This window comes from Natrialba hulunbeirensis JCM 10989 (assembly GCF_000337575.1).
Lineage (GTDB): Archaea > Halobacteriota > Halobacteria > Halobacteriales > Natrialbaceae > Natrialba > Natrialba hulunbeirensis.
In genome coordinates, this window is the sequence record NZ_AOIM01000035.1 from 171,663 (window position 1) to 283,976 (window position 112,314).

At 61.9% G+C, this 112,314-nt stretch carries 108 protein-coding genes, 5 tRNA genes and 3 pseudogenes (1 of these 116 cut by a window edge); 60 read left to right on the forward strand and 56 right to left on the reverse strand.

Annotated features, from left to right (window positions below; all coding sequences use genetic code 11):
* The 4 genes and pseudogenes from C483_RS21255 to C483_RS20000 form a co-directional block, all read right to left on the reverse strand.
* Positions 1 to 488: the 5' portion of a poly-gamma-glutamate hydrolase family protein gene (locus tag C483_RS21255; protein WP_394295579.1), read on the reverse strand. 31 nt of this gene lie to the left of the window's left edge; the window shows 488 of its 519 coding nt (coding positions 1-488); it begins with the start codon at positions 486 to 488; its stop codon lies beyond the left edge, outside the window.
* Positions 437 to 586: pseudogene (locus tag C483_RS19995) on the reverse strand (IS630 family transposase); the annotation flags it as partial. The pseudogene C483_RS19995 and the gene C483_RS21255, both read right to left, overlap by 52 nt.
* A 190-nt stretch (positions 587 to 776) precedes the next feature.
* Entirely contained in the window at positions 777 to 3,296 is a 2,520-nt protein-coding gene (locus C483_RS12080) for a poly-gamma-glutamate hydrolase family protein (RefSeq protein WP_083860429.1), read from the reverse strand.
* Positions 3,297 to 3,299: 3 nt separating this feature from the next.
* Complete coding sequence (locus C483_RS20000; protein ID WP_152419877.1) at positions 3,300 to 5,123, reverse strand: hypothetical protein; 1,824 nt, start codon at positions 5,121 to 5,123, stop codon at positions 3,300 to 3,302.
* A gap of 543 nt (positions 5,124 to 5,666) precedes the next feature.
* On the opposite strand from C483_RS20000, the gene C483_RS20655 reads away from it, so the two are divergent.
* Positions 5,667 to 5,921 carry a hypothetical protein gene (locus C483_RS20655; protein WP_049912627.1) on the forward strand — a complete coding sequence of 85 codons (255 nt, stop codon included), beginning with the start codon at positions 5,667 to 5,669 and terminating at the stop codon, positions 5,919 to 5,921.
* A gap of 487 nt (positions 5,922 to 6,408) precedes the next feature.
* Here the strand turns inward: C483_RS20655 and C483_RS12100 are convergent, their stop codons facing one another.
* Positions 6,409 to 6,819: a CopG family ribbon-helix-helix protein gene (locus C483_RS12100; RefSeq protein WP_006653643.1), complete on the reverse strand. Its 411-nt coding sequence runs from the start codon at positions 6,817 to 6,819 to the stop codon at positions 6,409 to 6,411.
* Positions 6,820 to 6,929: 110 nt separating this feature from the next.
* On the opposite strand from C483_RS12100, the gene C483_RS12105 reads away from it, so the two are divergent.
* Together C483_RS12105 and C483_RS12110 are read left to right on the forward strand one after the other, a co-directional pair.
* The gene (locus tag C483_RS12105) at positions 6,930 to 8,132 is read left to right on the forward strand and encodes a GTP-binding protein (protein ID WP_049912672.1); all 1,203 of its coding nucleotides are present in this window, start codon (positions 6,930 to 6,932) and stop codon (positions 8,130 to 8,132) included.
* A gap of 5 nt (positions 8,133 to 8,137) precedes the next feature.
* Positions 8,138 to 9,394, forward strand: a complete 1,257-nt coding sequence (locus C483_RS12110) for a CobW family GTP-binding protein (RefSeq protein WP_006653645.1) — start codon at positions 8,138 to 8,140, stop codon at positions 9,392 to 9,394.
* A gap of 66 nt (positions 9,395 to 9,460) precedes the next feature.
* Here the strand turns inward: C483_RS12110 and C483_RS12115 are convergent, their stop codons facing one another.
* The gene (locus tag C483_RS12115; protein WP_049912628.1) at positions 9,461 to 11,014 is read right to left on the reverse strand and encodes a DUF6498-containing protein; all 1,554 of its coding nucleotides are present in this window, start codon (positions 11,012 to 11,014) and stop codon (positions 9,461 to 9,463) included.
* Positions 11,015 to 11,211: 197 nt separating this feature from the next.
* Between C483_RS12115 and C483_RS12120 the strand changes: the two genes are divergently transcribed.
* The 6 genes from C483_RS12120 (at position 11,212) to C483_RS12145 (ending at position 15,613) form a co-directional block, all read left to right on the forward strand.
* Positions 11,212 to 11,784 (forward strand): MogA/MoaB family molybdenum cofactor biosynthesis protein, encoded by a 573-nt coding sequence (locus tag C483_RS12120; RefSeq protein ID WP_006653647.1) that lies wholly within the window; start codon positions 11,212 to 11,214, stop codon positions 11,782 to 11,784.
* A gap of 116 nt (positions 11,785 to 11,900) precedes the next feature.
* On the forward strand, positions 11,901 to 12,548 hold the full coding sequence (locus C483_RS12125; protein ID WP_006653648.1) for a hypothetical protein: 648 nt from the start codon (positions 11,901 to 11,903) through the stop codon (positions 12,546 to 12,548).
* A gap of 116 nt (positions 12,549 to 12,664) precedes the next feature.
* Complete coding sequence (locus C483_RS12130; RefSeq protein ID WP_006653649.1) at positions 12,665 to 13,594, forward strand: hypothetical protein; 930 nt, start codon at positions 12,665 to 12,667, stop codon at positions 13,592 to 13,594.
* Positions 13,595 to 13,596: 2 nt separating this feature from the next.
* On the forward strand, positions 13,597 to 14,229 hold the full coding sequence (locus tag C483_RS12135; RefSeq protein ID WP_006653650.1) for an RPA family protein: 633 nt from the start codon (positions 13,597 to 13,599) through the stop codon (positions 14,227 to 14,229).
* Between the two features lie 285 nt (positions 14,230 to 14,514).
* Positions 14,515 to 15,033 (forward strand): VOC family protein, encoded by a 519-nt coding sequence (locus C483_RS12140; RefSeq protein WP_006653651.1) that lies wholly within the window; start codon positions 14,515 to 14,517, stop codon positions 15,031 to 15,033.
* Between the two features lie 118 nt (positions 15,034 to 15,151).
* Positions 15,152 to 15,613 carry a hypothetical protein gene (locus C483_RS12145; protein ID WP_006653652.1) on the forward strand — a complete coding sequence of 154 codons (462 nt, stop codon included), beginning with the start codon at positions 15,152 to 15,154 and terminating at the stop codon, positions 15,611 to 15,613.
* Between the two features lie 74 nt (positions 15,614 to 15,687).
* Here the strand turns inward: C483_RS12145 and C483_RS12150 are convergent, their stop codons facing one another.
* Both C483_RS12150 and C483_RS12155 read right to left on the reverse strand, forming a co-directional pair.
* Complete coding sequence (locus C483_RS12150; protein WP_006653653.1) at positions 15,688 to 16,653, reverse strand: TIGR03885 family FMN-dependent LLM class oxidoreductase; 966 nt, start codon at positions 16,651 to 16,653, stop codon at positions 15,688 to 15,690.
* Between the two features lie 274 nt (positions 16,654 to 16,927).
* Positions 16,928 to 17,383, reverse strand: coding sequence for a DUF5814 domain-containing protein (locus C483_RS12155; RefSeq protein ID WP_006653654.1), 456 nt, complete (start codon positions 17,381 to 17,383; stop codon positions 16,928 to 16,930).
* A 172-nt stretch (positions 17,384 to 17,555) separates the two neighbouring features.
* On the opposite strand from C483_RS12155, the gene C483_RS12160 reads away from it, so the two are divergent.
* From C483_RS12160 to C483_RS12175, 4 genes are all read left to right on the forward strand, one after another.
* Positions 17,556 to 17,627 (forward strand) — tRNA-His (locus C483_RS12160).
* Between the two features lie 220 nt (positions 17,628 to 17,847).
* A complete protein-coding gene (locus C483_RS12165) occupies positions 17,848 to 18,429 on the forward strand; it encodes a carboxymuconolactone decarboxylase family protein (protein ID WP_006653655.1) in 582 nt (193 codons plus the stop codon).
* A 127-nt stretch (positions 18,430 to 18,556) separates the two neighbouring features.
* The gene (locus C483_RS12170) at positions 18,557 to 19,816 is read left to right on the forward strand and encodes an ABC transporter substrate-binding protein (protein ID WP_049912631.1); all 1,260 of its coding nucleotides are present in this window, start codon (positions 18,557 to 18,559) and stop codon (positions 19,814 to 19,816) included.
* A 1-nt stretch (position 19,817) separates the two neighbouring features.
* Positions 19,818 to 20,288, forward strand: coding sequence for a hypothetical protein (locus C483_RS12175; RefSeq protein WP_006653657.1), 471 nt, complete (start codon positions 19,818 to 19,820; stop codon positions 20,286 to 20,288).
* A 75-nt stretch (positions 20,289 to 20,363) separates the two neighbouring features.
* Here the strand turns inward: C483_RS12175 and C483_RS12180 are convergent, their stop codons facing one another.
* The 5 genes from C483_RS12180 to C483_RS12200 form a co-directional block, all read right to left on the reverse strand.
* The gene (locus C483_RS12180; RefSeq protein ID WP_006653658.1) at positions 20,364 to 21,344 is read right to left on the reverse strand and encodes a carbohydrate ABC transporter permease; all 981 of its coding nucleotides are present in this window, start codon (positions 21,342 to 21,344) and stop codon (positions 20,364 to 20,366) included.
* Positions 21,345 to 21,349: 5 nt separating this feature from the next.
* Complete coding sequence (locus tag C483_RS12185) at positions 21,350 to 22,309, reverse strand: carbohydrate ABC transporter permease (protein ID WP_006653659.1); 960 nt, start codon at positions 22,307 to 22,309, stop codon at positions 21,350 to 21,352.
* A 21-nt stretch (positions 22,310 to 22,330) separates the two neighbouring features.
* Positions 22,331 to 23,461 carry an ABC transporter ATP-binding protein gene (locus tag C483_RS12190; protein ID WP_006653660.1) on the reverse strand — a complete coding sequence of 377 codons (1,131 nt, stop codon included), beginning with the start codon at positions 23,459 to 23,461 and terminating at the stop codon, positions 22,331 to 22,333.
* 206 nt (positions 23,462 to 23,667) lie between these two features.
* Positions 23,668 to 24,093 carry a twin-arginine translocation signal domain-containing protein gene (locus tag C483_RS12195; protein WP_006653661.1) on the reverse strand — a complete coding sequence of 142 codons (426 nt, stop codon included), beginning with the start codon at positions 24,091 to 24,093 and terminating at the stop codon, positions 23,668 to 23,670.
* Positions 24,094 to 24,591: 498 nt separating this feature from the next.
* A tRNA-Phe gene (locus C483_RS12200) sits at positions 24,592 to 24,665 on the reverse strand.
* Positions 24,666 to 24,890: 225 nt separating this feature from the next.
* On the opposite strand from C483_RS12200, the gene C483_RS12205 reads away from it, so the two are divergent.
* The gene (locus C483_RS12205; protein WP_004267228.1) at positions 24,891 to 25,337 is read left to right on the forward strand and encodes a DUF7344 domain-containing protein; all 447 of its coding nucleotides are present in this window, start codon (positions 24,891 to 24,893) and stop codon (positions 25,335 to 25,337) included.
* A gap of 528 nt (positions 25,338 to 25,865) precedes the next feature.
* Here C483_RS12205 and C483_RS12210 read toward each other — a convergent pair.
* Positions 25,866 to 25,939, reverse strand: a tRNA-Val gene (locus C483_RS12210).
* Positions 25,940 to 25,999: 60 nt separating this feature from the next.
* Here C483_RS12210 and C483_RS12215 point away from each other — a divergent pair.
* Positions 26,000 to 26,491 (forward strand): DUF192 domain-containing protein, encoded by a 492-nt coding sequence (locus C483_RS12215; RefSeq protein ID WP_006653662.1) that lies wholly within the window; start codon positions 26,000 to 26,002, stop codon positions 26,489 to 26,491.
* A 76-nt stretch (positions 26,492 to 26,567) separates the two neighbouring features.
* Positions 26,568 to 28,592, forward strand: a complete 2,025-nt coding sequence (locus tag C483_RS12220; RefSeq protein ID WP_006653663.1) for an ABC transporter ATP-binding protein — start codon at positions 26,568 to 26,570, stop codon at positions 28,590 to 28,592.
* A 37-nt stretch (positions 28,593 to 28,629) separates the two neighbouring features.
* Here C483_RS12220 and C483_RS12225 read toward each other — a convergent pair whose 3' ends face one another.
* Positions 28,630 to 28,974, reverse strand: a complete 345-nt coding sequence (locus C483_RS12225; RefSeq protein WP_006653664.1) for a DUF5789 family protein — start codon at positions 28,972 to 28,974, stop codon at positions 28,630 to 28,632.
* 186 nt (positions 28,975 to 29,160) lie between these two features.
* On the opposite strand from C483_RS12225, the gene C483_RS12230 reads away from it, so the two are divergent.
* Positions 29,161 to 29,895 (forward strand): creatininase family protein, encoded by a 735-nt coding sequence (locus tag C483_RS12230; protein WP_006653665.1) that lies wholly within the window; start codon positions 29,161 to 29,163, stop codon positions 29,893 to 29,895.
* 126 nt (positions 29,896 to 30,021) lie between these two features.
* Here C483_RS12230 and C483_RS12235 read toward each other — a convergent pair whose 3' ends face one another.
* A complete protein-coding gene (locus C483_RS12235) occupies positions 30,022 to 30,510 on the reverse strand; it encodes a DUF5790 family protein (RefSeq protein ID WP_006653666.1) in 489 nt (162 codons plus the stop codon).
* Positions 30,511 to 30,681: 171 nt separating this feature from the next.
* On the reverse strand, positions 30,682 to 31,092 hold the full coding sequence (locus C483_RS12240) for a dihydroneopterin aldolase family protein (RefSeq protein ID WP_049912674.1): 411 nt from the start codon (positions 31,090 to 31,092) through the stop codon (positions 30,682 to 30,684).
* A 135-nt stretch (positions 31,093 to 31,227) separates the two neighbouring features.
* On the opposite strand from C483_RS12240, the gene azf reads away from it, so the two are divergent.
* Positions 31,228 to 31,971, forward strand: coding sequence for an NAD-dependent glucose-6-phosphate dehydrogenase Azf (gene azf, locus C483_RS12245; RefSeq protein WP_006653668.1), 744 nt, complete (start codon positions 31,228 to 31,230; stop codon positions 31,969 to 31,971).
* A gap of 81 nt (positions 31,972 to 32,052) precedes the next feature.
* Here the strand turns inward: azf and C483_RS12250 are convergent, their stop codons facing one another.
* The 3 genes from C483_RS12250 to C483_RS12260 all read right to left on the reverse strand — a co-directional run bounded on the left by C483_RS12250 (position 32,053) and on the right by C483_RS12260 (position 35,161).
* On the reverse strand, positions 32,053 to 32,667 hold the full coding sequence (locus C483_RS12250) for a DUF309 domain-containing protein (RefSeq protein ID WP_006653669.1): 615 nt from the start codon (positions 32,665 to 32,667) through the stop codon (positions 32,053 to 32,055).
* Between the two features lie 520 nt (positions 32,668 to 33,187).
* Positions 33,188 to 34,282: an aminopeptidase gene (locus C483_RS12255; protein ID WP_006653671.1), complete on the reverse strand. Its 1,095-nt coding sequence runs from the start codon at positions 34,280 to 34,282 to the stop codon at positions 33,188 to 33,190.
* Between the two features lie 81 nt (positions 34,283 to 34,363).
* The gene (locus C483_RS12260; protein WP_006653672.1) at positions 34,364 to 35,161 is read right to left on the reverse strand and encodes a queuosine precursor transporter; all 798 of its coding nucleotides are present in this window, start codon (positions 35,159 to 35,161) and stop codon (positions 34,364 to 34,366) included.
* A 456-nt stretch (positions 35,162 to 35,617) separates the two neighbouring features.
* Between C483_RS12260 and C483_RS12265 the strand changes: the two genes are divergently transcribed.
* From C483_RS12265 to C483_RS12275, 3 genes are all read left to right on the forward strand, one after another.
* Complete coding sequence (locus C483_RS12265) at positions 35,618 to 35,893, forward strand: PadR family transcriptional regulator (protein WP_006653673.1); 276 nt, start codon at positions 35,618 to 35,620, stop codon at positions 35,891 to 35,893.
* Between the two features lie 629 nt (positions 35,894 to 36,522).
* On the forward strand, positions 36,523 to 37,236 hold the full coding sequence (locus C483_RS12270) for a potassium channel family protein (RefSeq protein ID WP_006653674.1): 714 nt from the start codon (positions 36,523 to 36,525) through the stop codon (positions 37,234 to 37,236).
* Entirely contained in the window at positions 37,236 to 37,466 is a 231-nt protein-coding gene (locus tag C483_RS12275; RefSeq protein WP_006653675.1) for an Lrp/AsnC family transcriptional regulator, read from the forward strand. The genes C483_RS12270 and C483_RS12275 overlap by 1 nt, the downstream gene beginning before the upstream one ends.
* A gap of 91 nt (positions 37,467 to 37,557) precedes the next feature.
* Here the strand turns inward: C483_RS12275 and C483_RS12280 are convergent, their stop codons facing one another.
* Positions 37,558 to 38,148, reverse strand: coding sequence for a DUF5813 family protein (locus C483_RS12280; RefSeq protein ID WP_006653676.1), 591 nt, complete (start codon positions 38,146 to 38,148; stop codon positions 37,558 to 37,560).
* Between the two features lie 296 nt (positions 38,149 to 38,444).
* On the opposite strand from C483_RS12280, the gene C483_RS12285 reads away from it, so the two are divergent.
* Positions 38,445 to 38,633 (forward strand): hypothetical protein, encoded by a 189-nt coding sequence (locus tag C483_RS12285; RefSeq protein ID WP_006653677.1) that lies wholly within the window; start codon positions 38,445 to 38,447, stop codon positions 38,631 to 38,633.
* A gap of 133 nt (positions 38,634 to 38,766) precedes the next feature.
* Here the strand turns inward: C483_RS12285 and C483_RS12290 are convergent, their stop codons facing one another.
* From C483_RS12290 to C483_RS12300, 3 genes are all read right to left on the reverse strand, one after another.
* Positions 38,767 to 39,159 carry a DUF7522 family protein gene (locus C483_RS12290; protein WP_006653678.1) on the reverse strand — a complete coding sequence of 131 codons (393 nt, stop codon included), beginning with the start codon at positions 39,157 to 39,159 and terminating at the stop codon, positions 38,767 to 38,769.
* A gap of 64 nt (positions 39,160 to 39,223) precedes the next feature.
* A complete protein-coding gene (locus tag C483_RS12295; protein WP_006653679.1) occupies positions 39,224 to 40,402 on the reverse strand; it encodes a hypothetical protein in 1,179 nt (392 codons plus the stop codon).
* Between the two features lie 93 nt (positions 40,403 to 40,495).
* Positions 40,496 to 41,782: an O-acetylhomoserine aminocarboxypropyltransferase/cysteine synthase family protein gene (locus tag C483_RS12300; RefSeq protein ID WP_006653680.1), complete on the reverse strand. Its 1,287-nt coding sequence runs from the start codon at positions 41,780 to 41,782 to the stop codon at positions 40,496 to 40,498.
* Between the two features lie 213 nt (positions 41,783 to 41,995).
* Here C483_RS12300 and C483_RS12305 point away from each other — a divergent pair, with 213 nt between their 5' ends.
* On the forward strand, positions 41,996 to 42,700 hold the full coding sequence (locus C483_RS12305) for an amphi-Trp domain-containing protein (protein WP_049912675.1): 705 nt from the start codon (positions 41,996 to 41,998) through the stop codon (positions 42,698 to 42,700).
* 36 nt (positions 42,701 to 42,736) lie between these two features.
* On the opposite strand, the gene gpmI is transcribed toward C483_RS12305, so the two are convergent.
* Positions 42,737 to 44,260: a 2,3-bisphosphoglycerate-independent phosphoglycerate mutase gene (gpmI, locus tag C483_RS12310; RefSeq protein ID WP_006653682.1), complete on the reverse strand. Its 1,524-nt coding sequence runs from the start codon at positions 44,258 to 44,260 to the stop codon at positions 42,737 to 42,739.
* 116 nt (positions 44,261 to 44,376) lie between these two features.
* Complete coding sequence (locus tag C483_RS12315) at positions 44,377 to 44,622, reverse strand: hypothetical protein (RefSeq protein ID WP_006653683.1); 246 nt, start codon at positions 44,620 to 44,622, stop codon at positions 44,377 to 44,379.
* Between the two features lie 190 nt (positions 44,623 to 44,812).
* Between C483_RS12315 and C483_RS12320 the strand changes: the two genes are divergently transcribed.
* Positions 44,813 to 46,087 (forward strand): DNA double-strand break repair nuclease NurA, encoded by a 1,275-nt coding sequence (locus tag C483_RS12320; RefSeq protein WP_049912637.1) that lies wholly within the window; start codon positions 44,813 to 44,815, stop codon positions 46,085 to 46,087.
* A gap of 54 nt (positions 46,088 to 46,141) precedes the next feature.
* Complete coding sequence (locus C483_RS12325) at positions 46,142 to 46,687, forward strand: hypothetical protein (RefSeq protein ID WP_241431513.1); 546 nt, start codon at positions 46,142 to 46,144, stop codon at positions 46,685 to 46,687.
* 101 nt (positions 46,688 to 46,788) lie between these two features.
* On the opposite strand, the gene C483_RS12330 is transcribed toward C483_RS12325, so the two are convergent.
* Both C483_RS12330 and C483_RS12335 read right to left on the reverse strand, forming a co-directional pair.
* Positions 46,789 to 47,436, reverse strand: a complete 648-nt coding sequence (locus C483_RS12330; protein ID WP_152419879.1) for a hypothetical protein — start codon at positions 47,434 to 47,436, stop codon at positions 46,789 to 46,791.
* Positions 47,433 to 48,284, reverse strand: a complete 852-nt coding sequence (locus C483_RS12335) for an NAD-dependent epimerase/dehydratase family protein (RefSeq protein ID WP_049912640.1) — start codon at positions 48,282 to 48,284, stop codon at positions 47,433 to 47,435. The genes C483_RS12330 and C483_RS12335 overlap by 4 nt, the downstream gene beginning before the upstream one ends.
* A 186-nt stretch (positions 48,285 to 48,470) precedes the next feature.
* On the opposite strand from C483_RS12335, the gene C483_RS12340 reads away from it, so the two are divergent.
* Together C483_RS12340 and C483_RS12345 are read left to right on the forward strand one after the other, a co-directional pair.
* Positions 48,471 to 50,744 carry a bifunctional metallophosphatase/5'-nucleotidase gene (locus C483_RS12340; RefSeq protein WP_049912642.1) on the forward strand — a complete coding sequence of 758 codons (2,274 nt, stop codon included), beginning with the start codon at positions 48,471 to 48,473 and terminating at the stop codon, positions 50,742 to 50,744.
* Positions 50,745 to 50,845: 101 nt separating this feature from the next.
* Positions 50,846 to 51,751: a cohesin domain-containing protein gene (locus C483_RS12345; RefSeq protein WP_006653689.1), complete on the forward strand. Its 906-nt coding sequence runs from the start codon at positions 50,846 to 50,848 to the stop codon at positions 51,749 to 51,751.
* Positions 51,752 to 51,855: 104 nt separating this feature from the next.
* Here the strand turns inward: C483_RS12345 and C483_RS12350 are convergent, their stop codons facing one another.
* Positions 51,856 to 52,200, reverse strand: coding sequence for a DUF7113 family protein (locus C483_RS12350; RefSeq protein WP_049912643.1), 345 nt, complete (start codon positions 52,198 to 52,200; stop codon positions 51,856 to 51,858).
* A gap of 518 nt (positions 52,201 to 52,718) precedes the next feature.
* Between C483_RS12350 and C483_RS12355 the strand changes: the two genes are divergently transcribed.
* The 3 genes from C483_RS12355 to C483_RS12365 all read left to right on the forward strand — a co-directional run bounded on the left by C483_RS12355 (position 52,719) and on the right by C483_RS12365 (position 56,501).
* Positions 52,719 to 53,378, forward strand: a complete 660-nt coding sequence (locus C483_RS12355; RefSeq protein WP_006653691.1) for a DUF7344 domain-containing protein — start codon at positions 52,719 to 52,721, stop codon at positions 53,376 to 53,378.
* A 260-nt stretch (positions 53,379 to 53,638) separates the two neighbouring features.
* Positions 53,639 to 54,475, forward strand: coding sequence for a hypothetical protein (locus C483_RS12360; RefSeq protein WP_083860430.1), 837 nt, complete (start codon positions 53,639 to 53,641; stop codon positions 54,473 to 54,475).
* Positions 54,476 to 54,536: 61 nt separating this feature from the next.
* Entirely contained in the window at positions 54,537 to 56,501 is a 1,965-nt protein-coding gene (locus C483_RS12365; protein ID WP_006653693.1) for an ATP-binding protein, read from the forward strand.
* Between the two features lie 103 nt (positions 56,502 to 56,604).
* Here C483_RS12365 and C483_RS12370 read toward each other — a convergent pair whose 3' ends face one another.
* Entirely contained in the window at positions 56,605 to 57,276 is a 672-nt protein-coding gene (locus tag C483_RS12370; protein ID WP_006653694.1) for an alpha/beta hydrolase, read from the reverse strand.
* Positions 57,277 to 57,395: 119 nt separating this feature from the next.
* Here C483_RS12370 and C483_RS12375 point away from each other — a divergent pair, with 119 nt between their 5' ends.
* The gene (locus C483_RS12375; RefSeq protein ID WP_006653695.1) at positions 57,396 to 58,277 is read left to right on the forward strand and encodes a PspA/IM30 family protein; all 882 of its coding nucleotides are present in this window, start codon (positions 57,396 to 57,398) and stop codon (positions 58,275 to 58,277) included.
* Positions 58,278 to 58,304: 27 nt separating this feature from the next.
* Here the strand turns inward: C483_RS12375 and C483_RS12380 are convergent, their stop codons facing one another.
* Entirely contained in the window at positions 58,305 to 58,844 is a 540-nt protein-coding gene (locus tag C483_RS12380) for an FxLYD domain-containing protein (RefSeq protein ID WP_006653696.1), read from the reverse strand.
* A 378-nt stretch (positions 58,845 to 59,222) separates the two neighbouring features.
* On the opposite strand from C483_RS12380, the gene C483_RS12385 reads away from it, so the two are divergent.
* From C483_RS12385 to C483_RS12400, 4 genes are all read left to right on the forward strand, one after another.
* Positions 59,223 to 60,278 carry a hypothetical protein gene (locus C483_RS12385; RefSeq protein ID WP_006653697.1) on the forward strand — a complete coding sequence of 352 codons (1,056 nt, stop codon included), beginning with the start codon at positions 59,223 to 59,225 and terminating at the stop codon, positions 60,276 to 60,278.
* Positions 60,279 to 60,439: 161 nt separating this feature from the next.
* Complete coding sequence (locus C483_RS12390; RefSeq protein ID WP_006653698.1) at positions 60,440 to 61,006, forward strand: HPP family protein; 567 nt, start codon at positions 60,440 to 60,442, stop codon at positions 61,004 to 61,006.
* A gap of 101 nt (positions 61,007 to 61,107) precedes the next feature.
* Positions 61,108 to 62,163 (forward strand): hypothetical protein, encoded by a 1,056-nt coding sequence (locus C483_RS12395; RefSeq protein WP_049912646.1) that lies wholly within the window; start codon positions 61,108 to 61,110, stop codon positions 62,161 to 62,163.
* A 123-nt stretch (positions 62,164 to 62,286) separates the two neighbouring features.
* Complete coding sequence (locus C483_RS12400) at positions 62,287 to 63,066, forward strand: SDR family NAD(P)-dependent oxidoreductase (RefSeq protein WP_006653700.1); 780 nt, start codon at positions 62,287 to 62,289, stop codon at positions 63,064 to 63,066.
* A gap of 80 nt (positions 63,067 to 63,146) precedes the next feature.
* Here C483_RS12400 and C483_RS12405 read toward each other — a convergent pair whose 3' ends face one another.
* On the reverse strand, positions 63,147 to 63,491 hold the full coding sequence (locus tag C483_RS12405) for a cupin domain-containing protein (RefSeq protein WP_006653701.1): 345 nt from the start codon (positions 63,489 to 63,491) through the stop codon (positions 63,147 to 63,149).
* Between the two features lie 138 nt (positions 63,492 to 63,629).
* On the opposite strand from C483_RS12405, the gene C483_RS12410 reads away from it, so the two are divergent.
* Complete coding sequence (locus C483_RS12410) at positions 63,630 to 64,277, forward strand: AAA family ATPase (protein ID WP_006653702.1); 648 nt, start codon at positions 63,630 to 63,632, stop codon at positions 64,275 to 64,277.
* Positions 64,278 to 64,328: 51 nt separating this feature from the next.
* Here the strand turns inward: C483_RS12410 and C483_RS12415 are convergent, their stop codons facing one another.
* From C483_RS12415 to C483_RS12435, 5 genes are all read right to left on the reverse strand, one after another.
* The gene (locus C483_RS12415) at positions 64,329 to 65,468 is read right to left on the reverse strand and encodes a hypothetical protein (RefSeq protein WP_049912649.1); all 1,140 of its coding nucleotides are present in this window, start codon (positions 65,466 to 65,468) and stop codon (positions 64,329 to 64,331) included.
* Between the two features lie 125 nt (positions 65,469 to 65,593).
* The gene (locus C483_RS12420; protein ID WP_006653704.1) at positions 65,594 to 66,634 is read right to left on the reverse strand and encodes a dipeptide epimerase; all 1,041 of its coding nucleotides are present in this window, start codon (positions 66,632 to 66,634) and stop codon (positions 65,594 to 65,596) included.
* On the reverse strand, positions 66,631 to 67,656 hold the full coding sequence (locus tag C483_RS12425) for a DUF1611 domain-containing protein (protein WP_006653705.1): 1,026 nt from the start codon (positions 67,654 to 67,656) through the stop codon (positions 66,631 to 66,633). Before C483_RS12425 ends, C483_RS12420 begins: the two co-directional genes overlap by 4 nt.
* Positions 67,657 to 67,868: 212 nt before the next feature.
* Positions 67,869 to 68,921, reverse strand: coding sequence for a Vms1/Ankzf1 family peptidyl-tRNA hydrolase (locus C483_RS12430; RefSeq protein ID WP_006653706.1), 1,053 nt, complete (start codon positions 68,919 to 68,921; stop codon positions 67,869 to 67,871).
* Between the two features lie 35 nt (positions 68,922 to 68,956).
* Positions 68,957 to 69,373: a DUF5802 family protein gene (locus C483_RS12435; protein ID WP_006653707.1), complete on the reverse strand. Its 417-nt coding sequence runs from the start codon at positions 69,371 to 69,373 to the stop codon at positions 68,957 to 68,959.
* Positions 69,374 to 69,668: 295 nt separating this feature from the next.
* Here C483_RS12435 and C483_RS12440 point away from each other — a divergent pair, with 295 nt between their 5' ends.
* Complete coding sequence (locus C483_RS12440) at positions 69,669 to 70,748, forward strand: hypothetical protein (protein ID WP_049912679.1); 1,080 nt, start codon at positions 69,669 to 69,671, stop codon at positions 70,746 to 70,748.
* 256 nt (positions 70,749 to 71,004) lie between these two features.
* Positions 71,005 to 71,664, forward strand: coding sequence for an ArsR/SmtB family transcription factor (locus C483_RS12445; RefSeq protein ID WP_006653709.1), 660 nt, complete (start codon positions 71,005 to 71,007; stop codon positions 71,662 to 71,664).
* Positions 71,665 to 71,696: 32 nt separating this feature from the next.
* Here the strand turns inward: C483_RS12445 and C483_RS12450 are convergent, their stop codons facing one another.
* Together C483_RS12450 and C483_RS12455 are read right to left on the reverse strand one after the other, a co-directional pair.
* Positions 71,697 to 72,011: a nucleoside triphosphate pyrophosphohydrolase gene (locus tag C483_RS12450; protein WP_006653710.1), complete on the reverse strand. Its 315-nt coding sequence runs from the start codon at positions 72,009 to 72,011 to the stop codon at positions 71,697 to 71,699.
* A 45-nt stretch (positions 72,012 to 72,056) separates the two neighbouring features.
* Positions 72,057 to 72,716, reverse strand: a complete 660-nt coding sequence (locus tag C483_RS12455) for a hypothetical protein (protein ID WP_049912681.1) — start codon at positions 72,714 to 72,716, stop codon at positions 72,057 to 72,059.
* A 209-nt stretch (positions 72,717 to 72,925) separates the two neighbouring features.
* Here C483_RS12455 and C483_RS12460 point away from each other — a divergent pair, with 209 nt between their 5' ends.
* The 3 genes from C483_RS12460 (at position 72,926) to C483_RS12470 (ending at position 75,447) form a co-directional block, all read left to right on the forward strand.
* Positions 72,926 to 73,123, forward strand: a complete 198-nt coding sequence (locus tag C483_RS12460; RefSeq protein WP_006653712.1) for a hypothetical protein — start codon at positions 72,926 to 72,928, stop codon at positions 73,121 to 73,123.
* 72 nt (positions 73,124 to 73,195) lie between these two features.
* Positions 73,196 to 74,488, forward strand: a complete 1,293-nt coding sequence (gene gatD / locus C483_RS12465) for a Glu-tRNA(Gln) amidotransferase subunit GatD (protein ID WP_006653713.1) — start codon at positions 73,196 to 73,198, stop codon at positions 74,486 to 74,488.
* A 5-nt stretch (positions 74,489 to 74,493) separates the two neighbouring features.
* A complete protein-coding gene (locus tag C483_RS12470) occupies positions 74,494 to 75,447 on the forward strand; it encodes a GNAT family N-acetyltransferase (protein WP_049912682.1) in 954 nt (317 codons plus the stop codon).
* An 18-nt stretch (positions 75,448 to 75,465) separates the two neighbouring features.
* Here the strand turns inward: C483_RS12470 and C483_RS12475 are convergent, their stop codons facing one another.
* Entirely contained in the window at positions 75,466 to 75,750 is a 285-nt protein-coding gene (locus C483_RS12475) for a ubiquitin-like small modifier protein 1 (RefSeq protein ID WP_006653715.1), read from the reverse strand.
* 145 nt (positions 75,751 to 75,895) lie between these two features.
* Between C483_RS12475 and C483_RS12480 the strand changes: the two genes are divergently transcribed.
* From C483_RS12480 to C483_RS12490, 3 genes are all read left to right on the forward strand, one after another.
* Entirely contained in the window at positions 75,896 to 77,074 is a 1,179-nt protein-coding gene (locus C483_RS12480; RefSeq protein ID WP_006653716.1) for an NAD-binding protein, read from the forward strand.
* 102 nt (positions 77,075 to 77,176) lie between these two features.
* Positions 77,177 to 78,184 (forward strand): ABC transporter ATP-binding protein, encoded by a 1,008-nt coding sequence (locus C483_RS12485; RefSeq protein ID WP_049912684.1) that lies wholly within the window; start codon positions 77,177 to 77,179, stop codon positions 78,182 to 78,184.
* Positions 78,181 to 79,020 (forward strand): ABC transporter permease subunit, encoded by an 840-nt coding sequence (locus tag C483_RS12490; protein ID WP_006653718.1) that lies wholly within the window; start codon positions 78,181 to 78,183, stop codon positions 79,018 to 79,020. Before C483_RS12485 ends, C483_RS12490 begins: the two co-directional genes overlap by 4 nt.
* Before the next feature lie 49 nt (positions 79,021 to 79,069).
* Here C483_RS12490 and deoC read toward each other — a convergent pair whose 3' ends face one another.
* Positions 79,070 to 79,771, reverse strand: coding sequence for a deoxyribose-phosphate aldolase (gene deoC / locus C483_RS12495; protein ID WP_006653719.1), 702 nt, complete (start codon positions 79,769 to 79,771; stop codon positions 79,070 to 79,072).
* A gap of 71 nt (positions 79,772 to 79,842) precedes the next feature.
* Between deoC and C483_RS12500 the strand changes: the two genes are divergently transcribed.
* The 5 genes from C483_RS12500 (at position 79,843) to C483_RS12520 (ending at position 84,045) form a co-directional block, all read left to right on the forward strand.
* Positions 79,843 to 80,898, forward strand: coding sequence for a ribose 1,5-bisphosphate isomerase (locus C483_RS12500; protein WP_006653720.1), 1,056 nt, complete (start codon positions 79,843 to 79,845; stop codon positions 80,896 to 80,898).
* 67 nt (positions 80,899 to 80,965) lie between these two features.
* Positions 80,966 to 81,787, forward strand: a complete 822-nt coding sequence (locus C483_RS12505; protein ID WP_006653721.1) for a DUF63 family protein — start codon at positions 80,966 to 80,968, stop codon at positions 81,785 to 81,787.
* Between the two features lie 32 nt (positions 81,788 to 81,819).
* Positions 81,820 to 82,782, forward strand: a complete 963-nt coding sequence (locus C483_RS12510) for a carbohydrate kinase family protein (protein WP_006653722.1) — start codon at positions 81,820 to 81,822, stop codon at positions 82,780 to 82,782.
* Positions 82,783 to 82,922: 140 nt separating this feature from the next.
* Entirely contained in the window at positions 82,923 to 83,222 is a 300-nt protein-coding gene (locus C483_RS12515; protein ID WP_006653723.1) for a HalOD1 output domain-containing protein, read from the forward strand.
* A gap of 94 nt (positions 83,223 to 83,316) precedes the next feature.
* Positions 83,317 to 84,045, forward strand: a complete 729-nt coding sequence (locus C483_RS12520; protein WP_006653724.1) for a nucleoside phosphorylase — start codon at positions 83,317 to 83,319, stop codon at positions 84,043 to 84,045.
* 26 nt (positions 84,046 to 84,071) lie between these two features.
* On the opposite strand, the gene C483_RS12525 is transcribed toward C483_RS12520, so the two are convergent.
* A complete protein-coding gene (locus C483_RS12525; RefSeq protein WP_049912650.1) occupies positions 84,072 to 85,106 on the reverse strand; it encodes an HNH endonuclease in 1,035 nt (344 codons plus the stop codon).
* A 126-nt stretch (positions 85,107 to 85,232) separates the two neighbouring features.
* Between C483_RS12525 and C483_RS12530 the strand changes: the two genes are divergently transcribed.
* Positions 85,233 to 86,039 (forward strand): amphi-Trp domain-containing protein, encoded by an 807-nt coding sequence (locus tag C483_RS12530; protein ID WP_006653726.1) that lies wholly within the window; start codon positions 85,233 to 85,235, stop codon positions 86,037 to 86,039.
* Between the two features lie 96 nt (positions 86,040 to 86,135).
* On the opposite strand, the gene C483_RS12535 is transcribed toward C483_RS12530, so the two are convergent.
* Positions 86,136 to 87,062 (reverse strand): DUF5518 domain-containing protein, encoded by a 927-nt coding sequence (locus tag C483_RS12535; RefSeq protein ID WP_006653727.1) that lies wholly within the window; start codon positions 87,060 to 87,062, stop codon positions 86,136 to 86,138.
* A 144-nt stretch (positions 87,063 to 87,206) separates the two neighbouring features.
* On the opposite strand from C483_RS12535, the gene C483_RS12540 reads away from it, so the two are divergent.
* Positions 87,207 to 88,226, forward strand: a complete 1,020-nt coding sequence (locus tag C483_RS12540) for an AI-2E family transporter (protein ID WP_006653728.1) — start codon at positions 87,207 to 87,209, stop codon at positions 88,224 to 88,226.
* A gap of 85 nt (positions 88,227 to 88,311) precedes the next feature.
* Entirely contained in the window at positions 88,312 to 89,331 is a 1,020-nt protein-coding gene (locus C483_RS12545) for an AAA family ATPase (protein ID WP_006653729.1), read from the forward strand.
* Here C483_RS12545 and C483_RS12550 read toward each other — a convergent pair.
* Genes C483_RS12550 through C483_RS12570 form a run of 5 tightly spaced genes read right to left on the reverse strand, consistent with a single transcriptional unit; the run spans position 89,320 to position 96,002 of the window.
* Positions 89,320 to 90,723 (reverse strand): hypothetical protein, encoded by a 1,404-nt coding sequence (locus tag C483_RS12550; RefSeq protein WP_006653730.1) that lies wholly within the window; start codon positions 90,721 to 90,723, stop codon positions 89,320 to 89,322. The two genes, C483_RS12545 and C483_RS12550, sit on opposite strands and share 12 nt — an antisense overlap.
* Positions 90,720 to 92,375 (reverse strand): DUF58 domain-containing protein, encoded by a 1,656-nt coding sequence (locus C483_RS12555; protein ID WP_006653731.1) that lies wholly within the window; start codon positions 92,373 to 92,375, stop codon positions 90,720 to 90,722. The genes C483_RS12550 and C483_RS12555 overlap by 4 nt, the downstream gene beginning before the upstream one ends.
* Entirely contained in the window at positions 92,372 to 93,103 is a 732-nt protein-coding gene (locus C483_RS12560; protein ID WP_006653732.1) for a DUF7269 family protein, read from the reverse strand. The genes C483_RS12555 and C483_RS12560 overlap by 4 nt, the downstream gene beginning before the upstream one ends.
* The gene (locus C483_RS12565) at positions 93,100 to 94,872 is read right to left on the reverse strand and encodes a DUF4129 domain-containing protein (protein WP_006653733.1); all 1,773 of its coding nucleotides are present in this window, start codon (positions 94,870 to 94,872) and stop codon (positions 93,100 to 93,102) included. The genes C483_RS12560 and C483_RS12565 overlap by 4 nt, the downstream gene beginning before the upstream one ends.
* Positions 94,869 to 96,002 (reverse strand): M48 family metallopeptidase, encoded by a 1,134-nt coding sequence (locus C483_RS12570; RefSeq protein ID WP_006653734.1) that lies wholly within the window; start codon positions 96,000 to 96,002, stop codon positions 94,869 to 94,871. The genes C483_RS12565 and C483_RS12570 overlap by 4 nt, the downstream gene beginning before the upstream one ends.
* A 138-nt stretch (positions 96,003 to 96,140) precedes the next feature.
* Between C483_RS12570 and C483_RS12575 the strand changes: the two genes are divergently transcribed.
* From C483_RS12575 to C483_RS19555, 4 genes and pseudogenes are all read left to right on the forward strand, one after another.
* A complete protein-coding gene (locus C483_RS12575; RefSeq protein WP_006653735.1) occupies positions 96,141 to 97,394 on the forward strand; it encodes a tRNA (N(6)-L-threonylcarbamoyladenosine(37)-C(2))-methylthiotransferase in 1,254 nt (417 codons plus the stop codon).
* 428 nt (positions 97,395 to 97,822) lie between these two features.
* Positions 97,823 to 98,081, forward strand: a pseudogene (locus C483_RS20900) (hypothetical protein); the annotation flags it as partial.
* A gap of 64 nt (positions 98,082 to 98,145) precedes the next feature.
* Entirely contained in the window at positions 98,146 to 99,123 is a 978-nt protein-coding gene (locus C483_RS20010; protein ID WP_152419880.1) for a hypothetical protein, read from the forward strand.
* Positions 99,124 to 99,531: 408 nt separating this feature from the next.
* A pseudogene (locus C483_RS19555) lies at positions 99,532 to 99,825 on the forward strand (tRNA (N(6)-L-threonylcarbamoyladenosine(37)-C(2))-methylthiotransferase); the annotation flags it as partial.
* 336 nt (positions 99,826 to 100,161) lie between these two features.
* Here C483_RS19555 and C483_RS12590 read toward each other — a convergent pair.
* Positions 100,162 to 100,267, reverse strand: a tRNA-Ile gene (locus C483_RS12590).
* Positions 100,268 to 100,462: 195 nt separating this feature from the next.
* On the opposite strand from C483_RS12590, the gene C483_RS12595 reads away from it, so the two are divergent.
* On the forward strand, positions 100,463 to 100,774 hold the full coding sequence (locus C483_RS12595) for a DUF7091 family protein (protein WP_006653737.1): 312 nt from the start codon (positions 100,463 to 100,465) through the stop codon (positions 100,772 to 100,774).
* A gap of 35 nt (positions 100,775 to 100,809) precedes the next feature.
* On the opposite strand, the gene C483_RS12600 is transcribed toward C483_RS12595, so the two are convergent.
* Positions 100,810 to 101,886, reverse strand: coding sequence for a glutamate-cysteine ligase family protein (locus C483_RS12600; protein WP_006653738.1), 1,077 nt, complete (start codon positions 101,884 to 101,886; stop codon positions 100,810 to 100,812).
* A 201-nt stretch (positions 101,887 to 102,087) separates the two neighbouring features.
* Between C483_RS12600 and C483_RS12605 the strand changes: the two genes are divergently transcribed.
* A complete protein-coding gene (locus C483_RS12605) occupies positions 102,088 to 103,587 on the forward strand; it encodes an amidase family protein (protein ID WP_006653739.1) in 1,500 nt (499 codons plus the stop codon).
* 1,249 nt (positions 103,588 to 104,836) lie between these two features.
* Here the strand turns inward: C483_RS12605 and C483_RS12610 are convergent.
* Both C483_RS12610 and C483_RS12615 read right to left on the reverse strand, forming a co-directional pair.
* Positions 104,837 to 104,908, reverse strand: a tRNA-Thr gene (locus C483_RS12610).
* Positions 104,909 to 105,259: 351 nt separating this feature from the next.
* Complete coding sequence (locus C483_RS12615) at positions 105,260 to 106,189, reverse strand: DUF7114 family protein (RefSeq protein ID WP_006653740.1); 930 nt, start codon at positions 106,187 to 106,189, stop codon at positions 105,260 to 105,262.
* A gap of 60 nt (positions 106,190 to 106,249) precedes the next feature.
* Here C483_RS12615 and C483_RS12620 point away from each other — a divergent pair, with 60 nt between their 5' ends.
* Positions 106,250 to 107,056, forward strand: coding sequence for an enoyl-CoA hydratase/isomerase family protein (locus C483_RS12620; protein ID WP_006653741.1), 807 nt, complete (start codon positions 106,250 to 106,252; stop codon positions 107,054 to 107,056).
* A gap of 254 nt (positions 107,057 to 107,310) precedes the next feature.
* Here the strand turns inward: C483_RS12620 and C483_RS12625 are convergent, their stop codons facing one another.
* The 3 genes from C483_RS12625 to C483_RS12635 all read right to left on the reverse strand — a co-directional run bounded on the left by C483_RS12625 (position 107,311) and on the right by C483_RS12635 (position 110,414).
* Positions 107,311 to 108,105 carry an NAD+ synthase gene (locus tag C483_RS12625; RefSeq protein WP_006653742.1) on the reverse strand — a complete coding sequence of 265 codons (795 nt, stop codon included), beginning with the start codon at positions 108,103 to 108,105 and terminating at the stop codon, positions 107,311 to 107,313.
* Between the two features lie 148 nt (positions 108,106 to 108,253).
* Positions 108,254 to 109,978 (reverse strand): hypothetical protein, encoded by a 1,725-nt coding sequence (locus tag C483_RS12630; RefSeq protein ID WP_006653743.1) that lies wholly within the window; start codon positions 109,976 to 109,978, stop codon positions 108,254 to 108,256.
* Between the two features lie 190 nt (positions 109,979 to 110,168).
* A complete protein-coding gene (locus C483_RS12635; RefSeq protein WP_006653744.1) occupies positions 110,169 to 110,414 on the reverse strand; it encodes an amphi-Trp domain-containing protein in 246 nt (81 codons plus the stop codon).
* A gap of 221 nt (positions 110,415 to 110,635) precedes the next feature.
* Between C483_RS12635 and C483_RS12640 the strand changes: the two genes are divergently transcribed.
* Positions 110,636 to 111,571, forward strand: coding sequence for an NAD(+)/NADH kinase (locus C483_RS12640; protein WP_006653745.1), 936 nt, complete (start codon positions 110,636 to 110,638; stop codon positions 111,569 to 111,571).
* Positions 111,572 to 111,646: 75 nt separating this feature from the next.
* On the opposite strand, the gene C483_RS12645 is transcribed toward C483_RS12640, so the two are convergent.
* Positions 111,647 to 112,300, reverse strand: coding sequence for a DsbA family oxidoreductase (locus tag C483_RS12645; protein WP_006653746.1), 654 nt, complete (start codon positions 112,298 to 112,300; stop codon positions 111,647 to 111,649).
* Positions 112,301 to 112,314 lie beyond the last annotated feature (14 nt).

Here is a 112,314-nt window from a genome sequence, read left to right on the forward strand (position 1 = left end):
GCATCCGCGACATCCGCCCACTGCTCCTGCCGAACGTCCATCGGCTGTTCGAGCTGAATCGTCTGTCCGATCGTTCCGACCTCGTTGAGCACGTTCTCGGGCGCTGCACCGGCGTAGCTCGTTGCGTCACTGCTCGCGAGCTCGACCGGCGTCTCGGGCAGGGCCTCCTCGAGTGCAGTGGCGACGAGTGCCCGGTCGGCTTCGCTTGCGGTCCCGCCAACGAGGATGGTGTCGCTCGTGTAGCCGTGGAAAGCGACGCTCCACTCGAACTCCCCGTGGCGGATGTCGTCGAGGGCTGGAAACGAGGCGTGGTGGATATCCGTCGAGTGGACGTGCCACCGGCCGAGCGCGCCGCCGCCGTCGTTGAAGCCCGCGCAGATCCAGGCGAGGCCGTCGGCCGTGTCGGCGACGCGCTCGGCCTGCCAGTCGGTTCCGTACTTTTGCTCGCCACGACGATTGGCAAGGTATTGCGTTTGAGTACTTTCCAGACCTGCTCAATTAAGTTGAGATCAGGTGTACCGACAGGAAGAAAGGCATGATCAATACCGGGTTGGTGTGCGTACTTGCGCGTGTATTCACAAATATTTTCTTTTGCCCCCCTTGTAAAAATACAGTCTCTTTGAAACATGTCTTCAGAGCTCAGATTCGATCTCTGGTTCTCCGGTAACTCACGCTCCAGCGTCAGTTTGCTGAGGATGCCTTGGGAGGAACTGGACCTGACAGTGCTGCCATCAAACTGCAGTATGGTTCGGGGTCAGACCACGCTCAGATAGATTTTACTCGATATTCATCTCCTGCCGGTAGAACGCGATCGTCGCTTCGGCTACATCTACCCATTTACATTGTTCAGTCCTAACCGACGACGGGAGTTCAAGCTGAATACCGCCGCGACCATTCCTCTCGCCGCCGTTCGTAAACTCATTAGTAATATTCCGAGGATTCGTTCCAGCGAACGACTCTGCCCAGCTAGGGTGGTCATCGCCGTAGACGTGTACGTCCTCGTCGGGTAGCGCCTCTACGAGATAGCCGCCGTACGTTTCACGGAGCTCCTGATCAAGTAGGCCGCCGACGAGTATGCCGTCCGCAGTGAATCCGTGGATTGAAAGTGAATAATCCCAGTCGAACCCTAGGGCCTCAATCGCGGGATACCCATTACGCATGTCCGACGAAGTCGTGTGCCACCGGTCAAAGCTCGAACCGATGGTCTCACGGTAACCTTCGTGGATCCAGTACGGAGTGTCGAGCTCTTGGGCGATGTAGTAACAAATTCGGCTTGTTCGCCACTCGGTGTCTCCCCCATGGGGAGCAAACGGAAGGAAGCGTTTGTCAGGGCTGTCTTTGTACCACTCGGCGGACTCCTCTTCCTCATAGACTGTTGGATGATAGACGTTGGCGTGTGGGAGTCCCTGTTCGGCAATCGCTTGTACCTCCTGTTCAACTGTCCCCGTAGAATTTCTAAGCGCTGGTTCGTCGATGTCTGGCTTTCTGAGGTCGGGATTTGGAACTTGATATTCAGTGTCAGTGTCGAGTTGAACGACGAACGATCTAGGCACTCCATGTCGGTCTTGGTCCCACTGCCCTTTGTCGAAAACCTCGTCATCGTACTCTGGATTGTTGAGATGACGACGTGCGAACCAAGTCATACGGATTCTTGGAACTTCTCTGTCATCAGAGTACGTTCCATAAGCCGTGTAGGCCTGGTAGCGGTCGTCGGGATAGTCGGCATGGTGGAGCCGTAGATTGTCCCAACCCTCGGTCACATTCGCTTCCTCTGGCTCAAAGCTGCGATCTATCGGCTCTCCGTCGAATTTCGTCAAAATGTTGAACTCGTCGACCAGTTCCTCGTGGAAGAAAACTCGTTCGTTCGTCATGGAGAAATCCCACTCCGAACGCGCTTGACTAACACCGACGTACTTCTGTCCTTCCTCTGGTTCAAACGGCTCGATTTCGACATCCAGACCGATAACGTCGTCCTCCGTGAGCTTATCCACTTCGTCAGGCTCACTAGGACTAGTAAAGCGCGGGCTATCGTTTTTGACGGAAGCGCCGTCGGCGTTGGTAAACCGATGTCTACCCCAGCGTGCCGTCCGCATCACAGCCCGCATTCTATCGGTTTCGTGATCGCTGTAGACGCGATGAACCTGGAAGACACGTTTTTGATTGAACGCTCGACTCCGAACCGTCACCATGTCGCCCTTCTCAACGCCGAGCTTGGCAGCGGTTTTTTCGTTGATTCCACAGAGGAGTGCATTTCCAACCTCCTCACCCCAATCACTCAAGGCTACACCCATTCGAGGCCAGATACCGGTGAACTTTTTGACCTCACATTGCGTACCGGTATCAACATGGCCTAAACGCTCGCGGGCGTTACTACCCATTCGGATGCTTGGCCAGAAACCATCTTGGTCGTGCTGGGCCCAATAGCCGAAGCAATTAGCCTGTTTGGTATCACTCCGTTCGATCCAGATATTGTCTTCCCGTGATTTAAGTTGGTCAATCTGGTACTCTGAATGTTCGAAAAATCCTTTCGAAAGCCTGACTGCAAACTCGTCACCGACGTTGTCCCACTTTGTTTTAGCATACTCAATAGTTGGTTTCGGGTACGTTCGTCCAGAGGTCTCCGATGACGGTTTATATTCCACCGGTGATGCGATGTCAGCATCCCCCAACCGTTCCCTCGCAGCGGAACTCATACGAAGTGTATTAAGCGTATAGTCTTCGTTGTGGGTCCCGGCAACGCTATATAATGATTGCCCATTACCACTGAGAGAACTCACCTGAACGAAGTCCCCTACAAGATCACTATCTTCGGGTGGAACTCTGACTGTATATGGAGAACCCAATTCATACCAGCCTGTTTTTGCATAGTCGATATATGAGGGGGCTTCTTCGTCGTCTACTTTTTCCCAACTTACTTCATCATTAACTTCTGTATTAGCTCGTTCTCGAGCATTCTTTCCCATGCGAATCGAGCTACTATAACCTTTACCGTGTGTACCATAGACTCCGAAATAGAACTCATCTGTGGTTCCTTCTACTGTAATCTTGATGATATCTCCTCCTCCGATCCCTTCAAAGCTATCTGGAACACGACAAGAATACATATCACTGATCTCTGGCCAGTCGCTCTGGGCCTTCTTGATGTATGTGCTTCCGGAGGTCTGACTAGATTCGGCCTCTCCTTCTGTTAGCGGAGTGCCTGCATCACTGCTTACTCCCGTTGCCGTCAATGCCCCGGACATGAGCATTGACCGGCGATACATTCCATCATCATTATCGTTGAAATCCTGACACATAATTCACAGATCATCCTCCAGTTGCCGCTCATCACTGTCATACTCAAAGTGCTCATCAGTGTGAGCTCCCTCCATGACTTCTTCCTGGTTTGCTGCAGTAGTGACGACTCTCTTTCCCTTTGTATCTACATAGTTGATTTTTGATGATTCGATCCAGACTGATCCCTTTTCACCAGGAACAGGGCCACCACCGTCAACGTCAGTTAGAGCTCTCACTCGGTGGTCCTCGTCTACGTACCGGAACTCGTCATTCTCAATCCAAAGCGAGCCTGGGTTGATCTCATCCCCTGGCTCACGAAAGTTCCCTTCGTATTTCCAGACGGTTCCATCACCCACGGTAAAGAAAAGGTCGTCTCCATCAACCCATATATCTCCTCGAATCCCACGTTTTTGACAATTGCTGGTATCGCCCCGAGACGGTACTTTAAGCGCAGTTGTTCGCGAGTCAGCAACAACATCTCCAGCTTTGTCAACAGGGATTTTCACACCATACATACCGCTGTCATGGTTCCCTACGAATACCTCCATTGTGTCTACCTGAGCGACGGCAGCTTTGTCCCTTGTTAGTGCCGTAACTATCGCCCAACCTTCACTATCGAAGGTATAAGTAAGTGACTGGGAGACTCCCTCAGAATTACACTTTCCGTTTGCATCAGTGACGTACCATTCAGCCCCATCACCGTCATTGGTAGTAAATATAATAGGTCTATCAGGTTGAACTCTTCTCGGTCTGCCACCACTTATAAATCCGAAACTTGGATTGAACGTCTCTCCATATGGTGTTTCTGGTGACACATCGTGCGAGATTTCAGAACTGTCGTCAAACTTTGATCCATTTGCAACGATTGATTGTTGAATAGCATCAACACAAGCCCCACTCACCGAATGAGGAAGTTCGTCGGCAGGTTCTGGTAGCGGTAAAATAGTCACTTCTTCATTCAATTCGGATAGTCGCGTGTGGAGGACATCAAACTCCGAGGTGACATCGACTATTCCTTCTTCCTCCGGTTCTGCATAGACGTGAAATGTTACGAAATGACCTTTAGCGGAGCCATCTTTGGCATTATCTGTTTCGTGGAGGAATCCTTCTTGCAGATTTTGCTTCTCTCCATCATCACTGTTTCCGAAAATCTTTGCAGCAGCCATGCCGATAGAACCTCCGACAGCGATCGCCGTAGAATGAGGTCCTGGAATAAGTCCGATTCCAGTGAACGTCAGGCCAAGGAGTGCCTCTGGAACATCAGACGAAGACGCTTCGTCAATTGCACCAGACATCTCAGCGAATTGTTCTTCGTAGTCGATATCAGTGACATCCGTATCTCCAGAGATAACGAGATCCAAGATGTCATCTTGAACGTTTTGTTCTCTAAGCTCATTCATAAACGCCCCGCCAGGGATGAACCCGATTGTCTCATCTGAATGGCGTTGTGCTGGGCTCAAGTTCCCACTTGGTGCCGTCGCTCCGAATCGATGATCCCCAATAGTATTAGATGTTTTTTGCCCACCATCTACCTGCTCTACTGCCCCGAACGCAGTTCCTGTTAGAGTGAATTCATGGCGCCACTGATTGTCATCTTCAACCCATGTTGCGGTATTGTATGACAAAGTATGAATAGCAAGTGATTGGCGTTCTATGTGATCCTTATCGTGTGTTACTTTGGAGATTTTCCAAATTGGATGTCTTATATCATCATCGGTGTTGGGTGAGTCGGAATGTGTAGGACCGAATTTCCACGATGAATGACCCGCACCCATTGCCGTCCCCCCTACGAAGGATCCACCTATGGCCTTCACGAGATTACGTCTCGAAAAATGTTTATATTCCATTTGTGTGTCTAAATAATTGTGGCGTTTAGTCTCTCACTTGATCTAGTAAGCACTCCATATTTATTCTCCATCACATCTATAAATTAGGTAGATATTTATATATCTTATTATATCACTCCTTGAATGATAACCAGTCACTACTGTGGAAAGACATTGCTAGTAACCTCACGCTATGAGTTTCATTCTCTCTACCGCTAAGCCGTTGGGCTGTTCAGTCTGCTGCGTTTTCCCTTGACTTCGTCGATTGGCTGAAAGCCGTTCTCCACCACCGAGATTACGAACTCCGGTACGGACGCCACGACAACTCAAATCATTTGCCTTCGTATGCCAACTCATCTGAACACTGTCCTCAGGTGGCGTGAGGTGGCTGAATTCGGGCATGGACACCCTGAACCTTCAAACCCGAATTTGAACAGCACCCCGCTGGCGAATCGAAGCGTTCTTTGAGGGCTCGAACCCAGATCTTGGCTCTATTGAATCACTAGCTGGCGCCAGGTTAAGTCGGTAAATCAAAGGAGTTGAAGCGGGTGAGTGGTAATCTGGATGCACCTCACTACTCGCTTCACCGAGGAAATGATGTCACTGGCAAAAATTTATTGCAACAATCTCGACGAAACTGCCGCCCCGGAAGGCGGCGGTTTCGCTGAGCACGCCATGATTTCCCTCCTCGGACTGCGGATTTTCCTCGATGAAACCTACGAGATGATAATCGGTCTCCTGAGGGTGATGCCGCCAATTCTGGAGACTATCGGCCATCAGCCCGATGACCTTCCACATCCATCGACGTTGTCTGATTGAATTGATAGAGGCATGATGCAGGTCTGACGAGTGCTATTGCGTCACTCGGCGCAGTTGCACGAACCCTCGCACACGTCGCTATTGACGCGACATACTACAAGTGGTCACCAGAAGTAAGCACTACTGCAACCGCACAATTTCCGCGTTCAAACGGTTGGAGCGACGAAACTCGTCGACACAGAGACACAAGCGGTCCTCAACGTACACTGAACAACGACACGGGAAGGAAGCGACGCAGAGGTGTGTGCGCAAGTCGTCCGCATACCGGGGTGCGACTTGCAGACCCTCGTCGCCGACAAGGGTTACGACAGTCAGCCATTGCGGGAGACACTCCAAAGGTAGGGATACGTTCCCTTGTGAAACAACAATGTATGTCTGTTATCTGTCACCCACATCGGATACTGGACAAGCAAGTGGCTACTATCTGTTCCTCATTTAACATTCTAATAGCTATATTGAAGCAGCACTATCTGTTTGTCACACTCGATCAAATTTCGGCCGTCTCTAGCGGTACCAGCGAATATTCCACCGCCTGAACGCCGTCGATCGCCCGAAGTTTCCCAACGACTGTCGCCAGTTCGTCGCAGTCGGTCTCGAGTACTAGCACGTCGAGACAGGAGTCACCAACGTGGCTGTGGGTGATCGAAGCGATGCTCCCCTCGTATTCGTGACGAAGCGCTGTTAGCTGTCGCTCGATAGGCTGGGTTTCGAAATCGGAGACGACGCTGACGGTTCCCGCGAGTTGCTGGTTCGCCAGACGGTCGTCTTCAAATTCGGTGAGCAGGACTCGCGATCCCTCGCGGACGACTTCGCTTCGCCCCGCGTACCCGTGGCGTTCGGCGACGGTGTCGAGTCGATCGATCAGTTCGTGGGGCATAGAGACGCTGATGACGGGCATCCGTGGTTGTTAATACCTCAACCACAAATATTGGTATTTGTTATTCAATAAGCCACCAGCACGTAATGGCTAACATTAACAACACGGACCTTCTCATTCACAATCGGCGCATGACCGACGACCCTATTCCCGTGACCGTCCTCAGTGGCAGCCTCGGAGCGGGAAAAACGACCATCTTGAATCACGTACTGACCGCAGATCACGGCCTCGACGTCGCCGTCGTCGTCAACGACATGGGGGAGGTGAACGTCGATGCCGAGCACGTCACCCAGCAGTCCGACCTGGGCGGCGAAGAGGAGATTATCGAACTGTCCAACGGCTGCATCTGCTGTCGCCTGCGAGGTGACATGCTGGATGAAGTCGGCCGGCTCGCCGACCGGCGCGAATTCGACTACCTGCTGGTTGAATCGTCCGGTATCTCCGAGCCGATTCCGGTCGCCCAGACGTTCGCGATGGGCTTCGAGGACGCCGAGTTCGATCCAACCGGCACCTACGAACTGGACACGATGGTGACGGTGGTCAACGCCCACAGTTTCTGGGAGTCGTTCGACTCCGGTGTTGCCCTCACAGAACAGGAACTCGAGGACCAGTCTGGTCGCGTCCCCGAGGAAGTCCTGCTCGACCAGATCGAATTCTGTGACGTGCTGTTGGTGAACAAGTGCGACCTCGTTCCCGACGATGCGCTTGCAGAGATCGAGACCGTTCTCGAGCGCCTTCAACCGCGCGCGGAGATCGTCCGCACGGAGTTCGGGAACATCGACCCAGACGAGATTCTGGGGACCGGTACATTCGACTTCCAGCGTGCCCAGAACTCGGCGGGCTGGAAACACGAACTCCAGCACGATCATCACCACGATCCACAGGAGGAACACGGCGTCACCTCCTTCGTCTACCAACGCCGACGGCCGTTCCACCCCGAGCGCATCGCCGCGTTGCTGTCGGACATGCCGGACGAAATCGTTCGCGCGAAGGGCTTCTTCTGGAGCGCAGGCCGCGAGGATGTCGCGATGGGCGTCGACAAAGCCGGCACTTCCGTCCGCGCCGGCCCCGCTGGCACGTGGCTCGCGACCCTCCCGAAAGCCGAACGCGAGCAGTACTTCGCCGCCCGCCCTGGTCTGAAAGACGACTGGCACGAGGAGTACGGCGACCGAATGACTCGGCTGGTCTTCATCGCACGCGAGTTCGACGAGGACGGGCTGATCGACCGGCTCGACGACTGCGTGCTCACCGACGCGGAGATGGACGACAACTGGTCGCGCTACTCCGATCCGTTCGAACCGGAAGACCGACGTGAGCTTGCGCTCTCCCGGTAACCAGTATGTCTGTTCCGGTCACCGTCCTCAGCGGCGAACTCGGCGCGGGGAAAACGACGTTGCTCTCCGGCCTCCTCGAGTCGGCCGACTGCGACGTTGCAGTGTTGGTCAACGACGTCGGCGCAGTCAACGTCGACGCCGATCTCGTGGAGGTTCGCACCGATCTCGCGACCGGCGAGGAAGTCGTCGCACTCGAGAACGGCTGTATCTGTTGTAGCCTCGGCGGCGAACTCTCGCGGGCGGTGATCCAGCTCTGGAAGGAACACGAGTTCGACCATCTCGTCGTCGAGGCCTCTGGCGTCGGCGAACCCGAGCCGATTGCCCGCCAGTTCGTTCGCGGCCCCGCTGGGGGGCCGTACGACCTCTCTGCTGTCGTCACCGTTGTCGACGCGCGGCGATTCCACGACCGGTTCGCCGACGCCGATTCCGGCGACGCTCCCGCCGTGCAGGGACCGGACGACTCCGGAACGCGTCCGCTCGCGGATCTCGTTCTGGCGCAGGTCGAGTTCTGCGACCTGCTGGTCGTCAACAAGTGTGACCTCGTTTCCGACGCCGAACGCGATCGCGTCGCCGCCGTTCTCGAGACACTTCAGCCACGCGCCGAGGTCGTGACGACCGAGCACGGGGTGGTCGATCCTGCCGAGATCCTGGGTGTCGAGCGATTCGACCTCGAGGCGGTGACCGACGCGGCGGGCTGGAAGCGGGCGATCGAGACAGATGAGCGCGGTGACGATCACGCCCACGGTGAGGCGGGTCACGATCACTGTGCGGACGACAACGAAGATCACGAACACGATCACGCCCACCCGCCCGAGCGCTACGGCATCGCCGTCGACACCTACCACCGCCGCCGGCCGCTCCACCCCGAACGGTTCGCCGCCTTCCTCGCTGACCTCCCTGACGGCCTCGTGCGCGCGAAGGGACTGTGTTGGATCGCAGGCCGCGACAAACAGGCCATCACGATGAGCTACGCTGGCAGCGAGACCACACTCGAGGTGACGGGCCGCTGGATCGCCAGCTTCCCCGCGGATCGCCAGGAGACGTACCGTCGTGGCCAGCCCGACCTCCCGTGGGACGAAGAGTGGGGCGACCGCGAGACACGACTCGCGCTGATCGGCCGCAACGTCGACCTGGACGCCCTCGAGGCGCGTCTCGACGAGTGTCTGCTCACCGACGCGGAGCTGGACGACGACTGGCTCGAGTACGAGAACGTCGCGCCGACAGGCATGGGCGAGACCACGGTGATTTCGATCGAGCCGTAGGATCGAGTGTCGGTGTCTGGTCCGAGCGCTCTGCGAACACGAGACCCTTAGCGGTCAACGTGAGTGCTACTCTGGACCCGGATCCGGATCCGGATCTGGGTATGCCTGCCGCCAGACTCCGTGCAGAACGAGCGCGATGAACGGGAGCCCGAAGACGACGTACGGAAGCGCGCCAAGCAGCGGCCACGGGCCAATGACAACCGCGACGGCACCGACGAGGAGGCCACCGAGCGGGGCAACCGCAATCGCTGCAATCCGTCTGTCGATCGGTTGCAACTCGAGTACCGTTCCACGAATCGGGAGGTCGAGCGCCTCGGCGAACGCGTCGGCGTCGACGACCGGACCGATCTCTCGCGTCGCCTCGTCGTCGCCCCAGCCCATCTGCGCCTCGAGCGTCCGGGTGTCGTACACGCGATCCGGATACCGGTCGGCGACGAGACTCACGTCGCGGATCTCGTGCAGCGGAATCTGCCACTGTGGCTCCTCGACCCAGGTGTCGTACGCGACCAGTCGGTCGTCGTATCGGCGGTACTCGAGTGGCGCGTGCGAGAGGATGTGCTCGAGCGTTTTGAGGGTCAGATAGCCGGCGAGCGCAGCGAGTGCGAGGAAACTGATGGCGACTGGGAGCGCGACCGCGAACCCGCCGCTGGCGGCATCGCCGAGAACAGCGAGAGTGATGAACCACGCGACGATCACGATGCCGGTGTAGAACGGTGCTGGCTTCACCAGTGTGTGGAGGATGCCGGTGAGAACCACTGTGGGCGTGTGTGTTGAAACGCGAGCGTCCGGTTTGCCAGCGGGTACGGAAAGGGGTTCGAGTCTCTCTCCGTTTTCACCGATTTCGTCGGTCTTGTCGGTCCCGTCGGTCTCGTCAGTTTCGTTGGACTCGTCCTCGCCGTCCGGACCGGACAGCCACCCCGTGAGTCGGCCACCACCGCCGTTGGTCGCGCGAAAGGCCGACCAGTCGACGAGCAGTTTAACGGCGACGAACGCGGCGAGGACGATGGCACCGCTGGCCTCCGCCACGATGAAGAGGACGAAAATCAGGAAAAAGGCCTGGCGCGCAGGGGTTTCGATGACGGCGTACGGCGAGGTTTCCTCGTAGCGCCCGCCGCGGAGATAGTCACGCCAGGTTTCGATGAGTTGCCCGCTGACCAGCGCCCCGACGCTGAGCCAGACCTCCGGCCGCACGAGAGCCTCGTCGATGGCCACCTCGGACAGCAGGGCCACGATGAAGAGCGTCGACCAGACGGTCGCGAACAGCATCGCGCCGATGAACGGCACGTTCCGCGGATACACCGGCGGCAGCCAGGACACCAGCCGCACGCTCCCTCGCTTTCGTGCCAGATCCGTGTTGCCGATAGTGACGACACTCGAGTCGCCGCTACTCTCGTCGTCGTCCGTCTCTAACTCTTCGACGTTCGGTGGTTTCCCCGCGAACAGCGCTTTCCCCGCGGCGAGCGGAAACGCGAGCAGCACCTCGAGCGCGTAGATGACGACCAGTGTCGCGGGATCCCAGCCGAACTCGAGGACGCCGACCAGCGGCACCAGATTGGCGAGTAGGATTGGGGCGAAGGCTGCAGCGGGTGGGAGCCTACCCGTGGCGTCTCGAGGGGCCATGTACGTGACAGGTTGCTCGAGTGGTAATAAAACGTTCCGAACGGGCGTACTGGCCTGTGTAGTCGCAGACAGCGACGAGTCTTGCGGTGCTCGATTCGGTTCGACGGCGTCGGCCACCTCTCACAGTGGGCATCACTTGCGACGACCGCTACTCGTGTCGACCACCGCTTATGACACTGCAGCGTAGAGATACACGTATGGCAACCGACCGAGACGATCGGCGCAGTACCGACGCCCACGGACACGACGTCATCGATCCCCTCTACGTTGGGATCGTAACGGTCTCGAGTTCGCGCGCGCAGGCCGACGATACCGGGTCCGAACCCGACGACCCCGGCGGTGACACCATCGAGGAGTGCTTCAAAGCCGAGGGCCACGAGGTACAAGAGCGGCTGCTCGTCCGAGACGACTATTCGTCGATCCGGACCGCCGTTCGCGGCCTCGTTGCTCGACCCGATATCGACGTCGTCGTCACGACCGGGGGGACGGGCGTCACCGCGGACGATGTGTCCCCCGAGGCGACATCCTCGCTGTTCGAACGGGACCTCCCGGGCTTCGGCGAGCGCTTTCGAGCGCTTTCGTGGGAGGAGATCGGCACGCGGGCGATTGCCTCGCGTGCGACTGCCGGAATCGCCGTCGACACACCGGTGTTTTGCATCCCGGGGAGCACCGGCGCGTGTCAGACCGCCTGCGAGCAGTTGATCGTCCCCGAGTCGCCCCACCTTGCGGGGCTGGCGACGCGCCACGGAGCCGACGGCGAAAATCAGTAGTGCTCCATCGCTGCTCGTGAGTGGACGCTGTAAGATCGACCTCGACCTCGACCTCGTGCTCGTGCTCGTGCGACCGACACCGTTGAGTACTCCCTCTTGCTAGTGCGAGACGACCGATGCCCGACTGTGACTACTGCGACGCATCGTTCGACGCCGAGGAGACCTACCTGGCCCACCTCGGGCGCGACCACGCCGACGAACTCGGGCGCATCGACCGCCGCCGCGTCGCCACAGCGGGGGAACTCGAGTCCCCCTCGCAGTCACAGTCGGGACCAGCGGGCGGCAAGGATCCGATCATCGTCTACGGGCTCGCGCTTTCGTTCGTCCTGCTCGTGATTGGCTCGGCCGGTTACATCGTCGCATCTGGGCTGAGCGAGAGCGGTGAGGTCCACGAACACGGTGAGATCACCGTCAGTGTCGACGGCGAGGCGATCGACTTCGAGCAGTCTCAGTATTACTACGAGGAACTCGGCGGCACGTTCCACTTCCACCCGAACGACGGCAACGTCTGGCATATGCACCCCGAACGGGTCACGTTCGGCGAAGCGATGTCCGACATCGAGATGCCGATCACCACCTCTACGATCAGCATCCACGGCACGACCTACGACGACAGTGACGACGGGACGAGTGTCGAGATGACGGTCAACCGCGCTCCCGCGGACCCTGATCAGGAACTCACAGAGGGTGACCACATCCGCATTGTCGTCGAAACCGACGAGGGCGACGGGTTGCCGGACGACGCGACCGAGTCGGAGTCGTAACGATGTCTTCGCCCAGTGCGCACGGTTCACTTTCACTCCGGTAACCGCACTTTAAATATGATCGGGCGCGAATGGACGTATGCCTCCCAGTGAAACCAAAGAGGAGGCGTGACACCATGAGCGACGTACGACAGCATGCGGACGATATCCACGACCAGTTTTCGGACCACCTCGACGTGAGCGTCGAGGACGTCGAAGAGCGCCTGGCCACGCTCGTCGACGAATACAAAGTACCAATGGACGAGGCGCGCCGAAGCGTCACCAACCACTACTTAGAGGAAGCCGGCCTCGACCGCGAGGACCTCTCGAGTGGCTCCAGCGAGGCGGTGAACGTCGAAGACGTCGACGAACCCGAGCAGTGGGTCGACCTCACGGCGAAAGTCATCGAACTCTGGGATCCACGCAGCGACTCCGTCGCCCAGGTCGGCCTGCTCGGCGACCCGACGGGGACGATCAAGTTCACCAAGTGGGCCAAATCAGAACTGCCCGCACTCGAGGAGGGCGGGGTCTACTCCCTCGAGAACGTCGTCACCGACGAGTACCAGGGACGGTACTCGGTCAAACTCAACAGCACGACCATCATCGAGGAACTCGACGAGGAACTCGAGGTCGGCGACGATACGAGCGAGATCGAAGGGGCGCTCATCGACATGCAAAGCGGGAGCGGCCTCATCAAGCGCTGCCCGAAGGAGGACTGCACCAGAGTGCTCCAGAACGGGCGCTGTAACGAACACGGCGAGGTCGAAGGCGAATTCGACCTTCGGATCAAGGCCGTCGTCGACGACGGACTCGACGCCCACGAGGTCATCTTCGATAAGGACGCGACGGAGAACCTGACCGGGCTCTCTCTCGAGGAGGCCAAGGATATGGCGATGGACGCGCTTGACACGACCGTCGTCGCCGACGAAATCGCAGACGATATCGTCGGCACCTACTACCGCATCGAGGGGCCAACGTTCGGCCGCTACGTGCTCGCAGACGACGTCTCCGAACTCGACGGGCCCGCCGATGCTGAACAGTTGCTGATCAAAGCGAGGTCGATGTAACCATGAGCCAGTCAGAACTCACCCGCGAAGTCGCCCGCCGCGTCTTCGCCTCGGAATTCAACGATTCGACGTACACGTTCAAAGAAAGCGACGACGAGCGCGCGCCGAACTTCGCCCTGCTCCCGACGGGCGACCGTGCAAACCGCGTGTTCATCGTCGGCACCCTCACCGAAACCGAGGACGTCGGCGAGGACAGCGAGTACTGGCGCGGCCGCGTCGTCGACCCGACGGGGACGTTCTTCGTCTACGCCGGCCAGTACCAGCCCGAAGCGGCCTCGATCTTGCGCGAGACTGAGCCGCCGGCATACGTCTCGGTCGTCGGCAAGCCCCGGACCTACGAGACCGAGGACGGCAGCGTCAACGTCTCCGTCCGACCCGAATCGATCGCCGTCGTCGATGCCGCAACTCGTGACCGCTGGGTCGTCGAGACCGCAGAACGCACGCTCGACCGCATCGAGGCCTTCGAGGAGTGGGAGGCCGAACAGGAGGCCCCCGAGAGCGCCTCGACTGCGCCGACGAACGAGTACGCCCAGATGGCCCGCGAGCAGTACGACTCGCCGGTCGTCAACTACCGCAACGACGTGATTCAGGCACTCGAGCAACTCGAGGAGCAAGAAGCCGACGCGACGGCGTAACCGCCAGCGTCGAGTCGATTTTTCGGCCGTGTGATGTGAGGTACGACACTGATAGCGTACCTACTCTGACACCCGCAGTCGCGCTGCCGCCCCGCTACACCGCTGCACCGCCACCCGGTACATCACCACCAGACTGCTGCACCGCCGCCCCGGCACACCACCACCAGACCGCTGCACCGCCGCCCCGGCACACCACCACACCGCCCCACTTCCAGACCCCTTCCTTCCATCCCACTGCCCGTCGCCGGCCCCACTGTTACCCGCTCGGGCGGCGTACACGAACCCATGCCCGAGTCGAACGAGTCCACGTCTGAGTCGAGCGACACCAGAACCGAGCCGAACACAGACCACACCGACGACCGCCCGCAACTCGTCGGCATCAACCACGTCGCCCTCGAGGTCGGCGACATCGAGGACGCACTCGAGTTCTACGCGTCGCTATTCGCGTTCGACCTCCGGGGACGGTCGGAGACGGCGGCGTTTCTCGACATGGGCGATCAGTTCATCGCGCTATCGGAGACCGCCAACGCGGCGGCGACCGCGGACGAGAAGCGCCATTTCGGCCTCGTCGTCGATGACCTCGACACCGCCGAGCGCCGGCTCGACGATCAGGGTGTCGACCCCCTCGACGTGTCGGGACTCGAGTTCCGTGATCCCTGGGGGAACCGCGTCCAACTGGTCGAGTACGGCGAGATCCAGTTTACGAAGGCCGAGCACGTGCGCGAGGGGATGGGACTCGAACTCGAGAAGTCGGCGGATGCGATCGCCGAACTGGCCGAGAAGGGGCTGGTACCGGAGTCGTAAGCGTCCGAGCGTCCGAGCGTGCGACACCGGGCGACGAGCTGGCCGTTCGAACCGAATTCAATCTTCTCGTCTGACGAACCGTTAAGTGGAATGCCCGGTGAGTAACTGACGAGTACGAATGGGCAACAAGAACAAGACGATCTCGTTTCGCGTCAACGAGGACGCGTTCGACGCGCTCCAGGACATCGCCGAGGAGCGCGACATCTCGCTGTCCGCGGTGTTTCGCGACTACGTCGACCAGCTCGTCGAGCACGACGGGCAGGTCGCGGTCGTCCCCGAGCGCGACCTCGAGATCAGATCGGCCGAGGGTGCTGGCAGCAGCGACGGCGACGACGCGGACCTCTCGTTCCCGCCGACCGTCGAGGTCCCGAAGAGTTTCATCCGCGAGCACGAACGACTCGAACTCGAGACTGACCACCTTCGTGAGCAACTCGACGAGTACAAGGCCTACGTCACGCAGCTCCAGGATCGACTCGAGGACGAGGAAGACGAGGTGCTGTTGCTCGACGATCTCGACGATTTTGACGGCCTCGATGATCTCGATAGCGCGGACGTAGACGACTCCTACCAGCTTCGGTAGGTGGGCGGCGGTTGCGAAGCTGTGGAGATACGAAAGTTCGAGTCTGCCCCCTCCCCGTCAGCCGCTTCCGGTAGTTAGTCGAACGCCGGCAGTACATCCTCACCGAACGCCTCGATGAACTCCTCCTGATTCGTGTTGACGTTGTGGAGGTAGACTCGATCGACATCGAGTTCCAGATCCTGTTCGATCCACTCGCGGTGCTCCTCCAGATCCGCGGAGACGCGAACGTTCGCCTCTACGTCCTCGTCACTGATCTGTGCCCCAAGTTCGTCGTAATCCTCCGGCGTCCGAAGTTCCTGCGTCACCGTCCCCGGAATACACTGATTTCGCCACTGTTCGACCGCGCCCTCGAGTGCAGCCTCCTCGTCGCTCGCGTAGGAGTGCTGGGCCTTGAGGTAGACCGGCTTCTCCGGGGCATGCTCGCGGAACGCCTCGACGCGAGCCGCGTCGTCCTCGTGATTCGGCGTCGCGATGGTGATCATGCCGTCGGCCCACTCGGCCAGCCACTCGGCGGTTTCCTCGGACAGCGCCGCCCCGATCAGCGGCGGTGGCGTCTCCGGGCGGGAGTACAGCGTCGCCTGCTCGACGTCGACGCGCCCGTGGTGGGTCACCTCCTCGCCATCCCAGAGGCGGCGCATGATCGTCGCACACTCCTCGAGACGCGCGTTTCGCTCCTCCTTGATCGGCCAGTCCACACCCGTAATGCCCTCGTTGAGCACCTGCCCGCTGCCGACCGCAAGCCAGAACTGCTCCGGATACATCTCGCGCAGCGTCGCCGCTCCCTGCGCGATGATCGCCGGATGGTAGCGGTAGCCGGGCGCGTTGACCGTTCCGAACGTCAGGTCTGTCGCCTCCAGCGCTGACCCGAGCCACGACCAGACGAGCCCCGACTCGCCCTGTTGCTCGCTCCAGGGATGGAAGTGATCCGAAGCGAGTGCGTGCTCGAAGCCCTCCTCGTCTGCGAGTTGGGCGTACTCGAGTACCTCGCTCGGCGCGAACTGTTCGTGGGAAGCGTGGTAGCCGAGGACGTCGGCTGTCATTGGTGGTCACCTGGTGTTTTGGTGGATCGTGTCTGAGTGGTCTGGGATCGTGTCCGGGTGGTCTGCAGCGTCGGATGGCCAGTGCCAGTGTGTTCGGGCCACCACCGACGTTGGAGCTGTTGGTGGAATCGTCCTCGGAATGAAGGGTGTGGCGACAACACGGTGGTGTCGTCTACGGATGACTACTTAGTTTCTCGACGCGCAAGTGCATGAAGAGCGATTCGCAGGTGTGTCAATAGCCGGCCGGTTTCAGACGAGTTGCTGTGCGAGCGAACTACCGCGCGAGATCCTGCTTTGCCTGCCGAATCTCGTCGCGCTTTTCGTCTGCGCCCTCGACCCGCGCGAGACTCTCGGCCGCCTCCAGCGTCCGCACGCCGCTGTCGAGGAAGGAGAGCACGTCGCCCGAATAGGCATAGACCATGTAGTCGTCGCTCATCACATCAACGATCGCATCGGGACCGAGTCCCTGCGCTCGTAACTCGAGTAGATACTCGATGAACTTGCGCTCGGGACAGCCACAGTAGGGGTTGTTGTCGCAGTCGCAGTCGAGGAAGTCCTCCGTGAAGTCGAGTACCCGATCCCGGGTCGCGTCGTCGAGCTTCTCGAGTCCTGCGCCCTGAAAGAGCATGTCGAGGGTGGCACCCTTGAACGCGCCTTTGGGGATGTTCGTCTCGAGCTGGGAGCTCAGTTGCCGGTGGTTCTTGACGTAGATCTTGTCGGTGATGGCCACGCGTTGGCGGACGTACGACAGCGTGGCCGAAAAACGTCTCGGTCGGCGATTCAGGTTCCGATTCAGAACGTGACCGTGAGCGCCGGACAACCGCGGTATCTGCTACCACGATCACGTACGCGAGTCGTAACGTATTTCAGGTTAACCGGACCTACATACGTCTGCAAGCGTGTCCGGGTTGGGGTAGTGGTTATCCTTCAGCCTTGTGGAGGCTGAGACGCGGGTTCGATTCTCGCACCCGGACTTTCTGACGACGACTTCACGGAGGAGTCGAAAGTCCGACCGAGATCGAACCAGACGAGTCGTGCGCAGCGCCAGCGAGCACGTCTCGGCGTGGTTCGATTCTCGCACCCGGTCGTTTTCCTTACGAACACCCGGTCGGTCCAGTTCCGTCTGATCACTTCCTCTAAACACGTCACAGCAGCATCACTGACCTATTTTTACTCACCAACAAACGTGCGCATATGCCACGGATTCCACCTGTCGACCCCGAGGAGTTCCCGGCCGACAAACGCGACCTGCTCGACACACTGTCCGACAAAGACGTCCCACCCGAAGAACGCGGCCACTCACTCGAGGGCGGCACGCTGAACGTCTACCGAACCATGGGTCAGGACCCCGCACTGCTCGAGCAGTTCCGCGCCTACGGGTCCGCAGTCTGGCGCGAGAGCGGCCTTTCGCCCCACGAACGCGAGTTCGTGATCCTCGCGACGGCCTACTACGCCGATTCGGCCTACGAGTGGCACCAGCACGTCCGCGTCGCACTCGACGAGGGGATGGATCCCGAACAGATTCTCGCCGTCTCCCGCGAGGAACAGGACCGACTCGAGTCCGACCACGCAGCGATCGTCGACTACGTCGCGGCGTTCGTCACGGGTGAGGTCGACGACGCGATCCACGACCGCCTGGCCGAGTGCTACGATGACGAGACGATTCTGGGAATCGGGATGCTCTCAGGGTGTTATCTCGGCCTCGCCCGACTGTTAGACGCGCTCGCAGTCGAGTGTGAAGCGCCGTTCGTTGGTTGGGATCTCGAGAACTGCTGAGGAGGGGTTCGGTTCGAATCTGGTTGCGACGCGACCGGATCAGTCTGCCTGCCAGACTGGTCGCCTTCTTGTACTTACTCCAACATGTGGAAAACCATTATGATACCGATCGGTCATAGGGCACCCCATGGGAGACAAAACCATGAACGTCGACCGTCGCGGTGTACTCCGTGGCGTCGGCGGCGGGGCGATCGTACTGGCGGGACTGGGCGGCGCTGGCAGCGTCAGCGCGCAAGATGCAGTCACAGTCACAGCGGTCTGGACTGACGACGAGGAAGAAGACTTCCTCGCTGTGGTCGACTACGTCGAGGGCGAGACCGGCGTCGACATCTCGTACGCGCCGCGAGACACCGAAACGCTCCTGACAGAGACGCTGATGGACTACGAGGCCGGCATTGCGACGGCGGATATTGTCGTGTTGCCGACTGAGGGGCGCGTTCGGCGGGACGGCCAGGCGGGCCACCTCGAACCGGTCGGCGACCTGTGGGACGAAGACGAATACTCGACCGAGCATGCGGTCGTCGAGGCGAACGGCGAGGTCTACGCCGCTCCGTTCGGGATGGACCTCAAGCCTGGCTTCTGGTACCGACAGTCGTTCTTCGAGGAGCACGGACTCGAGGAGCCCGAGGATTACGACGCCTTCCTCGACCTCCTCGACGAGATCGACGGCATCGAAGGCGTCGAGGCACCGCTCGCGTCCGGGAACGGCGACGGCTGGCCGCTCAGCGACGTCACGGAGGCGTTTATCCTCCGGCAAGAGGACGGCGCACAGCTCCAGCAGGATCTCATCGAGGGCGACGCCGAGTTCACCGACGACCGCGTCGTGACGGCCTTCGAGGAACTGCAGGAACTCTTGCAGGCGGGCTACTTCAGCGAAGTCCGCGACTTCGGCATCCAGTACGAGTTCTTCTGGGAGAACGAGACGCCCCTGTACTTTATGGGGTCGTGGACGCCGACGTTCGGCGCGATCGAGGATCCGGAAGACCTCGACTACTTCATGCTCCCCGGCACCGATGCGATGGTGACCAGCATCAACTGGTTCACTATTCCTGCGTATACGGACGCGACCGACGCGGCCAGAACCGCTGTCGAGGGTATCATCTCCCCCGACGGACAGGAGGTCTGGACCGAACGCGGTGGCTTCGTTCCGTCCTCGCTCGAGGTGCCGGCGGACGCCTTCGATATCGACATCATGCAGGACCTGTCCGAACACGCGGACGAGGTCGATCTCGTCCCCGACCTCGACGACGCGGTCGGTGATCCGTTCCAGGCCGAATTCTGGTCACAGCTTCTCGGCCTCTGGGCCGAACCGGACCAGGACGTTACCGGCATCACCGAGTCGCTCGACGGTGTCCTGCAAGAAACCGTCCAGGAGGACGGCCCGTAGCGTGTCGAAACTCGAGACCGACGGCGGTACCGACGCTGACACCGACACCGACACCAATACCACCGCCAACGCCAACACCAACACTAACACCGACACTGGCACACCCACCACAGGTACCACTACCGAAGGTCCCAACAGCAGCGGGAACGCCCTCGGTCTCGAGAGCGGACGTAACAACAAGGCCGGACGCGACGCTCACAACGGCGGGGTACTCGAGTCCATCCAGATCGTCGGCCAGGAAATCCGGCGCAGCAGTGCTAACGCCGTCGCGGTCGATCTGCTGTACGTGTTCACCATCGGCTTTTTTGCGAGTCTCTCAATTCGCGGGTTCTGGCCGGCGCTGATTGCGGCCTTCCCGATCGCGGTGTTGCTCGGGTTCGCCTGGCTCTCCTCGCGGCTGTTTTTCCTGACGAACGTGCTCGCAATCGTCGTTGCGATCGCAGCAACGAGGATGGGGTTGTTGCCGCTGTGAACTGCTGAAACGGGGAACGCTATCTGGGTTGCCGAAACTGGATGCCGTGGTCGTGTTGATGGCGACCTCCCACTGTCAGTCCGCGACCGCGGCCACCATCCCTCGCTTGTAGTACCGTTCTAACAGCAAGAATAGGATCACCGGCACGGCCATCGTCATGATCGAGCCGGCGGCGATCATCCCCCACTCGACCTGTACGCGTCCGGTCATCAGCGGGAGCACCTGCGGCGCGAGGTAGAGCTCCGGCGAGCGCATGAATACCAGCGGGAAAAAGAAGGCGTTCCAGACCCAGGTGAACTGAATCACCGCCACCGAGACGAGCGCGGGTGTCGACAGCGGCAGGATGATCGTCCGGAAGATCTGGTACCGCGAGGCCCCGTCGATCCGCGCGGCCTCCTCGAGTTCCTCCGGAATCCCGAGCAGATAGTTACGCAGGAAGAGGACGACCCAGCCCAGTCCCCAGCCGATGTGGATCAGGATCAGCCCCATGTAGGTGTCGAACAGCCCGAACTCGTGCAGTGCATTGTAGTTCCCCATCGCAACGAGCTCGGGCGGCGCGGCCATCACCAGTAGTATCAGGAAAAAGAGCGTCGTCTTCAAGGGGAACTCGAATCTGGCGAACGGGTAGGCCGCCATCACGCCGAGGAGCATCACGATGAGCACTGCCGGAATCGTGACGATGAACGTGTTTCGCAGCGCCCGGCCCATCGGTGCAGTGCTGTAGTCCCATGCCTGGTAGTAGTTCTCGAGTGTGAACGTCATTCCCTCGACGTGCCACCAGCCGCCGATAATCTCTGAGAGGGGCCGGAACGAGGCCATAAACAGGCCGATGAAGGGAACGATCCAGAGAACCGCGACGGCGATCGCAACGAGATACGTGAGCGCACGCTTACTCGTAGGGATCGTCTCGTTGAGCCGGGTCTGCCAGTCGAGATCGGCCTCGGGTGCCGTCTCGGGGATCTCTTCGGTTCGCAGGTATCGGGTACGGTCGTGGTCGTTGACTGTGTCTGCTCCCGCGTCGATGCCGGTCGGGTTGAGTGGATCGTCGTCTGTCATTGGGATCACCGCATGCGTGCGATGTAGAGCGCGAGTGGGGCGACGATGAACAGTTGCAGCAGCGCCACGACCATCGCCATGCCGTAGTCGATCTGCGGGCGGAACGCGGCCCGATACACTTCGATGCCGAGCACGGAGTAGGCGTGATTCGGACCGCCTGCAGCACCGCCGGCCGCGTAGACGATGTCGAACATCCGCATCACCCAGATGATGCCCATGATGACGACGACCGCGGTCACCGGCTTGACGAGCGGCCAGATGATGTCCCAGAACCGTCGCCACGCGTTAGCACCGTCGACCTTGGCTGATTCGATCAGTGATGGGTCGATAGCGGACAGCGCCGAACTGTACAGGAGCATACTGAAACCGGTGTGGACCCAGATGCCGCCTGCAATAAGCGCGTAGATCGCCACCTGCGGCGACTGGGTCCAGTTGCGGACCAGGTGTCCCTGACCGATCACCCGCAGGAACTCGTTGAAGATGCCTGCTTGTGGGTCGTAGACGAACATGAGCACCAGACCGATGACGATTGGCGGGACGGTAAACCCCGCAAAGACCATCGACCGCAGGATACGCCGTCCCTTCAGATCGGCGAACAACAGCGCGAGCGCCAGACCGAGGAACGTACTGGCCGGGACGTGGAGGACCACCCAGAGGAGGTTGTGCGTGAGCGCCCCCATCGGGTACTGGAACTCCCGCATGTTCGACCAGTTGACGATGAGCGGGTCAGTGAGCGACCGAATCCAGTTGTCGAAGCCGACGAAGTGCTCCATCGTGAACGTGTCCCACGAATAGAAGCTCCCGATCGCAGAGTAGACGATCGGGGCGACGGAGAAGATGGTAAAGAGCGTCAGCCCGGGAATCAAAAAGACAGCAATCGCGATCGCTTTGTCTCGGTCGACGGCCAGTCCGTCTGCTCGGTCGGTGTCTGCGGTGACCGCGTCGAAGTGGTCTCGGAGGCTCATAGCTCGGGTTTCTGTGTTCCGTTAGTTGACCAGTTCGCCGTTCTCGTCGTACAGGTAGGCGTCATCGTCGTCGAACGTGAGGTAGACGCGCTCATCGCGCGAGACGGTTCCGTCGGCTAGCTTTGCGTTCACGAGCTGGTCGTTGACCGTGACGTTGACGAGGACGTACTCGCCGAGCGGTTCGACGGTGTCGACCCGCCCTTCGATCACGTTTCCGGCTGTCGGCCGCGAGGTCGTGATGGTCAGGTCCTCCGGACGAACTCCCAGTGCGACCTCACCCTGGACGTCACTCGTCACCACGCTAGCAGTGTCGCCGTCCCCCGGAGCCGCCGTGCTGCCCTCGTCGTCGACTGTATCGCCGACTCGCAGTACGTCGTCTAGCTCGACGGCCCCTGCTTCGCCGAAGTCGATCGAGCCGTTTCGTCGCGTCCCCTCGAACAGGTTCATCGGCGGCGAACCGATAAACCGGGCCACCCACGCCGTCCGCGGACGCTCGTATAGCTCCTGTGGCGGCGCGACCTGCTGGATCGTCCCCCGGTTCATCACCACGACCCGATCGGCCATGCTCATCGCCTCCTCCTGGTTGTGGGTCACGTAGACGGTCGTGATGTCGAGCTCGTTCTGGAGCCGCTTCAGCTCGACGCGCATCTCCTGGCGGAGCTTCGCGTCGAGATTCGAGAGCGGTTCGTCGAGCAGAAACACCGACGGTTCTCTGATAATCGCCCGCGCGAGCGCCACCCGCTGGCGCTGTCCACCCGACAGCGCTGCCGGTTTCTTTCCGACCTGGTCTTCGATGTGCAACAGCGTGGTGACCTCCTCGACCTTCCGGTCGCGCTCGTCGGGCGGAACGCCCCGAACCCGCAGCGGGTAGCCAATGTTCTCCGCGACCGTCATATGCGGATACAACGCGTAGTTCTGGAACACCATCGCCACGTTCCGACTGCTCGGTGAGCGCCCGTCCACCCGCTCGTCATCGAAGTAGATCACTCCCTCGGAGGGCTGCTCGAGTCCCGCAATCAACCGCAGCGCGGTTGTCTTCCCACAGCCCGACGGACCGAGAAACACCAGAAACTCGCCGTCGACCACCTCGAGCGTTAGCCGGTAGTTCGCGATGGTTTGCCCACCGTCGAAGTACTTGCTAACGTCTTCCATGACAATCGATGTCATTAGGGAATACGTACGCGCGAGTCATCCATTAATCCCGAACCTACCAGCACGGGTGTTGATACGTCTAAATACCGGAGTGTTGCTGTGAAGATAGCATGTGTGAGTAGTCACTGAAACTCCGTTGTCTCCACGATTGCGGCGGGTCCCCGTCCCGCTCCAGAGACCAATCACCGGTCAAATCAATCCACTCGCTACTCGAGACACTCCGTTCCGTCATGCCGCGTCAAAATGGATGGCACCTCGTCAGGTTCGACCCACACCTGCACGGTGATACATCCGTTACCGTGTTTATCTGCAATATTGCTCTCGCGGGTCGTCTCGCCGATCGCAGTTCGGACGACGAACTCGCCAGGCTCCGTCGGTAGGTCCACGTCTACTTCCATGCCACCCGTCAGACTCCCCTCCGCCGCATCGATTTCGTGTGTCGCTGCATGGAGAATCTCGCCGTCGTACTCGAGTTCCAACTCGAGTGTCTGTGCCTCTTCGATCGTATTGTCTATCAGAACCTCTTCGACGACGACGGCTGGGTCTTCGTCGTCTGCGGCGGGTAGTGAGAGACAGCCAGTGAGGAGCACCGCCGTGCTGGCAGTCGCCTGCAGGAACTGTCGCCGATTCATTAGATCACTGTTACCGATGCTTGTGAAAATAGTTGCCATCCTTCCATGTGGCCATCCGTTCCGAACGCCGCCACGCGGCGAGAGGGAGAGCCACCGCCAGTACGACACTTCGCGGGCCTTACACTGGACAACCCGTTCGATTGTGGACGGCCGGTAAGATCGCGTCGCTCCCAACCGGGATAGTTGGGTTGGTGGTGGTGGGTGCTCGAGTAGGAATTGCGTCGACATCGGTTTCACCTCCCAGATCCGTTCGAACAGATACGGTCGCTCTCGTTCTACTCGAGTACTGCGGTTTTCACAGTTTAGAATCCGTCGCCGTCAGTTTCTACACCCGTTCGCTCCGCTCACGGTTTGAAATATGCCGCCTCCCGAATTATGAACAACGTCCAGAAATGCTCGCTTTGCTGCGCCTTTCTGGTCTCGTTTAAATCCGATCGGATATCATTTTTGGCGTTCACGAACGACTCGCTACGCTCGTCGTCTTGTTCACGCCAAAAGTGCCGCCTCCCGGATTTGAACCGGGGACAGCTCGATCTTCAGTCGAGTGCTCTCCCAGTCTGAGCTAAGGCGGCTCGCACTCGTAGTTCAGGCCATGGTATAAAAAAGGATTTCGAATTGCATCCGGCCGTTACGTGACTTTCCTGACACCCATCACCGGCTTGCAGACCTCACTGGTAGGCACTCTCACCAACTGTAATGGCGGGACTACGCCCCGAGAAATCTCGGTGTAACGGCCGTCTGTTGGATATACAGATATTCAAGACACGTTTTTCCGCACTCGACGGTAATATCGTGTTATGGGGGCACTTACCTCGAGCCAATCAGACTACGAACTCTCGGCGGATACTATCCTCGAGTTACTGGCCAACCGTCGGCGTCGGTACCTCCTGTACGCCCTTCGGGGACAGGACGGCCCGATAGAACTCTCGACACTCGCAGAGCAAGTCGCCGGCTGGGAACACGACGTCCCGCCTGAGGAGGTCGCAAAGAACGAATACAAGAGCGTCTACGTCTCGTCCGTCCAGTGTCACGTCCCGAAACTGGCGGACGCTGGCGTCGTCGACCACGACGAGGACAACCACACCGTCGTCCTCGCAGACAACTTCGAGCAACTCGAGCCGTACCTTCGTATTGTCGTCAAGGACGAACCGGAGAACTCAACGCTCCACACGGCGCTCGAACGGGAAGCTGGCGAGGGCTTCTTCAGCCAGATCAGGGAGAACGTCGCGCGACTCAAGCAGTGACTACTGCCGATTGAGCAGCGTCCTGGACCCTACCAGCCCCCGTTGACCTCCCGTGACGTACCGTTTTCTCGTCGTTCGTGGCGTGTGTACTCGAGTAACTACTGGCTGCAATTTCGTTTCTTTCTGTTACCCAGCGTGCTGTGAGCTATTGCTGGGTGAGTCTCAATGGAGTAGAGTTCGGGCGGGTTCGAACCTCGCCCAGACGGTCGGCCTCACTTCGTTCGGCCGCTGCGACTGGTCTGGCTCGAATCCGCCACTCGCATCACAGTGCCGTCGCTCACGAATTGTTCGCGACAGCAATAGTGGGCTCGGGCGGGTTCGAACAACGTGAAGACGGTCGATCACTGCGTTCGCTCTGTCTTCCCTCGTTCGAACCGCCACTCGCATACATTTCTCTGGCTCACCGTTGTTCGCCAGAGAAATGGGCTCGGGCGGGTTCGAACCACGGTCGCAGCAAAGCTGCTCCCTGATTAGAACCCGCCTCGCGCTACGATTCACTCCTCACGTTCGTTCGTCGCAGAAACGTAGTGGGCTCGGGCGGGTTCGAACCACCGACCTCGGCCTTGTAAAGGCCGCGTCATAACCAGCTAGACCACGAGCCCGCATCCGGAACAAGACACCCCGTCCGAATAACCTTTACTTTCTCGCGTCGCATCGCCGGTATGGTTCTCGAGCGGGTCTGGAAAAGCCTGCTTGCCGTCGCCGCACTCTTGCTCATCGGCGCGCTGACCCTCCAGATCGGGCTCATCGCTGCACCGTGGGCGGACGACACCCGAACCCTCCACGTGCTCGACGAGGACGGCGACCCCAAAGCGACCATCGAGGTCGAACTCGCGGATACGGCAATGGAGCGCTACACCGGCCTGAGCGACCACGACTCGCTGGCGGACGGTGAGGGAATGCTGTTCATCCATGCAAGCGAAGGCGAACGAACCTACGTCATGCGAGACATGGACTTCGACATCGACATCATCTTCATCGATGCTGACCGCGAAATCACGTCGATCGAACACGCCCGCGCACCCGAACCCGGCGAAGATGGCGAGGCACTCGAGTACACCGGCCAGGGTGAGTGGGTGCTCGAAGTGCCACGGGGCTATGCGAACCAGACTGGGATGGAACCGGGGGATGAGGTTGCACTCGGTGAGGAGTGATCCCCGAACCGATGTGATCTGATGTGTTTCGATTCGTAGCAAACCCTTATTGCCAGTCGGCTCACAGGTGGGTATAATGGCCGGCGTCGACTGGGATGAAGACGATCCGTTCGAGGAGCAACGCGAGCAGGCAGAGAGTCCGATGCGGCGGCTCATATTCGATTTCGGCCGTCCGTACTGGTTTTCGATGACCGTTGGACTCATTTCGAGCGTGTTCGCGCGTGCGCTGGATCTGTTACCAGCGCTGTTGCTCGCGGTTGCGATCGACTCGATCTTTGGCGAACAGGCGTTTCACGAGCAGGTCCCGTTATCCGTCCTGCCGGAGGCGTGGCTTCCGGCGAGCGAGACGGAACAGTTCGTGTTCGTCGTCGTCGTGGTCGCGGGGTCGTTCGTCCTCGGAGCGGTGTTTCACTGGCTGCGCAACTGGGGATTCAACTCCTTCTCACAGGATGTCCAACACGACGTGCGAACGGCGACGTACGACAAGATGCAGCGCCTCGACATGGAGTTCTTCTCGAACAAGCAGACCGGTGAGATGATGTCGGTGCTCTCGAACGACGTCAACCAGCTCGAGCGCTTCCTCAACGAGGGGATGAACTCGGCGACCCGGCTGATCGTGATGGTGTTCGGGATCACGTTCCTGCTGTTCTGGCTCAACCCACAGCTGGCGCTGGTCTCGCTCGCGCCCGTTCCGTTGATCGCTATCTTCACCTACATCTTCGTCCAGAAGATCCAGCCGAAGTACGCCGCCGTCCGCTCCTCGGTCGGGAAGGTCAACTCCCGACTCGAGAACAACCTCGGTGGGATTAACGTGATCAAGTCCTCGAACACCGAGGAGTACGAGTCCGACCGCGTCAACGACGTGTCGCGCAAGTACTACAACACCAACTGGGACGCCATTTGGCTGCGAATCAAGTTCTTCCCCGGGCTACAGGTCATCTCCGGCATCGGCTTCGTCCTGACGTTCCTGGTCGGTGGCTACTGGGTGCTCATGGGCACCGCACCGGGGCCGTTCACGGGAACCCTCGAGACCGGTGTCTTCGTCGCGTTCATCATGTACACCCAGCAACTCGTCTGGCCGATGGCCCAGTTTGGACAGGTCATCAACATGTACCAGCGCGCGGAGGCTTCGAGCGAGCGTATCTTCGGTCTGATGGACGAACAGGGCCGCATCGAGCGCGACGAGGATGCCAACGAGATTGAGGTCCGAGACGGCCGGGTCGAGTACGACCACGTCAGCTTCAGTTACGAGGACGAACTGCACGACTCTGGTGACGATGACGGTCACGGTCACGGTCACGGTGACGGTGACGGTGACGATGACAATGACGACCAAATCCCGGACGAGAACCTGATCATCGACGACATCAGTTTCGACGTCGACGGCGGCGAGACGGTCGCACTCGTCGGCCCAACGGGAGCCGGCAAGTCGACTGTCCTCAAGCTCCTCCTCCGACTCTACGACGTCAACGAGGGAGCGATCCGCATCGACGGACAGGACGTCCGCGACGTCTCCCTGGCCAGTCTTCGCCAGTCGATGGGATACGTCGGCCAGGACTCGTTCCTCTTCTACGGCACCGTCGAGGAAAACATCACCTACGGCACCTTCGGCGCGGACCGCGAGGAGATTGTCGAGGCAGCCAAGGCCGCCGAGGCCCACGAGTTCATCCAGAACTTGCCAGAGGGGTACGACACCATGGTCGGCGAGCGCGGCGTCAAACTCTCGGGTGGTCAGCGCCAGCGCGTCGCCATCGCCCGCGCCGTCCTCAAAGATCCGGACATCCTCATCCTGGACGAGGCGACCAGCGACGTCGACACGGAGACCGAGATGCTCATCCAGCGCTCGATCGACGACCTGACCGAGAACCGAACCACGTTCGCCATCGCGCACCGCCTCTCGACGATCAAGGACGCCGATCAGATCCTCGTCCTCGAGGACGGCCGAATCGTCGAACGCGGCACACACGCCGAACTCCTGCAGAACGAAGGTCTCTACTCGCACCTCTGGGGCGTTCAGGCCGGCGAAATCGACGAACTTCCACAGGAGTTCATCGAGCGCGCCCAGCGCCGCCACGCGCGCACAGAAATCAGCGACGACTAACTCCGCGACAACTACCTCTGCGACGCCTCATTTCGCCTCAGAACGACTCCTGCTCGCGCTGGCCTTCCTGGTCCGGCGCACCCTCATCCTGCCGGTCCTCCCCCGCCGCAGGCGGCGTTCGATCGCTGTAGTTCTTCCGCCCAATTGCCTCGTCACCAACCATGTTCATAATCGCCTGTTCGACTTCTCCGTAGTCCCGGTACTCATCCTCGTTCAGCGGCCCGATGATCTCCTCGAGTGTCGCCGTTTTCTCACCCATCTCGAGTTCCGTGTCGCCGTGCTCCTCGAGTAGTTCGTCCTGGCTGATCGGGTACGACACCGACTCGAGTTCGTCGCCGAGGTCGCCCAGTTCGACGCCGAGTTCGCGGCTATCGTCGGTCATAGTGGTCTTTCGCCGATGGGTCGGAAACCGGTTGACCTTGCGTTCGCCACGGTGGTGTATACGTGATCTTTCCGGTCGACGAGCGGCGCGTCACGCGTCACGCGCCACGCGTCGTACGTCACACTCGCTCGCCACGAGTCACGAGTCACCGACGGTTTCATGTCCGAACGCCGAGCCTATGCTGCTATGAACCTCGCCAGCGCTACCTGGACCGATGTGGGAGAACTCGAGGCCGACCTCGCTGTCGTCCCCGTTGGCAGCACGGAACAACACGGCCCACACGCACCGCTCGGAACCGACGTGCTCACTGCCGAGGCGGTCGCCGACGCCGGCCTCGAGCGCACGGACCGCGACGTGCTCCGAACGCCAGCGATCCCGATCGGCGTCGCCGAGGAACACCGCCAGTTCCCCGGCACGATGTGGGTCTCGCCGGACACCTTCCGCAGCTACGTCCGCGAAGCCGTCCAGAGTCTGTCCCACCACGGCGTCGAACGCGTCGTCCTCGTCAACGGCCACGGCGGCAACGTCGACGCGCTCCGGGAGGTCGGTGGGCGGCTCACGCGCGACGGCGACGCCTACACCGTCCCGTTCACCTGGTTCAACGCGGTTGGCGACCACTCCGCCGATATGGGCCACGGCGGGCCACTCGAGACGGCCCTCCTCCGACACATCGAACCCGACCTGGTCCGCGACGACCGCCTCGAAGAAGCGCGCGACGGCGCTGCCGATGGCTGGGGGGAGTGGACGAGTTACGTGAACTTGGCCTACGATTCCGCGCAGTTCAGTGAGAACGGTGTCGTCGGGGATCCAGCCGAGGGCGACGAGGCGCGAGGCGAGGCGCTACTCGAGTTGGCGGCCGAGTCGCTGGCGCGGTTGCTGGATGCGGTTGCGGAGCGGGATGTGTCGCGACCCGAGAGTTGATAGTCGATAGCCGATACTCGGTAGTCGGTAGCCGGTCGTCCGTAGCCGATACCTGCCAGTTCGCAGGCGGACTGCGGATATGAAACGACGGTGGACGGTGGACGGTTGGGGTGGCGTGCGGCGATATTACTCGTCGTCTTCGTCCTCGCCCTCGCCCTCGCCCTCGCCCTCGTCTTCGTCGCCGTCGTCAGCCGCCGCCTCCTCTTCTTCGGCGTCTGTCTCTGGACCGGCGTCCTCGAGTGCCCCGCGCAGCGCCGGAATCGTCGCGGTGAGGTCACCGACCTGGTCGCCGGCCTCGCTGATATCGGTGATGGTCTCCTCGAGGTTGGCAATTTCTTCTTCGAGGTCCTCGGCGTCGTCGAAGGCGTCGGCGCGCTGGCCCATGGTGAACCACTTCTTCGCGTCGCGGAGGTGCTCTTCGGCGTCGCCGGCGTCGAGCGCGGAGTTGAGTGCGTTGAGCACGCCGAGGACGTTATCTGCATCGGCCTCCCAGACGTCGTCCGAGTCGGGGAGGGCGCCCCAGGCGTCCGCGAGCGAGGATTCGACGTCCTCGCGCATTTCGTTGGCCGCTTCGCCGAAGAGTTCCTCGTCGTCGCCGAGTGTCGCTTGGCTCATGTCACCACGTTCACGGTCACCGAGGTTAAAAGGTCGCCCGAAAGTGAAAGTGAAAATAGCCAGGAGCGAATCGGTACCGTCCGAACGGCGCGCGGGTTTCGAAAGGAAGGTCGTGTGTTGTGGTGGTTATCGTCTGATCAATCCGTTCGGATCGCCCGTATCGTTGCCTCCTCAGTCGTCCGCGTCGCGACCGCTCACGGAAACCACCTTCATCAGCGGGTAGCCATCTTCCATCGCCATCTGCGTAACGACCTCGCGGCCTTCGTAGTTCACGACGATTTCGACCTCGAGAAACCGTCCCGTCAGTTCGGTGTAGTCGGCTGCCGACCCAGCGAGTTCGGACTCGAGTACGTCGGTGCGAACGTCGACAGTCACGTCGACGCAGTGGGGCTGGTTCTCGATGGATGCTTCCATCGCGCGGGCGAGACTCGGCGCGCTCTCAGGTGCGACGGGCGTGCCGGCGAACTGGTGGTAGAGCGTGCCGAACTTGATGCCGGCTTCGAAGCAGGCGGTTTCGGCGGTTGTCGGGGCTGTCGCCGTCGTCGAGTCGGCTGGTTCGGACTCGTCGTCGCTTTCGTTCATAGTCGCGGTTCGCGGGCGCGATGGAAGGTCGTTCCGCTCCGGCATTTTACCTTATCGGGCCGTGGTGTGACACTGACGTGCGCCCCGGTCCAGAACCGCATGGTTCTTATCGACGCTTTCCCTCACACCGAACGAATGGCACAGTCGGTCCTGCTTACCGGGGCTGCGGGGCGCGTCGGAACGGCGATCCTCGCCGACCTCGCGGACGAACACGAGTGGCGGCTGATGGATCGCGACCCGATGACGGAGGACCATCCGGGCGAATTCGTCGTCGCGGATATCACCGACGAGGAAGCCGTCCGTGACGCGATGGAGGGCATCGACGTGGTGATCCACCTCGCGGGCGATCCGCGTCCGGAAGCGCCCTGGGATAGCGTCCTGACGAACAACATCGACGGCACGCAGACGATTTTCGAGGCCGCAGTCGACGCCGACGTGGAGAAGGTCGTCTTCGCCTCCTCGAATCACGCCGTCGGCGCGTACGAAACCGATGAACGCACCCCCGAGATGTACCGCGCGCACGACGACTACCTGCTCGACGGGACGGAACTCCCGCGACCGGGGAACCTCTACGGCGTCTCCAAGGCAGCCGGCGAGTCGCTCGGGCGGTACTACCACGACGAACACGGCCTCTCCGTCGCCTGCGTTCGGATCGGGAACCTCACGAAGGGCCATCCGCCGATCGACTACGAGCGCGGGCAGGCGATGTGGCTCTCCTACCGCGACTGTGCACACCTGTTCGACCGCTGCATCCGCGCGGAGTACGAGTTCGAAATCGTCTACGGCATCTCCGACAACGACCGCAAGTACTACTCGATCGACCGCGCGAAAGCGTCGCTCGGGTACGAACCGCAGGACAACTCCGCACAGCACGACTGATCAGAGTCGCGTTCGTTGTGTCTCCGGAGTTCTCCATTTGCTCCGCTCTTCTCTCCACTCTTCTCCGACCTTCGCGCACCCTCAGAACAGTCCTTCCACATCCGACTCCTTCGCCTGCCGACGCTCGACGTGTCCCGCCAGCCGCTGGGCGACGATCCCGCGATGGGAATCTTCGCGGACGAAATCGAACAGCAACGAGATGAACGCGCTGTCATCCTCGCCCGCTGCCAGATCTCGCTCGGCGTACTCGAGTCCCTGCTCGATCACACCCACCTCGTAGTCGAGTTCGTCGGCGAGGACGAGCGCGGCGATCGTCGTCGCGTCGAAGCCGAGGTCCTCGCGTGTTGGCACTTCGCCCTCGTGTTCGATGCGGACAGGTGGACGCCGTTCGACGAGTTCGGGATCGGCGGCGAGCGCGGCGAGGAACGAGCGCAGGGGTGAGAGCTGAACGTTGCGATAGGTGGACGGGAGCCCGGCGAGGTACTCGAGTGCACTGTCGGCCAGCCCAACCGTGCCCTCCCAGTTTTGGGTGTGAGCGTGGTGGACGGCGGCGGTGGCCTGGATGAGGCCGTGAAGTAGTTGTTCGTCGTCGGTACCGGTTTCGAGGTCGAGCCAGTGGTTCTCCCAGGCGTCGTGGGCGGCGTGGTAGAAGCCGTCGTTGTAGATGGCGATGCCGGCCCGGAGGTGGTCGCGCATAGGTGGGTGTCTGTCGGTCAGTATTCGGGGGATAGTGGAGAGGGTGTCGGTGGCTGCTTCTCACGACGGTGGCACGACCCTCTCGGATCGAGCATTGCTGATGCTGTTGCTGGTATTTGGCCGGGCTGGTACTGAGCCGGGATGGTACTGGACCGGGCTGGTACTGAGCCGGGATGGTACTGGACCGGTACTGGGCCGGTGCTGGTATCGTGGTAGCGTCAGGAACTGAAAGTGCCGGATATCTACCGCCTCCGGCGGGGCGGGCAGACAACTGTCGAAACGGAGAGTGCGGCCAAACCATGACGGAAACTGGACGCCGGGATGCACTCTCTGACCGGTTACTCGCCGCCACCGGTGAGGCGGTACTCGATCCGAGCACGGAATCGCATATTATTATGAGCGGGGTTCCGACTGTTTAGGCACCCGTTGTGTCGGGCGAAATCGTTCTATGGCTGCCCTAAGAGTCGTCTCGACAGATTTGCTCGACAATCCTGTTCGACCGTGTCCCTCCCCACTCGCCCTACTCGTCGTCCCAGTTCCAGCGGAATCGGCCGTCGCGCTGGACGACCTCGCCGTCGATTTCGAGCCGCGACTCCTCGCTCACGTCGGTAATCATGTCGACGTGGACCGCTGAGTCGTTGCCCGTCTCTCCCTCCGGCAGGCAGGCGTCGTAGGCCCGGCCGAGCGCCAGGTGGACCGTATCTCCCATCTTCTCGTCGAAGAGAATGTTGTCCGTATAGCGGTCGATACCGCGGTTCATCCCGATTCCGAGTTCGCCCAGGCGGCGTGCGCCCTCGTCTGCATCGAGGATGTCGCCGATCACGTCCGCGCCCTGATCCGCGTCGTAGTCGACGACCTCTCCGTCTTCGAACTCGAGTTGGACGTTCCGGACGGCGTCCCCGCGGAGCGTCATCGGCACGTCGAAGGTGACCTCGCCTTCGGTGGCGGCGGGCGCGGTGAAGACCTCGCCGCTCGGGAGGTTGTGCGAGTCGTAGGCGACCGAGGCGGCGCTGTTGACTGCCGTTCGGCCCTCGATACTCATCGTGAGGTCGGTTCCCTCGGAGACGAGTCGGACCTCGGAGCCCTCGTCAAGGAGTTCTTTCATGTTCGCCATCTCGTCGGCCAGTGACTCCCAGTCGCGCAGGATGGCGTCGTAGGCGAACTCCTGGTACTCCTCGTAGGCCATGTTGGCCTGCTGGGCGAGCGAACGGTTCGGGTGGACGGTTGACACCCAGCGCGTGTCGTAGCGCGCCTCGCGGATCTCGTCGCGAGCCTGGCGGTGTGCGGTACGAGTCTTGCCGGGCACGTCGGCCGTCGCGCTCGTGTTCCGTCCGCCGCGAATCGAGAGGTAGACGTCCGTTTCCTCCATGAGTGCGCGCTCGTGGCTTGGATTCTCGTCGAACTCGTCATCGTGTGCCTGGAGGTACGCTCGTGTCACCTCGCCGGAGCTGTAGGTCGCGAGGAGGTTCGCGCCGCGCTCGCCGAGTTTCTCGGCGACGGCGACGGCAAGTTCGTGGGCATCAGGACCGACGGAGAGAACGACGTTATCGCCGGCCTCGACGCGCGCGCTCCAGTCCACCAGTACGTCCGCGTGCTTGCGGATGCGTTCGTCCATACCGGCACGTGTGAGTGCCCCTTTAAAATCGTCATCGTTTGGCTCTACACAGTACCGGCGAGTCGAGAGTACTGGTTACAGTCAGGTCGACGCTTCGACCGCTCCAGAGCCGTTCCGCGAGCGGACGAACGAGACAATCGCGTAGACCACAGGTGTGTCGAGAACCGCGATCGCGAGCTTCAACAGGTACTGGCCAATAATCAGGCCGACGACGCCCTCGAAGCCGGGGTAGAAGCCAACACCGAGGGTCAGCGGCGCAATGGCGAACGCGATCGAGACGAAGATCACCGTATCGATCGCCTGACTGCTCGCCGTTGAGGCGATGTTTCGCAGCCAGAGCTTCTCGCGGCCGGTCCGGTCTCTGATCCAGTGAAAGACGAGTACGTCCCAGTTCTGGCTGACGACGTACGCGAGCAGACTCCCGATGACGATGTTCGTCGACGCACCGAGTACGTTTGCGAACTCGCTCGCGACTGCCGGGTCCTGTGCCGGTGCGGCGATCGTCGACCAGACGAGTACAAGCACGACGAAGTTCAGCGCGAAGCCGACGTTGACGACGACCTGTGCCGCCCGCCGTCCGTATAGTTCGGCGTAGCAGTCACTCGCCAGGAAGGTCAACGCGTACGCGAGCGCTGCACCCGGCAACACGAGTTCCGCACCCGTCACCGGGAGTGCAAACGGCAAGGAGAACTCGAGTACCTTTGCGGCCGTCACCTGGGCGGTGACGAGTGCGGCGACGAAGAGGCCGATGAGCGAGACCTGCGGTATCGTGGGTGTTGGTGCCGGTGTCGATGCTGCTGATGGTGATGGTGATGGTGATCTCGGTCCATGGTCGTGTGTCGATGGTGTTGTCTCGTCACTCCCCTGCTGGTGTTCCATACCCGCGGGCTCTCTGGCGAGTACCCCTAAACGATGCTATTTCACGGCCCGCAGCTGGCGGCAGTGGTAGTGGTGGTAGCAGTAGTGTTGGTAGCGGTAGTGGTGGTAGCGGTAGTGGTAGTGATGATATCCGTGACGGATCATCGTGCGAACAGTCTTCCAGCGATAATGGCGGGTGTGAGCGCGCCATCCTCGAATTGGGGCGAACCTACGAACCCGCTAATGAAGACATTCGATATCGAAGTCGTTCGGTACTGCCGTCGAGACCGACTGTCTGTCGCCATCTCAGCATACTGTCCGAACATCATCGGTCTCTTGGCTTCCCAGATCGATTCTGTATTCCGACTCGAGTAGTGGCCGAAAACGCGCGTTAGATTGCTTGAAACTCCGATCTATTGCCTGATACGCCGTAGATAACAAATAGCCGCTGTCGTGGTGTGAGCGTATGGGTGAAACATGGACGATCTGACCGGGTTCCAGCGGGACCTCCTGTATGTCATTGCAGGAGCGGACCAGCCGTCCGGCCAGGACGTAAAGGATGAGATCGAGACCTATTACAGCGCCGAGATCAATCACGGACGGCTGTATCCAAACCTCGACACGCTCGTGAACAAGGAACTCGTCGAGAAGGGAGAGCTCGACCGACGAACGAACTACTACGCGATCAGCGACGAGGGTCGACAGGTAATCGATGATCGGCGGGAGTGGGAACGCCAGTACGTCGATACCTGACCGCCGAGTGCATTCAGATCACTCCGTTCTCCGCTACAGCCCGTCGCCGCTATCGATGGGCCGTAGCGATTGGTGAATTCCACCGGTACGAGCGATTTGCGCCCAAAATGTGGCAGTATGTTGCCGTCGTACAACGCCAGTGCGGCTGGGTCGATAGCGCCCTGTCCGGCGTTCCGTACTCATCAATGCAGTCGCTTTGGTCAGGTGTGGTCCGGGAGGAAGTCCGCTGCCCCCTGTCGAACGGGCCTCATTGAGGCGCTCGCAACCCTGGATATCCCGTTTCCGTTGTTGCTAGCGGTGTGACGGAGTCGGCCGATACTGGAACCACCGTGGTCGGTCGGAGTGTCTGTGAGTAGCAGGGACAAAATAGGGTAGTTGCCCGAACCGGTGGCTCTCGACCCGATAGTCGGCGACAGGAGCCGCATAACGTCCGGGTGGCCGGTAGGTGGTGGCGGTGGTAAATTGTTGCCGACCCGGACAGTTGTCTGTTCCGGGTGTGGGGTCATTAAACCAACTGTCTTGTGTTCGCTGTTTGTTCTTCACGATAGATGATGGGTATCGTTTCGATGATCTGTGTGGTGTGATACTGTGGGGCAACCTTATTGACGGGTGCGACCGTATCCACTGTCATGCGGTTCGTGATTATTGGCGCTGGCCGAGTCGGCCTTCGGACGGCGCGCGTCCTGCGCGAGGAAGACCACGACGTGACGATCATCGAGCGCGACGAGGCGATGATCCGGCGCGCTCGCACACAGTCGTTCACCGTTATCGACGGCGACGGCTCCCGCGAAGCGGTTCTCGAGGAAGCCGGCGTCGCGGACGCCGACGCACTCGGTGCGCTGACCGGTGATCTGAACGTCAACTTCACCGCCTGCATGATCGCCAAACACCACGGCTGTCGGACGGTCATGCGGATCGACGAAGCCTATCGCGAGGGTATCTACCGCAAGTACGCGGAAGAAGTCGACGAGGTGATCTATCCCGAACGACTCGGCGCGATCGGCGCGAAGAACGCCCTCCTGGGTGGCACAATCCGCGCAATCGCGGACATCGCCCAACATCTCCAGATCGTCGAACTGACGATCACTGACGAGGCTCCCGTCAACGGCTACAGCATCAGCGAACTGCAACTGCCCGGCGACGCAACCGTCCTCGCGTTCGGCAAGGAAGAACAGCCACTCGAGATCCCCTCCGAGGACGAGTCGCTCGCGGTCGGCGACCGACTCGTGGTGCTCGCCGACTTCGACGTGTTGAGCGAGGTCAGGCAACTACTGGTCGGTGAGAGTTCGAGCGAGGCCGCGACGGCAATCGACGCGGATACGACGACTGGAGGACTCAACTAATGGTCACAGCATTCGTCATGATCAAAGCGAACACCGGCGAGGCGGATCGACTGCGAACTGATATTACGGGAATCGACGGCGTCGAGTCGGCACATATCGTCGCCGGTGACGTCGACCTCATCGCCAAGGCGAGCGTCGAGACGCCCGCTGCGGTCAAGGAGATTGCAGCGACACAGATTCAGGGAATCGAGGGCGTCGAGGATACGCAGACGTATATCGCGATGGACTAATCGACACACTCGAATACGTCGGGAGTCGGGAAGCACCAGCCTACCGGTGTCTGCTCGCCATCTTCTCGCTGCACCGTCAGTCCTCCGCCGCTCACAGCGGAGCGTTGCCGTTCCCCTGGCCGTGGTCGTCTCGTCCCTGCGCTGGTCCGGACGTCCCATCGGCCGCCTGCTGGCCGCGACTCTGTGCACTCTCTAGCAGCGTCGCCGCCGGCCCCGCATACTCGTAGCCGGGAATAATCCCCTGGGCGTACGTCCCTTCGACGTACTCGATCAGCGCCTTCGCATCCGCGACCCCGTTGGCCGCATCCCACGCGGTGAACTCGAGTTCAACCGTCACCGTCTCGTCGTGGCGCTCAACCTGTGGCTCCTCGTGGGTATCCGTCTGTGCGACGGTGAAGGCGTCCGCGAGTCGCCGCTCGAGCGTTTCGAACCAGCCGTCTTCGACGACGGGGGCGACGGGTTCGTCTGCCACGGCGGCGTCGAGGGTTGGGACTGTGACCTCGACGGAGAGTTGTCCATCACGTGGCTCAGGGGCGTCGGTTGCACTTACGCGCGCGTCGAACACGGTAGTCGTCAGTTCGTACTGTTCGGGGTCCTCGTTGGCCTCAGTGGCCGAGTCGGCTGGGTCGAACGCATCGTGGGCCGCGAGTTCGCGGTCGATCGCGTCAGGAAGGGACGTCATGTTCGTACAGCAAGCAAGGGTCGTCGGCGAAAAGGGTGTTGCGTTCGTGGGACAACAGACTGCTGTCGGCCGGGGCTGGTGTCCCCGTCTGATCGCAGCGGATTCGTTCACTGGCTGTCGTACTCGAGTCCGACTGTCTGGAGAACGGAGTGGTTACTCACCCCGAGAGTCGCCCGTAGGGAACTGTTACAGGCCACAACCGCACGCAGGCGTGGCACCGTTTCATGATCGTAGTCGTCCCTTTCCCGTGGAAACGACGTGCATTACTACAACCGATCCCGACGTGTTTCGTTGGCATGGATCTCGATAGACACGCTGCTGAACGTCGTCGCTTTGCGCGTCTCCTCGGAACTGATGGCGATCTCGGCTCTGGCCTCCCGATCGGTGCCGTTTCGGACCAGCAACCGTCACCGGCCCGCGATGACGACGCGTCATCCAGGTCGCGCGCGCCAGATGACGCTGCCAGCGACTCGGATTCCAGCTAAGACGACCAGCCGCTTTTTGCGTTCGTTTTCCCCTCGAGATCGGACACTCGTGAGGCGTGGCTGTGCGACTGAATCGTGTTCGTCCGGTCTGCGGCCGCCTGTGATCTGACGCTCGTCTGCTCTTTCGCGCCTGTCACACCGAGTCGTCGACGTCGCTGAGAACCGTATCGAGTGCCGTCGCGACCTCCTCGAAATCCTTCAGCGTGAGGCCGTCGGTCGTAATAATGACGCCCTCGCTCTCGGTGGTAACCCGGAGGAGAAAGCCGTTGTCGAAGACGCGGATGGTGTAGTTATACTGGCCGAGTTCGGACCGCTCGTAGGCGGTCTGGACGGTTTTGAAGCCGCGCCACTCGTGGCCGATGAACGTCGAAAGGTCGGCGTCGCGCTCGAGATCCTCGCGGAGATAGAGCTGTTCGTAGTCGTCGCGGGTGAAGTACGTGACCGATCGGAGGCTGTCGCCGATCGCGGTTCGACAGGTCGTGATAATCCGTTCTGCAGCCGCGGACGTGAGGAGCCCCGTGGTCATACTACCCGATACCTCAACCCCGGATACCTTAACAGCGGTGGACACGGAAGACGTGAAAGCGGAGTCACCGGTAGGGCCAGGAGAACAGCGTGCCGTCCCAGGCGCTGTTCGTGACGAGGTTTCGAACGCCCAATTGATCGAGGTGTGACCAGATACGCTTTTGTAACTCGGTGGGGGCGTACAGGTCCCAGTGAGGCGACAACCAGAGTGCCGCGGTTGCGTCTCTCGTTCGATCGTCGCCGCGGTCATCTCGCGTATCAGCTTCGAGCCACGTAGCGATGATCTCGAGGACAGTTGCAGCCTGGTCAGGATCGATCCCGAGATCGAACGATCCAGTGATTGGCCCTTCCTGGGTGGCAATAGCCCGTTCGACCGCCTCGTCGGTTCTCTCTGATCCGTTAGCGGTAAGATACGGGTTCAAGACGTGACCGGCCAGCGCCTTGAGCGCGTGCCCACGCAACACAGTCGGTTCGGTCGAGTCTTCGATTGCCTCGAAGAGAAATGCCCGATCGGCCTGATCGAACGGCTCTTGAACGACGTTTCGGGCCAGCCCAGTCGAGGGGTTCTTGATGACGTTGTAAGTGTGCCGTTCCCAGCACTCTTGTGCCGCGCGCAGACGCACACCTTTGTCCCCTGTGCGGACGAGAAGAGCGACATCCGGCCGGCGAATGACTGTATCGATATTGGAGCGAGTCCCGCCCCTGAACCCGTGTTCCCGGTAGATGTCGGCGACGACATCCGTCGCGTGGTGTTCCGGTGAGCCGTAGTACTCCTCACGGAGCGACAGCGTCCAGCCGTCCCGTTCGTACAACCGTCCGACTGTCTCGTCTTCGGGGTCGAACTCGAGAGCGAGCAGTCGGTCGACACCATCTGGAGGCACATCGAGCACCGGCCTGGGATCGAACACCATCTGATCGGGCTCGGAAGCCACCTTCCGATCGACTTTCACGACGAGGTTTCCACACGCCGACGAGATGATTACCTGTCCGAGACGCGTCCGGAGTTCGTTTCGGAGCGTGAACGTATCCACATTCTCACTATCCGGTTCGTCTGATTTTGCGTCCTTGCCACTCACAGTACCCGGTGACCGCTGTCCATCCTCCGTGGCCAGATCTCCGAGCCAACCCGGCTTCGAACCTGGTCCGCTGGAAGCTGCCAGACCGTACGATATGGCATCTGCAGGCACCGAGTCAGTACCGTCTTCGCGCGGCAGTTCGACCGTTACCGTCGTCCACCGCTCCATCCTGTTTGTCGAACCCATTTTCTTCGCACTTCATTGTACATATTTCTCAACGAATATAACAGTGTCCGCCTCTGACGACCTTCAAGTCGGTAGCTAGACCGACTCGATCGCTTGATCCAGATCCGCGATGATATCGTCGACGTCCTCGATCCCGACCGAAATACGCACGAGGTCGTCGGTCGTCCCGCTCGCCAGTTTCTCCTCCTCGGTCAACTGCTGATGGGTCGTACTCGCCGGATGGATGATCAGCGACTTCGCGTCGCCGACGTTCGCCAGCAGGCTGAACAGTTCGACCTCGTTGCAAACCGTCTCCGCGGCGTCGTAGCCCCCTTCGAGGCCGAAGGTGATCATGCCGCCGTAGCCACCCTCGAGATACTCGCTCGCCTCTTCGTGAGTTTCGTGGCTCTCGAGTCCGGGATAGTTCACCCAGGAGACGTCGGCGTGGCCCTCGAGGTACTCCGCAACAGCCATCGCGTTCTCGGAGTGTTTCTCCATTCGCAGCGGAAGGGACTCGAGTTTCTGGAGCGTGACCCAGGCGTCGAACGGCGACTGCTGGTTACCCAGGTCGCGCAATCCGCGGGTGCGAGCGGCGATCGCGAAGGCCTGCGCACCGAACGTCTCGGCGAAGTTGATGCCGTGGTAGGCCGGATTTGGTTCGGCCAGTTCGGGGTAGTCGCCTTCCTCCCAGGGGAACGAGCCGCCGTCGACGAGGATGCCGCCGACCGTCGAGCCCGCGCCGTGGAGCCACTTCGTCGTCGAGTTCCAGACGAGGTCTGCGCCGTGCTCGAGTGGCCGGCACAGGTAGGGCGTCGCGAAGGTGTTGTCGACGAACAGCGGGACGTTGTGCTCGTGCGCGATATCGGCAATCCGCTCGATGTCCGGCGTGACGAGCGCGGGGTTACCGATCGTTTCGAGGTGGACGAACGCGGTGTCGTCGTCGATCGCTTCCGCGTAGGCGTCGTAGTCGAGCGTGTCGACGAACTTCGTCTCGATACCGCGCTTTGCGACGGTGTGGGTGAGGTAGGTGTACGTGCCGCCGTACAGCGACGAGGCGGAGACGATGTTGTCGCCGACCTCCGCGAGGATGAACGTCGCGAGGTCGAACGCAGCCATTCCAGAGGAGGTGGCGAGCGCGCCGACGCCGCCCTCGAGTTCGGCGATGCGCTCCTCTAGCATCGCGTTCGTCGGGTTCATGATCCGCGAGTAGATGTTGCCGAACTCCTCCAGCCCGAACAGCGCCGCGGCGTGGTCCGTGTCCTCGAACTCGTAGGAGGTCGTCTGATACAGCGGTGGCGCACGCGCGCCTGTCGTCGGGTCTGACTCCTGGCCGGCGTGGATACTGCTCGTCGCGAACTGCCGCTCGTTGGTGTCGTCTCCCATAGTAGCACCTCACAGCGAGCAGACGTAAAGCTGGGAGTAGCTGCAATATCGGTCGACATGGATGACACTCGACGTTCGACAGTCGGCACCCAACACTCGACAGTCGACACCTGATCGGAAACCCACACGCAGTACTCGAGTCCCCTTTCGTCACCGTCGAGACTACCAGCGCGGCGCACAGTTTCAAGTGCGCGGTCGCGAATGAACTGGCCGATGACCGACGATGGGCTGACTGACGGGGGCGGCCGAGCCGACGGCGACACTGACGATAGCGGTGACGGTAGCCGTGATCGTGACGACGAGAGTACCACCAACTCGTCGGCACCGCGATCTACTATCAGCGACGAACTCGAGGTACCCAACTGTCCGCCGAATCCCGACGAGACAGCTCACGTCCTTCCCGACGAGAAACTCGCCTATCCCGAGTTCGCGTTCGACAACGGCGAGATGGCTGCGGACGGGAGTTTCGATCTCGAGCAGTCACTCGACCGCGACGAACTGGGGGACTGGCTCGCGGACCTCGCTGCCGGCCTCGAAAGCCACGATGTCGCGGTCTCGACGACCGATGAAATCGCCATCTTCGGCGTCGGAAGCGGCGACGCTGCGATTTCGTTCGAACCCGACGACACCGACACTGGTGCCCACACGGGCACGCTCGAGGTAACGTTCTCGCTGAACGCGAAACTGATGACGTTCTCGGACGACCCCGACGAACGCCGCGCGGGCGCTCGCGCTGGTGAGGGGTTCATCCCGCTCGAGATGCTCACGTCCGATGCAGCGCCGTCGTCGTTTCGATGTTACAACTGGATCGACGACCCACTCGGTGACTCGACCGCGGCGTCGACTACCGACTCGAGTAGCGACTCAGTCAGTAATCCGACTGCCGACCCGACTACCGACTCGGGTAACGATACCTGATGCGCTCGAACCGGCCGCAAAAACTCACCTCAGCAGCTACTCGAGTAGCGACTCGCCGGTCATCTCCGGCGGCTGGTCGATCCCAATCAACCCGAGCATCGTCGGGGCAATATCGGCCAGGGTACCGCCCTCGCGGACGGTCCGACCGCCGTCCGTCCCGTCGCTCGCGAGGTAGACCAGTGGCACTTCGTTGTACGTGTGGGCCGTGTGTGGCTCGGCTTCGGTCCCCATATCGTCGGCGTTACCGTGGTCCGCCGTGATGAGTACGTCAGCACCGGCGGACTCGAGTGCGTCCGTGAGCCGACCCAGTTGCTCGTCGACGGCTTCGACGGCTTCGATGGCGGCCTCGTAGTCACCGGTGTGGCCGACCATGTCGGGGTTGGCGTAGTTGAGAACGAGTACGTCCGGATCGTCACTTTCCACGATCGAGATTGCGGTGTCCGTCACCTCGGGCGCGCTCATCTCCGGCTGTAAGTCATAGGTCGGCACGTCCGGGCTCTCGACAATTTCGCGGATCTCGCCGTCGAACTCGACCTCGCGGCCGCCGTTCAGGAAGTAGGTGACGTGGGCGTACTTTTCGGATTCCGCGATTCGGAGCTGCGTTTTGCCCGCGTCTGCGAGCACCTCGCCGAGCACGTTTTCGGGCTGGTTCGGCGGGTAGGCAATCGGGAGGTCGAACGTCTTGTCGTACTGGGTCAGCATGACGACCTCGGTGTCCGGCGGGCTGGTTTCGAGTTCGTCCGCCCAGTCTTCGGGGCGGATATCTGCGAGCATGCGGGTGAGCTGGCGCGCGCGGTCCGAGCGGAAGTTGAACCAGACAACCGAATCACCGTCTGCCAGTGCTGGCTGGTCAGCAACGAGGGTCGGCTCGACGAACTCATCCGTTTCACCGCGGTCGTAGGACTCCTCGACTGCCGCCACCGCGGAGTCGGCTTCATACTCTGCCCGCCGGTCGACGATTGCGTCGTACGCCCGCTTCGTTCGCTCCCAGTTCTGGTCGCGATCCATCGCGTAGTACCGTCCCGAGACCGTCGCGACGTGACCCGTGCCGTGTTCAGCGACGACGGACTCGAGTTCCTGCAGATACTCGCGGCCACCGGTCGGTGAGGTGTCTCGGCCGTCCGTAATCGCGTGCGTGATGGCCTCGACCTCGCGGTCCGCGGCGAGTTCGATGAGGGCGTGGAGATGTTCCTGGTCCGCGTGGACGCCGCCGTCGCTGACGAGGCCGAGAAAGTGGACGCGGCCACCATTCTTGCGTGCGTTCTCGAAGGCGGTGTTGATCGCGTCGTTCTCCCGGAAGGTGCCGTCCGCGATGGAGTCTGCGATTCGGGTGTACTCCTGGTAGACGACGCGACCGGCCCCGATGTTCAGGTGGCCGACTTCGCTGTTTCCCATCTGTCCGTCCGGCAGGCCGACGCGGCGGCCGGCGACCTCGAGTTCCCCGGTCGCGCCAGCCGCTGCGAGCCGATCGAAAGTCGGCGTCTCGGCGGCGGCGACGGCGTCTCGTCCGTCGTCGGTGCCGAGTCCCCAGCCGTCGAGTACGATCAACGCGGCGTCCATGTGTACGTATTGGCGATATTCGGCCTGGGGTAACTAGCTGTCGCTGTTGGCGATCGAGGCAATCTGAAATAGGCGGGAGCGTCAAAAAGTGACGATATTCAAATAGGATGTCGTCGCTACTTAGCGTCGTGGTCGAACGTCGCCCCACAGTCGCCGCAGATGGTGCTCTTTCCGGGTTTACACCGCTGGGCGAACACCGCGCCGCAGTCGTCGCAGATCATGTAGAGTCGGTGCGCCGGGTCGACGCCGGCTTCGAACTTGAGTCGGATCCAGGCATCCGGATTCTCGTCCTCGTAGAGTGTTACGCTGGCGTTCGACTGCCGCCAGTTGACCGCGTGTTCCTCGCGCTCGCCTGTCTCCATACCTCGGTGTGACATCGGGACAGTGACACCCATGCGACCACCTCATATAATTTTTCTGATGGTAATTTACCCGCGCTCGAGTTAACAGGATTCGTATATGTCAGTACAATCGATGGGCGAACAGCAACTCCGCTCGCGATCGGCGACCATGACCACTGGCTTTTTGCGCTCACGGCGGGAGCCAACGGGCATGACACTCGATCCGGTCCACTTCGACGGCATCGCGCAACTCGCCAGACGGATCGACCACGGCGCAGACGAACGCGACCGCCGCGAGTTCGCCGAAACCGTCTGGGAGTCGTTTCTCGACCCCCTCCGTCACGACGGACGGACGGTACTCGAGCCGGTCGACGAACAGGTCCGCCGGCTGGTCGACTGCGAGAACGTCGCCCTGCAGGACCGCCAGTTCCCGACCGTCCACGGCCTCGACGCGGGGACGATCAACCCGACGACGTTCAAGAACGGCCTCGTCATCGACATCGCGCAGGCGGCGATGAGCACGACGCCGAGTGACCTCGACCTCCATCGCTCGCGGACGACGGTGATGACGGTCCACTCGAACGACGAGACGATGACCGTCGACGAGGAGTGGGGCAAGTTCGACGAGGGCTACAGCCACAGTCGCGCCGTGAAGATCCCGCCGCTACCCCGCTTCGCTGAGGGCGTCGTCCACGCACTCGCACTCTACCTCGCCGAGAGCAAGCACGCGCTCGCCTACGCCGAGGATGTGTCGGACCTGCTCGTCCTCGACGGACCACTCTATCCGCGGGGCCTGCTCCGCTGGGCCGACCAGCACCCCGACCTCGCGGACTTCCTGCTCGAGGACCCGCGGCCGACGACGGTACTCGAGAACTACGTCCGACTCGTCGAGTCGTTCGTCGACCGCGGCGTCCCCCTGATTGGCTTCGTCAAGAACCCCGCGACGCGGGTTATCACGCGCACGCTGAAGCGCAATCGGGACGTGGACGTCAGCGTTCCCTGGGCCGACGACAGCGCGCTGTTCACCCGTCTCCTCGAGCGCGGCGAGTTCGTCGACGACGTCGAGGGCACCCGCTGGGTGCGGGACACAGATGCACTCACGTACACGAACTGGTTCCGCTCGCGCGGCGGGGTCGACCGGCCGCTGTCGATCGAAGGCGACGCACTCGGCGTCGAGCGCCACCTCGACCGCGAGCAGTACGAGGTCACCTTCTTCGTCGTCTACGACCCGCGCGAGGACCTCATGTTCCGCGTCGAGGCTCCCTACGCGTTCACTCGCGATCCGGAGACCCGCGAGCGCCTCACGCTGCAGGTTTTGCAGGACGTGGCGGTTTCCCACGGCCCGCCGACCATCGTCGAGAAGGCCGACGAACTCGCCCGGATCAGCGCCACGGAGAAGCGTTCGCTTCGAGAGACACTCGAGTCCCAGTTCGAGACGTCACAGCGCCGGACGTACGACGACCATCGGTGGGAGGGGGATTTTTAACACAGGGAATACTCAAACAACAAGACTTTATGGGTAATTCGGATAACATCTGGTATGCCCTCCCGTCGCGCTGTCCTCCGTTGTAGCCTTGGAACCGTCCTCGCAAGCACGGTTGCTGGTTGTTCGGCCGTGAACGAGACGAGTGAACCCGAGAGCAAGTCGTATATCGAACTGGCTGACTACCCGGTGTTAGTCGACTCATTGACGGACGAGCGTCGGCCGATTGATGCCTACGTATTTCTGAACGACGAACTGGTTGCTGACGAACGCGAACGTGACCACGAGGTGTTTCGCTGGGGCGACCTCACCGAGGTCGCCACAGCGCGACTGCAAGAGAGTATCGATAGCGGAGAGGATCTACTGGTAGTTCAAACGCGAGTATCGTTTGATCCGGACGCGACGACTGGGCTACCTATCGTTGTCGAGTTCGAGGACGATCACACTGCAGTCCGGCCCCGGTACGACGAAGCCGGTCGCTCGGAGTGGCAGGGGCCGGAGAGTTGGGAGACAGAGACTGGCTCTGTCATGATTCGTAGCTATGAGTCGATTCCCGAGGACGCGGCCGAGCGAGTACGGGTATCGTTCGATATTCGCCAGTAGTGTCGTTCTGTGTCGCCGTCTCTGCCATTGCTATCGTCTCTGACCCCAGTCGCAACGACTACTATAGTGTGATTTGATACACAGTGAGATCCGACCGTCCGTCACGCTTCGTCGAAGCTCTTCAGCAGGTCCGAGACGGTCTCTTTGTATTTCGGGACGATGTGTCGCCGGTAGACGATCAGAAGCGAGACGGTCGCGACCGTTCCCGCTCCCAGACCAAGGAGCGTCTGGTCGACGAGAACGCCACCACTCGCGATCAGGACGCCCGTGACGGTCGCGTAGACGATGACGAGAACGTCCGGAATATCGACACCCTTGTCGATACGAAAGTCCGTGATATCGTCGGTGCGTCTGCGACTGGCCGAGAGTTCGAAGTCGTGCTTCGCGATGAGTTCGGTCGTCAGGAAGAAATCGAGAAACGGAACCCGAAGCAGGTAGACGATGAAGAACCCGAGTATAGACATGACGACACCGAAGAACGCGGCGCCGAGTTTTGCTTCGAGCGGGATACTCGAGCCGAGCACCGTGAACACGGCAGTAATGATGAGCGCCCAGATTCGCGTGTACGCCCACATCTCCTCTTCGACGTGTCGAACGTGGTTCCAGTACTGGTCATAGACGATTTCGGCCGGTCGGCGCTGCTCGTAGGCGACGTTTCCTCGTTGGCCCGCACCGAACGTGGCCGTCGTCCCCTCGCGGTCGCTCTTCGACCGGGCGGGCTCCGACGGCGCTGATTCGTCCGATTTCATGTTGGTGGCCCCGTCCATTCGTCGGCGCTATCGAGCGGTTCGTAGCCGATTGCGTCTCGAGCGTGCTCGATATCGAACCATCGCCGTGAGTTGTCACTCACACCGTAGAACGTGTCGTACCCCGGCTCAGTCGAGCGCAGACAGCAGTCAACCAGTTGTGCGAGATCACGGCGCGAGTGCCACATCGCGTTCTGTCGAGCGACGCGGCGGCGGTAGGCCTCGCTGTCGCGTTCCCACTGCCCCTCGTCGACACCTCGTTCCGCGGGGCCGTAGGGGTGGTCGTACGCCGGCGGATGCACGCTACAGATCCGAAGCGCGTGAAGGTAGTCGATCGGCCCCTCGCGTTCGACGTAATACCGCCCCAACCCCTCGCCGAAAACCTTCGAACAGCCGTAATCCGAATCCGGCCGCACCGGATCGGTGTGATCGAGTCGGAAATCGACGTCGTCACCGTACAACTCCGGCTCGTACTCGCGTTCGTACATCCCCATCACGTGGTTCGTCGACGCGAAAATTACCCGCTCGACGCCCGCCTCGTGGGCCGCCCGATACACGTTGTGCGTGCCAATAATGTTGCTCTCGAGTACGTCCGCCCACGGATCGTCGACGCGAGGCGCCGCCGCGAGATGCACGACGGCGTCCTGTCCGTCGAACGCTGGTCGGATCGACTCGTAGTCCGCGACGTCGGCGACGACGACATCGCTCTCGGCATCGATTTCTGCGTCCATCTCGAGTGCAGGATCGGGTTTCGCGTCCAGATCGAGATAGGTGAACGTATGCTCGGAGCCGATGTGTTCGATGACGGCGGTTCCGACGCGTCCGAAGGCCCCCGTGAGTAACACCCGCATCGTCTCCGTGCTACACAGAGGGAACATATCAAGCTACTTGCCGATGTCTCGGACGGGTGCGTGTGGATGAGCACACTGTCTGTCCCGTTCGTTGGTGACTCCGTTCGCAACGACTACCGTACTATAGTTTGACACACATAGTGCAAATTGTAAACGTATTTGTGTCTGTTATCACCGTTTGTTGGCATGGCTCGGGATTCCGGGATGCGGGAGAACGACAGTACACAGGACGACCACGCTGGCAGCACAGCCAGTCGCCGACGGTTCCTCGGGACCACTGCCGGCATTTCCGCCGGTGCGTTGTTGCCGGCGGCCGCGACCGGCGCGGCCGAGACTGGTGCCGACGTCGGAACTGCGGCGGACGCCGACGACACCGTTACGCTCGTCCACGACACGCACTTCCACGGGCGCTTCTTCGACGCCGAGGAGGACGACCTGAACCTCGCACGGTACTACACCGTGGTCGAGGACGTGCTGGCGGACCACGAGAACTCGCTGTTCGTCGGCAACGGCGACGACCTCGCGCCGTCCATGCTCGGACTCGAGTACGAGGGCGAGCACATGATCGAGGCGATGAACGAGATGGACATCGACGTCGTCGGCGTCGGTAACCACGAGTACGACTTCGGGGCCGAGGTCGCAACCGAGCGCTTCGAGGAGAGTGAGTTCCCGTGGGTCGTCGCCAACTTGCTCGACGAGAACGGCGACGCCGTTCCCGGCACCGAGCGCTGGAAGACGTTCGAGGCGGGCGATCTGACGGTTGGTATCTTCGGCCTCGTCTCGCGGAACTTCCACTCGCTGACGGACTACCCACAGGAGTGGCAGGTGCTCGACTACGTCGAGGGCTCCCAGGAGGCGGTCGACGCGCTCCGCGAGGAGGGCGCAGACGTGGTCGTGCTCGCCTCACACGTCTCGACCGGGATCCACTACACGCTCGCCGAGGCCGTCGAGGGGCTGGACGCTATCGTCGGCTCGCACTCCGGCGTCGTCTTCGACGAACCCGAACTCGTCGGCGACACGGTGATCTCCGAGTTCGGCGACGAGTTCGACCACGTCGGCGCGATCACGCTCGACGCTGACGGTACTCTGGTGGACTGGGAGCGGACCGACCTCCTGTTGCCCGAGTGGGAGCCCGAACCGGCCGTCGAGGAGTACGACGAAATCTCCGTCCGCTACACCGACGAGGTCGAGGAAGACGAGACAATCGCCGACATCGCCGAGTCGTGGTCGGCCGAACTCGAGGCCGAACTCGGCCAGACGGCCTTCGAGAGCGAGGTCGAACTCGACGCGACGTTCGACAACTACGCTGTTGAGACCAACTGGGGGAACCTGATGACCGACACGATGCGCTCGGTCGGCGAGATCGGCGATATCGAGGTCGACATCGCCGCCCAGAACGCGGGCGGAATTCGTGGTGACTCGACCCACGGTCCCGGCGAGATTCCCGGCACCGCCGTGATGGATATCCTTCCGTTCCCGAACGAAATCGAGGTCGTCGAAGTCACCGGCGAGCAGGTCCGTGACTACCTCGAATCTGAAGTCCGTTCGCACCCGGCCGACCAGTTCGGTGCCCAGCCCGCGATTCAGGTTTCGGGCGTCTCCTACGAGTGGTCCGGTCACGCTGACGAGGTCTGGGTCGACAACGTCTTCGTCGGCGGCGAACCGATTGACGAGGACGCGACCTACTACCTCGCGCACAACGACTACTCGATCGGCAACTCGGACATCCTCTCTGCGGGCGAGATCGTACTCGAGTCCGGTCAGTTCCAGGGGCCGTATATTCTGGACCAACTCGAGGAGAAAGACACCGTCGCGCCGGAACGCGAGAACCGGATGCTTCGAGTGGACGAGGAAGTGGATGAGGCGACCGTCGCTCACGACGGTGGGACGGTGACGCTGACGATCGACGTGCCGCCGGGTGCTGCTGAGATCGCCGAGGAGTCGTTCCGTGCGGTCATCCGAACGGGTGATGACCTTCCGGCGACGGATGCGAGTTCCGATGGCGAGACGGTCGACGTGACGTTCGACGCGGACGAACTGACGGCTCTCGCAGAACAGGTCGACGACCCGGTGGTTCGCCTGTTCGGCGAGTACGAACCGGACCAGGACGCCTGGGACTACGAGTTCGAGGTGCCGACGTCCGACGGTTACGACCGGTTCAAGCTCAAGGCGGACGTGAGCGCGGACGCGGTGCTCGGCGAGGAGTCTGACGGTGACGGTGCAGCGGATGAGGGAGCGGATGCAGATGAGGATGAGGATGCGGACGCAGGCGAAGACGACGGCGATGCGGATGCGAACGCGGATGATGACGAAACCGACGGCGGAGACGACGGGCTCCCCGGCTTCGGTCCGCTCGCTGCACTCGGTGGCGGCGCCGCGGGGACGTACCTCTACGCACGCCACCACTCCGGCGACGACACGGGGTCGGGGCGAGTGGGTGACGACGGTCCGGACGCGTAATCGACCGGCGTGAGTCACCACTGCTGACCGTTCACGAACGGTTCAGCCGGTTCACTGCGCTTCTCGCAGTGGCCCAATCACCACTTACCCAGTATTTGCCTATGACACGCCCTGGATCCGATCCCACGAAGACCAACGGAACTACAGCCGCCCGCAGTACATCCCTCGCAGTCGCCATCGTCGGCGTACTCGCCGCGCTCCTCGTACTCGCCATGATCGGAACGTTCGCCGCGGGAACAGCCCTCGTCGGCCCCGCTGTGGCCGGCGATCAGTATGCGACCCTCACGCCGACACCGTACACCGTCGACGCCGAACCCGGCGAGAAGTTCACCGTTGAGGTCCTTCTCTACACCGAAGGCGGCCACGACGGCGAGGGCGTCAGCGAGGTCGAACTCGTCGCACAGTACCATCCGGACGTACTCGAGATCACTGACATCGAGCGCGGGCCGTGGCTCGAGCAGGGTGAGGAGGCAACGATCGAGTCCGAACAGGTGCTTGCACACGAGGCTGGAACCGCCATTTTCGACCAGTGGCGTGAGCCGGCTGGCGACGGGGCGACGGGTCACGGTGAGCTCGTCACGATGACTGTGGCGGTCCCAGCGGATGCACCCGACGTCGAGACGGCGATTTCGTTCGATGAGACGAGGATCGACCTGATCCGTGACTGGCCGCTCCCACTGGATGCAGATGCTGTCGAGGTGACGGTCGGCGATGGCGATGGTGCCGGCGATGCCGACGATACCGACAGCGAGAACGCAATTGCGCCGTTCGACCACCCAGATCCGGCGGAGATCGACACCGAGTCAGCTGACTCGTCGGTGGACGCCGACGCAACCGGTGAGAACGACGCTGACGAGCACACTGTTGATACCGAGACAGACGACCAGCCGAACGACGACGCGACTACAGCGACAGACTCAGTCCCTGGCTTTTCTGGCCTGCTGACCGGTCTGCTTCTGGTTGGCGGTGTACTCGTACGTGCACTCACCCGCCGTCACACCGTGTGACGCCAGCGGTTTCCAACACTCGTCACTGGCTGTGAGTACACTCCACACTCCTTACTCTCTGTCTTGCACCGCAAGCGCCAACCAGACTCCGGCAAATACAGATCCTACGGGTCCGTCTCCAACTCCGCCTTTTCGACCTCGAACTCGACGCTTGTCGGATCGACACCGATCCGTGCGAACTGCGTCCGAACGTGTTCCTTGGCGGCGTCGACCGCCTGCTCGCGCGTATCGAACCCACGCGGCATCGGCGACTCGAAGGCGAGGTTGACCTCACGGCCGTCGACCAACTGAATCGAGCCGCCGCTGTCGACCTCGTAGAACTCGTCACAGACCCAGACGTACGCGGCGGCCTCGTTCGGCGCACCTTTGAACGTCGGCGCCTGCTCGCCCCGTTCGTACAGCGTCCCCGTCAGCTCGGTCCCACCTGCACGACCGCGTACCATGAGCATACGTTCACTACGGGTCCCCGATGCAAAAGCTTCCTGCACGGTTTCGCGGGCAGAGACAACGTCTGTCACGGTGTCTCCCGATCGATTACCGGTTCATCTCATCCGCTCCTGTTCAGCCGCACTGGTTGATGCCTTGTTGTGCTCGCTGTCGCGGTCGAGCGCTCGCTACACTTGCTTCACTTTCCGCACCTGTCGTGCTTGCTCACTTGCTGCGCTTGCTGCACTCGCCGTACTCGAGTGCAGACCGTTTACCCCGGCTGAACTGTCGCATCGAACCTGGTAATCATCAACTACGATGAACGTAGCGTTGCCCCGCGAATCGGGTCACACTGCTCGCACTGGTCCGAAGGGTACACAATCAGTCAGCTATGACTGTAAATAGAGGTTATACGTCCGCTCTCTGGGTCGAATTCCGACGGCTGTTCCGGTAATGGACGGATTCGGTGAGTAATATCATATGTGGTGCCCAAATCGTTTTGGAAATGTGCTTATCCCCCTTGCAGCGGTTGTTTCGGGTGATGAGTTCCGACGTTCACTTCGGCGGTACTGGGGAGCCGGATCCGTTAGCCGACGTGCCGCCTGAGCGGTACGACGTGCTCCGACACCCGCGCAGCGTCCGCATTCTCTCGCTACTCACGGATGCGAGCGACTACACGTACACGTTGTCGGAACTAACGACCGCCCTCGTCGAACAGACCGGTGCGGACGCCTCGACCGGCCACCGCCGTCAGGAGATTCGCATCGACCTCGTTCACCACCACCTGCCGTGTCTCGACGCACACGGCCTCGTCGACTGGTCGCCAGCCGGTGCCGAGAGCGAGACGGACGCCAACGACGGCACCGTCACCCTCATCGAGGAGCCACCTCTCTCGCCGGCTATCCTCACACTGCTCTTCGAAACTGGGTCGGGCACCGAAGAACTCCTCCTCGACCGCCTCGTCCACCCTGTCCGCCTGGGCCTACTCGAGTACATCGAGAACGCAGACGAGTCGCTGTCGGTGGACGAACTGGCGACGGCGCTTGCGACGACGCTGTCGGTTGGTCCGACCGACGCGTACGAGGCGACGATTGAACTGCACCACAACCACCTGCCGGCGCTTGCCGAGATCGGTGCGATCGACTACGATCGTGAGGCAGGGCAGGTGTCGCCGGCGGCTGCGTCGACGGATGTGCTCTGAGTCGGGCGTTCACGACGGTATGTTCGGTTGCATTGGCTCCGAGTTCTGTCTCCGTTTGGCTGGAACCGTCAGACCAGTTCGGGTGTGTACGGTACGATTGTCCCGGGCTGTACTGGCGATTGCCCAGCCGTGAAACTGCAGCGACGTTAAACGCGCCCTGCTGTACGAACTGTCCACCCATTCCGACCAGTTGCCAGCCGTCCGTCGATCAACTCCGGCCGTCGGGATTCATATGTCGACGGAGCGCGAACACCCACCGCATGTCCGGGTCCAGTTTAGCGGTTCCTCACCGCCCGCGGCTGCTTTTGCACCGCTCTCGACTCACCAGTACCAGGCCGAGTCGATCCACGGCCTCTGTCTGGGTCGTCAGTTCACTCCTGCTCGTTGTATCACTTCTCGGCATCGTCACTGCCGTCGGCCCCGCTGCCGGCGCTGATCAGGTTGCCATTCTCTCAACTGACGAGGACGATCACTACCTCGAACCCGGTGAGTCTACCACGATCGACGTCGACCTCTTCGCGGAAGGCGGCCACGACGACGACGGCGTCGTCGCACTCGAGTTCGTCGCGGAGTACGACCCGGACGTACTCGAGATCACCGACATCGAGCGCGGCCCGTGGCTCGAACAGGGTACTGAGACGACCGTCCACGCCGAAGGGACACTGGCCCACGACGAGGGAACGGCACTCCTCGAGCAGTGGCGCGATCCGGTCGCCGGCGGCGCAACCGGTCTGGACACCGTTGCGACGGTGACCGTCACGGCCCACCCGGACGCCCCTGCCGGCGAGACTGCACTCGAGTTCGGTGAGACGGATATCGAACTGGAGAGCGAGTGGCCGGTCCCCGTGGTGGATGGGCCGACGACGGTTGTGATCGAGGACGACGAGGCAGTAAACGGGGAGAGCCAGTCCGCGGATGCGGCCGACACCGACACCACTGACGCGGGTGGCTCCGAACGCGGCCCCGTCTCGGATGTGATGGCGGCAGTGTCCGAGGGGTACGGTTCGCTTCTCGTGACTGTGTTCATCGGTCTCTCCCTCGCGGTTCTCTGTGCCCTCGTGGTCGTCGTTGCCCGGCGCACGGGTCGGATATCGTAGCTGGCTGAACACTCTGGCCAGGAGGGAAACGCGTTTTAGGAACCAGTCAGATGAGTTGTGTATGACTGATCTGGGTGACTTTGGTGATTTCGACGCCGATGCTGATGCTGATGCCGATGCCGATGCCGACGCCGGTGACGCCGACACCGACAGCAACGGCAACGCGGCGGACGCCACGACAGCGTCCGAGGCGGGCGACCACGGTCACGGTCACGGCCACGGCCCTGCCAACACGTCGCCAAGCACACACTCGAGTTCGACCGGGTCCGGGTCCAACTCTGACGCTGACTCCCCCTCGGACGCCGACACTGACGCGTTCGAAACGACAGCCGTCGAACCGAGCGGCGACGATGTCGGCATCGGCGCACTCTGTGTCTCCCAGGGGCTACGAATCGCCGAAGACAGCGACGACACCGAGTTGCGGGCCTACGTCACCCGCGGCAACCGCTCGTCGGTCCGCATCGGCAGCTATCTGCTCGCGCCGTACCCAGGTGGCGCTGGCGAAACCCTGTTCTGTCGCATCACCGGACTCGAGTACGCCCAGCAGTATCACGCAGACGACGCGACGGAGATTCACGCGCGCCGCGCGATGCGCTCGGACGGTATCGAGGAAGCCGATTACAAGTTCGTCGCGAATCTCGAGCCGGTCGCCATCCTCTACGACGATGATGGGGAACTCAAGCGTCGGATGACCGACCGCGTTCCAAAGCCCCAGACAGTGATCCGCGAGGCAGACGACACCGAGGCGATCAAGACCGGGCTGAAGATGCCTGACGACGGCGTCTTCCTCGGCCACCTCTCGGTCGGCGGCGAGAAAGTCCGAACAGCCGCCTCGCCGCCCACCATCGACTACCGGCTGAAAGACGACTACGACGCGGGCGATCCGCTCGTTTTCCGCCATACGCTCGTCGCGGGCGGCACGGGATCGGGGAAGACCCACGGTGCGAAGAACGTCCTCCGGCAGTATCTCGCCGATGAGCGCCGGTATCCGATGGAAGACGGCCGGGAGGTCGGCCCTGCCGTCGTCCAGTTCGACCCGCAGGACGAGTACGCCCAGATGCACGACGACAACCCCGACATGGACGACGAGTTCGCGCGTCGACTCGAGCGCGAGGGCGTCGCCCACGGCGGGATCGACGACACGACGGCGTTCGTTCCCAAGGTCGGATCCTCGTCCTACGCTGCGGGTCACCACCGTGCGGAGCAGGTCGAGTTCACGATTCCGTTCTCGATGGTTCACGAGAATCCGTGGTTGGTCGCGAGCAGCGGGCTGAACGACAACCAGTACGGCGCGCTCGTCAGCGTGCTCCTGCCGCGCTTCCGCGAGCAGTACGGCAACGACGCGACCTACGACGAGTTCACGCGCTTCCTCGACGATCCCGCCCTGCGCGAGGAGCTAGACGAGTCGGGTCGCGTCCACGAGGCCACCTTCGACGCCGTCCGCCGGCGTGTGCTCGGCTTCGGGCACGTCTTCGATCAGGACGCGCGACCGATCACTGATCTGGTCCACGAGTTCGTCCGCCCCGGCGGCCTGACCGTGGTGCCGACCTACCACATCAACGATACGCGGGCGACGGAGACGATCGTGCTCGCGCTCTCCTCGCTGCTGATCGACCAGAAGCTCTCGAACGACCCGACCTACGACCGGATCAAGGAGACGCCGCTCGTCCTCGGCATGGACGAGGCACACAACTTCCTCACCGACGCCGACAGCGTGCAGGCCGGGAAGGTCATCACGAAGTTCACCGAGGCCGCCAAACAGGGCCGCAAGGAGCGACTCGGCCTGTTCCTGATCACACAGGACCCGCAGGACATCCACGACGCGGTGTTCAAGCAGATCAACACCACCATCGTCCTGAATTTGGGCGACGAGGACGCCATCAAGAGCGTGAACATCCCGAGCAATCTCGAGTCGAAGGTTCCCTACATGGAGAAAGGCCAGATGGTCGTCTACTCGCCGGACAACTCCGAACCCGTCGAGTTGATCGGGCTCTCGAAGTGTCTCACACGACACGGTCGGGACTGACTCCTGGATTAGTTCCCAGACAGACCGATGACCAGCAGACCGGCAAACCGATGACCAGCAGACCGATGACCAGCAGATCAGCTGAGCCGACTGGCTGCCCCGCTTACTCCGTGCGGAGCGCCGACTCGAGAAACGGCCCCACAGTCTCGGCGACAGTGTCTGTCTGGCCGACGAAGAAGTGATCCGCAGGGAGGGTGACGACCTCGATTTCGTCTCCGTCTTCGCCTTCGTCTTCATCACCAGCCTCACACCCATCAGCTAGCTCCTGTGCCCGCTCGACCACCGGCTCCCACTCTGCCGTCGTATCTCGCTCACCGACGACAATTCTGACTGGACAAGAGACGGACTCGAGTGCCGCCGTAGCATCCAGGTCAGGTGCGAGTGTCGCGGTTGGTGCGAGCGCGACGATGGCCGCAACTTGTGGGTCGTCCGCGCCGTCCAGGCTGGCCGGTGCGAGCAGACTGAGACTCGCACCGAAACTAAAGCCGAAGACGCCGACGCGCTCGTAGCGGTCGCCAGCCCAGCGGATGGCGTTTCGCACGTCCTCGCGCTCGCCGTAGCCCTCGTCCCACGCGCCGTAGTCGAATCGGAGGCAGGCGATTCCGTGCTCCTGCAGGCGCTCTGCGACGGCGACGAGTCGACTGTCGCTTCGCGAGCCGCCGTGTTGGGGGTGGGGCGGACAGGCGACGACGATTGTGGCTGCCCCGTTGTCAGGCTCCGTGAGCGTCCCGCGTACGTCTCGGCCGCCGGGCACGAGCACGTCACTGTTAGTCATGGCCGGTCGTTCGTGCCCGCGACTAATCAAATCGGCGAGAGACGACGCACCGGCCGGAATTTCGTCTCAGTCTGTCGTTGATGTGATGTTTTTAAGGGTGACGAGCGTTACGTAGGAGTATGGGCATCCTCTCTCGGACCTCCTACGTCATCCGGTCGAAGATCAACTCCCTGCTCAACCGGGCTGAGGACCCGACGCAGACGCTTGATTACTCATACGAGCAGATGCGCGACCAGCTTCAGGAGGTCAAACGCGGCATTGCCGATCTCACCACCCAGAAGAAACGTCTCGAGATGCAAAAGCGGCGTCTCGAGGAGAACGTCGAGAAACACAACGAACAGGCACGAACCGCGGTACAGCAGGACCGCGAGGATCTGGCTCGGCGTGCACTCGAGAAGAAGAAGACGAAGATGAACCAGATCGAGGATCTGGAGCGCCAGATTTCGGAGCTTCAGAACCAGCAAGATCAGCTCATCGACCAGAAGGACGAGCTCCAGAACCGCATCGAGGAGTTCCGGACGAAAAAGGAGACGATGAAGGCCCGCTACGAGGCCGCCGAGGCCAGCTCGACCGTCTCCGAAGCGATGACCGCGACCGGCGAGGAGTTCGAAGACGTCGGCCGCGCCATCGAGCGCGCCGAAGAGCAGACCGAGGACATGGAGGCCCGCGCGGCCGCCCTCGACGAACTCCACGAGACCGGTGCGTTCGACGACGTCATGTCCGACAAGGACAAGATCGACCGCGAACTCGAGGACCTCTCGACGGGCAGCGGTGTCGAGGCCGAACTCGAGACGCTGAAATCCGATATGGGGCAGGAGGAAGTCGCCGCGGATACTGAGGCTGCCGGGACCAACGCCGAAACCGAAACTGAGGCAGAGGCAGAGGCAGCCGCCGAACCCACCGGTGACGTCGACCTCGACGAGTCAGACATCGAGACCGATGTTGACGACTCCGAAATCGAATCCGAACTCGCGGAACTGCAGGACGAAGAAAACTCGTAACGACTCCCTTCTGTTCGCAAGCGCCGTCTACGTCGGCGTCCCGATAACCGCAATATCGTAGGACGCGATATCGTCCGGAGACTCGAGTAGGATCACTTCGAACGCCCATTCGCCGCCCTGGTCGAGGTCGCCGGTGGTGTCGAGGTAGCGCCCGAGTTGGTCGCCCTCGTCGTTGTAGACGCGGACGCGGATTTCGACCATTTCGACACGCTCGCCGGTGTTTTCGACGGTTCCCTGTACGGTCGAGCCGCGGAAATCGTCCTCGAAGGCGTACTCGTGGTCGACGATAGCGAGCCGGTCGAGTGGCGTCACGCCTTCCTGGCTCTCGAGTTCGGCGACCGCTTCGGCGGTTGCCATCTCTTCGACGGAGCGTTCCTCGGCGTCGTCGGGAACGTCGACGGTTCCGTCCTCGTATGTCGGACCGGTTTCGACGCCGAGGCCGAGACCGGCGTCGGTACAGCCGGCGAGAGATGCGGGAACACCGACGCCGAGTGCGGCAAGCAGGCGTCGTCGCGTCGCCGTTCGATTCTCGCGAGTACGGCGACCGGGAGTGCTCGACGAGGTCATCTCGGCCACCGTCGATAGGCTACCAGCAGTTCTCTCTGGACGGATGTGGGCATCGCTGGTGAGAGCGACACTGCCGACGCATTTTAGTGTAGGCCCTGAACCGTCAGCCTGGCGGTGTTCGTGGTGGCTTTTGTGCTCTCGCGTTCTCGCCTTCTTGTTTTCTCATCCTTTTGCTTTCTCGCGTTCTCGCCTTCTTGTTTTCTCATCCTTTTGCTTTCTCGCGTTCTCGCTTTTTCGTTTTCTCACCTTCTCGTACGTTCGACCTCTCACCGTAGTCTCCGCCACGATCACATACGAACGCCGGCATGAGCGCTCACGATCCGTGAGAGTAGGATATGCAACGCAGGCGCTTATTGTCACGTCGGTGGAACGCCAGCTATGGCGGCTCCGGAGGCAGACGAGGCGCTCGAGTCGTATGGCACGGATATGGGTCAACGAACGAACTCACTGACCCGGGTTCGAGAGTGGCTGCTAGTCGACGGTGATCGGTTACTCGTCGCCGCACTCATCTCGCTCGTCATATTCGTTCTCTTCTTGCTCCTGAACGAACTCGGTCTGATCTCGTTCGTCAACGATGATTCGATCACCCGCCTGGCCGGCGGCATGATCGCCGGAACGTTCTCGCTCGTCACCCTCGTCGTCTCGATCAACCAGCTCATCCTCTCACAGGAGTTCGCGGCCGCTGGCGACGCTCGCAGTCAGCTTGAGGGCGTCCTCTCGTTTCGGATGGACGTCTCTGACACCGCTGGCGCACCAGCGCCACCGGCATCACCGGCGGCCTTCCTCGAGTTGCTCGCCGAGTCGATCCACTCGAGTGCGTCGACGCTCTCGGAATCGGTTGCGGGCCACGAAAATGAGGATCTGGAGACGTTGATCGGCCAGTACACACAGTCGGTGTTCGAGAGTAGTGACCGTCTCGACGACACACTCGAACACTCGGAACTCGACGCGTTTACTGCATTATCGGCGGCGATCGGCTACAATGCGCCGTGGCAGCTGTACGTTGCTCGCCAGCTTCGGAATCGGTACGATGACGAACTCTCGGATGAATCGGTCGGTGCACTCGACGATCTGATCAACGACCTGACGCTGTTTGCGACCGCACGCGAGCACTTCAAGACGACATACCTGCAACGAGAACTGACGCGCTTCTCACAGCTGACGATCTATACGGGCGTGCCGGCGATTCTGGCGGCGATGCTCATCGGCTTCATCTACGCTGACTTCACCGGCCCGAGTATGACCGTTGCATATCTGCCGTACGTCGTTAGCGCGCTCATCACGGTCGTTCTTGCGCCGCTTGCCTTGCTCGCGTCGTACATCCTCCGCACCGCATCGGTCACGCGCCGCACTGCGTCGGTCGGTCCGATGATGCCCCAGAAAGAGCCCGAAAGTGGTCCGTTTTCCACCTCTGGAAGCGAGGAACTCGAGTAGGGAGCGGTCTTGGCTTCGTCCTTAGTCCAGTCTCGGTCTCGGTCTCGGTTACTGATCTGCTGTCCACTGCGGTTCCCATATCGAACAGTCACTGCTCGCTGTTTGTTCGGTGCGCCTTCCGGGCTGACACTTATACCGCCGGTCGTGTTCACCAACAGTCGATGGGCTTTTGGAACAAGGTCCGTGCCAGCACGGAAGAGACGATCAACGTTCGAGATGACTTGAGCGCTGGCACGAACGTGACACTTCACTTCCTCTTTCTCGGCGGGCTCGCCTGGGCGTCCGGCCAGCCGTTTCTCTTTCCGAGTCTGGGCCCGTCCGCCTACCTCCTCGCGACCGGCGAGAAAGACCGTGCCGAGGGTCCCTACCACGTCATCGGTGGCCACGCCGTCGCGGCCATCTGCGGGCTCATCGCGTACGTCCTCTTCGCCGACGGCATCGTCGTCGTCGACGCCTTCGAACAGGGCGAACCCTTCTCGAGTGAGGTCGGCAGACTCGTCATCAGCGGCATCGTTGCGATGATGTTGACGACCGTCGGGATGCTCTGGACAAATACGAACCATCCCGCAGCCTGTGCGACGACGCTCATCGTCGCGCTGGGGCTCATGTCGACACTCCTCGAGGGGGTAATCATCGTTATCGCGGTTGCGTTGCTCGTCGTCTTCCACAACACTATCGTTGACTACGTTCAGGATCTCTACGGCGTTGAACCCGAGGATCCCCGATAGCGTTCGAGTGACTGCCGATATGGACACTTTCGGGCAGTGTGCTCCCGACGACTTCCTGCCAACGGTTTTTGTAACTCGACGTGGTCGGTCCGCTACAGTCGATGAGCAACGCGAATTCGGGCGCGACAGACGACGGGTCGGCGAGTGGACCAGAGGACACGGAAAGCACCGAACGACTCGGTGGCCTGAAGCTCTGGCTCTTGCTCCGCGTCAATCGCCTTACACTCACAGCGAGCGTTCTCATTGTCGTGTTTGCAATTCTGGTCGTCACAAGCCAGATCGGCTTAACGCCGTTGCGCGAAATCGTGGCCAATCAGGACGGTATTGAGTTCCTGTTCTCCTCGTTCATCGGTGCGATCATCACCGGTACCTCGATCGTCGTCACGATCAACCAGCTTGTTCTCTCCCAAGAACTGGGGGCCGTTGGAAGCCAGCGAAGTCGGATGCAAGAATCGGTCAAGTTCCGACAGGATACCGAGGACACGATTAGCGAGGATATCAGTCCTCCAGAGCCGGCCGGCTTCCTCTTCGAACTCGTCGACGGCGTTCAGGAACGAGCGGACGAACTCGAGTCCGCCATCGAAGACGAACGTGACGCGGAGCTTCGGGAGGCGATCAACGACTACACCGGCGACGTTCGGAAGAACGCGGATCACGTCAAAGACGACCTCGAAGACGCCCAGTTCGGCACGTTCGAGGTAATCTGGGGAGCGCTCAAGTACAACTACTCGCGAAAGATCTACGACGCGCGTAAGATCCGCGTCGACCACGAGGATTCGCTCACCGAGGAGGCAAACGAGAAACTCGACGAGATGATCGATACGCTCAAACTGTTCGGTCCGGCTCGTGAGCACTTCAAGACGCTGTACTTTCAGTGGGAACTGATCAACCTCTCTCGGGGACTGCTCTACATCGCGGTGCCCGCACTGACAGTGATGGGGATTATGATTATGTATATCGACGCGAGTGCGCTGCCGGGGACCACACTCGGTGTCGACAACCTCGTCTGGCTCACCAGTGCGGGCTTCGTGATCGGAATCTCCCCGTTCGTGCTGTTCATCGCATACATCCTCCGAATCGCAACGATCGCGAAACGGACGCTCGCAATGGGGCCGTTCATCCTCCGGGAATCCGGCCGGGACGAGGATCTGGGCTGAGTCGGCTCGCCCGACTCTGGTGCGATCCGTTGACGGACATCTACCAGAACAGCTATGTCGCCATCAGAGCCTGGTGGCTGGTCACAAGGCACATGTACACCTGCCGTCTTGTGAGCAGTAGTCATGGACATTCGCGCCGAAACAGCGTTCGTTACCGGCGGCAGCGTTGGCATCGGTCGTCAGATCAGCCTCGAACTCGCGAGCCACGGTATTACGGTCGTTGTCGCGGACCTCGAGGAGTCAGCACGCCAGGAGACAGTCGACGGGATCGAGGCCACAGGCGGGTCGGCGATCGAAACACACCTCGATCTTACCGATCCCGAGAGCGTCACTGCGGCGATCGAAACGGCCAGAGACCAGATTGGTCAGCTTGACGTTCTCGTCAACAACGCCGGAATCGCAGGACCGACGGCCCCGATCGAGAACGTCTCCCTCGAGGAGTGGGACGAGACACTGTCGGTCAACCTCCGCGGGCCGTTCCTCTGTACGAAAGCGGTACTCGAGGCGATGAAGGGCCGAGAGTACGGCCGCATCATCAACATCTCCTCGGCGTCGGGCAAGCGGGTGGTTCCCGAACGGAGTCCGTACACGAGTTCGAAAGCGGGAATTCTCGGTCTTACGCGAACGACTGCGGCGGAGGGCGGCCCACACGGTGTCACGGCAAACGCGATCTGTCCCGGGTCAGTTGAGGGGCCACGGATCGAGGCCGTTATCGACGAGGAAGCGGCCACCTCCGAGAAATCACGCGAGGAAATCGTCGCCGAAAAGGAAGGGAAGACGCTCACCCACTCGTTCGTCACGCCAGCGGATGTGGCACAGACTGTCTCTTACCTCTGTTCTGACGCTGCGGATCGGGTTACGGGCCAGGCGCTCAACGTCTCCGGCGGCAAAGTTACCTACTGAGTCAGCTCTCTCCTGGAACATCCAGCTGAAAAACGATACAATCGACTGCGATGGGGCGTCACACTGTCTCCACGGGATCGCTACAGCGGCGCACCGACCAGCACTAGCTTCGCACGCTCGTCACCGCGGTTGTGTAACTGGCGGGTCTCCTCTGGATCGAGTCGAATGGCCTCGTCCGACTCGAGTGTCACTGTCTCCTCGCGGTCGGTCAGGTCGACGTCGATTTCACCCTCGACGACGTAGTAGATCTCTTCCTGATCCGTCTGGGTCTCGTCGTGTTCTTTCCCCTTGCCGTCGGGCTCGAGTTCGAGAACCGAGAGGCCGAGTTCGTTTGTTCCCAGTTCGTCCTTGAGAAACCACATGCCGCCGAACTCTTCGGGAACGACCGACTCTGGATCAGTTTTTGCTGCAGTATCGTAGCCCATAGCTCCCTTTCCGTCTGCGATTCCTAAATTGGTGTGGATACCCGGTCCGGGTCGCCTGTTCCGGCCGCTTTTTCGCGGTGGTTTGTGATTGTTGTCGAGGATTCGAGACTCGAGAGTCGGTGTTCGTCGCTCAGGTTTATGCCCCGTTTTGTCGTCTCTGAGTTGGCAATCGCTGTCCTCCTGCTCGCCGTTCGCTACTCGCCACTCATCAGTCTTCGCCGCCGCTCGACACTCAGCACTCGCCACTCGTCGCTCGCTCCACCTCACACGACACCCGTACCAACACCGACGTATACCCCCACTCCCTACAGCCAGCAGACAGCCGTGATCGTCGTCATCTGCGGGCCGCCAGGTGCCGGAAAAACGAGTATCGCTACCCGGCTTCACCAAACGCTGGTACTCGAGTACCCCACCCACACAATCTCGCTCTTTCACTCGGATGACTACTCGCGACGCACGTACGAGCGGCTATACGAGGCGGTTCGCGAGACCGAAAGCGACGAGATTGCGATCGTGGACGGGACGTTCTACCGGCAGCGCTGGCAGACACGGTTTCGGTCGTTGCCGAACGTTCGGGTTCGATTCGTGTACGTGACGGCGAGCCTCGAGACGTGTCTGGCGCGAAATCGTGCCCGCGCTGAAGCGGACCGAATCGACGAGCAGGGAGTGCACGTGGTGTATCGGGAGTTCAGCGAGCCGGCTGCGGACGTGCGAGTCGAGACGGACGAGTGTTCGGTGGCGGAGGCGGTCGAACGCGTGGCTGCTGCGGTCCGATCGTGGGTGTGAGGGGCGTGTGCGTGTTTGCGTGGTCACTGGTGAAAACGGCACATCGGAGCTCTATGGCAGGAATCGGTCCAACAACGGGAGTTCGATTTCGTGTGGGAGTTGGGCAGGTCGTTCCTGTTCCGGGAGGACGTCCCAGCCGAGGTCGTCCGTGCTGGGGTCGGCGTCGGTTTCGAAGCCGGCTTCGGCGACGGGCGGCTGTTCGCGGTATTCGGCCGGTGGTGCGTCGTGTGCGTAGACGCCCTCGGGGTGGTCGATCGTCCAGACGTGCATCATGCAGGGTGTGCGACAGGGAAGGGTCTTCTCGCCGTCGGTGAACTGGGTTTCGTAGGCCTGCTGGTAGAACCACCACGCGAAGCGACCGGGGAGGCCAGCGTGGTAGTGCCAGGGTGAGCAGTGGGTGTCGGTTTCGTCTCCGTGGTCGTCGTGTCCGTGCTCGTCATGTTCGTGTCCATCGTGCCCGTGGTCGTCGTGTCCGTGCTCATCATCGCTGTGCTCGTGGTCGTCGTTCCCGTGCTCGTCGTCGCCATGCTCGTCGTGTCCATACCCATTCCCGTTTTCGTGCTCGTGTCCATCCCCGTGGCTGTGACTGTAACTGTCCCCCTCCCCGTTTCCGTCCCCGTGGTGTGCTCCATAGTCGTCGTCTCCATCGTCATCACGACCAGCACCGTCCTCGTCGTACACCACCGGCGGCTCGACCGCCTCTCCGTCGCGCGTCGCGATGAACATGACACCGATGGAGCGCCAAGAGCTGTTGTCGACGAGGACGGACTCCGGTCGCGTCGGATCCAGAACGTCGTCGTCGCCGATGAACTCCGGGTTGAGCCAGTGGGACCAGCCGTCCTCGTCGGCCACGTCGAGAGTATCGAAGTACGGTTTGAACCCCGCGTCGAGCAGCGCACCCGCGTCCGGATACTCGCTCTCGAGTGTCTGCTGGACCGCCTCCCGAAGTTCGATCGTCACGGGGTGGTCGTCAGCACAGCCCTCCATACTCGCTCCCTCACAGTGACCCATACTCGGCCTGACCGTCGCGTCGGGGCAGCGCTCGAACGCCGCGTGACCCTCGCCCGGTCCGTTCGCACCGTCTGCACTCGCCGCTCCCGTACCGAAAACAGAAAGTGCAGCGGCGCTCCCGGATGCTTGCAGTACTGTCCGCCGAGAGATGCGCACCCGCTCACTGTCGTCTTCGCTCATGCCAGCATCACCACAGCAACTGGCGTTGTAAACCATGTTGGCGGTCCGAGAGACCGTCTTTTCTATCGAAAACGCGTGTCAGCAGAAATGGCTACACCACGGTGCTCGTCGACGAGCGCAGTCGACTACTCGAGTTGGGCGCCAGTTCCCGGCACGTCGAGTGCGGCGAGATCGATCGTACCGTTCGGCATCGGAACGCCGTCGTAGGGGTCCTCCTCGAGCAGTAGCGAACCGTCGAGGTCGGCGTAGTCGAGCATCGGTGCGAGGTGGCAGGCCGCCGCGATGGAGGCGTTCGACTCGTTCATACAGCCACACATCACTTGCATGCCGTGAGCGCGGGCGGTGTGGATGATGCGCTTTGCTTCCTGCAGGCCGCCACACTTCATCAGCTTCAGGTTCGCGATGTCGTAACGGCCTGCAATCTGGGGCACGTCATCGACCGTAATACAGGACTCGTCGGCTGCAATCGGCAGTGCCGCGTTCTCGTAGACGAAGCGCTGGCCCTCGACGTTCTCCGCGGGGATCGGTTGCTCGACGAACTCCAGATCGAACTCGGCGAGGCGCTCGATCTTCGAGACGGCCTCGCGAGGCGTCCAGGCCTCGTTGGCGTCGACGTACAGGCGCGCGTCCGGCGCGACCTCTCGCAGCGTTCGAATGATTTCGATGTCCCGGTCGGTGCCGAGTTTGACCTTCAGGGTACCGTAGCCGCGTTCGACGGCGGTTTCGGTCTTTTCGCGCATCGTATCCGTGTCGTCGATCCCGATGGTGTAGGAGCTCTGGATCGTCTCCTCGGGGTCCAGTCCCCAGTACCGGTACAGCGGCTCGTCGTGGCGCTTCGCGACGAGGTCGTGCAGCGCGATGCTGACCGCACAGCGGGCCGACGGGTTGCGCTCGACGGTTTCGCGCATCCGGCGCTCGATGCGTGCGAGTTGCTGGGGATCGTTCTCGTCCTCGACGACCGCGAGCAGATCCGGCAGGAGCGCCTCGACCGTATCGAGCGTCTCGCCGTAGTGCTCGGACGGCCCCGCGCCGCCGATGCCGACGTTGCCCTCGTCGTCCTCGATGTGAACCGTGACCGTTTCCGTCTCGGTCTTCGTTCCGCGGGAAATGGTGAAGGGGTACTCGAGTGGCAGCGTGCGCCGCTGGAAGCTCGTGTGAAGACTCATAGCAGCACCTCCAGGACCTCGTCGGTGTCCTGACGGATGACGTCGACGGCGGGTGCGCCGAGCTCGTCGGCGTAGTCGTCGACGGCCTTGCGGGCCGCCTCGTCGTCGTCGAGTTCGGCCGTGTTGAGTGCGCCGGCGACGACCTCGGACCCTGTCTCGGAGACGGGTTCGGCGAGGTCCTCGTAGAGGTCGACGTAGGTCTGGATCGGCGGCAGGGAGACCGATTCGTAGCCGTGGATGGCCTCGCGGCCGACCTCGTCACAGAGGACGAGTTTGTCTGGCATTGCGCCGTGGAGAATACCACAGGTGACCGCCGAGTAGGCCGGGTGGACGATGCTGCCCTGGCCTTCGACGAAGAGGTAGTCGTGTTCGTCGCCTTTCTCGAGGATCATCTCCTCGACCGCGCCGGCGGTGAAATCCGAGACGACGCGGTCGATCGGGTTCCCCCAGCCCTCGATCATGATGCCGGTCTGGCCGGTCGGGATGACGGCGGCGTCGTAGCCGGCGTCGCGAGCGTCGCGGGCGAGTTCCATCGAGACGGTCATCTTGCCGACCGCACAGTCGGTGCCGACGGTGAGGATGACCTCCGCGTCGACCTCGTCCGCGATGCCCTGGCTCACGGTCAGGTCTTCGGGCGGTTTGCGCACGTCCTGCAACTCACAGCCGTGCTCGTCCGCCAGTCGACTGAATTCGTCGTCCTCCGAGAGGAAGTGGTGTAGTCCCGAGATGACGTCGTAGCCGGACTCGAGTGCGGCCCTGATGTCGTCGCGCCAGCTGTCTTCGAGGCCGCCGCCGATGGGGGCGATACCGATGATGAGGGCGTCGAGGTCGTCGTCCGCGAGAGCGTCCATGCTCTCGACGATGGGTGCGTCCTGGACGTCAGGAACGTAGTCGGTGACCTGGTCGCCTGCCGTGTCGCGGTCGAGGACCGCGGCCACGTCGTAGTCGGCGTACCGGAGGATGCCAAGCGCTGTCTTGGCCCGTCCGGGGAACTGTTCGTGTGCGAGGATTGCGACGCGCATACCGACGAATGCACTGGGGGGTACTTAACGATGGAGTTCGCAGCAGGCGATGACTGTTTCCTCCCGCCGTGTTCCCTGTAAAATGTTACTTCCCCAACTTTATTGGGCACCGATCACCACGCTCGACTGGTTACCGGCCACCGCGCTCGGCTGATCACCAGCCGCTACAGTGAACTGGTTACCAGCCAGTACACTCGCCCAGCCACTGACCGCTACAGCACTGACAGCTCGGTCGTCCAGAACGAGCCGTAGGCGTCCTCGAGTGCGTCCTTCGGATCGCCGGTCGCGTCGACGGCTGCGGTCGCGTCCGGTGCGAAGTTCGATTCGTCGGCCAGCGTCTCGATGACGCCGCGCTGGCCCGTAAGAAAGAGGCGTGCGTCGGGTTCGTCCGCGAGGACGTCGGCGAGGGCATCCTGACAGTCGTCGAGGTGGTCGTCGATCTGGCCGTCGCGAATCCGCTCGAAGCGGGCCTGCGAGAAACCGCCTTTAGAGTGACTGCCCTTCACGTCGCTCTCGAATCCGCGGTAGGCGACGCGGTCGTCGCCGTCGTAGATCCCGACCGCAAACAGGTCGGTTCTGACGAGCGCGAGCACCGAGCGCCCCGTCGGCAGGAACCACTCGCGCTCGAGTGCAAAGCGGTCTCGCCAGCCGGATTCGAAGTCGCTGGTGGTTGGGCTAGTGCTGGCGCTGGCGTTGCTATTGCTGTTTCTAGTGCCACTACGACCACCGTCGCCCGAACCTAACTCGGCCGGTAACACCGGCGGCTCGAGTACCACCGAAACGAGCCCAGCGTCGTCGACACAAAGCAGACACGGCGCGGCCTCGTCCACGAGCACGGTTCGCTCGCCGAGCACGGCCGCGAGATCGCTGTCGAACTGCGGCCCGTGGCGCTCGTTTCGCCCCGTCGAACGCAGGTCGTCCTCATCCGCGACCACCGCCGTCAACGCTCCCTCCGGCTCAGTTCGCACCGACTCGAGTCGATCCAGTACCTCTTCGAGTCGCCCGCCGCGAAGTGTTTCCTGACGGGTGTACTCGAGTCCCGTCGTCGCCGCGTCATCGTCGTCCAGGCGCTCGAGTTCGCCCTCGAGTTGTGCGATGCGGTCTTCGAGTCGGTTGACTTCCGCTTCGGCCTCCTGTCTGGCCGTCGCAGCATCGGCTCGGCGCTCGGATTCGGCCTCGTAGCGCGCCGCCAGATTGTCACGCTCCTCCTCGAGTTCGTCGATGCGCTCCTTTAACGACGCGCGGCCGAGCAACTCGTCGAGCATCTGACCGAACAGGTGATCCGAGAGTACTTCTAAATCTAGGTTCCGGCACCCGGGAAGTCGTCCCCGAGACGCGAGTCGGTACCGTCGCGTTGCTGGGTCAGCCCCGCGCACTCGAGTCCCGGAAAGAGCGACAGCAACTGCGTGGCACACTCACGTCGTGCGAGGAGTACCTCCCGCAGCGAGGGCGGGTTTTTGATCTCGGTGTCTGCGAGTACCGATTCTGGGAGGGCGAGCGTGTCCGTCGGGACGGCAGCGTCACCGTGGACGGGGAAATGCTGGGTTTCGAGTTTCATCACGAGTGGTGTGTCGAGCGGTTCGACGCCGTCACCGGTCGCGTACACCGCTTCGTTGATCCGCTCGTGCTGGTCGCTGTGCATGAGCGCGTGGTCCCCGTCGGTTGGGGTCACGTACAGTCGCCCGAGGTAGTAGTTCCGCGAGAAGGCCTCGAACATGACACTAGTACCCATGGTCCGCAGTGACATAACTATTGGCAGACAGGCTTATCCCGGTCCGCTATCAGAGCCTTTTCACGTCTATCACCCAGCATATAGGGTACTGTTTCACGTTTCACATCGGTTTCAGCCGCTGATTTCGCCCTGTTCCTGGCGAATATGCGGGTTTCAGAACTCGACGTGGACGGCCGGTGAACCGTTCAGAACACAGTGTATCGATCACCACTGGTGATTGAACGGTTCGAACGAAGGTTCGACTTTTTAGGACGTTCCGAGAGAGATGGTAGTGAACACGATGAGTACTACTCGGGTCGTCGGCTTCGTCCTTCTTGCCGTCATCGGACTGACGGTCGCTCCCGTTGCGGGTGCGGCTGTCGTCCCTGCGACGCCCGACGAGATGGGGGACACGGACGCACAGGCACACGCACACGCCGTCTCGGCGCTGTTTACGAACGAGACGAGTGATACCGACGGATCAGAGTCTGGATCGGATGCGAACTCGAACGCAACGAGTCCGAACACGACCGTTGCCGAGTTTATGCAGTCGACGTCAGCAGAGGCTGAACACGCAGTCGACGACGGGTTGTTCGACGCGAGGTACGAGACGGCCGACAACGACTCGAAATCACGGCTCGTCGATGAACGCGCGACGTCGTTCGACACTCGTCTCGCCGAACTCGAGGCCGAACGCGAGGAACTTCGCGAGCGACAGGACGAACTCTCCACGGCCGCCTATCAGGCTCGATTGACGCGGTTGACTGTCGAAATCGCCTCGCTAAACGACTCGATTGATCGAACGAAGCCGAAAGGCGTCGCGGTCGGTCACGATCCGACGCGGTTCGAAACGCTTCAGGAGAACGCGTCATCGCTCACTGGTCCGGAAGTGGCGACGACTGCACGGGGGCTTCCTGGCTTCGAGGACCACCCTGGCGTTGGTGGCGGTCCACCGGCACACGCGGGCCCAGATAGCGGTGCCGAACAGCAAGACACTGGCAGTTCGCCCGGAAACCAGGGAGCTGGCGCTGGTTCCGGACCCGATCCTGATCAGGACCAGCGGCCTGGTCAGGGTTCAGATCAGGGACAGGGACAGGATCAGAACCAGGGGAACGGTGCCAACGAAACGTCTGAATCTGCCCCCGACCAACCCGATCAACGTGCCGAACCGGAGAACGGACAGAACGCCAGTCACACGAACGAATCGAGTCAGAACGTCTCCCAGAACTCGGAAACCGCCCCTGACCAGTCGGCTGATCACTCGAGTTCATCGACTGGCCCCGGAAACGGGACGACCGATCGCGGCGGCGACTCGACGGACGAGGACGGCAACCCAGCGCAGAACAGGGACTCGTCCGCGGAGTCGACAGAACGCAGGTAGTCGTCAGCGCCGGAGGAAACCGAAGTCGGCTCGTCGAACTGAGTGACTGTTGCTGAACCGGATGTCGATACTGGTACCGGCGTCGGTACTGACACAGGCGCGGACACAGACACAACCGTGGACACGGACATCGCCGCGGACGCAGGCACAGACACCCCATCTCACTACCGTTGTTCGGGAGTCCCGTGTGTGAGCACGTCACGCCTCCTCCCCCGAGCAGACACGCTTTTCAGCGGTGATACCATACCCTCCACCGATGGACTCCGCCGCTTTGTTGGATCTACTGGGAAACGAGAACCGGAGGCGCATCCTCCGTCTTCTCGCTCGCAAACCCTGTTACGTGACTGAAATCTCCGAATACATTGGCGTTAGTCCCAAGGCAGTCATCGAACACCTCCGCAAACTCGAGGAGGCCGGCCTGATCGAGAGCCACGTCGACGACCAGCGCCGGAAGTACTTCCACATCGCCCGTAACGTCCGCCTCGAAGTCACCGTCTCTCCCTACGGCTTCGCCAGCAAGAGCGCCTACCCGACCAACAACAGCTTCGATATCTCTACCTGTCGTCACCTCACCCTCGACGTCGCCTGCGACGAACTCGACGAACTCGACGAACTCCTCGGTGCACTCGAGGAACTCGAGCAACTCGAGAACGAACTGTCGCTGGCCCAGCGCTGGGTGCAGAGTCAGCTGTACGACGTGCTCGATCAGATTTCAGAAACGGTTGGTGCTGGCCCGGAGAGTCGTATTTACGCCGACTTGCTGGCGACGGTTCGAACGGAACCGAAGTCGGTTGGTGAGCTGGGTCGAGAGCTCGATGCGCCGCGAGAAGTTATCGCGGAGTTGTTAGAATCGATGGCAGACGAGGGAATCGTTCAGCGGACGGAGCGCGGCTGGGAGCTGACGACGAACGGGTAGTTCGCGTCCGGTTATTCTGTCACGCGCTCGAATCAGTCTGTCACGCGCTCGAGAATATGCCGATCGTCGAATCGGCCCCGTTCGTCGGCCTTTCGTTCTCTCCGATCGCGAAGCTCCTGCTCGGAGACGCCTTCGAACTTCCGTATCGCGTGGAGCACCTCGAGTACGTCGGCTAACTCGTCTACATCTCGGTCGGTGACGTACTCCTCGACCTCTTCGCGCAGTTTCTTGCAGAGGTAGGCTTCGTACTCTGCGTCGCTGGCAGTTCGTGTGACTGGCGTCGCTCCGTCCTCCGAAATCAGCTCCGGAATGTCGTCTCGAACGAGTTTGTCGTACTCCTGTGGCATGGTATTGGGTTCTGAAACCTGATGCAACAATATACGAGTGGCGGCTTACGGCACGTCTCGGACCAGTCCGTCCCGAAGGTCGCGACCGAAGTAGTAGCCGGCGACGGAGGCGACGAACCCAATCGACGCACCGATTCCGAGTAGCGTCAGGCCGGAGCCGAGTGCGAAGTAAACCGGGTCCAGCGTCGTCAGCATGCCGGCCGTGATTCCAGCGCTCGTTAGCTCCAGATACCGGCGTTTCGACGTAATCACGCCGATCAGGAAGGCGGTGGCGAAGATACCGATGAGCTGTCCGGCGACGGGGATCACCGCGCCGCCAGCGAACAGGCCGACAGCGAAAGTTAGCACGAGGGCGAGAAACGCCTTCGGAGAGAAGTACTCCTTGAGGGAGCGTCCGCCCGTGAGTTTACCGAGGCGAGAGCCACCTGAGTCGGCCGCCGTCCGCTCGCGTGCTTCGAGTTCGGGTTCCGGTTCCGGTTCCGGACCGGTGCCAAACTCCGAGAGGTCGTCCATTGCTGGATCGGCGGCGGTGCTCGATGTGGTGTCTGCGGTGGCTGTCCCACCTGGATCACCGGGACCACCAGTACCAGTCCCACCGCCACCACCCGTCTCCGAGAGCAACTGCTCCGTTTCTGAGAGGAGGTCATCAGTTGAGCGGGGGTCGCCGTCTCGCTGCTCGGTCACCTCGTCCGAGCGGTCGTTCATATACGAACGCTGGATCGCCGGCACCATGGTCTTTTCCCTGTCCTGTCACCTTTCGTGACCGGGCTTCTCCTTGTTCGTGTTTGGGTACTCGAGTACCCCCGCCAGAGCACGGATGCAGTTTCAATTTCAATTTCAATTTCAGTTTCCTGCCGTGACCGTCCTCACCGACACGGACGACGTTTATCACCAACGGGCTGGTAGAGAGGAGTGTGAACGTCGATCTGGTCGCCTTCGGAATTATCGCCATCGCGATCGGGCTGGGGGCACTCTCTGCCGCCCGTCACTTCTACCCCCGACTCGAGTTGTCCGAGGACGCGTTGGCGACGGTTCGGCTGTTGACGGCGATGATTGCGGGCGTTCTCTTGCTCGCCGGACTCGGACTCGTCGTGATCGGCGTCGCTGGGTAGGAGCGGGTCGGGAGTCGGCTGCCGTTGGGCGGAAAGCGTGCCTTCAAGTCCGCCGACGCGCAACCCGTTCGTATGAATCCAGGCGATCGCGTTCGCGTCGACCGCGCGGATCGCACGTACGAAGGCGTGTTGCTTCCCTCCAGCACGGACGAGCAGCTCGTGGTGAAACTCGAGGGCGGGTACAACGTCGGTGTCGACCGAGACGGGGCCGACATTTCGGTTCTCGCAGAAGATGTGTACGAGATCGACGGCGACGCTGACGGCGATGACGCGGTTGACGCCGCAGAAGACGCTGACGCTGACGCTGACGACGATGCCAGCGACGAAGTCGAGTTCGACGACGACCTCCCGACCATCTCGCTGATCTCGACCGGCGGCACCATCGCCTCGACGGTCGACTACCGAACTGGCGCGGTGACCGCTCAGTTCGACGCCGAGGACGTGCTCCGCGCCGTTCCCGATCTGGCCGGTCGTGCGAACTACCGCGGGCGCGTCGTCGCGAACATCCTCTCGGAAAACATGGAGCCGCCGATCTGGCAGGACCTCGCCGAAGCGGTCCACGAGGAGATCGAGAACGGCGCGGACGGCGTCGTCGTCATGCATGGCACCGACACGATGCAGTACTCCGCCTCGGCGCTCTCCTTCATGCTCGAGACGCCGGTTCCGATCGTCTTCACCGGCAGCCAGCGCTCGGCCGACCGCCCGTCTTCGGACAACGTGATGAACGCCGTCTCGGCCGTCGAAGCCGCAAAGAGCGACTGCGCGGAGGTCCTCGTCTGTATGCACGGCACCGAGTCGGACGACGTCTGTGCGCTCCACCGCGGCACCCGCGTCCGAAAGAATCACACCTCCCGCCGCGACGCCTTCGAAACCGTCGGTGCAGAGCCACTCGGCACCGTCGACTATCACAGTGAAACTGTCAGCTTCCGGCGGGACTACCAGGAACGCGGCGAGGTCGACCTCACGCTTTCGGATGCACTCGAGTCCGACGTGGAACTGCTGAAGTTCACGCCGGGAATGGATCCGGCCTTCCTTGACGTGGTCGAGGGTGCCGAGGGACTGGTCATCGAGGGAACCGGGCTTGGACACGTCCACACGGATCTGATCCCGCGAATCGAGGAACTGATCGCAGACGGTACGACCGTCGTTATGACCAGCCAGTGTCTCGAGGGACGAGTCTGTGACAGAGTCTACGACACGGGTCGTGACCTCCTCGACGCCGGCGTCATCGAGGCCGGCGACACTCTCCCAGGGACGGCGAAGGTCAAACTGATGTGGGCGCTCGCAAACGAGGAATCGGTCACCGAGACGATGCAGACCTCGATCGCCGGCGAACTGCAGGAGCGGTCGGTTCCCTGGGAGTGATCGCGATGTCGGTAGGAATTCATATCCGGCGAGCGACGCACGACGATTACGAGGGCGTCAAGGCCTTCACCGAGAAAATCTGGGCGGACCGCGGCGGCGACTACATCCCGGCGGTCTACCACGACTGGCTCGAGGACGAGGACGACGATCACAAGAAGACGTTCCTCGCCGACGCCGGCGACGACGTCGCGGGAATCGTCCAGGCCGTGATGGTTTCGCCCGACGAGGCCTGGTTCCAGGGGATGCGAGTCAATCCTGACTACCAGCGCCAGGGGCTGAGTGGCCGACTCAACGACGCCTGTTTCGAGTGGGCGCGCGAACAGGGTGCAACCGTCGGCCGCGTGATGGTCTTCTCGTGGAACGCGGCGTCGCTCGGTGCGGCACGAAAGAGCGGTCTCGAACCAGCGACCGAGTTCCGGTTTGCCCACCCGAAACCGGACCCCGACGCCTCGGGTCCCGACACGGTGACGAACGACCCCAGCGCCGCCTGGCGGTACTGGACCCACAGCGACGCCCGCGAGCACCTGAACGGACTCGGCTACGCGCCAGAGGAGACGTGGGCAATGCGCGAACTCACGCGACAGGATTTCCTGGACTTTGCGTCCGATTCGGGTGACGGGAACGGTACGAACGACGTAATCAACGCAGACGACGATACCGAAGTCTTCGCCGTCGAACGCAACGGGAAATACGTCGGTGCCTCCTACCGACTCCGAACCTACGAGCGCGAGAACGACGACGGCGAGTCCGAAGCGTGGGCCGAGTACGGCGTCGGTGCCTGGGAGGACGTTGAGGCAACCCGATCGCTGTTTGCCGCCATTAGCCGCGACGCCGCCGCTCTCGGTGCTGATCGGACACGGGTACTGATCCCGGAGACGGCCGCCGTCGTCAGCGACGCCTCCTACGCAGGTGCGAAAATTTCTGAGGAGCCGGATTTCGTCCTCAGTGGCGCGCTCTGAGCTTCGTACTCACCCTCCTCACCCGCCACTGACCGGCGGAAACAGCGCGAGTTCGTCGCCTTCCTCGAGTACCGTCTCGAGTCCATCCTCTTCGACGAGCACGTTCGTTCCGTTTCGCATGACGTTGATCTGCGATCGCAGGTCGCCGTCGTCGGTGAGCACGCGGTCGCCGACGGCGGGTCGGTCTGCGACCAGTTCAGAGAGCGCGTCGTCGACGGTGTCACCGGCCGATGCGTCGACGGTGACCTGTTTGTCCCCGGCGCGTTCGGCGAGGTCTGCGAACAGTTTCCACTCCGTTGGCATAGATGGCGATATCGGTGCCGAAGGCAAGTAGCTACCGCTCCGAGGTGTGCAGTGGCGCTGCTCTGTTGCTCGACGTGTTCTGTTGCTCGACGGCTGTCGCGGACGGAGACGCTTAACTACACCCAGGCTGGAACGGTGTGTATAGATGATCGGCGAGTGGGTGACCGAACGACTGCCGGAGAACTGGCGCTGGATCGTGACGACGCGCGCAGCCGTTGGACTCGCCTTGCTCGTCGCGATGCTCTCCGTCGTCATCGGCATCATTAATATCGAAACGGGGGGCGTTTCGGGACCGCTCGCACCGCACGTTCCAGAAGCCGTGCAGGACGCCGCCGGCTTTACCGGCGCGCTGACCGGCTTTCTGATGGTCGGGAGCGCACTCGCACTGCGCCGTGGACTGCGAGCCGGCTGGTGGGCAACCCTCCTGCTCATGCCGCTGACGGCAGCTCAAGGGCTGCTCCAGGCCAGTCAGTACTCCTACCCGCTTGTCGTGCTCTCGCTCGTCTCGATGCCGACGCTGCTGTTGACCCGCCGGCAGTTCGACCGGTCGCTTTCGTTGACGACGACACAGCTCGCCGCCGGCGGCGCGCTCGTCGGCGTGCAGGCCTACGGAACCTTCGGCGCGTACGCGCTGGCCGACGAGTTCGACGGCATTGACACCCTGCTCGACGCCTTCTACTTCACCCTGATCACGTCGAGCACCGTCGGATACGGCGATATCGGTCCGGAGACGGAGATGGCGATCGTCTTCACCATGACTGTCGTCGTCCTCGGCGTCGCCAGCTTCGGTATCGCCATCGGGGCGCTCGTCGGCCCCGCGATTCAGGCCCGGATCTCAAAGACACTCGGAATCATGACCGACTCAGAACTCGAACTCCTCGAGAACCACGTGCTCGTCCTCGGCTACGGGGACCTGACCGAACCGATCGTCACCGAACTCGCCGACGCGGACGAACAGTTCCTCGTCGTCACCAGAGACGAAGCCGCCGCGAGCGAACTATCAGAGCGCGATATCCGTGTTCTCTCCGGAAATCCAAGCGACGAGGGGCCGCTCCAGCGGGCGAAAATCGAGAACGCACGCACCGTGCTCGTCGCGACGAACAACGACGCCGAGGACGCGCTGGCGGTTCTCACCGCCCGCGAACTCCGCCCGGACGTTCGCATCGTTACCGCCGCAACCGACCGCGAAAACACGGCGAAACTCGAGCGCGCCGGTGCCGACGATGTCATCAGCCTCGCCGAACTCGGCGGCCACCTGCTCGTCCGGTCGGCGCTCGGATCCGATGAGTCGCCTGTAGTTTCGCGGCTACTCGAGTCCGAGTAGCTCCAATAAATTGAGTGCTACCCCGGTGGATCGCCGTTCCCGATCGCCCTTTCTTTCAGACACATTCGAAAATATATTGTCACTATGGCGGCGAGCACCAGTATGGTCCCCATCGAAGTTTCCGGGTTGCGAAAGACGTATCCGGGCGGCGTCCTCGCCGTCGACGACCTCTCCTTCAGCGTCGACGAAGGCGAGATATTCGGCTTTCTCGGCCCCAACGGTGCCGGAAAGTCGACAACGATCAACATCCTCCTCGGCTACGTTTCGCCGACCGCCGGCAGCGCAACGGTGCTCGGCCAGGACGTCAGCGGCGAGTTCGCGCCAACCCGCGAGCGAATCGGTGTCCTCCCCGACGGCTACAGTCTCTACGACAGACTGACTGCTCGCGAGCATCTCGAGTGGGTCATCCGAACGAAAGACGCGACCGACGACCCCGACGCCATCCTCGAGCGGGTCGGCATCGCCGATGCAGCGGACCGCCGCGCCGGCGGCTTCTCGAAGGGCATGTGTCAGCGACTCGCCTTCGGGATGGCGCTCGTCGGTGATCCGGACCTCCTCGTGCTCGACGAGCCGTCGTCCGGGCTCGATCCAACCGGGGTACAGGAGTTGCGCGCGACGATTCAGGACCTCGCCGCCGGCGGGACGACCGTCTTCTTCTCGAGTCATGTCCTCTCCGAGGTCGAAGCCGTCTGCGACCGCGTCGCCATCATGTCCGGCGGGCGGCTGGTCGCCCTCGACGACATCGAGACGCTCCGCGACGACCTGGAGCAGTCGTCGCGAATTCGGCTGGCACTCGAGTCGGTGCCGGAGTCGATCACCGCTGAGCTCTCTCAACTACCCGTCGTCGAGGCGGTTGCACTCGAGGGAGCGGAACTCCGCGTCGACTGCCACGACGTGGCTGCGAAGGTGGACGTGGTGCGACACGTCGACGAGCGGGCGACGGTCGCGGATATCGTCTCTGAGCCGGCCTCGATGGAGGAGTTGTTCAATCGCTACACGGGAGATGTGCCTGACGGGGGCGATAGTAGTGGTGGCGGTGGTGGCGGTAGCGCTACTGACGACGACGGAACTGGCGATGACCGTCGGTCGTCCGCGGAGGTGTCCGTATGAGTGCCCTCGACGTTGCCCGGAAGGACTTTCTGGACGCCCGTCGCTCGAAAATCGTCTGGCTCGCCATCGCCATCTACGTGGGCTTCATCGGTTTGTTCATGGTCATCCAGCGGGACCAATTACGGTTTCACGATACTGCCCACGAGGGCGTCGTTTCGGTTCTGGTCGGCGTCGTCACCGCCGGATCGGTCCTGATTCCCGTCGTCGCGCTGGTCGCAGCCTACCTCGCCATCGCCGGCGAACGAGAGACCGGCAGCATCGCGTTCCTGCTCGGGCTGCCGAACACGCGCCGGGACGTTGTCGTAGGCAAATTTGTGAGCCGAAGTGCGGTGATCGTACTGGGTGTCGTTTGCGCCTCGCTCGTCATGGCTGTCTCGCTGCTCGCGCTGTATCCAGTTTTCCCGGTCAGGACGTATCTCGTCGCGATGGGATTGATGGCCCTCTACGCCGTCATCTACGTCGCCATCGCAATCGGTATCTCTGCGTCGGTCGCCAGTAAGGCCCGCGCGGCGGCCGTCGGCTTCGGCGTGTACGTCGCGCTGAACGTGTTCACGTTGTTCGCTCCGATTGGCAGTCACGTACGGACGCTCCACACGGAGGTGCTCGGCTTCGCCGAAGCGCCTACGCTGTACCGTTTTGTCTCGCAACTCGTCCCCAGCGAGGCGCTCTCCCAGGTTATGCGGACAATTGACGTTGACATCGCGGGAGGTAGCCTCCCGCCAGCCGACGCGCCGTTCTACGTCCAGCCGGAGTTTGCACCCGTGGTTCTCTGTGCGTGGATCGTCGCACCGCTCGCCGTTGGGTACACGCGATTCAAATCCGCGGACGTGAGCTAATTCTATCGGCAGTGTTCGCCGTTCTCGTTCTCCGTTTCGTTGCCTCTGTTTACTCCGTCTCTGTCGTCGGTGCACCCGACAGAATCTCGACCCCACTCGAGGCCCCGATTCGCTCGGCCCCGGCCTCAACCATCGCCATCGCCTCGTCGTAGCTGCCGACGCCGCCGCTGGCCTTGACTGGCAGGTACTCGCTCATCAGTTCCACATCTGCCACGGTCGCGCCCCCGCTCACGGTTTCACCGTTCGCTCGTTGATCCTCCGGATCAACGCTCGCGAATCCGGTCGAGGTCTTTACCATCGCTGCGTCTGCAGCCACGGCGGCCTCGCAGGCGCGGTGTTTCTCCTCCTCGGTGAGGAGTGCGGTTTCGATGATGACCTTGACCGGAATCGGAACCGCGGCGACGAGTTCGGCCAGTTCGGCCCGGATGACATCGTCCTCGCCGGCTTTCAGTCGGCCGACGTTGATGACGACATCGAGTTCGTCCGCGCCGGCTTTCCAGGCGTCGACGCCCTCGCGGCGCTTGATTTCCTGGGTCTGCTGGCCGTGGGGGAAGCCGATAACCGTCGCAATGGTCAGGTCCTCGTGGGCCGTAGCAGCGTCCGCAACCGCGTAGGGCGGGATGCAGGCGTTCATGCCGTGTTCGGCTGCCTCCTCCAGTACGGCAGCCACGTCGGCCGTCGTCGTCTCGGGACCGAGGACGGTGTGGTCGATCAGCGGCGCGAGTTCGTCGCGATCCAGTTCCGGAGCCATAGCGGACCGACTCGTCGAACGATCAAAAACCCGCCCGATTACTTTTGCCTGGTGGCGTGTAACGGCGTGACATGGACTCGGATCCGGACCCGAACCTGAACCCCCCCGTCGTCGACCCGGCCGTCACAAGCACGGCCGACGACATCGCAGCGATGCGGATTCGCGGCGCTGCAACGATCGCAGACGCTGCCGCCGCGGCGCTCGCGACGCAGGCCGAACGCTCCGAGGCACCCGACCCGGCGGCCTTCGAGCGCGACCTCCGCGCCGGCGCACGCGAGCTCTACGAGACCCGCCCGACCGCTGTCAGCCTGCCGAACGCCCTCCGATACGTCCTCCGCGGGATGGAGGGCGAGACCGTCACCGCGCTCCGCGCGTCGACCATCGAGCGCGCCAATAGGTTTCGCACCGAACTCGAGCAGGCCCAGTCCACGCTCGGTGAAATCGGCGCGAACCGACTCCGCGACGGTGACGTCGTGCTAACCCACTGTCACTCGACGGACGCCCTGGCGTGTATCGAGGCTGCACTCGAGTCCGGCAAGCGTATCGAAGCGATCGTCAAGGAGACGCGCCCGAGGAAGCAGGGCCATATTACGGCGCGTCAGTTGCGCGAACTGGGCGTTCCGGTGACGCTGATCGTGGATAACGCGGCGCGGCGGTATCTGGACGAGGCGGATCACGTGCTGGTCGGAGCCGACAGCATCGCGGCGGACGGAAGCGTGATCAACAAAATTGGGACGAGCGGGCTGGCGGTGAACGCGCGCGAACGCGGCGTACCGGTGATGGTGGCGGCTCAGACGATCAAGCTGCATCCGGATACAATGACGGGGCATACGGTTGCGATCGAGATGCGCGACGAGCAGGAGGTGCTCTCGCTGCAGGAACGGGCGGAGATCGAGTCTCCCAGCGAGGAGTCCGAGTCCCGATCGACTGCCGTAGACGGGAACGACGACGAAGACAGTAGCCGGAGCGAGAGCGATCTCACTGTCGAAAACCCGGCGTTCGACGTGACGCCGCCGCGGTACATCGACGCGATCGTCACCGAACGCGGGCAGTTCCCGCCCGAGAGCATCGTCACCCTGATGCGCGAGTTGTTCGGCGAGACGACGGCAGAACCCTGGGAGGAGTAGGCTCTGGCCGTCAGACGAATCGTCACTGATCGGAAAGTGTTAGTTACTGGTGTCGACAGTAGGGGGTATGGTATTGCCTGAGGGTTTCGTCCTCCCGGCGTGGTACCTTCTCGTACCACTTCTCGCCGTGCTCGGGGGTGTCGTTGCGCTGCTGTGGACGTTGGGGCCGCCAGTCACCGATCGGACGGTGCTCGCGTTTGCGCCGTGGATGCTGTTCGGGTCGACGTTGCACGTTCTCCACCGGACTGAGGCGTATCCCGACTCGATAGAAGTACTGTTCGCCGCGCCGAGTGTTTACCTGGTGACGGCGACGGTTGCGGGACTCGTCTGGGTGCTGTCGATCTTTCTCTACAGCGGCGGCCTGCAGCCGACGATCGAGCGGCCGCTTGGGACGGTCGGCACCGGCTTCTTCGCCGTCTTCACGATGTTTCTCTTGTTCGAGAGCGTCGAACTCGGCACGTTCGAGCCGTTCTGGCCCGTCATCGCCGTCGTGATCTCCGGGGTCGTCACCGCACTCGCCTGGCTCGTCCTCGGTCTCTGGTTCACTGACGTTGCCGCCGTCACAGGTGCAACCGGCGTGCTCGTCGTCTTCGGCCACGCGCTCGATGGTGTCTCGACCGCAATCGGATACGACATTCTCGGTGCCGGCGAGGAAGTCCCGCTTTCGGAACTCATCCTCGACGCCGGTCACGCACTGCCGACGGCCGAGTACATCGGCGGCGGCTGGCTGTTCATCGTCGTCAAAGTCGCCCTCGCGATGGTCGTCCTCGGTCTCTTCCGCGAGTACGTCGAGGAGGCACCGCGACAGGCGCGACTCGTGCTCGCGTTCATCGCCGCCGTTGGCCTCGGCCCAGGTGTACACAACGTGCTCCTGTTCGCAGTTGCCTAGACTTTTCTCACCCGCGGTCGTCGTTCCGATGAATGGTCAGGGTGCTCACTGCCGGTCACGTCAACTGGGACGTGACCCTTCGTGTCGATCGGCTCCCCGAAGCCGACCGTGAGTCGGCAATCCGCTCTCAGCACCGCTCCGGCGGGGGCAGCGCCGCGAACGTTGCCGCCGCACTCGCGAATCTCTCCCTCGATACCGGACTCATCGGCAGCGTCGGCGACGACGACAACGGCCTGCTGGCCAGCCGGGAACTCGAGTCCGCCGGCGTCTCGCTCGACGGGCTCCGGGTCGTCGAGGGCGCGGACACCGCGGTCAAGTATTTGCTCGTCGACGACGAGGGCGAGGTCGCCGTTCTCGGCAACGACGGCGTCAACGAGGCCGTTGCGCCTGCGGATCTCGACCGCGATCGGATTCGCGGCGCGGATCACGTCCACCTCACGAGTCAACGACCCGAAACCGCCGGTGCGATCGCCCAGACGGCGAACGAAGCCGGCGTCAGCGTCAGCTTCGATCCGGGACGGCGACTCTGTGACCGCGACTACACCGACGCACTCGCCGTCGCCGACATCGTCTTCGCGAACGATCAGGAGATTGCCAGCCTCCTCGAGGACGAGTACGTCGGCTCGGCGTTCGACGACCGGATCGTCGTCGTCAAGTACGGCGGCGACGGCGCGGAAGTGCATACGCCGGACGGCTCCTACGTCCACCCCGGATTCGACGTCGACACCGTCGACACGGCCGGCGCTGGTGACGCCTTCGCCGCGGGGTTCATCGCGACGCTGCTCGAGCAGTGTGCGGGCACGTCCCTCGGGTCTGACGACGGGGTGGGACAGCCGGAACCGTCAGCATCCTCGGTATCGTCAGTTTCGAGTGTCGATATCGAGCGTGCACTCGAGTTCGCAAACGCTTGTGGCGCATTGACGGCGAGCGAAGAGGGGGCCCGTAGCGCGCCGTCGTTGTCGCGGGTGACCGAGTTTCTCAGTACGAGATTCTAACCGCAAAATACGTCATACAAACGTCTGACGCCAGTGATGGTGCCGTCATGCGGTTCTCACCCCATGTTGTCTGACGGTAGCTATATGGGCCGCGCCGTTGGCCTCCTGAATAGAGAGTCACGGAGACGTGACGGAGAGACATGACAGATTACAGGCCACGCAAGTCCCACGGATGCGAATTCAGTCGGCGCGTCCGGTACGACCGCACAGCATCGGAACCGCCGAGTATCGCCGTCGCAACGGCGTTGGCGCAGTACCGGGACGAGGACGTGACGGAGGCGAGTACCCGACTGTACGACTACGTCGACCCGGAAGCCCTCGATTCCCTCTTCGAGGCGACGAACATGGGCCGCGAGCGCACCGTCGAGCAGGTGACGTTCCACGTCGGTGATGCCGTCGTTACGGTACATCCCGACGAAGTCATCGTGGCTTCGAACTGATGTCCATCGCTGGGGGAGATCGATACCGCCGCGTGTCGCTCACAGACGCCACCTTCTCGAACCTTTTTTCTCGCCACCCGCGGAAGGCGACGGTATGGCAACCCAACCGCATCTGCTGGTCGACGAGGGAGACCTGACCGATATCGCACTGCTTCCGGGCGACCCAGGCCGTGTCGACCGCATCGCAGACCACTGTGACGAGGCCGAAACCGTCGCACAGAATCGTGAGTACAAGGTCGTCAACGCCACGTACGAGGGCCGAGAGCTGACGATCTGTTCGACCGGAATCGGCTGCCCGTCGGCGGCAATCGCGATCGAAGAACTCGCGAACGTCGGCGTCGAGACGTTCGTCCGCGTCGGCACGACCGGTGCGCTCCAGTCCGGCATCGAAATCGGCGACATGGTCGTCGCCAGCGGCGCAGCGAAGAACGAAGGCACATCGAAGCGCTACGAGGACGTCGAGTACCCCGCCGTCCCGTCGTACGACGTGCTCTCCTCGCTCGTCGACGCCGCAGAGGCGAACGACGAGGACATCCACGTCGGTCCGATCGCCTCCGACGACGCCTACTACGCCGAAACCGACGAGGCAGTCGACGACTGGGAGGACGCCGGCCTGCTCTGCGTCGAGATGGAAGCCGCCGCGATCTTCACGCTCGCCCGCCGCAAGGGCCTGCGCGCCGGCGCGATCTGTACCGTCGACGGCAACCTCGTCGAAGGCACCCAGAAGGGAACCGACACCGAGGACGACGAACTGCCGGCAAAGGCGAAGAACAACGTCGCCCGCGCGATCGACATCGCACTCGAGTCGGCCACCGAACTGTAGCCGGTCGTGACGACGATTGTTTGGCGTTACTGTGCTTCGACCAGTTCAGTCGCGAGCGCCGTCGTCCGATCAGTGAGTCGCTCGGTCGTCGCGGACGCCTCCTGAAGCGTCTCGTTTATCGCCGAAAAGAGTCGCTCGAAGTCGACGGTCGGCGAGTCTGCCCCGGACTGTTGCCACTTGCTCGTCTCCGCGCTCGTCCGTCCACACGTCGGACACGCCGTCGGCGTCGCCGGAATCTCGCTCTCGGAAAGACCACCGAAACAGCCGTGACACCGGCCCAGCCCCGCGGTTACCTGTTCGGCGAGCGAGACGAGTTCTCGAAGCGTCTCCTGTAACTCCGTCGCTGTCTCGAGAAACGCCGCGAGCGCGGGCGTCAACTCACCGGGTCTGGTGTCGTCGGTTGCCGCCGGCGCATCGTACTCGAGTTCGTCCAGTCGCGTGAGTCGCTGGTCGACGCTGGCGATGGCGAGCAGGAGGGAGCGTCGGGTTGCGACGAACTCCTGTGCGGTTTCGGCGAGGGCTGTGGTCGGATTCGACTCGTTACTTTCCTTCCTCTCGTTGTTTGCTACACCGGCATCTGCGATTTTCGCCGGGAGCGTCGTCGTGAGTGACGCGAACGAGGCGACGTCGGAGACGGTTTCGCCCTGTTTCTGGGTCGTCTCGCGGACGAGGGTGAACAGTTGCTCGCTCGTCGTGGTAGCTCCTGCGTCGGCGTCGGTCGGTTCGTCGGTTCCCTGGAATCGCTCGGCTCCCTCGGCTCCCTCGAGTTCCTCGAGTTCCTCGGGTTTGATCGCCGTTTCACCGTCGAGTATCGCTGCACACGAGACGCAGACGGTTGCGAACGTGCTACTATGCCCCGACTCGGGGGGTGTGTTGTGGTCGGTTCCGGTTCCCGCTGCTGCCACGTCGTCGACCGAACGTGCTCGCAGCGACGTGTCCTCGCCCGCTTGCCCACAGTGCTGACAGGTGTACTCGTCTCGGTCGAATACGACGGTCCGGCTCTGGTCCTGGTCCTGGCCCTGAATCTGAGTCTCATCAACGCGGCGCTCGCGGGAAGTCACGAGCGAGCGAAGACAGCGCGCCGACAAAAACGCTCCGGCCTCTCTACGTTCGGGTTCGGCGGCGACTCGTCCCGGACCCGGCATATCGCCGGCAATCGTTACACCGATTGCCGTCGTAGGATACCTATGGACTCCGACGAGACACCTGCAGAGGCGTCCGATCCCGACGCAGACGACCGAGACGACTCCAGCCCGGACGAGGTAGAGGTCGAACACGAACACACCGTCGACCGCGACGTACTCGTCGCTCTCTTTCACGACCTCGCCGTCGCGATCGACCATGAGCGGCCGCTTCACTTCCTCGACGACGACGACCAGACCGTCTCCGTGACGATCCCCTCGCGCGTCGACCTCGAAATCGAAGTTGAACGCGAGTACGAGTCGAGTGGTGAGGATGAAGATGAATACGAATACGAAAGCGAAAACGAAAACGAGGGCGAGAACAAAGACACAGCGGAAGCTGCAGCCGTGGATACCGGCGCAGACACAGACACCGACAACTTCCACACTGTCACCAACGAACTCGAGATCGAACTCGAGTGGGAGGAGCCAGTCGACGACGTGAGTGTGCGGGTTGAATCACTGGAGACAGAAGCGGAGACGGAGGACGGAAAGGAAGAAGCAGGACAGGAGCGAGAGTCGGAACTGGAGCCGGTCGTTCTCTCGCCCACCGAGACTGTCGGCTCGCCCGACGACGACAGTGAGGCGACCGACGAGAACGGTTCAGAATCGACAGCCGAACGCAGTCGAACGAGTCGCTTCGAAGTGTATCGGGACCGCGCAGACGAGTGGCGGTGGCGGCTGGTGCACTGGAACGGGAACATCATCGCCGACAGCGGTGAGGGCTACACCTCCCGGGCGAACGCCGAGCGGGCTGTTCGTGGGGTTCGGCGGGCAGTTCCGACTGCGACGGTGGTCGAGACTGACGGGTGAGTGGACGGGACGAGAACGGAAAGAACGGAAAAGGGCAGGTGAGGACGGAATCGAACCGACCAGACCGGCAGCTGATGGGAGACGACCGATAACCCGTTATCCTGCCGGCGAGCCGCTCTTTGGCTGTTGCCCAGTGTATCGATGCCGGCAGGCCAGATAGGTAACGGCGACGAGCCAGACCGCACCGATGAACGTGAAGATGGCGTAGCCGGGCGGGTACGAGACGCCCTGGGAGTATGCTGCGGCGTAGACGAGCGCGGCCGGTCCAACCGCTCCGAGGACGTGTAGTCGCCAGTCGGCCCATCTTGCCGTCCTCGACGGGCCGAGCGTTCCGATATCCTTCGCGAGTGCGAGCAGGGTTCCCACCGAGCCGAACACCATAGCGAACATCGCGAGCGCGACGACGGCAACTCCCGGTCCGGCCTCGGGGTTCACGACAAGCGTGTAGACGAGGGCCGGCGGGACGATCACGCCGTAGGCGGCGACGAACAGCCACGAGCGCGAGCGCTGGGTCGTGTGGCCGGACTCGGTCGTCGTCATCGGCGCTGCCGCGTCGCCATCTGACTGCGTTTGATTCGGCCCCGGCGCACCACCGTTCTCGAACCACTCGCCGAAAACCGCCGCAACTGTTGTCAGCACAACCGTCAGCCCGACACCAAGCAGTCCCAGAATCGGTGTGAGGACCGACGCAACGATTGCGATCTCGACCGACTCCGTGAGTATCGTCGTGTACGCCGTCCCGAGATAGACGACCAGCACGCCGATCGAACTCACGAGTCCTGTTCGAACGCTCGCCTGCCGAGTTGGGGTCGGCCGATCACTGTAGTAGTAGCCGACGATGAACCCGGACAGGAGAATCGGCGCTCCCGAAACCGACCCGCCGGCCACTGTGTTCGTCTCACCAGCAGTTCCCCAGGCGGGGACAACGATGAACGGAATCGCGAGCAGCCCCACGAGCGTTGCCACTCGCAGCTGCTCGTCCGTGACCCACTCGAGTACGCGCTGGCGGGGACCAGAACTCATTGGATGGGTGTCAGGTACTGAAGCCAGCGTCTTGTAGATGTCGCTGTTGGCGGTGGGGGTGGCGACGACGGTGTGTGCTGTGGGTAGTGCGAACCGACCGATGCCGGGCCCGGTTTTATCCCGCCGCTCGTGGTCTGCTTGTCCGTGAACATCAGCAAGGGCTATCTCCTGACGCTCGTGCTCATCTTCGCGTACCTCTCCTGGCAGCTCGTCGTTCCCTTCCTGCAGTACGTCCTGCTTGCCATCCTCCTCGCGTTTCTCCTGTTTCCACTCCAGAAACGGCTCGAGTCGTACATTTCACCGATGCTCGCCGCACTGGTGCTCGTTCTCCTCGCCATCGTCGGCTTCATCGTCCCGTTTCTCCTCGTTGCCGCCGTCATCGCAGACGACGCGGCGAACCTGCTGCAATCGATCGATGCAGAGACGCTGCAGGTGAGCGAACTCGAGTCCGCCATCGAAGACCAGACCGGGATCGAGGTCGACCTGCTCGCGACGGCTGCTGACTCCGCCCAGGAGGTCGGTACCATGGTCCTCGAGCAGGCAACCGCCTGGTTCAGCGCACTCACACACGCCGTCATCGGGCTCGGATTAGCCCTGTTCTTGCTCTACTACCTGCTCAAGAACGGTGACAACCTACTCGAGTGGGTCCGCGAAATGACGCCGCTGCCGTCGGACGTACAGGACGACCTCTACGGCGAGTTGAACGACGTGATGTGGGCGGTCCTCGCCGGTCACGTCCTGATTGCGATTGTCGAGGGCGTTATCGCGGGACTCGCCCTGTTCGTCGTGGGAATCCCGAACGCTGCGTTCTGGACGTTTATCATGGTAATTCTCTCGCTGGTGCCACTGATCGGCGCGCCGCTCGTCTGGATCCCCGCCTCGATCTACCTCGTCGTGATCGGTGAGCCGTTGCTCGCGGCCGGATTGGCGATCTACAGCGCGATCGTCGTCGGTGTCGCGGACGACTATCTGCGCCCGATCGTCGTCGACCGCTACGCCGAGATTAGCCCGGCGGTAATCATCCTCGGCGTCCTCGGCGGTATCTACGCCTTTGGGATCATGGGGCTGTTCTTCGGGCCGGTCGTCGTCGGTGCACTGATCACCGTCCTCGAAGTTCTAGACGAGGAGTACGACCGCCTCGAGGAAGAACACGGCATGACGTGACGCCGTGACTGTGGATGCGGTGCGTGCGTCTGCCTGTTCGGTCTCCAGCAGACGTGTCGGGAGCTATAAGTTTCCGCGCACACCGATGCTCGGTATGACGCAGTCAGTCCCCGATGCCGCGACGACGGCTGACGCCGTTGTCGAGGAAATCCTCTCCGCCGTTGTCGCCGACCGCGCCGTGCTCGAAGATATCGTCGCTGGTATCCTCGCCCGCGGCCACGTGCTCCTGGAGGACGTTCCAGGCACTGGCAAGACGCTCACCGCCCGCTCGTTCGCAACGGCACTCGGACTCGAGTTCTCCCGGATTCAGTTCACGCCGGATCTCATGCCCGCGGACGTCACCGGCTCGTACGTCTTCGAGGAAGAGACTGCGGACTTCCATTTCACGCCGGGGCCGGTGTTCGCGAACGTGGTCCTCGCCGACGAGATCAATCGTGCGCCGCCGAAGACGCAGTCGGCGCTACTCGAGGCGATGGAGGAAGGACAGGTGACGGTCGACGGTGAGACCCACGCACTGCCGGACCCCTTCATCGTCATCGCGACGCAGAACCCCGTCGAGCAGGAGGGAACGTTCGAACTGCCGGAGGCCCAGCGCGACCGCTTTATGATCAAGACCTCGCTCGGCTATCCCGACGCCGACGGGACGCGAGAACTGATCGACCGTCGTGCCGACCGTGACCGGCCGGATCCGACCGTCGAGTCGGTCGTCGGCCGCGAGACCGTCCGCTCGCTCCAGCAGGTACCCGAAACCGTCACCGTCGAGGGGCCGCTCCGAGAGTACATCGGCAGCCTCTGTCGTGCGACGCGCACCGACGGCCGTGTTGACGTTGGTGTCTCGCCGCGTGGCGTTCAGCGACTGTTCGAAGTGAGTCGCGCCCGCGCCGTGCTCGCCGGCCGCGAGTACGTCGTTCCCGACGATGTCAAGCGTATCGCCGGTCCCTCGTTGGCCCACCGACTCGTCCTCGACCCGGAGGCGAGCATGCAGGGCCTGCGCCGACGTGCCGTCATCGACAGCGTCCTCGATACCGTCGAAGTCCCGGCCATGGAGGCGGACGCCGAGACAGAGACTGCAGTAGAGGGTACGGAAACTCCGTCAACGCAGTAGGACACGAGCACCGACGACGAGCACACCGAAGCCGACAACGACGCCGACGGTCGCCGGCACGGACAGCGTCGGCTGGAACACCGTCGCGAGCCAGAACCCACAGACGGCCCCGACGACGCCACCGCTTGCGACAGCGCCACTCCACCCGATTCGGACGAGTTGCGGTGTCGACGACGCGCCGACGGCACCGATCTCGCGCGCGAAACTCCGGCCGTGGCGGCCGAGGTCATAACACACCAGCGCTGCAGCGATTACGACGAACGTCGGCAGCCCGGCCCAGACCGCAGTGAGTCCAGTCCCCGTTCGCTCCTGTTCGGCGAGCACGCCGAGGATGAGTCCGCTCGTCGCGAGCGTTGTGGCGACGATGTACGGCGACTTCGACACCGTCCCCTTACCCAGCGCTCCCGCGTGCCAGACGACGACGCTTCCGATCATCAACACGATCATCGTAACGGCGAACAACGCGCCAACCGTCTCGACTGCCGCCAATCCTCGCTGTACCCCGATCCCACCTGCGAGCAGAACGGTCAGTGTCGTGCCGACCGTGGTTCCCACTACAACCGGTACGATCGCAGACGTCGCGTTCGCACCGTTCGTCCGGTCCCAGAACCGGCGGACGATGCTTCCGAGCGCCGCGATGGTGACACCGACGACCGTGAGGGCGAGGAGAGCCCCACGAACGAGGTCGCTGGCGAGCACCAGTTCGACCAGCCAGCCGACCGGCGGCAGATACCAGCCAAGAACGACCAGCGCTACTGTGCCCACGAGCGTCGCAACCAGAAGGACGCCGATCGAACGCGCCAGCCCGTACCGTATCACGTTCGCCTGGTCGCGCCGTCGTGCGGTCGTGAACACCGCGTCCGGAAGCGCCGCGACGGCGGCGACGCCCGCCAGCGCTGTCACGACGAGTGCGCTGAACAGCCCTCCCACTCCGTCCCCGGTCCGCCAGCGGAGGTACTCGAGTACAGCCTGCAGGCTCCCGAACTCCTGGAGTGCAAAGGTGGCGAGTGCAGCGATGGCGGTGAACACCGTAGCGAGGACCATCGCGACTGCAGCGCGGTCTCGGGCGACGGCCGCAGACGTTCCGAAGAGTGTTCCGCCGACGCCAGCTCCGAGGAGGACACCAACGACGGTGAGCGCGACGACGGCTCGCGTGGCTGGCTGGATGACGACTGCAGTGGTTACCAGCGTGAGCGCGGGCAACAGCGCTGCCGCGAGTGCGATCTGGCGGGGTGATCGCTCGAATCGGATCACCGTCGCGCTGAGTGCCAGTCCGCAGAGGGCGGCGACGGCGACCGCGGGTTCGACACTCGCCAGCGCGACCGTCGCCCCACCGGCAACGACCGCAATCGCGCGTGCGGTCGTCTGCGGGAGGCGCGTCCGCTCGTTCATCGGGGCTGCACCTCCGTGAGTGCCTCCTGGAGGACGAGTCCGATCGGTCGCTCCAGCTCCCAGTCGATGACGCGAGCGCCGTTCGCCCGCGCTTTGGCGAGTCTGGCATCGCGATCGAGCGCCTCAAGACGGGCTCCAGTGTCGCGTTTCGTCTCAGGTGAGTCGTCAGCCCTGTTGTTCTCGGTTTCACTCTGTGTACCCTGTGTACCCCGTGTACTCCGTGCACTCCGCGTGCTCCCCACCACATTGGGGCTCACAACTCGCACCGCATACCCCATCGTCCGCAGTCGCTTGACGATTGCAAGTGCGCCGTCGTCGACGAACGACGAGAAGAACACCATCTGTGCCTCACCAGGGAGCACCCGCGGCAGGCACTCGACCGGCGACCCGAACACCGACTGTAGCCAGTCGCTCTCACTCGTTTTTTGTGTCCGGACGTGCTGGAGATGCTCCGTAATCTGTCGGCGCGTCTCCGTCCCCGCCCCGGGCGAGACGCCACACACCCGCCGAACGTGCAGCGTCACGAGACCGGTCGGATAGCCCGCATCGAGCAGCGACTCACTTGCTCGCTCTGCTGCGCTTGCCGAAAGTTCGGCCGCAGAGAGTGTACTCACGGTCGCCGCGCGTCGCTGGCTCGTCCGATTGTCGACGACACAGACGACCCGTGTTGACCGTTCCGCTCGGTACTCGACCGTCGCCAACTCACGCGTCCGCCCGTACCGTCGCCAGTCGATCGACCGCGCCGGATCGCCTGCCGCGTACTCTCGAATCGAGTGGAACTCGATCCCACTCCCGCTCTCGGTTGTCGGCACATCGCCTGCGTACTCGTCGACCCCGCTCGTCACCGGCATCTCCTCGACCGTCGGCCAGCACCGCACCCGTGTCGCACCGTCGACCGGCTCTGTCCGCGTCTCCGTGACCGTCCCCGTCAGGTCACGCGCTCGCATCGCCGCCGCCTCGAACTCGTGGTCGCCCCTGCGTAGTTCGACATCGTACTCGAGTGTCGCCGTCGCGCCGGGCTCGAGTGTCGTCGCCAGCCGCGGCGTACCGTCGACGACGGGGAGGGCGTCTGGCACGCTGTCGACGATTCGGAGGTCGACGAGCGACGCGTCACCGGTGTTTTCGACGGTGGTTCGGACGGTGACGGTGTCACCGGGGCCGCCGGAGAGGGTGGTGTCGGCAGCGTCGCGCTCGGTGGCGACAGCGACGCCGCCGTCGGTGCCGACTTGCGGCGCTGCGTGGTGTTCGGTCGCTGCTTCGGGCGGTGCTCCCTCTGCACCCGTCGGTACGCCATCGCTGGTCTCGGCACTGTCACCTGTGTTGAACGCTCGGTGCACCCGAACCGAGGGTTCCTGGCGCGTGCGAAACACTGCTGCCCCAACGTAGCACAATGGTATCGTTGCCGCTGCAACCAGCACGCGTACACCGAGGAACAACCCTGTCCCTGCGAGGACGAGCGCGGCGAACAGCGCCCACTCACCGTGATCGACGTGGTGTCGTTGGGTGTGTGCCTGTTCGTGATCACGCGTCTGAGCGGTCCCCTCGCGTGTGCCGCCTCTCACGGTCTGGTTGCCAATTTTCGTTTTCGTTTCCGCTTCCGTTCCGGGTTCCGCTTTCGCTCTCGTTCCAGTATCAGTCTCTGTGTCACTCATCGACTCACCTCCTCGGACGCGAGTTCCTCCGCCGTCGTGATCGCAGTCGCCGACCCGGATCGCTCGCTCGTCACAGCGCCGTTGTCGTACTCGACGGCTGTAATCGCCGAGATCGTCCGATCGACTCGGTGGTAGTAGGCGTCACCGGGGTCGACCGCGTTTCGGACTTGCTCGGCGAGCGGCAGCGGCCGCTCAGTCGAAAGGAACGCCGCAGCGACCGGATCGTCGGTCCACGTTCCGTTTTCAACCCGTTCACGGGCCGTCTCGCGGTCGAGCCCGCGTCTCGTTCGCACGATCCGAATCGCGTTCTCGGTGAGTCGGGTCCGGATCTCGTAGGCCGAACTGGTGCCATTGCAGCGATACTGGGCCATCGACGCGATTTCGAGACTGTGCTCCGTACTTCGGCCGACCGGCTCGAGCGGTCCCGTCTCCCCCCGCTCGGGGGCCGGCCCGCGGTGGATCGGCTGGGGAGAGACGTAACTCGTGTTCCACACCCACCAGAGCGTGAGCGCGAGCACACCCAGTCCGAACGCGGGAAACAACAGGGCGAGCGGATACAGAACCCCAACGAACTGCGAGCCGACTCCCGGCAGATACCCGCCGAGTGCGATCACTGCGATCGCCCCCAGACTGCCGACACCGACGAGTCCGATCGCAAGCCGGTCCGTCTCGATCCCACTCGCTCGCTCTCGCAGTCGCCGTACCGCGCCCAGTGGATTCCGGCTCATTGGCCTTCTCCCCCTGATTCGTTGGCGTTCTCCGTCTCGTCTGCCTCCGCCGTGTCGGCGGACGCGGCGGACGCGGCGGACGCAGCGGACCCGGCGGTCTCGTCCGGCTCAGACTCCATCACGTTCGCCGCCGCAGCGCGCGCACTCAACACGCGATCGGCGGACGGCTCGCGGTCACCGTACTCGAGTTCCCGGAAGACAGTCGCGAGTCGGCGCATGCTCACGCTGGGGTATCCTCGGTCGAGTGCGTCACGGGTGACCTCGCCTGGCGTCTGCGTTTCGCGATTGTGCACTCCCAGTCGGTCGAGGACGGCGTGCCAGATGGCGCGCACTTCGGAGCGAGGAGAGCGGGGCTCGAGTGGTTCCTCGCTGTACAGGGATCCGGTACCGGCGGCTGACTCGGCGTCGGTGTGGTCATCGGCAGTGCGGTCGTCGTCGGTGTCAGTGTCGGTGTCGGTGTCGCTGTCGCGGCTGAGAATCGAGCCGAGGCGACGATTCCGATCGGACGACCCACCCCAGTCGAGCAACCAGACCGACGACAGTAGACGACCGACGGGCGGAGCGGATGGGAGGGACGGGACGAGACGTGGCAGTGTGAGTCCGAGACGCGGACGCGACAGGAGTCGATTCGACGCGGGACTCATCCTGGGCCAAGAGGCGTTTCGAAGGCTGTGAGAAAGTCTGCCAGCGACAGTTGCGAGATCGTCGAACACGCCCGCGAGGCCGACGAACAGAGCCGAGAGCTGCTGTCGGTTGTGCTTGTGCCTGGAGGGAACGACGCGCACGTACGTCACGACCGCACCGAGCACGAAGCCGGGGACGATGACCACGAGGGTCGTCAACCGGAGATAGAGGTCGTCGACGCTGGCCGTCGCGGTCTCCGCACCGACTGTGCTGGTCACGGTCGCCTCGTCGTCGAACGGGAGACGAACTCGCGCCGTCCCATCGGCACCGGTCGTCGCCGAGTCGCCCGAATCGACTGCGACGCTCGCATTGGGCACTCCGGTACCCTCCGCGGAAACCTGAACTGGGGCCGGCATTCCGGGGAGCAACAGCGGTGAGGCGAACTCGACGGTCGGCTCCTGGACGTCGATCGTCCGCTCGCCGCTCACGGGGCCGCGTTCGACGCGCACCGTCGTCGGCCCCGCAGTATCCGGTAGCGCCACGGTCGTCATTCCATTTTCGGCGGTCGTCCCGATCCGTTCGCCGTCGTGGTAGACTGTCCCGTTCGCGACCGACGTCGACCCGACAGCCGCCGCGATTTCTAGGTCTCGGTTTGGTGCCGCACCGGGCGCTGGCTCGATCGTCACGTCCGTCTCGATGTCGACCGTTTTTGATTGGTTCGTTTCGACGACCCCGACCGTCATCTCCTCGGCGTATGGGACGGAAACGTCGACCTGACCGTTGTGGTCCGTCTCGCCGGCCTCTACTCCGTCGACTTCGACCGTTCGATCAGTGATGTGGTCTGCATCGGCGATCCTAACCGTAAGCTGACTTCCTGGTTCGGGAGCGCCGTCCAGTTCGATCGGCGCTGTGGGTCCCTCGTCGTCTCTCTCATCGGATTCTGTCTCACCTGCCTCTGAGGTGTTGGTAATCAGCTCTATCGGATCAGTTGACTCTGCGAGGGTGTCCCAGCTGCCCGTTGTCGTCACGCTCTCCTCGCTTCCTGGCGCATCGAGTCGGGGGTCGGCTGCCGGGAGCGCGCTGGCGGCTGCGAGCAGGCAGACGAGACAGCCCGCGACGAACAGGAGTCGCCGGGCATCGCTCACGCCTGTCCCACCCGCGTTCGTGTCTGCTCCTCGTCGGCCGCGAGCGCGGCAAGTCGCTCAATGCGCTCGTCGATCGGCGGATGTGTTCGCGTTTCGCCCGCCGTCTGGTCGACCGACGACGGCGTCGCTCCGTCGAGCCACGCTCGAACCCGCTGTTCGCGATGTTCGTCGTCCGGCGCCGCCGATATTGGCGGCAGTGATGAACTCTCGGTGCCGTTCACGAGCGCCGAGGGGACGATACACAACGCACGTATTTTGGCCGTCCGGAGGTCCGTCGCGGGCGTCTCCGCCGCATCCGTGAGGTCGATCAGCGCCGTCGCGAGGGCGAGAGGATCGCCCGCGATTTCGGCCGCCGCGGCGTCAGCGGCGAACTCCCGGGTCTGGGAGAGTGTTCGCGTCGCCCAGTCGGCCACCCGCGGAAACAGCCAGAGAATCGGCGCGACGAACACCGACGTGAGCGCGATGAGTGGTAAGAACCACGTCAGCGCCGCTCGGTCTTGCTCCGAGAGACTGGCGGGATTCACCACCGCCCGTCGCGCGAGCATCGAACTGTGGTAGACCCGGTCCGTAATCTCCAGAAAGAGCGTCGTGACCGTCATCAGGGTCACGTCCCGGTTTGCGATATGGCCGATCTCGTGTGCGAGGACGGACTCGAGTTCGGCTGCATCGAGACGGTCGATCAGACCCGTTGTGACGACGATGGTCGCGTCGGTGAACCGGCCGATGGTGTAGCAACTGGGGGTGTCGTCGTCGACGACGCGGATGGTTGGTTCCGGGATGTCGGCGGTCATCGAGAGACGACGGACGATACGGTCCACCGTGTGGCCGTCCGCACCGCTTTCTCCAGCCCCGCGGGCGCTGGTTCGGTGGCCGGCGTGTGCGAGCACCCGCCGGTAGCCGTAGTAGAGCTGGCCGGCGAGAAAGAGGCCGACGAGGAGGAGGGCAGTCGGCCACGAAACGGGAAACTGGAGTAATGAGAGGGCGAGACGGCCGTCGGAGAGGAGGACGAACGTGCCGCCGACGATCGCCGGGAGCAAGACGCCGTACGCCCACACGACTGCGAGGACGAAGAGGGCGTTCACCGCGACGAAGACGCCGAGGACGGCAGCGATCCGGAGGCGGAGGCGCATGGAGGGAGTTTCCTGTAGGTTCTCAATGAATTACCAAAAATGTTGTGTGACGGTCATCTCCCGGCCTGGAACCGGCGAGCACAGTGACTGCGATCCGTCGGGCTTTTGGCCGCCCGGATCCGATACCGGTGTACGACGATGGCCCGGTATCACATCGAAACGTACGGCTGTACGTCCAATCGCGGGGAGAGTCGCGAGATCGAGCGACGGCTCCGCGATGCGGGCCACTACCGGGTCGACGGACCGGACGACGCCGACGTCGCCATTCTGAACACCTGCACCGTCGTCGAGAAGACAGAGCGAAATATGCTTCGCCGGGCTGAGGAGCTCTCCGCGGAGACAGCCGACCTCTTTATCACCGGCTGTATGGCCCTCGCACAGGGCGAAGAGTTTGCCCAGGCCGACGTCGACGGCCAGGTGCTTCACTGGGACGAGGTCCCCGAGGCCGTCACGAACGGCGAATGTCCGACGACGACCCCCGACGCCGAACCGATTCTGGACGGCGTCGTCGGCATCCTCCCCATCGCCCGGGGCTGTATGTCCGACTGCTCCTACTGCATCACGAAGAAGGCGACCGGTAAGATCGACTCGCCCTCGATCGAGGAAAACGTCGAAAAGGCCCGCGCGCTCATCCACGCCGGCGCGAAGGAAATCCGGATTACCGGCCAGGACACCGGCGTCTACGGCTGGGACGAGGGCGAGCGCAAGCTCCACCGCCTGCTCGAGGAAATCTGTGCCATCGAGGGCGACTTCCGCGTCCGCGTTGGCATGGCCAACCCAAAGGGCGTCCACGGCATCCGCGAGGAACTGGCCGACGTGTTCGCCGCCAACGACGAACTCTACAACTTCCTGCACGCTCCCGTCCAGTCCGGCAGCGACGACGTCCTCGGCGACATGCGCCGCCAACACCAGGTGAGTGAGTATCTCGAGGTGATCGAGACGTTTGACGACGTACTCGAGTACTGGACGCTGTCGACGGACTTCATCGTGGGGTTCCCGACGGAGACGGACCACGACCACGAGCAGTCGATGGCGCTGCTGCGCGAGACGCGCCCGGAGAAGATCAACGTCACGCGGTTCTCGAAGCGACCGGGCACTGACGCGGCGAACATGAAGGGTCTTGGCGGCCAGGTCAAGAAGGATCGGTCGAAGGAGATGAGCGCAGCGAAGCGCGAACTCGTCGGCGAGGCCTACGCTGAGATGGTTGGCGAGACGCGCGAGGACGTGCTGGTCGTCGAGCAGGGGACTGCCGACTCCGTGAAGTGTCGGGACGCCGCCTACCGGCAGCTCATCGTGCAGAATGCGAGCGAGTACGGACTCGAGCCCGGCGATTTCGTCGATCTCGAAGTGACCGCCCACGAGACGATGTACGCCTTTGGAACGCCGGTCTGACACTTGAGTTTCCTACTGGACTCTGTTTACAAATGCTGGCGTAAAAGCCGATCAAATAGCTCGTGACAACGATCTATCTATTGGCGAAACCGTTCGAAATCCACTCGCGCGAGAACCCCTCTACCATTTGCGTGGACTTGACGAAGCATCTCGAAACCGTGTGTTTGCGTGTGCAATCGACGTTCACGACTGCCCTATTACGGGAACGAGAGAACCCCTCACGTTTGTACAATTAATCCTGTGCAGGGAACCGATCGCGCGTACAAACTCGATACTGTTTGTATTGTCAATCCGAGCTTTCGATTCACGTTCGGATCGGTGGCCCTAGAGGGGAGAGATACTGACGAGTTGGCGGATGCTTTTCGCCAACTGGTCTCAAAAGTCTGCGAGTACGCCGAAATCAATCGACTCTAAGATGACGTATTCGACGCGAATACGTCGCCCACGGCGGCGGCGAATACGCTAATAGAGGCGTTCACGTCAATACTTCGAAAGCCATGGATGGTTGGCGCGATTCTGACTCTCCCCCATAGAGTCGTCTCCAAAGACCGGTTTGCGTCGTATCTCAGAGCGGTCCAACTTCGCTGTTGTGTCTATCGAAAAAAGAAGCACTCAAAACCGCGTTTTGAGTCACCAACAACTATATTACAAATATTCCGCCTATATATTATAACAGAAATAGTATAATTACCAATCATTCTCTAATAACAACAGACTTATTAATGTCGTTCTATTAACTATAAATTGGACAATGAGGCGCAGATCAGTGTTACGACAGATTGGACCGTTCGCCATCGGAGGAGGCCTTCTTGGAACTGGAAGTGCTGCAGGCCAAGAGGCTAACCAAAATGAGACAGACGCTGCAAGTGTAGATGAGATTGAACTCAGTAGCTCATCCACAGCCGACACCGTACCCTCGATCACAGAGGAGTCTGAACTCTACCTAACTTCGTTAGATGAGAATGGGGGCTCTACAAGCTCTGTGGATGGATCTAACTCAAGTACAAAGATCGTCGATCAAGATCCTGCACAAAATGGTTACGTAGGGTTTTCAGTCGGCTCTTTTAGCGAAAGTAGAGTTTATCAAAAGAAATATGCTACCGCTGCAGCCTGGGTCGAGTGGGAAACGGACATCGACGAACCAACTTCATTTGAAGTCAAGCCAAAGTATAGTTATATATCACTTGCTGGGAGTGGTTCCGTTTCACCTTTTAACGAGAAGGAGGAAACTTCAGAATGGAAGTATAGTGAAACTAAGACAGAGAATAATGATCCGGATCCATCAAAGGATGAAGTGAATTCTGAGTATGCTAGAGTCGTAGTTCCTGTTCTTTCCGGATTAATAAGTGGGAGTGGTAGTGATGCTGGCTATTCCATATCGTTCGTGTTGCAAAAACTAAATGTCAGTAGCGATTCAGCAGCAATCGTGGAAGAGGTAGAGGTAACAGCGCAAAGTGCTGATTCTGAAGAGCACCAAGAGGAAGAAATACGAATTATCACGGAGACTCTTGATACTGACTCACAATACCGCCTAGTGTGCATCAGCCATGCTGAATCAAGGGCGATCGGACTTGCGGGCGGTGGTGGTTATGTCGCATCAGGTGGTGGAGATGGTCTACTTCCTGGATTGTGGATCCACCAAGTCAAAGTAAGTCCTCAGGGATATGATGGAAGTGATCCAATTTGCCACCCTGGAGAGCCTTGTCCCGATAAAGTAAAAAATAATTAAACTTTTAATTGTTCTACCCACATAAGTTTCATGGACGTATTTGAACCAGATTCGGCCCAATCATCATCAGATATCGCAAATTGGTTGTTTCTAAGATCCACTATTTTATTTATTCTCTGTCTTAATGGTGCTATTTTCGCTGAATCCATGGTTGGTACTGGTATACCCATCTGGGTGATTGGGCTTTGGTTCTGGCTTCAGTTGCTGTTCCGGTCGATTGATGCGTATCTGGTCGACAATGAGGTGAGCCCCACATAGACCTCGATTTGTGAGAGTATTAGTTAGTTACACTCGGGGTGAACGATATGGATCGTGATCGCTCAAACGAGCCCAGCCACATTGCTTCCGTCCGTCGGTCACTGCAACCGCGATCCGTCGGGGCTTTTACCCGCGCGCTTGTGACTCTGCATCACCGGCCAGGACACCGGCGTCTACGGCTGGGACGAGGGCGAACGAAAACTCCACCGACTCCTCGAGGAAATCTGTGCCATCGACGGCGACTTCCGCGTCCGCGTCGGCATGGCCAAGCCAAAGGGCGTCCACGGCATCCGCGAGGAACTGGCTGACGTGCTCGCCGCCAACAACGAACTCTACAACTTCCTGCACGCCCCGGTCCAGTCCGGCAGCGACGATGTCATCGGCGACATGCGCCGCCAGCATCAAGTGAGCGAGTACCTCGAAGTGATCGAGACGTTCGACGATGTACGTCTTTGGAACACCGGTCTGACCCGATTCGGCCTCGTTCAGTTCAAAGTGGGCAGTACCTCCTCTTCGTGAGTCACTACTGAACGCTGGTCTCGCTCTCCGTACTGGCCGCTTTCTCCTCTCACGATGTTTTTGTCTGTGTTACGTGCTGAGGACCGTACTCGAGTTGGTGTATGGTTGCACACTCGCTGCCTCGGTTACGGTGAGTAGTACTGTCGGCCCTGACGGATTCGATCCTTGTCCAGACGTGCTCGCTTCGCTGCGCGCGACTGGCCTGGGTTGAACCGTCAGCGATCAATTCCGCAACCCTCGCGAATTGCTCGGTTCGCTCCATGGGCCCTGACGGATTCGAACCATCGACCACTCGGTATCCCACACAACCGAACCGAGCCGATCGTGTTATGAGCCGAGCGCTCTAACCAGACTGAGCTAAGGGCCCCGTCTACGCGGAAGGAAACGGGGATTGTAGTTAACCCTTACTCTCCGGCTTCCATGACGGCATCGTCTGGCCACATATCGAGCCGATTGCGCGTGGCTTTCGTTCGGACTCGAGTACACCGTTCCACAGCCCACGTGTAGTCGTGCGCAGCGACGGGCCTATGTGGCAGGCGGCCGAACGAGAACCAGTACTAGTATGTCGGATGAGCGTCGGCTCGAGCGGTTCCTTCGGTCGAAATTGCAAGAGGCGGGCGAGCAGTACGAACAGTTTCGGGAGTCGACGGATCGACAGCTCGAGGAGGCACAGCAGGCGTACGAAGTGGCGAAAAACGCACGACAGCTCCCCTCGGACGATGAGGGGCGTGTGAAACTGGTCTGCCGGCGGTATGCAGAGCGGCGAGCGGCGATGCTCGACGAGGAGTATCGACCGGCGTGTTACGAGGCGGGACACCCGGACTGTGAGGGCTGTGCGGAGGACGTTCGCGAGGGGCGCATCGAGACGTGGTGAGCGGGCTGTGTTGCTGTATCGTTATCACGCTCCGATCACACGTTCGCCCGTAGCTGTTCGACGTCGCGCTCGAGTCGGGTTGCGTACTCGAGTCGGAGGTCACGTGCCTTTGTGAGCGAGATGGAACTGTCCGTATCGAACTCCGCTGTCAACGGCTCGTAGCGATTCGGCTGGAATCCCAGTCGGTCGAGGTAGTCGACGACTGCCGGTGAGTCGAGGCCATCGATCATCGCGGCGTCGACGTACTCCTGTAGTGAGTCGAACGTGGGGAGTACGATCTCGTCTGCGTCACGCTTTGCGGTTTCGCCGCCAATGGTGACGTTTGCGTGGTGGAGGTCCTCCATGATCGAGTCGACGTCCGCAACGAGCCGAAGGAGCTGACTCGGGAGCGTTGCGTCTGGTGAGCGCCACTCGACGGTCGGCATCTCATCACGGAGTCGGACTGGCGACCAGACGGCGTTGTCGGCCGTGAAGTGGTCCGTAATCTGTGCTTCGTCGATTCCCGTCGCCGCCGCTCGTTCGATGAACTCCTCCAGGCAGTCTTCGAGTCGGCGGTGCCACTCGGCGACGGTGTCGACGTAGGTCCAGAGCTGGCCGTGATTCGGGAGCTCCGCATAACAGCGCTTGCGGTAGATGTACGCGCGAGCGCTGCTTGCGACGTACTCTCCCTGAAAGTACGGCGACGAGTTACAGAGTGCGAGCGCCGGGTCGAGCGCGATGAGCGTGTTGAGCTGATCGGTGACGTTTCGCTTCTCGAAGTGGAGATGCGTTCCAGCGCAGTGTTTTGCGTAGTCGAAGTTCGTTCCAAGTAGTTTGCGCTGGATCTGACCGCGTTCGTCGGCTCGGAGTTCGATCGAGTCACTGTTGAGCGGTGTCCCGAGCGGGACGAGCGACTTGTCGAGTTCGGCTGCCCGGTCGAGTACCTCGCACAACTGTTCGATGAACGTCCGTCGAAGTTCGGCAATCGTTTCACACGGTGGGGTCTTCAACTCGAAGAGGCAGTCGACGAACTCCGTCTCAGTGAACTCGGAGATATCGACCAGTTCACCGGGCGCTGTGAGCGCTCCGTCGCTATCGACGACCCAGTACTCGACCTCGATACTCTTTTGCATTAGCTGTCGCAGAGCGGTGGGGGTAACAGAGAGTCAGCGGGCTGGTACTCGAGTTGCGCTGTCGTTCGATTGACGTGCATACAGAGACTGGTGTGGGGCGGTCTGGTCAACGGATGACTGTGTAGGGCAGGACGCTGCGAATCCCCGTTGCTTGCGAGTGCCACCTGCACGCACAGGAACCGGACGGCCAACTAGTCGGGTATGCCGCTTCGACCGCCGACGAAAGCCATCTTCGACGACCTCGGCGACGAACTGTTTCTCGATCTGACTGACGAGGAACTCGAGTCCTTCGTCGAGCTAGCCAGGGAGAAACGCGACGCCTACGAGACGGTGATGCACTACGAGCCAACGCCGCGACTCGGCGGTACAGAGCGACGCGAGCGCAGTGGCGGCACGCGGGTCCCACCGGCGGAGAACCCGCACAACGCCTGGGTGAGCGCCTGTTACGTCGGTGGCGATGACGGCGGTGATCTGGACGGCTGGGAGATCGGTATCAAGGATAACGTCTGCGTCGCCGGCGTCGAGATGACCTGTGGGTCACAGGTCGTCGCAGGCTACGTGCCCAACCGCGACGCGACGATCGTTACACGACTCCTCGAGGCCGGTGCGGACATCGTTGGGAAGACGAACATGGACGATATGGCGATGACATCGACGGGCCACAGCGCGTTCGGTCCGATTACGAACCCGCATGACGAAGACTACCTGGCGGGTGGGTCGAGCGGCGGGAGCGCGGTCGCTGTCGTTCGCGACGAGGTCGACGCCGCAATTGGCTCCGATCAGGGTGGGAGCGTCCGCGTCCCCGCGGCATTCTGTGGTATCGTTGGCCACAAGCCAACGTACGGACTCGTTCCCTACACGGGCTGTATCGGCATTGAGCACGCGATCGACCACCCCGGGCCGATGGCCGCTGACGTGGAGACTGTCGCCCGACTGCTCACCGTTATTGCCGGCAGCAACGAACGCGACCTCCGCTCGCACGCACCCGTGCCGACCGAACGATACGAGGACGCCCTCGACGGAGACATCTCCAATCTCACGATCGGTGTCCTCGAGGAAGGCTTCGAGAGAGACGGCGCGAACGAAGCGGTACTCGAGACGGTCCGCGATTCGATCGACGATCTCGAAGCGGCGGGGGCGACGATCGAAGACGTTTCCGTGCCGATGCATTTGGACGCGAAGGACATCCACGACGTCTGTACGTCGGAGGGCCTGCTCGATGCGATGCTCGGTGAGGGGCTGGGCCACGGCTGGAAGGCGTGGTACAGTCGGTCCTGGATCGAGACCTTCGGCAAGGCGCGTCGTGCACAGAGCAACGACCTCCCTGCACGGCTCAAACTCCTGTTGCTCATGGGCGCGTACACGAACAGCGAGTACCACTCGCGCTACTACGCCCAGGGAATGAATCTCGTCGTCGAACTCACCGAACGATACGATTCGGTACTCGAAACCGTCGACCTGCTCGCGATGCCAACAGCGGTCACGAAACCGCCCGAACACGACCCCGACCACGATCAGTACGACCGCCTGCACGACTCCTCCCTGGTCCACAACGCAACGCCATTCAACCGCACCGGCCATCCGGGTGTCAGCGTTCCCGCCGGATCCGTCGACGGTCTTCCCACCGGCCTCATGCTCGTCGGCCAGCGGTTCGACGACGCGACAGTGTTGAACGCAGCGAGTGTACTCGAGTCCGGATGAGAATCGGGTGCTGGTGGGAGATTGTCTCCAGGGTACTCGAGCAGCAACTGCAACTACTGCACACTTCGTGACTGATCCGCCCCTCTGCCGTAACGATCCAGGGGTTTGGTGGATGTCTTTCGATTAGTAGGCTAATCTCCAAACGATATTATTGAAATATTCGACATACTTACATAGAATCGTTCGAATGGATATGTGCAGAGGAACACATCCACCAACTGTCGTTGCCACCGAACGACAAGTCTGTCCAGGGGACTCCTCTGCAATGCCACCGCTACAGTCAGAGCACGGTCAGGGCGAGTACTCACCCACTGTACCCGCCTGCAGTCCGCAACCGGTCCTCCACCACCGGTTTCAGAGGCACACCGTTTTTGCTGGCTACGCCACACTGCTGCTGACTGAGGATGAACTTCGATTTTTGGTGACTTAATCGCTGTTGCGAGGAGTCTATCTGATTCTGTGTCGTCGTGACAAGTATTCTCTCTCCGTTGCAGTGATTGCACTGGTGGAGCCCGAACACGGTCGCCAGCAGGACAATGAGGTCCTCCTAGCGACTCGGTCCGTGTGCCCAGTCCCAGAGACGAGCACAGGCCCGCTCATCCGAATGTGGATGGCGTGTCTCCGTCTGAAGACGTCGGAACGGCGAGGAAACTAATTCGTCGGGTGTTCGTTGTGGCAACGACAATCCGTGATGGCTTCCTCGCCAGTGTATCGGTTCGCACACACGCGCATCAACTTGTTGGCCGATTGAGTACTATCGCCCGGCTACGAGCATTAGTGTCTTCCAAGACGATAACTACTGAGACGGGGATGTGGTCCAACAAAAAGTCATGAAGTGGAACACCTTCCTAAAACATCCTATCTACTTATGTTATTGTACATCGACATCCTCTCACGGGAGACAACAATCCATTGGCGACCGCCCCTCAGTGATGCGGTCACCGCTCCCAGTAGATTGTCTCCCGTGCACCCATCACGACGGTGGTGACATGCTCACCCCACACTCCCCACCAAGCCAAAACCGGCTGCACCCACACTGGTTTTTGCTGTCGTTCTTCGGGGATCGGTGTGAGTGTCTGTAATACGCAGTGTTGCCATCACTGCTCCCACCCCTGCCACATATCATCCAACGCTACTGACTCTGTTTCGTTGATGGTCCTGCTAGAAACTTGATTTTTAACAGCCGTCAGCAGCGTGCTGACTGGTGAAATGGGATTCTTCAATACTAAAACGCTACCGAGAAATTCGAAGCCTAGGCCGGGATTTGAACCCGGGCTCTCGTCCTTACCAAGGACGCGCTTTACCGCTAAGCTACCCAGGCGCGCATTTAGATTGAGTAGTGCCATGGGTTATATCCCTTTCCATCTACGGCAGCCGTGTCAGGCGATTTCACGTCACTAGTCGATGCGCTTTCGCTGCCCTGACTGCACGATGCACGGAGAATACAGAGAGTCCTGCCGATCCAGATCCGACCAAGTCCTGGTGGCACTCTGTTCAGCGACAGCTCAGCAGCGATAGCTCAGACTGGATAACAACTGGACGGGTCCCGGCCGAATCGAACCGGAAAATCTGCGGGAGAGTTTTGTTCCGTTCTACCCCGTTCAATCGGAGCTCGGTCAGCGTGAGTCGGTCAGTTGTGGACTTATCTGATTCTGTTCCACGCAATCCCGTCTCAGGGGTCCGTCGCTGGTGTGATGTGGTCGGTAGGGCACTCCTCGGGTGAGTGGTCGGTTGCCGTCGGGTCGAGTGTGAACTGACACGTTTCGACGGGTGGGAACGCTGGTGGCGCGGTCGTCGTGAGTCTGGCGGCGAGCGTGTCAACGTGTTCGAGCACCTGTGGTGACGAGGTTTCGTCGACCGCAGCGGCACCGGTTCGAACGGCGAGTTCGATGATGTCACGCTCGAGATTGGTGTCGAGTGTGGTCGGTGATGGCGGGTGTGCGTTGGTGTTCGTCTCGATATCAGTACCGGTCCCGCCATCCGTGTCGATGTCGCCAGTGTCCGCCTCGAGTTCACAGGCGACGTTCGCTTCGCTGACCGGCGTTCCGCCGTCTGATGCGGCGGCTGGCGACCGTGTGGCGAGTTCGGTACGTCTGGTCTGGTCGTGTCCGAACGCCTGGACGGTTTGGACGGCCTTTTCGGCGGCGTCAGTATGTGCGAGGAGATAGAAGCCGCGAGCGACGAGAATATCTGCGGCGAGAATCGCGAGATCAGCAGTTGCTGGGTCCATGCCGTCCGACACCTCGTCTGCCGTTGTCGGTCGCTCCCAGGGTTCCTCGTGAGCGAGCGTTCGCGTGAGTCGCAGTCCCTCGTAGATCAGTTGGACACCGGCAGCGTGTGTGTGCAGGGCCTCAGAGTCGACACCGGCGGGTGTCTCGGTAGCCGAAGCAGTGTCCGTCGTGTCTGCGGTATCGGTGGTCTCAGTGGTGCGCTCATCGGCGTCACCAGCCGGCGCGTGAATCGTCGCACTCTCGATCGTCAGTGCTCCCGGTACCATCGACGCCTCGTCGAGAACGGCGTCGACGAGCCCGGACAATCGCGGCGGTTCGACGTCCGCGACAGCATCGGAGGCGGCACGCCGACAGGAGTCGGCTTTGTCCATTAGCGGGACGTTACGAGGGCGGAGGCAAAGACCTTTGGAAACGCCGGATCGACTCTCGGCATGATCGACAGTTTCGATGGGTTGGACCCCGCTAATAGTGAGGACACCGATAGCTCTCGCACGGGCGGCGACCCCACTCCCTCTCACGAATCCACTGCCCCCGATCACTCTCGCATCCAAACGATCGCCCTCGATCGCCCCGAGGCACGAAACGCGCTCACCGTCGACGGACTCGAGTCCCTCGCCGCGACGATCGAGTCACAGTCAACAGGCACAGACTCCCCCGCAGTCATCTACCTTCACGGCCGTGGCCCCGCCTTTTGCGCCGGCGCGGATCTCACCGCTGTCGCCGATCTCGACGGCGACCGCGACGCAGCCCGGGAGTTCGCCCGCCTCGGCCAGCGTGTCGCCCGCGCGATCGAAACCTGTCCGTCGATCGTCGTCGCTGGCATCGACGGCCCCGCGATGGGCGGTGGCCTCGAACTCGCCCTGGCTTGTGACGTTCGCGTCGGCACGCCCGCGTCGACCTACGGCGAGCCCGGTGTCACCTTCGGCCTCTTTGGCGCCTGGGGCGGCACGGCCCGGCTCCCGAAGCTGGTCGGTCAGGGCAACGCACTCGAGTTCGCTCTCTCTGGACGAACTGTCGACGCGGAGGAGGCGCGTCGGATGGGGCTCATTTCGCGCATCGAGGACGAGCCCCGCGAGGTGGTGGCGTCGATTGCCGAGCATCCGGGTGAGACGCTCGCTGTGTTGAAGCGTCGTCTTCGGGACGACAGCACGCAAGCAGAACAGGAACGCCGGGAGGCGGATGCGTTCGGGGATCTGGTGGCTGCGCACGCGGATGAGATTGAGTCGGTTCTGGAGTGATTGTGGGAGCGGTGTGGTGGTAGCGGTGTGGCGGCGGTGGTAGCAGTGTGACGGCGGTCGTGGTGTGACAGTGTGGCAGTGCCGGCGGTGATATGGTGGCAGTGTGGCGGTGTGGTAGCGGTGGTAGCAGTGTGAGGTGTGGTGACAGCGGGAGCGGTGTGGTGGCGGTACCGATACCGGCGCTACTGCCAGCACTGGCCGAGCCAACCGAGCCGTATCGCGAAAACCGCCTGTTGATGTTGAAGCGGACGAGCCTATGACAGCGGTTCTGGTGACGGCGGAACCTGACGTTTGTGCTCGCTGCGCTCGTACATCCTGCGAACGCGTTCGACGGTGTCTGGTTCGACATCGAGTTCACGACTGGTTGCGGCGACCGAGAGCGGGCCGTCGACGTGTGAAACGAGGATGGAATCGAGCGTTTCGTAGCTGAGTCCCATCTCGTCTTCGTCGGTCTGGTTGGCCCACAGCTCTGCGGTCGCCGGCTTGGCCGCGAGATCCTCGGGAACGCCGACGTGGCGCGCGAGTTGGCGAACCTGTGCCTTGTAGAGGTTTCCGATCGGATGGCAGTCGACTGCGCCGTCACCGTACTTCGTGAAGTAGCCGACGGCGGCCTCGCTGCGGTTGCCCGTCCCCAGTACGAGGCGGTTCTCGTGGTTCGCGACGAGGTAGTTGAGAACCGCCCGAACGCGGGCGCGAGCGTTACCCACGGCTTCGCGGTCGCCTTCGGCTTCGGGATAGGCTGAGAGCAGCGAGTCGACGATCGGCTCGATTTCGATGACGTCGTAGGAGAGGCCCAACTCTCGTGCAACCCGTTCTGCGTCGCTCATGTTCTCGTCGCCGCTGACGACAGCAGGGAGGACAAGACCGTGCAGGTTCTCGGCACCGAGTGCATCCGTGGCGAGATAGGCAGTGAGTGTGCTGTCGATACCACCCGAGAGACCGAGAACGGCACCGTCAACGCCCGCCGCATCGAGTTGGTCCCGAATGAACGTCGTGATGTGGTCGTACTGCTGGTCGAGTTCGGTCTCCGAGAACCGCGGATCGATCATAGGTCGCTATACGCGACCAGGTGTCAAATATGCTGTCCACACGGGCAATTGTTGGACGAGTGGTCACTCATGATCCGTTCTTATAGCCGAACCCCTGCAGAGGTGGGAGTACAGCAGTGAGTTCATCGACTCGCGAAGCGAATCGCAATCACAGGTACCCGAACAGCGTCCCGACGAGCACCAGTATCCACGTGCCGGCACCGACGAGGAGCATATCGTTGAACCGACTCTCGCGTGTCGCTCGCCGTGTAGCGCCGCCGGCGATTAGTCCGAGTGCCACGACGACGAGCATCCGCTGGACGATCACGTCGAGCGGCAGCACGTCGACGCCGAGCAGGCTGTAATCGAGCCAGATTGCGACCGCAAGCGACGTCGACGCCGCGAGCGCCGCATCGAGTCGGCGCTCGAGTCCGCTCGCGATCACGTACGTCGAAATCGGCAATCCGAGCGCGATGAGCGGGTAGAGCGACGCTGCGATCATGTGCACGGTCATGAACGAGAGCGTCCGATCGAAGGCGATGCCGAGGATCCTGACGCCGAGGATGATCGTGAGGATCGTCCCCGCGAGGACCAGGTGTCGTGCCTCGATGCGAGCTGCGGCTGCAGCAAGTCGCTCCCGATCGCTCTCAGTGAGGCGGTCGTCGAGTTCGGCGTTGATCTGCGCTTCGATCCCCTGTGCTGGTCGCTCTCCGTCGTCGTAAGCGCGTTCCCGTGGATCGATCGAGGAGAGCCGTCGCCAGCCACGACTGCCACGCCCATCTCGACCGTCCGACCTGCCACCGCGGAGTCGCAGACCGGTTCGGCGATGCAGGAGCATCCCGAGCATCAGCGGCACGACGAGCGCGGGTGAGAACGTCAGATCGACCTTCGTCGCCCACCCGTCGGCATCTGACGGCCCGCTGTTATCGAGGTAGATTCGCTGGAGGTCCTCCTGCTGGTCGACGCCCGGAATCGCCATCAGATCCTGTTCGAGACGCGACTGTGCACCCTCGACACCGTCAACGCGGTGTCGCAGTGTGAACCAGTCGAAGTGTTCGGAGTGTGTCTGCATGACGACCCACTGGTCGTCCGGGTTCGGACTCTCGTAGAGTCGGATGTGATACCGGTAGCCGTAGTACTCACCGTCCTCGAGTTGCAGCGTTTCGGTCGTCCAGTAGCCCTGCTCATCAGGACCCGGGTCGAGGTAGGCAAAACGGGTCGCACCGTCGGCCTGCGACCACGGGATATTCGTCGGCGAGACGGGGCGAAGCGCGTGCTCGTGGCCGGCTCCGGACTCGTTTTCGGGCTCGGTCTCGGTCGGTTCCGTTCCCTCAGTGCGCTCGACACCGGTCGAACTGTCGCCGCCCTCGCTCGTCTCGCCTGCGTCGTTCCCAGTTTCCGTCTCGGTCTGTGCAGTCGTACTCGAGTTCGGGGCGGTCTGTGCGTCAGCGTGTGTGTCTGTGTGGGATTCTTGTTCTGTGTTTGTGTTTGTGTCTGCGTCTGTGTCCGTATCTGCGTCCGCCTCTGTGCCGGTCTGGTCGTCTGTTGTACTCTCGTTCTGAGCGAAGCCGACGAGGTCGTCCGTATCGAAGTGGTCGTGATCGGTTTCCTCCCAATCACCGCCGCCGTAGGCGGCCAACAACTGGACGATCGTTTCGGTTTCGCCGCGCACGACGACGTTGAGCGGACTGCGCTGTTCGTGTGCCTCTCGGGCGTTGAGGTACGGCCAGAAGCCACTCTCGCTGTCGTCGAACGAGATGATTTCGGGGGTTGGTTCGTCTTCCGTTTCGGGGGCCACGTCGCTTGTCGATGGTGAGAACAACAGCGAGGGGCCACCGATGAGCAAGACGGTGGCCACCAGTAGGATGGCACCAATGACGATCGAACGACGCATCTCACCACACTATCGACTGTATTCATATTAATCTACCTCTCAGACAGTGTTCTCCCAACGGGGCCGACATGACTGGTGGTGAGGGCGACGGGACGACAGAAACGGCAGAATCGACGGAAACGGACCGAAACGGCGGAATTGACAGAAACGGACCGAAACGCAGTCATGACGAGACCGCTGGAACCGACAGCTACTGTTCCGGCTTCCAGTTCAACTCGATCCGTACCGTTTCCCGGTTTCCCCGGAACATCGTTGACCGCTCGATCACATCGATCGATGTCTCGACCGTTTCAGGTGGGGACAGTGCCACTGTCTTGTTTCCAACGTCGATATTGACCTGTTCGCCGCCGGCTCTGAACTCTGCAGCAAGGTGCTCGAAATAGGCCGCAAGCTCGTCTCGTGACTGTGCCTGATCAACCGTCGTGCGCTGTGCCATAGTCGCTGGTACCCTCGGATTCGGAAAAGTATGGACTGCAAACGGAGACCTAGTCACGGTTTACTTCGGGTCGGAACGCCCACGGCATCACAGGAGCACTGTCTCTTCGAGTGTTTCGTCCACGATGACACGCAGCGAGCGGAAGCCCACCCTTCAGGGGTGGAAGGATGTCAATCCGAACCGGGCATGACTTTTTGCCACCGGCGACGGTACTCGAACCGATGGCAGACGTCTCGAGTGCCACTGTCGATGTCGGTATCGTCGCCCAGCGAGCAAACGACCGAGCCTACGATCTCGTGACTGCGCTCAGGACTGCACTCGAGAACCGGGCCGCCGTCGAGACTACCGTCGCGGTCGACGAACTGACTGCCGAACACGTTTCGGTGCCGGGTGTTCCTGTCGCGATGATGGCCGAGTTCGACCTCGTCGTGAGTATCGGTGGGGATGGAACGCTCCTGTTCGTCGCCCGTGAGGTTGGCGAGACGCCGATTCTCGGCGTCAACCTTGGAGAGGTTGGGTTTCTCAATGCCGTTGCACCGTCGGATGCGCTGGATATCGTCCCCGATGTCGTCTCCCAGCTACATGCAGCGGACGATCTGGGGACACAGCGGCGAACGCTGCGGCGATTGACGGCGACACCAGCCGGTGCTGGTGGCGAGAATGGTGCCACTGCACCCACGGGCGCAACCGAATTAACCGACACCGGACCCCAACCCAACTGGACGCTCGAACCCGCACTCAACGAAATCGTCGTTCATGGTCCGCGGCGGGGCCACGGCGGCGGCGCAACGATTCGTGTCGCCGTCGACGGCCGACAGTACGCTTCCGGACACGCTGACGGCATCCTCGTTTCGACACCGACCGGCTCCACCGCGTACAATCTGAGCGAGGGCGGCCCGCTCGTCCACCCCAACGCCGACACACTCATCGTCACACAGATGGCCGCTGCGGACGGCCGACCACCGCTCGTCGTCGACGCCGATGCGACGGTCACGATCACCGTCGAGGACGCAGCGACGGCGTTCGTGATCAGCGACGGCCGCGACCGCCAGAAACTCGAGCCACCCGCAAGCGTCACCGTCACCACCGCATCCGAGCCGACGACGCTCGTCGGTCCCCAGTCCGATTTCTTCGCTGCACTCGATAAACTCGAGTGACCGCGACGTCAGTCGAACCGGTCGCGGTCTTTCTGCGGGCTCACAGCGGTATCTGTCCGCTCACTCCCAGTCCCGTCACCGCTTATTCGCGTCGCCACCCGACTCGACCAACTGAGCGAGTTGCGTCGGTGCGACGGCACCGCGTGCGGCCGTCCCGTCGACGACGAACGTCGGCACACCGGTGATCCGGCGTTGCTGGGCTGTCTGAAACAGGTCTTCGAGTTCGCTTCGAAGTGATGAGTCGTCGAGTGCCGATCGAACCTCGTCGACCGGGAGCCCAACGTCGGCTGCGAGGTCGGTCAGCACGTCTGCCTCGCCGATGTCACGACAGTCCTGCCAGAGCGCCGCGTAGATGGCCTCGTCGAAGGCCGCCCACTGCTCGGGGTACGCCTGCGAGACGTACCACGAGGCCTGTTGGGCTGGCAGCGAGTCGACCTCGATGGCGAGTTCCTGTGTCATCTCGACGTCGTACCGTTCCTGGAGTCGGCGGACGTTCTCACGAGCCTGGTCGAAGTACTCGTCGTCCTTGCCGTCCTCGGCGTCGTGATCAATCGTGCCATCGGGGTTGCGCTTCCCACGGCGCAGATCGAACGGTCGCCAGTCGACCTCGAGTGGCTCCTCGCGCGTCTCGCGGTACTGCTCGAGTGTGCGCGTGCCGAGGTAACAGAAGGGGCAAACGTAGTCGGCGTACAGGACGAGGGTGTCCGCGGAATCGCTATCGGTACTCATTGCCTGCTATTGGG

Excerpts from the sequence above, each read along its gene's own strand:
- C483_RS12340 (WP_049912642.1), top strand. The coding sequence starts at position 48,471 with ATGGCTCGGGATTCCGGGATGCGGGAGAACGACAGTACACAGGACGAC.
- C483_RS12275 (WP_006653675.1), top strand. The coding sequence starts at position 37,236 with ATGGTCACAGCATTCGTCATGATCAAAGCGAACACCGGCGAGGCGGAT.
- C483_RS12370 (WP_006653694.1), bottom strand. The coding sequence starts at position 57,276 with ATGACTAACAGTGACGTGCTCGTGCCCGGCGGCCGAGACGTACGCGGG.
- C483_RS12400 (WP_006653700.1), top strand. The coding sequence starts at position 62,287 with ATGGACATTCGCGCCGAAACAGCGTTCGTTACCGGCGGCAGCGTTGGC.
- C483_RS12190 (WP_006653660.1), bottom strand. The coding sequence starts at position 23,461 with ATGGAAGACGTTAGCAAGTACTTCGACGGTGGGCAAACCATCGCGAAC.
- C483_RS12080 (WP_083860429.1), bottom strand. The coding sequence starts at position 3,296 with ATGTGTCAGGATTTCAACGATAATGATGATGGAATGTATCGCCGGTCA.
- C483_RS12595 (WP_006653737.1), top strand. The coding sequence starts at position 100,463 with ATGTCGGATGAGCGTCGGCTCGAGCGGTTCCTTCGGTCGAAATTGCAA.
- C483_RS12375 (WP_006653695.1), top strand. The coding sequence starts at position 57,396 with ATGGGCATCCTCTCTCGGACCTCCTACGTCATCCGGTCGAAGATCAAC.
- C483_RS12530 (WP_006653726.1), top strand. The coding sequence starts at position 85,233 with ATGGACTCCGACGAGACACCTGCAGAGGCGTCCGATCCCGACGCAGAC.
- C483_RS12235 (WP_006653666.1), bottom strand. The coding sequence starts at position 30,510 with ATGAGCCAAGCGACACTCGGCGACGACGAGGAACTCTTCGGCGAAGCG.
- C483_RS12270 (WP_006653674.1), top strand. The coding sequence starts at position 36,523 with ATGCGGTTCGTGATTATTGGCGCTGGCCGAGTCGGCCTTCGGACGGCG.
- C483_RS20655 (WP_049912627.1), top strand. The coding sequence starts at position 5,667 with ATGCACCTCACTACTCGCTTCACCGAGGAAATGATGTCACTGGCAAAA.
- C483_RS12135 (WP_006653650.1), top strand. The coding sequence starts at position 13,597 with ATGAGCCAGTCAGAACTCACCCGCGAAGTCGCCCGCCGCGTCTTCGCC.
- C483_RS12170 (WP_049912631.1), top strand. The coding sequence starts at position 18,557 with ATGGGAGACAAAACCATGAACGTCGACCGTCGCGGTGTACTCCGTGGC.
- C483_RS12315 (WP_006653683.1), bottom strand. The coding sequence starts at position 44,622 with ATGGAGACAGGCGAGCGCGAGGAACACGCGGTCAACTGGCGGCAGTCG.
- C483_RS12265 (WP_006653673.1), top strand. The coding sequence starts at position 35,618 with ATGGACGATCTGACCGGGTTCCAGCGGGACCTCCTGTATGTCATTGCA.
- C483_RS12450 (WP_006653710.1), bottom strand. The coding sequence starts at position 72,011 with ATGCCACAGGAGTACGACAAACTCGTTCGAGACGACATTCCGGAGCTG.
- C483_RS12215 (WP_006653662.1), top strand. The coding sequence starts at position 26,000 with ATGGTTCTCGAGCGGGTCTGGAAAAGCCTGCTTGCCGTCGCCGCACTC.
- C483_RS12230 (WP_006653665.1), top strand. The coding sequence starts at position 29,161 with ATGAACCTCGCCAGCGCTACCTGGACCGATGTGGGAGAACTCGAGGCC.
- C483_RS12355 (WP_006653691.1), top strand. The coding sequence starts at position 52,719 with ATGAGTTCCGACGTTCACTTCGGCGGTACTGGGGAGCCGGATCCGTTA.
- C483_RS12195 (WP_006653661.1), bottom strand. The coding sequence starts at position 24,093 with ATGAATCGGCGACAGTTCCTGCAGGCGACTGCCAGCACGGCGGTGCTC.
- C483_RS12180 (WP_006653658.1), bottom strand. The coding sequence starts at position 21,344 with ATGACAGACGACGATCCACTCAACCCGACCGGCATCGACGCGGGAGCA.
- C483_RS12500 (WP_006653720.1), top strand. The coding sequence starts at position 79,843 with ATGGACTCGGATCCGGACCCGAACCTGAACCCCCCCGTCGTCGACCCG.
- C483_RS12290 (WP_006653678.1), bottom strand. The coding sequence starts at position 39,159 with ATGACCACGGGGCTCCTCACGTCCGCGGCTGCAGAACGGATTATCACG.
- C483_RS12330 (WP_152419879.1), bottom strand. The coding sequence starts at position 47,436 with ATGAAATCGGACGAATCAGCGCCGTCGGAGCCCGCCCGGTCGAAGAGC.
- C483_RS12395 (WP_049912646.1), top strand. The coding sequence starts at position 61,108 with ATGAGCAACGCGAATTCGGGCGCGACAGACGACGGGTCGGCGAGTGGA.
- C483_RS12220 (WP_006653663.1), top strand. The coding sequence starts at position 26,568 with ATGGCCGGCGTCGACTGGGATGAAGACGATCCGTTCGAGGAGCAACGC.
- C483_RS20000 (WP_152419877.1), bottom strand. The coding sequence starts at position 5,123 with ATGGAATATAAACATTTTTCGAGACGTAATCTCGTGAAGGCCATAGGT.
- C483_RS12150 (WP_006653653.1), bottom strand. The coding sequence starts at position 16,653 with ATGACAGCCGACGTCCTCGGCTACCACGCTTCCCACGAACAGTTCGCG.
- C483_RS12405 (WP_006653701.1), bottom strand. The coding sequence starts at position 63,491 with ATGGGCTACGATACTGCAGCAAAAACTGATCCAGAGTCGGTCGTTCCC.
- C483_RS12490 (WP_006653718.1), top strand. The coding sequence starts at position 78,181 with ATGAGTGCCCTCGACGTTGCCCGGAAGGACTTTCTGGACGCCCGTCGC.
- C483_RS12600 (WP_006653738.1), bottom strand. The coding sequence starts at position 101,886 with ATGCAAAAGAGTATCGAGGTCGAGTACTGGGTCGTCGATAGCGACGGA.
- C483_RS12260 (WP_006653672.1), bottom strand. The coding sequence starts at position 35,161 with ATGGAACACCAGCAGGGGAGTGACGAGACAACACCATCGACACACGAC.
- gpmI (WP_006653682.1), bottom strand. The coding sequence starts at position 44,260 with ATGGACGCCGCGTTGATCGTACTCGACGGCTGGGGACTCGGCACCGAC.
- C483_RS12300 (WP_006653680.1), bottom strand. The coding sequence starts at position 41,782 with ATGGGAGACGACACCAACGAGCGGCAGTTCGCGACGAGCAGTATCCAC.
- C483_RS12575 (WP_006653735.1), top strand. The coding sequence starts at position 96,141 with ATGGCCCGGTATCACATCGAAACGTACGGCTGTACGTCCAATCGCGGG.
- C483_RS12505 (WP_006653721.1), top strand. The coding sequence starts at position 80,966 with ATGGTATTGCCTGAGGGTTTCGTCCTCCCGGCGTGGTACCTTCTCGTA.
- C483_RS12120 (WP_006653647.1), top strand. The coding sequence starts at position 11,212 with ATGGCAACCGACCGAGACGATCGGCGCAGTACCGACGCCCACGGACAC.
- C483_RS12560 (WP_006653732.1), bottom strand. The coding sequence starts at position 93,103 with ATGAGCCGGAATCCACTGGGCGCGGTACGGCGACTGCGAGAGCGAGCG.
- C483_RS12390 (WP_006653698.1), top strand. The coding sequence starts at position 60,440 with ATGGGCTTTTGGAACAAGGTCCGTGCCAGCACGGAAGAGACGATCAAC.
- C483_RS12625 (WP_006653742.1), bottom strand. The coding sequence starts at position 108,105 with ATGATCGATCCGCGGTTCTCGGAGACCGAACTCGACCAGCAGTACGAC.
- C483_RS12295 (WP_006653679.1), bottom strand. The coding sequence starts at position 40,402 with ATGGAGCGGTGGACGACGGTAACGGTCGAACTGCCGCGCGAAGACGGT.
- C483_RS12320 (WP_049912637.1), top strand. The coding sequence starts at position 44,813 with ATGACACTCGATCCGGTCCACTTCGACGGCATCGCGCAACTCGCCAGA.
- C483_RS12455 (WP_049912681.1), bottom strand. The coding sequence starts at position 72,716 with ATGAACGACCGCTCGGACGAGGTGACCGAGCAGCGAGACGGCGACCCC.
- C483_RS12410 (WP_006653702.1), top strand. The coding sequence starts at position 63,630 with ATGCCCCGTTTTGTCGTCTCTGAGTTGGCAATCGCTGTCCTCCTGCTC.
- C483_RS12365 (WP_006653693.1), top strand. The coding sequence starts at position 54,537 with ATGACTGATCTGGGTGACTTTGGTGATTTCGACGCCGATGCTGATGCT.
- C483_RS12225 (WP_006653664.1), bottom strand. The coding sequence starts at position 28,974 with ATGACCGACGATAGCCGCGAACTCGGCGTCGAACTGGGCGACCTCGGC.
- C483_RS12280 (WP_006653676.1), bottom strand. The coding sequence starts at position 38,148 with ATGACGTCCCTTCCTGACGCGATCGACCGCGAACTCGCGGCCCACGAT.
- C483_RS12445 (WP_006653709.1), top strand. The coding sequence starts at position 71,005 with ATGGACTCCGCCGCTTTGTTGGATCTACTGGGAAACGAGAACCGGAGG.
- C483_RS12420 (WP_006653704.1), bottom strand. The coding sequence starts at position 66,634 with ATGAGTCTTCACACGAGCTTCCAGCGGCGCACGCTGCCACTCGAGTAC.
- C483_RS12630 (WP_006653743.1), bottom strand. The coding sequence starts at position 109,978 with ATGCGTCGTTCGATCGTCATTGGTGCCATCCTACTGGTGGCCACCGTC.
- C483_RS12345 (WP_006653689.1), top strand. The coding sequence starts at position 50,846 with ATGACACGCCCTGGATCCGATCCCACGAAGACCAACGGAACTACAGCC.
- C483_RS12255 (WP_006653671.1), bottom strand. The coding sequence starts at position 34,282 with ATGGACGAACGCATCCGCAAGCACGCGGACGTACTGGTGGACTGGAGC.
- C483_RS12185 (WP_006653659.1), bottom strand. The coding sequence starts at position 22,309 with ATGAGCCTCCGAGACCACTTCGACGCGGTCACCGCAGACACCGACCGA.
- C483_RS12240 (WP_049912674.1), bottom strand. The coding sequence starts at position 31,092 with ATGAACGAAAGCGACGACGAGTCCGAACCAGCCGACTCGACGACGGCG.
- C483_RS12615 (WP_006653740.1), bottom strand. The coding sequence starts at position 106,189 with ATGGACAAAGCCGACTCCTGTCGGCGTGCCGCCTCCGATGCTGTCGCG.
- C483_RS12605 (WP_006653739.1), top strand. The coding sequence starts at position 102,088 with ATGCCGCTTCGACCGCCGACGAAAGCCATCTTCGACGACCTCGGCGAC.
- C483_RS12545 (WP_006653729.1), top strand. The coding sequence starts at position 88,312 with ATGCTCGGTATGACGCAGTCAGTCCCCGATGCCGCGACGACGGCTGAC.
- C483_RS12645 (WP_006653746.1), bottom strand. The coding sequence starts at position 112,300 with ATGAGTACCGATAGCGATTCCGCGGACACCCTCGTCCTGTACGCCGAC.
- C483_RS12115 (WP_049912628.1), bottom strand. The coding sequence starts at position 11,014 with ATGGCCCCTCGAGACGCCACGGGTAGGCTCCCACCCGCTGCAGCCTTC.
- C483_RS12125 (WP_006653648.1), top strand. The coding sequence starts at position 11,901 with ATGCCCGACTGTGACTACTGCGACGCATCGTTCGACGCCGAGGAGACC.
- C483_RS12100 (WP_006653643.1), bottom strand. The coding sequence starts at position 6,819 with ATGCCCGTCATCAGCGTCTCTATGCCCCACGAACTGATCGATCGACTC.
- C483_RS12425 (WP_006653705.1), bottom strand. The coding sequence starts at position 67,656 with ATGCGCGTCGCAATCCTCGCACACGAACAGTTCCCCGGACGGGCCAAG.
- C483_RS12535 (WP_006653727.1), bottom strand. The coding sequence starts at position 87,062 with ATGAGTTCTGGTCCCCGCCAGCGCGTACTCGAGTGGGTCACGGACGAG.
- C483_RS12360 (WP_083860430.1), top strand. The coding sequence starts at position 53,639 with ATGTCCGGGTCCAGTTTAGCGGTTCCTCACCGCCCGCGGCTGCTTTTG.
- C483_RS12205 (WP_004267228.1), top strand. The coding sequence starts at position 24,891 with ATGGGGGCACTTACCTCGAGCCAATCAGACTACGAACTCTCGGCGGAT.
- C483_RS12105 (WP_049912672.1), top strand. The coding sequence starts at position 6,930 with ATGACCGACGACCCTATTCCCGTGACCGTCCTCAGTGGCAGCCTCGGA.
- C483_RS12285 (WP_006653677.1), top strand. The coding sequence starts at position 38,445 with ATGGATCTCGATAGACACGCTGCTGAACGTCGTCGCTTTGCGCGTCTC.
- deoC (WP_006653719.1), bottom strand. The coding sequence starts at position 79,771 with ATGGCTCCGGAACTGGATCGCGACGAACTCGCGCCGCTGATCGACCAC.
- C483_RS12130 (WP_006653649.1), top strand. The coding sequence starts at position 12,665 with ATGAGCGACGTACGACAGCATGCGGACGATATCCACGACCAGTTTTCG.
- C483_RS12385 (WP_006653697.1), top strand. The coding sequence starts at position 59,223 with ATGGCGGCTCCGGAGGCAGACGAGGCGCTCGAGTCGTATGGCACGGAT.
- C483_RS12325 (WP_241431513.1), top strand. The coding sequence starts at position 46,142 with ATGCCCTCCCGTCGCGCTGTCCTCCGTTGTAGCCTTGGAACCGTCCTC.
- C483_RS12440 (WP_049912679.1), top strand. The coding sequence starts at position 69,669 with ATGAGTACTACTCGGGTCGTCGGCTTCGTCCTTCTTGCCGTCATCGGA.
- C483_RS12570 (WP_006653734.1), bottom strand. The coding sequence starts at position 96,002 with ATGCGCCTCCGCCTCCGGATCGCTGCCGTCCTCGGCGTCTTCGTCGCG.
- C483_RS12520 (WP_006653724.1), top strand. The coding sequence starts at position 83,317 with ATGGCAACCCAACCGCATCTGCTGGTCGACGAGGGAGACCTGACCGAT.
- C483_RS12620 (WP_006653741.1), top strand. The coding sequence starts at position 106,250 with ATGATCGACAGTTTCGATGGGTTGGACCCCGCTAATAGTGAGGACACC.
- C483_RS12165 (WP_006653655.1), top strand. The coding sequence starts at position 17,848 with ATGCCACGGATTCCACCTGTCGACCCCGAGGAGTTCCCGGCCGACAAA.
- C483_RS12350 (WP_049912643.1), bottom strand. The coding sequence starts at position 52,200 with ATGCTCATGGTACGCGGTCGTGCAGGTGGGACCGAGCTGACGGGGACG.
- C483_RS12435 (WP_006653707.1), bottom strand. The coding sequence starts at position 69,373 with ATGTTCGAGGCCTTCTCGCGGAACTACTACCTCGGGCGACTGTACGTG.
- C483_RS12550 (WP_006653730.1), bottom strand. The coding sequence starts at position 90,723 with ATGAACGAGCGGACGCGCCTCCCGCAGACGACCGCACGCGCGATTGCG.
- C483_RS12335 (WP_049912640.1), bottom strand. The coding sequence starts at position 48,284 with ATGCGGGTGTTACTCACGGGGGCCTTCGGACGCGTCGGAACCGCCGTC.
- C483_RS12485 (WP_049912684.1), top strand. The coding sequence starts at position 77,177 with ATGGTCCCCATCGAAGTTTCCGGGTTGCGAAAGACGTATCCGGGCGGC.
- gatD (WP_006653713.1), top strand. The coding sequence starts at position 73,196 with ATGAATCCAGGCGATCGCGTTCGCGTCGACCGCGCGGATCGCACGTAC.
- azf (WP_006653668.1), top strand. The coding sequence starts at position 31,228 with ATGGCACAGTCGGTCCTGCTTACCGGGGCTGCGGGGCGCGTCGGAACG.
- C483_RS12480 (WP_006653716.1), top strand. The coding sequence starts at position 75,896 with ATGATCGGCGAGTGGGTGACCGAACGACTGCCGGAGAACTGGCGCTGG.
- C483_RS12470 (WP_049912682.1), top strand. The coding sequence starts at position 74,494 with ATGTCGGTAGGAATTCATATCCGGCGAGCGACGCACGACGATTACGAG.
- C483_RS12140 (WP_006653651.1), top strand. The coding sequence starts at position 14,515 with ATGCCCGAGTCGAACGAGTCCACGTCTGAGTCGAGCGACACCAGAACC.
- C483_RS12305 (WP_049912675.1), top strand. The coding sequence starts at position 41,996 with ATGACCGACGATGGGCTGACTGACGGGGGCGGCCGAGCCGACGGCGAC.
- C483_RS12515 (WP_006653723.1), top strand. The coding sequence starts at position 82,923 with ATGACAGATTACAGGCCACGCAAGTCCCACGGATGCGAATTCAGTCGG.
- C483_RS12510 (WP_006653722.1), top strand. The coding sequence starts at position 81,820 with ATGGTCAGGGTGCTCACTGCCGGTCACGTCAACTGGGACGTGACCCTT.
- C483_RS12145 (WP_006653652.1), top strand. The coding sequence starts at position 15,152 with ATGGGCAACAAGAACAAGACGATCTCGTTTCGCGTCAACGAGGACGCG.
- C483_RS12415 (WP_049912649.1), bottom strand. The coding sequence starts at position 65,468 with ATGAGCGAAGACGACAGTGAGCGGGTGCGCATCTCTCGGCGGACAGTA.
- C483_RS12110 (WP_006653645.1), top strand. The coding sequence starts at position 8,138 with ATGTCTGTTCCGGTCACCGTCCTCAGCGGCGAACTCGGCGCGGGGAAA.
- C483_RS12250 (WP_006653669.1), bottom strand. The coding sequence starts at position 32,667 with ATGCGCGACCACCTCCGGGCCGGCATCGCCATCTACAACGACGGCTTC.
- C483_RS12635 (WP_006653744.1), bottom strand. The coding sequence starts at position 110,414 with ATGGCACAGCGCACGACGGTTGATCAGGCACAGTCACGAGACGAGCTT.
- C483_RS12475 (WP_006653715.1), bottom strand. The coding sequence starts at position 75,750 with ATGCCAACGGAGTGGAAACTGTTCGCAGACCTCGCCGAACGCGCCGGG.
- C483_RS12380 (WP_006653696.1), bottom strand. The coding sequence starts at position 58,844 with ATGACCTCGTCGAGCACTCCCGGTCGCCGTACTCGCGAGAATCGAACG.
- C483_RS12430 (WP_006653706.1), bottom strand. The coding sequence starts at position 68,921 with ATGCTCGACGAGTTGCTCGGCCGCGCGTCGTTAAAGGAGCGCATCGAC.
- C483_RS12640 (WP_006653745.1), top strand. The coding sequence starts at position 110,636 with ATGGCAGACGTCTCGAGTGCCACTGTCGATGTCGGTATCGTCGCCCAG.
- C483_RS20010 (WP_152419880.1), top strand. The coding sequence starts at position 98,146 with ATGAGGCGCAGATCAGTGTTACGACAGATTGGACCGTTCGCCATCGGA.
- C483_RS12555 (WP_006653731.1), bottom strand. The coding sequence starts at position 92,375 with ATGAGTGACACAGAGACTGATACTGGAACGAGAGCGAAAGCGGAACCC.